General features: G+C 70.2%; 97 protein-coding genes, 1 tRNA gene and 1 riboswitch (1 of these 99 only partly in view). Of the genes, 41 read left to right on the top strand and 57 right to left on the bottom strand.

Annotated features, from left to right (window positions below):
* Position 1 precedes the first annotated feature (1 nt).
* The 6 genes from ACAV_RS03965 to ACAV_RS25225 all read left to right on the top strand — a co-directional run bounded on the left by ACAV_RS03965 (position 2) and on the right by ACAV_RS25225 (position 6,313).
* Positions 2-517 (top strand): sigma-70 family RNA polymerase sigma factor, encoded by a 516-nt coding sequence (locus tag ACAV_RS03965; RefSeq protein WP_013593286.1) that lies wholly within the window; start codon positions 2-4, stop codon positions 515-517.
* Positions 514-1,545, top strand: a complete 1,032-nt coding sequence (locus tag ACAV_RS03960; protein ID WP_041828560.1) for a FecR family protein — start codon at positions 514-516, stop codon at positions 1,543-1,545. Before ACAV_RS03965 ends, ACAV_RS03960 begins: the two co-directional genes overlap by 4 nt.
* Before the next feature lie 88 nt (positions 1,546-1,633).
* The gene (locus ACAV_RS03955) at positions 1,634-4,144 is read left to right on the top strand and encodes a TonB-dependent receptor (RefSeq protein ID WP_013593284.1); all 2,511 of its coding nucleotides are present in this window, start codon (positions 1,634-1,636) and stop codon (positions 4,142-4,144) included.
* The gene (locus ACAV_RS03950) at positions 4,144-4,443 is read left to right on the top strand and encodes a hypothetical protein (protein ID WP_013593283.1); all 300 of its coding nucleotides are present in this window, start codon (positions 4,144-4,146) and stop codon (positions 4,441-4,443) included. Before ACAV_RS03955 ends, ACAV_RS03950 begins: the two co-directional genes overlap by 1 nt.
* On the top strand, positions 4,440-5,981 hold the full coding sequence (locus ACAV_RS03945) for a PepSY-associated TM helix domain-containing protein (protein ID WP_013593282.1): 1,542 nt from the start codon (positions 4,440-4,442) through the stop codon (positions 5,979-5,981). Before ACAV_RS03950 ends, ACAV_RS03945 begins: the two co-directional genes overlap by 4 nt.
* Positions 5,939-6,313, top strand: a complete 375-nt coding sequence (locus ACAV_RS25225) for a DUF3325 family protein (RefSeq protein WP_081463105.1) — start codon at positions 5,939-5,941, stop codon at positions 6,311-6,313. Before ACAV_RS03945 ends, ACAV_RS25225 begins: the two co-directional genes overlap by 43 nt.
* On the opposite strand, the gene ACAV_RS03940 is transcribed toward ACAV_RS25225, so the two are convergent.
* On the bottom strand, positions 6,310-6,735 hold the full coding sequence (locus ACAV_RS03940) for a GNAT family N-acetyltransferase (RefSeq protein WP_013593281.1): 426 nt from the start codon (positions 6,733-6,735) through the stop codon (positions 6,310-6,312). The genes ACAV_RS25225 and ACAV_RS03940 overlap by 4 nt on opposite strands.
* A gap of 56 nt (positions 6,736-6,791) precedes the next feature.
* Positions 6,792-6,868, bottom strand: a tRNA-Met gene (locus ACAV_RS03935).
* A 117-nt stretch (positions 6,869-6,985) separates the two neighbouring features.
* On the opposite strand from ACAV_RS03935, the gene ACAV_RS03930 reads away from it, so the two are divergent.
* From ACAV_RS03930 to mdoH, 6 genes are all read left to right on the top strand, one after another.
* Complete coding sequence (locus ACAV_RS03930; RefSeq protein WP_081463104.1) at positions 6,986-7,441, top strand: hypothetical protein; 456 nt, start codon at positions 6,986-6,988, stop codon at positions 7,439-7,441.
* Positions 7,442-7,564: 123 nt separating this feature from the next.
* Positions 7,565-8,914 carry a tRNA (N6-isopentenyl adenosine(37)-C2)-methylthiotransferase MiaB gene (miaB, locus tag ACAV_RS03925; protein WP_013593279.1) on the top strand — a complete coding sequence of 450 codons (1,350 nt, stop codon included), beginning with the start codon at positions 7,565-7,567 and terminating at the stop codon, positions 8,912-8,914.
* A 13-nt stretch (positions 8,915-8,927) separates the two neighbouring features.
* On the top strand, positions 8,928-10,388 hold the full coding sequence (locus ACAV_RS03920) for a sensor histidine kinase (RefSeq protein WP_011794030.1): 1,461 nt from the start codon (positions 8,928-8,930) through the stop codon (positions 10,386-10,388).
* The gene (locus tag ACAV_RS03915; protein ID WP_013593278.1) at positions 10,378-11,145 is read left to right on the top strand and encodes a hypothetical protein; all 768 of its coding nucleotides are present in this window, start codon (positions 10,378-10,380) and stop codon (positions 11,143-11,145) included. The genes ACAV_RS03920 and ACAV_RS03915 overlap by 11 nt, the downstream gene beginning before the upstream one ends.
* A gap of 13 nt (positions 11,146-11,158) precedes the next feature.
* Positions 11,159-12,574: a sigma 54-interacting transcriptional regulator gene (locus ACAV_RS03910; RefSeq protein ID WP_013593277.1), complete on the top strand. Its 1,416-nt coding sequence runs from the start codon at positions 11,159-11,161 to the stop codon at positions 12,572-12,574.
* 292 nt (positions 12,575-12,866) lie between these two features.
* Positions 12,867-14,951, top strand: coding sequence for a glucans biosynthesis glucosyltransferase MdoH (mdoH, locus tag ACAV_RS03905; protein WP_013593276.1), 2,085 nt, complete (start codon positions 12,867-12,869; stop codon positions 14,949-14,951).
* Between the two features lie 145 nt (positions 14,952-15,096).
* On the opposite strand, the gene ffh is transcribed toward mdoH, so the two are convergent.
* A complete protein-coding gene (gene ffh / locus ACAV_RS03900) occupies positions 15,097-16,476 on the bottom strand; it encodes a signal recognition particle protein (protein WP_013593275.1) in 1,380 nt (459 codons plus the stop codon).
* A gap of 80 nt (positions 16,477-16,556) precedes the next feature.
* On the opposite strand from ffh, the gene ACAV_RS03895 reads away from it, so the two are divergent.
* From ACAV_RS03895 to ACAV_RS03860, 8 genes are all read left to right on the top strand, one after another.
* Entirely contained in the window at positions 16,557-17,354 is a 798-nt protein-coding gene (locus ACAV_RS03895; protein WP_013593274.1) for a cytochrome C assembly family protein, read from the top strand.
* On the top strand, positions 17,351-17,578 hold the full coding sequence (locus ACAV_RS03890; RefSeq protein WP_013593273.1) for a PP0621 family protein: 228 nt from the start codon (positions 17,351-17,353) through the stop codon (positions 17,576-17,578). Before ACAV_RS03895 ends, ACAV_RS03890 begins: the two co-directional genes overlap by 4 nt.
* Before the next feature lie 8 nt (positions 17,579-17,586).
* Positions 17,587-19,296: a sensor histidine kinase gene (locus ACAV_RS03885; protein ID WP_013593272.1), complete on the top strand. Its 1,710-nt coding sequence runs from the start codon at positions 17,587-17,589 to the stop codon at positions 19,294-19,296.
* Between the two features lie 20 nt (positions 19,297-19,316).
* Positions 19,317-20,798 carry a sigma-54-dependent transcriptional regulator gene (locus ACAV_RS03880; RefSeq protein ID WP_013593271.1) on the top strand — a complete coding sequence of 494 codons (1,482 nt, stop codon included), beginning with the start codon at positions 19,317-19,319 and terminating at the stop codon, positions 20,796-20,798.
* Positions 20,785-21,420 (top strand): 1,6-anhydro-N-acetylmuramyl-L-alanine amidase AmpD, encoded by a 636-nt coding sequence (gene ampD / locus ACAV_RS03875; RefSeq protein WP_013593270.1) that lies wholly within the window; start codon positions 20,785-20,787, stop codon positions 21,418-21,420. Before ACAV_RS03880 ends, ampD begins: the two co-directional genes overlap by 14 nt.
* 368 nt (positions 21,421-21,788) lie before the next feature.
* Positions 21,789-24,740 (top strand): ribonucleoside-diphosphate reductase subunit alpha, encoded by a 2,952-nt coding sequence (locus ACAV_RS03870; protein ID WP_013593269.1) that lies wholly within the window; start codon positions 21,789-21,791, stop codon positions 24,738-24,740.
* A gap of 138 nt (positions 24,741-24,878) precedes the next feature.
* Complete coding sequence (locus tag ACAV_RS03865) at positions 24,879-26,042, top strand: ribonucleotide-diphosphate reductase subunit beta (protein ID WP_013593268.1); 1,164 nt, start codon at positions 24,879-24,881, stop codon at positions 26,040-26,042.
* Between the two features lie 188 nt (positions 26,043-26,230).
* The gene (locus ACAV_RS03860; RefSeq protein ID WP_013593267.1) at positions 26,231-26,878 is read left to right on the top strand and encodes a hypothetical protein; all 648 of its coding nucleotides are present in this window, start codon (positions 26,231-26,233) and stop codon (positions 26,876-26,878) included.
* 82 nt (positions 26,879-26,960) lie between these two features.
* On the opposite strand, the gene ACAV_RS03855 is transcribed toward ACAV_RS03860, so the two are convergent.
* The 7 genes from ACAV_RS03855 to ACAV_RS03825 all read right to left on the bottom strand — a co-directional run bounded on the left by ACAV_RS03855 (position 26,961) and on the right by ACAV_RS03825 (position 33,778).
* Positions 26,961-27,857, bottom strand: a complete 897-nt coding sequence (locus ACAV_RS03855; protein ID WP_013593266.1) for a carbohydrate kinase family protein — start codon at positions 27,855-27,857, stop codon at positions 26,961-26,963.
* A 102-nt stretch (positions 27,858-27,959) separates the two neighbouring features.
* Positions 27,960-29,507, bottom strand: a complete 1,548-nt coding sequence (locus tag ACAV_RS03850) for a DUF3426 domain-containing protein (RefSeq protein ID WP_013593265.1) — start codon at positions 29,505-29,507, stop codon at positions 27,960-27,962.
* Between the two features lie 52 nt (positions 29,508-29,559).
* Complete coding sequence (gene prmA, locus ACAV_RS03845; protein ID WP_013593264.1) at positions 29,560-30,441, bottom strand: 50S ribosomal protein L11 methyltransferase; 882 nt, start codon at positions 30,439-30,441, stop codon at positions 29,560-29,562.
* An 87-nt stretch (positions 30,442-30,528) separates the two neighbouring features.
* The gene (gene accC / locus ACAV_RS03840; RefSeq protein ID WP_013593263.1) at positions 30,529-31,878 is read right to left on the bottom strand and encodes an acetyl-CoA carboxylase biotin carboxylase subunit; all 1,350 of its coding nucleotides are present in this window, start codon (positions 31,876-31,878) and stop codon (positions 30,529-30,531) included.
* Positions 31,879-32,029: 151 nt separating this feature from the next.
* Complete coding sequence (accB, locus tag ACAV_RS03835) at positions 32,030-32,485, bottom strand: acetyl-CoA carboxylase biotin carboxyl carrier protein (RefSeq protein WP_011794013.1); 456 nt, start codon at positions 32,483-32,485, stop codon at positions 32,030-32,032.
* A gap of 109 nt (positions 32,486-32,594) precedes the next feature.
* Positions 32,595-33,179 (bottom strand): TlpA family protein disulfide reductase, encoded by a 585-nt coding sequence (locus ACAV_RS03830; protein ID WP_013593261.1) that lies wholly within the window; start codon positions 33,177-33,179, stop codon positions 32,595-32,597.
* Positions 33,176-33,778 (bottom strand): hypothetical protein, encoded by a 603-nt coding sequence (locus tag ACAV_RS03825; protein WP_013593260.1) that lies wholly within the window; start codon positions 33,776-33,778, stop codon positions 33,176-33,178. The genes ACAV_RS03830 and ACAV_RS03825 overlap by 4 nt, the downstream gene beginning before the upstream one ends.
* 188 nt (positions 33,779-33,966) lie before the next feature.
* Between ACAV_RS03825 and mpl the strand changes: the two genes are divergently transcribed.
* Positions 33,967-35,388: a UDP-N-acetylmuramate:L-alanyl-gamma-D-glutamyl-meso-diaminopimelate ligase gene (mpl, locus tag ACAV_RS03820; protein ID WP_013593259.1), complete on the top strand. Its 1,422-nt coding sequence runs from the start codon at positions 33,967-33,969 to the stop codon at positions 35,386-35,388.
* Here mpl and ACAV_RS03815 read toward each other — a convergent pair.
* From ACAV_RS03815 to ACAV_RS03805, 3 genes are all read right to left on the bottom strand, one after another.
* Positions 35,382-35,690 (bottom strand): hypothetical protein, encoded by a 309-nt coding sequence (locus tag ACAV_RS03815; protein ID WP_013593258.1) that lies wholly within the window; start codon positions 35,688-35,690, stop codon positions 35,382-35,384. The two genes, mpl and ACAV_RS03815, sit on opposite strands and share 7 nt — an antisense overlap.
* A 121-nt stretch (positions 35,691-35,811) precedes the next feature.
* Positions 35,812-36,957: a 3-deoxy-7-phosphoheptulonate synthase gene (locus tag ACAV_RS03810; RefSeq protein WP_013593257.1), complete on the bottom strand. Its 1,146-nt coding sequence runs from the start codon at positions 36,955-36,957 to the stop codon at positions 35,812-35,814.
* Positions 36,958-37,232: 275 nt separating this feature from the next.
* A complete protein-coding gene (locus ACAV_RS03805) occupies positions 37,233-37,799 on the bottom strand; it encodes a hypothetical protein (RefSeq protein WP_013593256.1) in 567 nt (188 codons plus the stop codon).
* A 405-nt stretch (positions 37,800-38,204) separates the two neighbouring features.
* Between ACAV_RS03805 and ACAV_RS03800 the strand changes: the two genes are divergently transcribed.
* On the top strand, positions 38,205-39,212 hold the full coding sequence (locus ACAV_RS03800) for a hypothetical protein (protein ID WP_013593255.1): 1,008 nt from the start codon (positions 38,205-38,207) through the stop codon (positions 39,210-39,212).
* A 111-nt stretch (positions 39,213-39,323) separates the two neighbouring features.
* Here the strand turns inward: ACAV_RS03800 and tldD are convergent, their stop codons facing one another.
* A complete protein-coding gene (tldD, locus tag ACAV_RS03795) occupies positions 39,324-40,784 on the bottom strand; it encodes a metalloprotease TldD (protein ID WP_013593254.1) in 1,461 nt (486 codons plus the stop codon).
* A 174-nt stretch (positions 40,785-40,958) separates the two neighbouring features.
* On the opposite strand from tldD, the gene ACAV_RS03790 reads away from it, so the two are divergent.
* The gene (locus ACAV_RS03790; RefSeq protein ID WP_013593253.1) at positions 40,959-42,332 is read left to right on the top strand and encodes an amidase; all 1,374 of its coding nucleotides are present in this window, start codon (positions 40,959-40,961) and stop codon (positions 42,330-42,332) included.
* 19 nt (positions 42,333-42,351) lie between these two features.
* On the opposite strand, the gene rodA is transcribed toward ACAV_RS03790, so the two are convergent.
* Positions 42,352-43,512: a rod shape-determining protein RodA gene (gene rodA, locus ACAV_RS03785; RefSeq protein WP_013593252.1), complete on the bottom strand. Its 1,161-nt coding sequence runs from the start codon at positions 43,510-43,512 to the stop codon at positions 42,352-42,354.
* A gap of 117 nt (positions 43,513-43,629) precedes the next feature.
* On the opposite strand from rodA, the gene ACAV_RS03780 reads away from it, so the two are divergent.
* On the top strand, positions 43,630-44,226 hold the full coding sequence (locus ACAV_RS03780; protein WP_013593251.1) for a YqiA/YcfP family alpha/beta fold hydrolase: 597 nt from the start codon (positions 43,630-43,632) through the stop codon (positions 44,224-44,226).
* Positions 44,227-44,262: 36 nt separating this feature from the next.
* Here ACAV_RS03780 and ACAV_RS03775 read toward each other — a convergent pair whose 3' ends face one another.
* Positions 44,263-45,930, bottom strand: a complete 1,668-nt coding sequence (locus ACAV_RS03775) for a Wzy polymerase domain-containing protein (protein ID WP_013593250.1) — start codon at positions 45,928-45,930, stop codon at positions 44,263-44,265.
* A gap of 146 nt (positions 45,931-46,076) precedes the next feature.
* Here ACAV_RS03775 and ACAV_RS03770 point away from each other — a divergent pair, with 146 nt between their 5' ends.
* The 4 genes from ACAV_RS03770 to mtgA are packed head-to-tail and all read left to right on the top strand — an operon-like array spanning position 46,077 to position 50,687.
* Positions 46,077-48,158: a ribonuclease catalytic domain-containing protein gene (locus ACAV_RS03770; RefSeq protein ID WP_013593249.1), complete on the top strand. Its 2,082-nt coding sequence runs from the start codon at positions 46,077-46,079 to the stop codon at positions 48,156-48,158.
* Between the two features lie 41 nt (positions 48,159-48,199).
* Positions 48,200-49,060 carry a TonB family protein gene (locus tag ACAV_RS03765; protein WP_013593248.1) on the top strand — a complete coding sequence of 287 codons (861 nt, stop codon included), beginning with the start codon at positions 48,200-48,202 and terminating at the stop codon, positions 49,058-49,060.
* A 50-nt stretch (positions 49,061-49,110) separates the two neighbouring features.
* Positions 49,111-49,956, top strand: a complete 846-nt coding sequence (gene aroE / locus ACAV_RS03760; protein ID WP_013593247.1) for a shikimate dehydrogenase — start codon at positions 49,111-49,113, stop codon at positions 49,954-49,956.
* Positions 49,953-50,687, top strand: coding sequence for a monofunctional biosynthetic peptidoglycan transglycosylase (gene mtgA / locus ACAV_RS03755; protein ID WP_013593246.1), 735 nt, complete (start codon positions 49,953-49,955; stop codon positions 50,685-50,687). Before aroE ends, mtgA begins: the two co-directional genes overlap by 4 nt.
* A 9-nt stretch (positions 50,688-50,696) precedes the next feature.
* On the opposite strand, the gene ACAV_RS03750 is transcribed toward mtgA, so the two are convergent.
* The 4 genes from ACAV_RS03750 to ACAV_RS03735 form a co-directional block, all read right to left on the bottom strand.
* Positions 50,697-51,563 carry an IclR family transcriptional regulator domain-containing protein gene (locus ACAV_RS03750; RefSeq protein ID WP_013593245.1) on the bottom strand — a complete coding sequence of 289 codons (867 nt, stop codon included), beginning with the start codon at positions 51,561-51,563 and terminating at the stop codon, positions 50,697-50,699.
* 136 nt (positions 51,564-51,699) lie between these two features.
* Positions 51,700-52,509 (bottom strand): HpcH/HpaI aldolase family protein, encoded by an 810-nt coding sequence (locus ACAV_RS03745; protein ID WP_013593243.1) that lies wholly within the window; start codon positions 52,507-52,509, stop codon positions 51,700-51,702.
* Positions 52,506-52,883 (bottom strand): cupin domain-containing protein, encoded by a 378-nt coding sequence (locus tag ACAV_RS03740; RefSeq protein ID WP_013593242.1) that lies wholly within the window; start codon positions 52,881-52,883, stop codon positions 52,506-52,508. Before ACAV_RS03740 ends, ACAV_RS03745 begins: the two co-directional genes overlap by 4 nt.
* A complete protein-coding gene (locus tag ACAV_RS03735; RefSeq protein ID WP_013593241.1) occupies positions 52,880-53,890 on the bottom strand; it encodes a Bug family tripartite tricarboxylate transporter substrate binding protein in 1,011 nt (336 codons plus the stop codon). The genes ACAV_RS03740 and ACAV_RS03735 overlap by 4 nt, the downstream gene beginning before the upstream one ends.
* Positions 53,891-54,133: 243 nt before the next feature.
* On the opposite strand from ACAV_RS03735, the gene ACAV_RS03730 reads away from it, so the two are divergent.
* From ACAV_RS03730 to ruvC, 3 genes are read left to right on the top strand one after another with little or no spacing between them, the layout of a single operon-like run.
* Positions 54,134-55,021: a lysophospholipid acyltransferase family protein gene (locus tag ACAV_RS03730; RefSeq protein ID WP_041828557.1), complete on the top strand. Its 888-nt coding sequence runs from the start codon at positions 54,134-54,136 to the stop codon at positions 55,019-55,021.
* Between the two features lie 3 nt (positions 55,022-55,024).
* Entirely contained in the window at positions 55,025-56,029 is a 1,005-nt protein-coding gene (locus ACAV_RS03725; RefSeq protein ID WP_013593239.1) for a phosphatidate cytidylyltransferase, read from the top strand.
* Positions 56,030-56,040: 11 nt separating this feature from the next.
* On the top strand, positions 56,041-56,589 hold the full coding sequence (gene ruvC / locus ACAV_RS03720; protein WP_013593238.1) for a crossover junction endodeoxyribonuclease RuvC: 549 nt from the start codon (positions 56,041-56,043) through the stop codon (positions 56,587-56,589).
* Between the two features lie 10 nt (positions 56,590-56,599).
* Here the strand turns inward: ruvC and ACAV_RS03715 are convergent, their stop codons facing one another.
* Together ACAV_RS03715 and ACAV_RS03710 are read right to left on the bottom strand one after the other, a co-directional pair.
* Positions 56,600-57,106 (bottom strand): RcnB family protein, encoded by a 507-nt coding sequence (locus ACAV_RS03715; RefSeq protein WP_013593237.1) that lies wholly within the window; start codon positions 57,104-57,106, stop codon positions 56,600-56,602.
* Between the two features lie 94 nt (positions 57,107-57,200).
* The gene (locus tag ACAV_RS03710; protein WP_013593236.1) at positions 57,201-58,901 is read right to left on the bottom strand and encodes a methyl-accepting chemotaxis protein; all 1,701 of its coding nucleotides are present in this window, start codon (positions 58,899-58,901) and stop codon (positions 57,201-57,203) included.
* A 352-nt stretch (positions 58,902-59,253) separates the two neighbouring features.
* Between ACAV_RS03710 and ACAV_RS03705 the strand changes: the two genes are divergently transcribed.
* Entirely contained in the window at positions 59,254-60,849 is a 1,596-nt protein-coding gene (locus tag ACAV_RS03705; protein WP_157768824.1) for a methyl-accepting chemotaxis protein, read from the top strand.
* A gap of 29 nt (positions 60,850-60,878) precedes the next feature.
* Here ACAV_RS03705 and thiC read toward each other — a convergent pair whose 3' ends face one another.
* The 23 genes from thiC to ACAV_RS03595 form a co-directional block, all read right to left on the bottom strand.
* Entirely contained in the window at positions 60,879-62,720 is a 1,842-nt protein-coding gene (thiC, locus tag ACAV_RS03700; protein WP_013593234.1) for a phosphomethylpyrimidine synthase ThiC, read from the bottom strand.
* Between the two features lie 163 nt (positions 62,721-62,883).
* Positions 62,884-63,010: riboswitch (TPP riboswitch) on the bottom strand.
* Positions 63,011-63,066: 56 nt separating this feature from the next.
* Positions 63,067-63,243, bottom strand: a complete 177-nt coding sequence (locus tag ACAV_RS24890; RefSeq protein ID WP_013593233.1) for a hypothetical protein — start codon at positions 63,241-63,243, stop codon at positions 63,067-63,069.
* A gap of 12 nt (positions 63,244-63,255) precedes the next feature.
* A complete protein-coding gene (lpxC, locus tag ACAV_RS03695) occupies positions 63,256-64,179 on the bottom strand; it encodes a UDP-3-O-acyl-N-acetylglucosamine deacetylase (RefSeq protein ID WP_013593232.1) in 924 nt (307 codons plus the stop codon).
* 149 nt (positions 64,180-64,328) lie between these two features.
* Positions 64,329-65,561 (bottom strand): cell division protein FtsZ, encoded by a 1,233-nt coding sequence (ftsZ, locus tag ACAV_RS03690; RefSeq protein WP_013593231.1) that lies wholly within the window; start codon positions 65,559-65,561, stop codon positions 64,329-64,331.
* A gap of 191 nt (positions 65,562-65,752) precedes the next feature.
* Entirely contained in the window at positions 65,753-66,982 is a 1,230-nt protein-coding gene (ftsA, locus tag ACAV_RS03685; protein ID WP_011793983.1) for a cell division protein FtsA, read from the bottom strand.
* A gap of 23 nt (positions 66,983-67,005) precedes the next feature.
* On the bottom strand, positions 67,006-67,833 hold the full coding sequence (locus tag ACAV_RS03680; protein WP_013593230.1) for a cell division protein FtsQ/DivIB: 828 nt from the start codon (positions 67,831-67,833) through the stop codon (positions 67,006-67,008).
* Positions 67,830-68,837, bottom strand: a complete 1,008-nt coding sequence (locus ACAV_RS03675; RefSeq protein ID WP_013593229.1) for a D-alanine--D-alanine ligase — start codon at positions 68,835-68,837, stop codon at positions 67,830-67,832. Before ACAV_RS03675 ends, ACAV_RS03680 begins: the two co-directional genes overlap by 4 nt.
* Positions 68,834-70,261 carry a UDP-N-acetylmuramate--L-alanine ligase gene (gene murC, locus ACAV_RS03670; protein ID WP_013593228.1) on the bottom strand — a complete coding sequence of 476 codons (1,428 nt, stop codon included), beginning with the start codon at positions 70,259-70,261 and terminating at the stop codon, positions 68,834-68,836. Before murC ends, ACAV_RS03675 begins: the two co-directional genes overlap by 4 nt.
* Positions 70,258-71,328, bottom strand: a complete 1,071-nt coding sequence (murG, locus tag ACAV_RS03665; protein WP_013593227.1) for an undecaprenyldiphospho-muramoylpentapeptide beta-N-acetylglucosaminyltransferase — start codon at positions 71,326-71,328, stop codon at positions 70,258-70,260. Before murG ends, murC begins: the two co-directional genes overlap by 4 nt.
* 79 nt (positions 71,329-71,407) lie before the next feature.
* Positions 71,408-72,691 carry a putative lipid II flippase FtsW gene (ftsW, locus tag ACAV_RS03660; protein ID WP_013593226.1) on the bottom strand — a complete coding sequence of 428 codons (1,284 nt, stop codon included), beginning with the start codon at positions 72,689-72,691 and terminating at the stop codon, positions 71,408-71,410.
* Positions 72,688-74,706, bottom strand: a complete 2,019-nt coding sequence (gene murD, locus ACAV_RS03655) for a UDP-N-acetylmuramoyl-L-alanine--D-glutamate ligase (protein WP_013593225.1) — start codon at positions 74,704-74,706, stop codon at positions 72,688-72,690. The genes ftsW and murD overlap by 4 nt, the downstream gene beginning before the upstream one ends.
* The gene (mraY, locus tag ACAV_RS03650) at positions 74,703-75,881 is read right to left on the bottom strand and encodes a phospho-N-acetylmuramoyl-pentapeptide-transferase (RefSeq protein WP_013593224.1); all 1,179 of its coding nucleotides are present in this window, start codon (positions 75,879-75,881) and stop codon (positions 74,703-74,705) included. Before mraY ends, murD begins: the two co-directional genes overlap by 4 nt.
* Positions 75,872-77,383 (bottom strand): UDP-N-acetylmuramoyl-tripeptide--D-alanyl-D-alanine ligase, encoded by a 1,512-nt coding sequence (locus ACAV_RS03645; protein ID WP_013593223.1) that lies wholly within the window; start codon positions 77,381-77,383, stop codon positions 75,872-75,874. Before ACAV_RS03645 ends, mraY begins: the two co-directional genes overlap by 10 nt.
* The gene (locus ACAV_RS03640) at positions 77,380-78,939 is read right to left on the bottom strand and encodes a UDP-N-acetylmuramoyl-L-alanyl-D-glutamate--2,6-diaminopimelate ligase (protein WP_013593222.1); all 1,560 of its coding nucleotides are present in this window, start codon (positions 78,937-78,939) and stop codon (positions 77,380-77,382) included. The genes ACAV_RS03645 and ACAV_RS03640 overlap by 4 nt, the downstream gene beginning before the upstream one ends.
* Positions 78,936-80,681, bottom strand: a complete 1,746-nt coding sequence (locus tag ACAV_RS03635) for a peptidoglycan D,D-transpeptidase FtsI family protein (RefSeq protein WP_013593221.1) — start codon at positions 80,679-80,681, stop codon at positions 78,936-78,938. The genes ACAV_RS03640 and ACAV_RS03635 overlap by 4 nt, the downstream gene beginning before the upstream one ends.
* Positions 80,678-81,016, bottom strand: a complete 339-nt coding sequence (gene ftsL / locus ACAV_RS03630) for a cell division protein FtsL (RefSeq protein ID WP_013593220.1) — start codon at positions 81,014-81,016, stop codon at positions 80,678-80,680. The genes ACAV_RS03635 and ftsL overlap by 4 nt, the downstream gene beginning before the upstream one ends.
* Positions 81,013-81,948: a 16S rRNA (cytosine(1402)-N(4))-methyltransferase RsmH gene (rsmH, locus tag ACAV_RS03625; RefSeq protein WP_013593219.1), complete on the bottom strand. Its 936-nt coding sequence runs from the start codon at positions 81,946-81,948 to the stop codon at positions 81,013-81,015. Before rsmH ends, ftsL begins: the two co-directional genes overlap by 4 nt.
* A gap of 5 nt (positions 81,949-81,953) precedes the next feature.
* On the bottom strand, positions 81,954-82,382 hold the full coding sequence (mraZ, locus tag ACAV_RS03620) for a division/cell wall cluster transcriptional repressor MraZ (protein ID WP_013593218.1): 429 nt from the start codon (positions 82,380-82,382) through the stop codon (positions 81,954-81,956).
* 407 nt (positions 82,383-82,789) lie between these two features.
* On the bottom strand, positions 82,790-84,106 hold the full coding sequence (gene hslU, locus ACAV_RS03615) for an ATP-dependent protease ATPase subunit HslU (protein ID WP_013593217.1): 1,317 nt from the start codon (positions 84,104-84,106) through the stop codon (positions 82,790-82,792).
* A gap of 103 nt (positions 84,107-84,209) precedes the next feature.
* Complete coding sequence (hslV, locus tag ACAV_RS03610; protein ID WP_013593216.1) at positions 84,210-84,758, bottom strand: ATP-dependent protease subunit HslV; 549 nt, start codon at positions 84,756-84,758, stop codon at positions 84,210-84,212.
* Positions 84,759-84,837: 79 nt separating this feature from the next.
* The gene (locus ACAV_RS03605; RefSeq protein ID WP_013593215.1) at positions 84,838-86,640 is read right to left on the bottom strand and encodes a type IV pilus assembly protein FimV; all 1,803 of its coding nucleotides are present in this window, start codon (positions 86,638-86,640) and stop codon (positions 84,838-84,840) included.
* Positions 86,641-86,744: 104 nt separating this feature from the next.
* A complete protein-coding gene (dksA, locus tag ACAV_RS03600; protein ID WP_011793966.1) occupies positions 86,745-87,242 on the bottom strand; it encodes an RNA polymerase-binding protein DksA in 498 nt (165 codons plus the stop codon).
* A 309-nt stretch (positions 87,243-87,551) separates the two neighbouring features.
* A complete protein-coding gene (locus ACAV_RS03595; protein WP_013593214.1) occupies positions 87,552-88,631 on the bottom strand; it encodes a CobW family GTP-binding protein in 1,080 nt (359 codons plus the stop codon).
* A gap of 204 nt (positions 88,632-88,835) precedes the next feature.
* On the opposite strand from ACAV_RS03595, the gene ACAV_RS03590 reads away from it, so the two are divergent.
* Positions 88,836-90,227 (top strand): sensor domain-containing diguanylate cyclase, encoded by a 1,392-nt coding sequence (locus ACAV_RS03590; protein ID WP_013593213.1) that lies wholly within the window; start codon positions 88,836-88,838, stop codon positions 90,225-90,227.
* Here ACAV_RS03590 and ACAV_RS03585 read toward each other — a convergent pair.
* Both ACAV_RS03585 and ACAV_RS03580 read right to left on the bottom strand, forming a co-directional pair.
* Positions 90,193-91,380: a class I SAM-dependent rRNA methyltransferase gene (locus tag ACAV_RS03585; RefSeq protein ID WP_013593212.1), complete on the bottom strand. Its 1,188-nt coding sequence runs from the start codon at positions 91,378-91,380 to the stop codon at positions 90,193-90,195. The genes ACAV_RS03590 and ACAV_RS03585 overlap by 35 nt on opposite strands.
* 56 nt (positions 91,381-91,436) lie before the next feature.
* Positions 91,437-93,851 carry a hypothetical protein gene (locus ACAV_RS03580; protein WP_013593211.1) on the bottom strand — a complete coding sequence of 805 codons (2,415 nt, stop codon included), beginning with the start codon at positions 93,849-93,851 and terminating at the stop codon, positions 91,437-91,439.
* Between the two features lie 254 nt (positions 93,852-94,105).
* Between ACAV_RS03580 and ACAV_RS03575 the strand changes: the two genes are divergently transcribed.
* Positions 94,106-95,731, top strand: a complete 1,626-nt coding sequence (locus ACAV_RS03575; RefSeq protein WP_013593210.1) for a methyl-accepting chemotaxis protein — start codon at positions 94,106-94,108, stop codon at positions 95,729-95,731.
* A gap of 18 nt (positions 95,732-95,749) precedes the next feature.
* On the opposite strand, the gene ACAV_RS03570 is transcribed toward ACAV_RS03575, so the two are convergent.
* The 4 genes from ACAV_RS03570 to dapF all read right to left on the bottom strand — a co-directional run bounded on the left by ACAV_RS03570 (position 95,750) and on the right by dapF (position 99,758).
* Entirely contained in the window at positions 95,750-97,102 is a 1,353-nt protein-coding gene (locus ACAV_RS03570; protein ID WP_013593209.1) for a glycoside hydrolase family 10-like protein, read from the bottom strand.
* Positions 97,103-97,178: 76 nt separating this feature from the next.
* A complete protein-coding gene (locus ACAV_RS03565) occupies positions 97,179-98,159 on the bottom strand; it encodes a tyrosine recombinase XerC (protein WP_013593208.1) in 981 nt (326 codons plus the stop codon).
* A gap of 7 nt (positions 98,160-98,166) precedes the next feature.
* Positions 98,167-98,868, bottom strand: coding sequence for a DUF484 family protein (locus tag ACAV_RS03560; protein WP_013593207.1), 702 nt, complete (start codon positions 98,866-98,868; stop codon positions 98,167-98,169).
* Positions 98,865-99,758 carry a diaminopimelate epimerase gene (dapF, locus tag ACAV_RS03555; RefSeq protein WP_013593206.1) on the bottom strand — a complete coding sequence of 298 codons (894 nt, stop codon included), beginning with the start codon at positions 99,756-99,758 and terminating at the stop codon, positions 98,865-98,867. Before dapF ends, ACAV_RS03560 begins: the two co-directional genes overlap by 4 nt.
* 121 nt (positions 99,759-99,879) lie before the next feature.
* On the opposite strand from dapF, the gene ACAV_RS03550 reads away from it, so the two are divergent.
* On the top strand, positions 99,880-100,593 hold the full coding sequence (locus ACAV_RS03550; RefSeq protein ID WP_013593205.1) for a glutathione binding-like protein: 714 nt from the start codon (positions 99,880-99,882) through the stop codon (positions 100,591-100,593).
* A gap of 45 nt (positions 100,594-100,638) precedes the next feature.
* Here the strand turns inward: ACAV_RS03550 and ACAV_RS03545 are convergent, their stop codons facing one another.
* Genes ACAV_RS03545 through ACAV_RS03535 form a run of 3 tightly spaced genes read right to left on the bottom strand, consistent with a single transcriptional unit; the run spans position 100,639 to position 102,573 of the window.
* Complete coding sequence (locus ACAV_RS03545) at positions 100,639-101,280, bottom strand: DsbA family oxidoreductase (protein WP_013593204.1); 642 nt, start codon at positions 101,278-101,280, stop codon at positions 100,639-100,641.
* A 17-nt stretch (positions 101,281-101,297) separates the two neighbouring features.
* Positions 101,298-101,951 carry an NAD(P)-dependent oxidoreductase gene (locus ACAV_RS03540; RefSeq protein WP_013593203.1) on the bottom strand — a complete coding sequence of 218 codons (654 nt, stop codon included), beginning with the start codon at positions 101,949-101,951 and terminating at the stop codon, positions 101,298-101,300.
* A gap of 4 nt (positions 101,952-101,955) precedes the next feature.
* Positions 101,956-102,573 (bottom strand): FMN-dependent NADH-azoreductase, encoded by a 618-nt coding sequence (locus tag ACAV_RS03535; RefSeq protein WP_013593202.1) that lies wholly within the window; start codon positions 102,571-102,573, stop codon positions 101,956-101,958.
* A gap of 109 nt (positions 102,574-102,682) precedes the next feature.
* Between ACAV_RS03535 and ACAV_RS03530 the strand changes: the two genes are divergently transcribed.
* Complete coding sequence (locus ACAV_RS03530; RefSeq protein ID WP_013593201.1) at positions 102,683-103,117, top strand: winged helix-turn-helix transcriptional regulator; 435 nt, start codon at positions 102,683-102,685, stop codon at positions 103,115-103,117.
* 65 nt (positions 103,118-103,182) lie between these two features.
* Here the strand turns inward: ACAV_RS03530 and chrA are convergent, their stop codons facing one another.
* From chrA to ACAV_RS03515, 3 genes are all read right to left on the bottom strand, one after another.
* On the bottom strand, positions 103,183-104,532 hold the full coding sequence (gene chrA, locus ACAV_RS03525; protein WP_013593200.1) for a chromate efflux transporter: 1,350 nt from the start codon (positions 104,530-104,532) through the stop codon (positions 103,183-103,185).
* A gap of 12 nt (positions 104,533-104,544) precedes the next feature.
* The gene (locus ACAV_RS03520) at positions 104,545-105,567 is read right to left on the bottom strand and encodes a Bug family tripartite tricarboxylate transporter substrate binding protein (RefSeq protein ID WP_013593199.1); all 1,023 of its coding nucleotides are present in this window, start codon (positions 105,565-105,567) and stop codon (positions 104,545-104,547) included.
* 67 nt (positions 105,568-105,634) lie between these two features.
* Positions 105,635-106,174, bottom strand: coding sequence for a MarR family winged helix-turn-helix transcriptional regulator (locus tag ACAV_RS03515; protein ID WP_013593198.1), 540 nt, complete (start codon positions 106,172-106,174; stop codon positions 105,635-105,637).
* Between the two features lie 64 nt (positions 106,175-106,238).
* Between ACAV_RS03515 and ACAV_RS03510 the strand changes: the two genes are divergently transcribed.
* The 5 genes from ACAV_RS03510 to ACAV_RS03490 all read left to right on the top strand — a co-directional run.
* A complete protein-coding gene (locus ACAV_RS03510; RefSeq protein ID WP_013593197.1) occupies positions 106,239-107,546 on the top strand; it encodes a flavin-dependent oxidoreductase in 1,308 nt (435 codons plus the stop codon).
* Positions 107,547-107,625: 79 nt separating this feature from the next.
* Positions 107,626-109,296 (top strand): MBL fold metallo-hydrolase, encoded by a 1,671-nt coding sequence (locus tag ACAV_RS03505; RefSeq protein WP_013593196.1) that lies wholly within the window; start codon positions 107,626-107,628, stop codon positions 109,294-109,296.
* Complete coding sequence (locus ACAV_RS03500) at positions 109,289-110,092, top strand: rRNA pseudouridine synthase (protein WP_013593195.1); 804 nt, start codon at positions 109,289-109,291, stop codon at positions 110,090-110,092. Before ACAV_RS03505 ends, ACAV_RS03500 begins: the two co-directional genes overlap by 8 nt.
* 50 nt (positions 110,093-110,142) lie before the next feature.
* Positions 110,143-111,384 carry a YjgN family protein gene (locus ACAV_RS03495; RefSeq protein WP_013593194.1) on the top strand — a complete coding sequence of 414 codons (1,242 nt, stop codon included), beginning with the start codon at positions 110,143-110,145 and terminating at the stop codon, positions 111,382-111,384.
* A gap of 17 nt (positions 111,385-111,401) precedes the next feature.
* Positions 111,402-112,738: the 5' portion of a M48 family metallopeptidase gene (locus ACAV_RS03490; protein WP_013593193.1), read on the top strand. It continues 25 nt past the right edge of the window; only the first 1,337 of its 1,362 coding nucleotides appear in the window; the start codon lies at positions 111,402-111,404; its stop codon lies beyond the right edge, outside the window.

The following is a 112,738-nucleotide window of genomic DNA, read 5'->3' as shown; positions in this document are numbered from 1 at the left end:
TATGGCAGCCGTGGAAACGGCGCTGCAGCAGCATGTCAGTGCGCTGTATTGCGAACATCATGGATGGTTGCTGGCGTGGCTGCGCCGCAAGCTCGGTTGCGGACACCAGGCGGCCGATGTGGCCCATGACACGTTTCTGCGCATCCTGGGCACGCCCACGGTGCTGCCGACGCTGCGCGAGCCCCGCGCCTACCTGGTCACCACCGCCAGGCGCCTGCTGATCGACGAGGCGCGGCGCCGCGTGATCGAGCAGGCCTACCTGGACGCGCTGGCCGTGGTGGCTGGCACCGATGGCGGACCTTCGACCGAGCAGGTGGTGGAGACGATACAGGCGCTGGTGCGCATCGAGGCCGCGTTGCAGGACCTGTCGGCCAGGGCGCAGCAGGCTTTTCTGCTGCATTACCTGGAAGGGCTGCCGCATGCGGAGGTGGCGGCCGCGCTGGGCGTGTCCACCCGCATGGTGCAGAAGTACCTGGTCCAGGCGCTGGTGTGCTGCCACCAGGCAGTGGACGGGTGAGCACCTTGCCACACGAGATTGCCGCCATCACTGAACAGGCCGCCGAATGGATGGTGCGCCTGGGCAGCGACGACGCGGAAGAGCGCGCCCGGGCCCAGGCCGGCTTTGCGGCCTGGAAGGCGCAGGATCGCCGCCACGCGCAGGCGGCAGCGCGCATGGAAGCCTTCATCGACCAGATGCAGGCGGTACGCGGGCAGGCTCCCGGGGGCGGCCAGGCCGCGCACGCGGCGATGCTGGCGGCATCGCAACTGCGCCGCCGCCAGCGCGCCGCACGGTGGGGCAGTGCGCTGGCGCTGGCCGCGGTGCTGGCCCTGCCCGCGTGGTGGCTGCTGCGCGACCACCCCGCCAGCCCCTGGGCACAAGAACTGGCCGACCTGCGCAGCACCGAAGGACAGTGGCGCCACCAGGTGCTCGACGATGGCTCGCAACTCACGCTGAGCGGCGCGGGCGCGTTGCGCTGGCGCCTCGATGCGCAGCAGCGCGTGGTGGAACTGCTGCGCGGCAGCGTCCTGGTGCAGGTGGCGCACGACGCGTCGCGGCCCTTCTACGTGCAGACGCCGCTGGGCCGGGTGCGTGCGCTGGGCACCCGTTTCACCGTGACCTACGACGCGGCCGGCGTACGGGTGGAAATGCTCGAATCGCGCGTGGCGGTCCAGACGCCGCAACAGTGGCAGTCCGGCAGCCACGAGGCCGTGGAAGTCAGCGCGGGCCAGCGCGTGACCTTGGGCGATGCCGGCGTGGGCCGCGTCGAGCGGCTGGACCCGCAAGGCGTGGAGCAAGGCTGGCGCCGCCATCAACTGGTGGTGGATGACCGGCCGCTGTCCGAGGTACTGGACGAACTGGCCCGCCACCACACGGGCAGCCTGCACTTCGACCGGGCTGCACTGTCAACGGTGCGCATGACGGGCGTGCTGCCGCTCGATGACACTGGGCAGGCGTTGCAATTGCTGCAGCAGACCTTCCCGCAGTTGCGGGTACGGTCGCTCGCCTCGCGCTGGGTATGGGTGGGCCTGGCGGCGGCGTCCTGAGCAGCACATTTTTTTGCGTGAAGAGGTTCCGGTTTTGCGTTCTGGCCCGTCAAGGGCTGTGAACCCAATGAACAAAGGATCTCCCAACATGCGCGACTCAATGCGTTCCAGCCCGCGCGGCGGCCTCCCGCCCCTGGCACTGTCGCTGACCCTGGCCCTGGCGGCGCTGTCTCCTGCGGTCCACGCCCAGTCCGACGCCTCCGCCGTGGTTCAGTCTTATGACATCCCGCCCGGCGCGCTGGGCCCGGCGCTCAACCGCTTCGCGCAAGAGGCGGGCGTATCGCTGGCCGTGGATGCCAGCCGGGTGGCCGGAGCCACCACCGCCGGCCTGCAGGGCCGCTATGGCGTGGAAGAAGGCTTCGCGCAACTGCTCCAGGGCAGCGGTTACGCCATCCGGAAGGTCGGTGCCGGCTATGGGCTCGCGCCTGCACTGCCTGCCGCGGCGCCCGCGGCCGGTGGGCGGGACCGCACGGGCGCCCAGGCGGCCCCGGCGCAGACCGTGACCGCCGGCGCGGCCGCCCCTGCCAGTGCCGCGGCGGAGGCCGCCCCGGCAGTCCGCACGGCAGAGGGCCGCGACACGCTGGAAACGGTGACCGTGTCGGCCTCGCGTTCCAACATGGAGGCCGAGAAGGCGCCGCAGACGGTGCAGGTCATCACGCGCGCGCAGATCGAGCAGCAGCTGTCGCTGTCCACCAATTCGTCGGACGTGCTGAGCAACCTGATCCCGTCGTACACGCCCAGCCGCGGCAAGATGAACGGCAGCGGCGAGACGCTGCGGGGCCGCACGCCGCTGATCCTGGTGGACGGCGTGCCGCAGTCCAACCCCATCCGGCCCACCGGGCGCGAGGCGCACACCATCGACTTCGCCATGATCGACCGGGTGGAGGTGGTGCAGGGCGCCAACGCCATCAACGGCCTGGGCGCCACGGGCGGCACCATCAACCTCATCACCAAGCGCCCCGAGAACGGTGCGCTCAACCAGCACGTGGACATGCAGGCCACCATGCCCGCCGGGCACGGCGGCAGCGACAGCCTGTCCACCAAGATGGCCTACAGCGCCAATGGCCGGCAGGACAGGCTGGACTACCTGTTCTCCATCGCCGCCGAGGACCAGGGCCTGTGGCGCGACGCGCAGGGCCGCGGCATCGGCGCGGACAACACCCAGGGCGACCTGATGGATGCGCGCAGCTATGACGTGCTGGGCAAGCTGGGCTACTGGCTCGACGACGACCAGCGGCTGCAACTGTCGATCAACCGCTACCGCATCAAGTCGCAGGCCCACTACATCGGCGTGGCGGGCGACCGCACGCGCGGCATTCCCACCACCTCCATCGAAGGCACGCCAGCGGGTGCGCCGCCCTTCAACGAGGTCCAGACCTCGGCCATCACCTACAACCACTACAACCTGGCGGGCATGGAGCTGTCGGCCCTGGCGTTCAGCCAGGAGTTCGAGGCGCTGTTCGGCGGCGACCGCTCGGCCACCTTCCAGGACCCGCTGATCGCGCCGCGCGGCACGCTGGTGGACCAGTCCCGCGCCAAATCATCCAAGCTGGGCACCAAGGTCACGCTGACCAAGGCCGACCTTCTGGACAGCCGGCTCAAGCTCACCGGCGGCTTCGACACGCTGGTGGACAAGGGCAAGCAGGACCTGTTCGGTACCGGCCGTACCTACGTGCCCGAATCGGAATACCGCAACCTGTCGCTCTTCCTGCAGGGTGAGTACCGGCTGCTCGACCAGGTCACGCTGCACGGCGGCGTGCGCAGGGAATCCGCGGACCTGAAGATCGACAGCTACCGCACGCTGGCGGCCTACAACCGCGTGGCGGTGCAGGGCGGCACGCTCGACTTCGACGAGACGCTCTACAACGCCGGCATCGTCTTCGAGCCCGCCAAGGACTGGAACGTCTATGCCAGCTATTCCGAAGGCTTCGGCATGCCGGACGTGGGTCGCGTGCTGCGGTCCATCAACACGCCGGGCCAGAGCGTGGACGACATGAAGAGCCTGAGCCCCATCGTCACCCAGAGCGTCGAACTGGGCACGCGCGTGAAACGCGGTGCCTGGGACGCCGAGGCCAGCTGGTTCCGGTCGTCCTCCGACTACGGCACGCGGGTGCTGCGGGTGAACGAGGCCTTCATGCTCGCACGCGAGAAGAACCGCATCGACGGGCTGGAGGCCAGCCTGGGCTGGCAGGTCAACCGCGCCCACAAGGCCAGGCTGGCCTATTCGCGCACCAAGGGCCGCTACGACAGCAACGGCGATGGCCACCTGGACGCGCGGCTCGACGGCCTGAATATCGCGCCCGACCGGCTGGTGGCCAGCTGGACGGCGCAATGGAATGAACAGCTCTCGTCCTTCGTGCAGGTGCAGCGTGCCTTCAGCCGCACCTTCGACAACCCGGCCATGAATTTCAGCGGCTACACGCTGGTGGACGCCAGCGTGCAGTACCGGCTGCCCAAGGGCCGGCTGCGGCTGGCCGTGGCCAACCTGTTCAACCGCGACTACATCACCTACTACTCGCAAAGCGCGCTGGTGGAGCCGCTGCGTTACTTCGCGGGCCGCGGCCGCACGCTGACGCTGGGCTATTCGCTGGACTTCTGATGGCTTACAGCGCAGTGACGGTGGCATGCACCGCGGCACGTACAGTGGTGGCCGTGGCTGGCGGCTATGGCGTGGTGCATCTGGCGATCGTGGCCACCGCCAGCGCGCTGGCCCGCGGCGGGCTGGCGCCGTCCGATGCCGTCGTGGCGGCCGCCATGCTGGGTTTTCCGGCCTACCTGGGCGTGTTGCTCTGGGCGCTGGCATGCCCCCGGCTGCTGCGCCTGGCCGGCGTGCTGGGCCTGGCCGCCGCGGGCTGTGCCGCGGCGGGCTGGTGGCTGCAACCGGGCATGCCTGCATGAACGCGGCCCCGGCTACCACTGCCAGCTGGCGCAAGCGCATGGCCGGTGTGCACACCTGGTGCGGCATCGTGCTGGGAGTGTTGCTGCTGGTCGTCTTCTGGATGGGCACGCTCAGCGTGTTCGACCGGGAACTGGACCGCTGGATGATGCCCGCCACCCGGTTGCCGGCGCCGCACCGCCCGCCGCCGCTGGACGCGCTGCAGCCCGTCGTCCAGGCGCTGGTGCCGGCCGGCGCGCGCCAATGGCGCATCGACTGGGCCACGCCACGCACGCCCGTGCTGCGCCTGTCCTGGCAAGGCCCGGACGGCGTGCGTGGCCAGCGCTACCTGGATGCGGCCACGCTGGCCGTGCTGCCCGCACCGGAGACCTGGGGCGCCAGCGGCTTCATTTTCCCGTTCCACTATGGCCTGCATTGGGACTGGAAGGACCTGGGCAAGTGGCTGGTGGGCCTGGCCGGCATGGGCATGCTGGTGCTGCTCGTGGGAGGCGTGGTGATCCACCGCCGCCTGCTGGCGGACTTCTTCACCTTCCGGCCGCGCAGCCGGCTGCCTCGCAGCAGCCTGGACCTGCACAACGTCACGGGCGTGATGGGCCTGCCCTTCCATGTGGCGATCACGATGTCGGGGCTGGTGATCTTCTGGTCGCTGTACTTTCCGCAGGCGCACGTAGGCGTCTACGGCGACGGCCCCCAGGCCCGCGCCGCCTTGCAGGCCGACGGCTATGGCCGCTACCAGCGCCCGCGCGCAGGTCCGGCGACAGCCCCCATGGCATCGCTGGACGCCATGGCCGACGCGGCACGCCGCACCTGGGGCGCGGGAGCGGAGCCGTACTTCCTGCGCGTGTGGAACCCGGGCGACCGGCATGCCACGGTGGAGCTGCGCCGCTCCTATGCGCGCGAAGTATCGATGAACCTGGACCAGCTTTTCTTCGACGCCGCCACCGGCCGCCCCCTGCACCGCTTCGAGGCGGCGCCGGCCATGGGCGTGCAGCGCTTCATCTCGGGCCTGCATTTCATCCAGTTCGAGCATCCGCTGCTGCGCTGGCTGTACTTCGGATTGGGACTTTCGGGCTGCGTGCTCATCGCGAGCGGCCTGGTGCACTGGCTGGCAGCACGGCGCGCGCGCACGCCACCGGGCCTGCGCTGGCGCCTGGTCGAGTCGCTCTGCGTCGCCGGCACGACCGGCACCGTGGTGGCCACGCTGGCCTTCCTCGCTGCCAATCGCCTGCTCCCTGATGCAGCGCATGCCATGGGCTTGGCGCGTGCGGAACTGGAGGCCGCAACGTTCTACGGCACCTGGCTGGCCTGCCTGGCGCTTGCGCTGGTGCGTGGTCCCAAGGCCTGGCGCGATCAGGCCATGGCCATCTCCGGCCTCGCGTTGGTCTGCGTGGTGCTGAATGCGCTGACGACGGGCGCCTACGGCGCGTCGTGGTCGCGCACGCCGGCAGCGGTGGTCGGGGTGGACATCATGTTGCTGCTGCTGGCCACCGTGGCAGCATGGTCTGCGCAGCGCATGGCACGCGGAAGTGCCGCCGCATGAGCGGGGGCGCGCTGACAGCCTGCGCAGCGGCCTGCCTGGGCGCCGCATGGTGGCTGCTGTACCTGGCGACCCGGCGGGTGCAGGACACTTTGCCCACACCCATATCCAGCAGATCGGTTGCGGGCCTGCGAATCGTTTCGGCAGGACTGGGGGCGCTGGCATGGCTTGCGTGCGCCGCTGCCGACGGCATCGCCATGGGAACATTGCTCTGGGCCACTTTGTGGAGTTCCAGCGGCTTCGGCCTCATGGCCTTGCTGGTCTGGGCGCCTCGACGGATGGGGCGCCTGGCACTGGCAACCTTCGGCCATCTGCGTTGCCAGGGCTCTCCCTAGCGCCGGAGATGCAGCAGCGGATACGGACGGCCCTGCCCGTCCAGCGGCGAGCGGCCCACGACCTGAAAGCCCCGGCGCCGGTAGAAGTCCAGGGCCTGGGTGTTCTGCTCGTTCACGTCCACCTCCGGCGCGTCGGTGCGCTCCATCAGCGCGGAGCCGATCCCGGAGCCCCGCGCGGCCGGGGCGATGAACAGCATTTCGATCTTTCCGGCCGCCGTGCCGATGAACCCGGCAATCCCGCCATCGGCGCCGACCGCGACCTGCAGATCGACCGCCGGCAGATATTGCTCGCGCAGCACGGGGCGCAGCGCCTCGATCTCGGACACGGGCAGGAAATGGTGCGTGGCCCGGACGGAGGCTTCCCACACTTCGGCGATGGCATCGAAGTCGGAAACGGTGGCAGGCCGGATGGAGATCGTCATGCAGGGCTCCAGGAAAAAAGCCTTGCAGGCTTTGGACCTGCAAGGCTTTTTGTGTCTGGTGGCGCTTCACGGATTCGAACCGCGGACCTGTGGATTATGATTCCATCGCTCTAACCGACTGAGCTAAAGCGCCTGAGCCCTCAAGTATAGCGCTTTTTTCAGAGCGCACAACAACTTCCTGCAGCCGCGGGCCAGGCCGGCAGGCGTCTCCAGCAGGCCGGGCCGTAGAATTCCACGCTTCAGCCCCTGGATGAACACCATGACCCGCTGCAAGCCCCCCACGAACCGCATTCCCTTCCCCTCCATGCCCCGCGCGGCCGCCCTGCTCCTGGCCCTCGGCGCGGCCGCCCCGGTCTTCATGGCCTTTCCGGCCGCCGCGCAGCAGGTGCAGCCCGGCATGGGCGGCGTGCGCAACTTTCCCGAGGCCGCCCAGCGCGGCACCCTGGTGGTCCTCAGCACGGCCGAGGCCCAGCTCAATGGCAGCACCGTCCGCATGGCGCCCGGCCTGCGCATCTTCAGCCCGCAGAACACGCTGGTGATGGCCCACTCGGTGATCGGCCAGTCGTTCACCGTCAACTACACGATCGAGCCCGCCACCGGCCTGCTGCACACCGTGTGGATCCTCACCAAGGCGGAGGCCGCCGTGCCCCGCAAGGGCAGCGGCGGCGGCTCCTTCTTCGATTCGCTGTTCGGCTCCGGCAGCTGAACGCACTGGCCGCTCCGGCGGCCATCGCCGTTCCCACCCCCTCCCCATGTCCCGGCCGCTCCCGCGCGGCCCGGATCCGGCGCCCGCACGGCGCCGCCCCTCCCTTTTCCGGAATTTCCCGCCATGGCCAAAAAAGTCTTCGTCAAAACCTTCGGCTGCCAGATGAACGAGTACGACTCCGACAAGATGGTGGACGTGCTGCATGCCGCCCAGGGCTACGAGCCCACGCAGAACGCCGAAGAGGCCGACCTGATCCTGTTCAACACCTGCTCCGTGCGCGAGAAGGCGCAGGAAAAGGTCTTCAGCGACCTGGGCCGCTTCAAGCACCTGAAGGCGCGCGGCGTGAAGATCGGCGTGGGCGGCTGCGTGGCCAGCCAGGAGGGCGACGAGATCATCAAGCGCGCACCCTACGTCGATGTGGTCTTCGGCCCCCAGACCCTGCACCGCCTGCCCGAGCTGCTGGCGCAGCGCGAGGCCCTGGCCCGCCCGCAGGTGGACATCAGCTTTCCCGAGATCGAGAAGTTCGACCACCTGCCGCCCGCGCGCGTCGAGGGCGCGAGCGCCTTCGTCTCCATCATGGAAGGCTGCAGCAAGTACTGCAGCTACTGCGTGGTGCCCTACACCCGCGGGGAGGAAGTCAGCCGCCCGTTCGACGACGTGCTGGTGGAGGTCGCGGGCCTGGCCGACCAGGGCGTGAAGGAGGTCACCCTGCTCGGCCAGAACGTGAACGCCTACCTCGGCAAAATGGGCGGCACGGCCGAGGTGGCGGATTTCGCCCTGCTGCTGGAATACGTGGCCGACATCCCGGGCATCGAGCGCATCCGCTTCACCACCAGCCACCCCAACGAGTTCACGCCGCGCCTGATCGACGCCTACGCGCGCATCCCGAAGCTGGTCAGCCACCTGCACCTGCCCGTGCAGCACGGGTCGGACCGCATCCTGATGGCCATGAAGCGCGGCTACACGGCCATGGAATACAAGAGCACCATCCGCAAGCTGCGCGCCATCCGGCCCGACCTGGCCATGAGCAGCGATTTCATCGTGGGCTTCCCCGGCGAGACCGAGGACGACTTCGGCAAGATGATGAAGCTCATCGACGACATCCACTTCGACAACAGCTTCAGCTTCATCTTCAGCCCCCGCCCCGGCACGCCCGCCGCCAGCCTGCACGACGACACGCCGCACGAGGTCAAGCTGCGCCGCCTGCAGGAGCTGCAGGCCGTCATCAACGCCAACATCAAGTCGATCAGCGAAAGCCGCGTGGGCACCGTGCAGCGCATCCTGGTGGAAGGCGCGTCCAAACGCGACGGCAGCGAGCTCATGGGCCGCACCGAATGCAACCGCGTGGTCAACTTCGCGGGCCACCCGCGGCTCGTCGGGCAGATGGTCGATGTCACCATCACCGAAGCCAAGGCCTACACGCTGCGCGGCGAGGTGGTCACGGCGGACCACGGCGCGCTGGCCGCGCACTGAGGCAGAGGGCCGCATGGGCTTCGCCGCGCGCCTCTTCCGCCGCCAGCAGGGCGTCGCCGCCCTCGGGGGACTGTCGTTCCAGCAGATGCTGCTGCTGGCCTTCCTGCTCATCGCCGGGCTGCAGGGCGCCAGTTCGCTGCGCGCCATCTTCACGCTGGAGCAGCTCATGGTCCAGAGCCGCAACGGCGCGGCGGAGGCCATCCAGCTCAACGCCGCGGCCCAGAGCCTGAACGCCCGCGGCCAGACGCTGGAGCGCGCCGCCCGGCAATCGCTGGTGCTGGCCGACCGCTCGCTGCGCCGCCGCTTCGACGACATCTCGCGCGAGGCGCACGAGATCCTGCAGCGCCTGGAAACCAAGGGCCTGCCACCCGAACTCGCCGCGCAATGGCGCGCCCACCTCGCCCAGGTCACCGCGCTGCTGGACGGTCCTCCGGCCCTCTCGCTGGACAACGAGCGCGCCGTGGCCGGGCTCTTCCTGGAACTCGACGGCGTGAACGGTGCCATTGCCCAGTCCGTACAGGACATCAACACCCGCCGCAGCGCCGAACTGCAGGAAAAGATCGAAGCCAGCCGCCGCGAGGTGACCCACCAGGTGGTCGGGGTGATCGTACTGGCCCTCGTGCTTGCCCTGGCCCTGGGCATCTGGCTCGCCCGGCCATTCAAGCGCCTGGAGCACGCCATCCGCCTGCTGGGGGAGAACGAACTGGCCCAGTCCGTGGAGATCCCCGGTCCGGTGGACATCCGCCGCGTGGGCCAGCAGCTCGAATGGCTGCGCGTGCGGCTGCTGGAGCTGGACGCCGACAAGGCCCGGTTCCTGCGGCACATCTCCCACGAACTCAAGACCCCCCTGGCCTCCATGCGCGAGGGCGTCGCCCTGCTGCAGGACGGCGTGACCGGCGAACTGGGCGCGGGCCAGCGCGAGGTGGTGGACATCCTGCACCAGAATACCCTGGTGCTGCAGGGCGAGATCGAGGCCCTGCTGCGTTTCAACGCCGCGGCCTTCGAGGCCCGCCAGCTGCACCGCGCGCCCACCGACCTGCTGGCGCTGATCGAGGCCCAGGTCGAGACCCAGCGCCTGCAGTGGCAGGCCCGCAAGCTCGACGTGGTGGTCGAAGGAAGGCCCGTCACGCTGCCGGTGGACGCCGAGAAGATCGCCTCGGCCGTGGGCAACCTGCTCTCCAACGCGATCCGTTTCTCGCCCCAGGGTGGCAGGATTCTGATTCAACTCATACGTTTCGAAGACCGCATCCGCATCGATGTGACCGACGAAGGCCCCGGCGTGCATGAAAATGACCGTGCCCGCATCTTCGAGCCTTTCTACCGGGGGGTGCGGCAGCCGGAAGACGCCGCGCGCGGCACCGGCATCGGCCTGTCCATCGTCCAGGAGTACGTCGCCGCCCATGGCGGACGCGTGAGCCTCGTCGAAGCCGGCGAACGTACACCCTTCCGCATCGAACTGCCCCATGCCTCCTGATCATCCGCTGCCGCGCCATGGCGCACGCCCCCGCGCCGGTGCCGCGCGCCCCGCAGGGGCGCACCTGGCGCACCTGACGCATCTGGCAATAGCGACCGCATTGGCCCTGCTGGCCGGCTGCGCTGCCGCGCCCGAGCCCGCGCCGGCCGAACCGGTGCCGGCAGTCCCCGCTGCCGTGCCGGAACCCTCTCCCGCGCCCGCGGAGGAGCCGGACAAACCCGACGCGGACGCCGCAGGCATGCCGTCCGCGGAGGGCAGCGCCCCGGCAAATGCCGAGTCCGCCCGTCCACCCGCTTCGCTGCCGCGCCAGATGCTGCTGTACGCCGACCGCATCCGCAGCCTGCCGCCGCCCGAACTCATGGCCGAGATCGCCCGCCTGTCGGACGCCCAGGCCAATGCCGGCAGCCCCCCGGAAAAATCGTTCCAGCTGGCCCTGGTGCTGCTGCAGACGCGGCAGCCGGCCGACACCGCGCGCTCGCTGGGCCTGGTGCAGAAGCTGCTGTCCGACAACCGGCCGGCCGCAACATCGCTGCAGCCGCTGGCACGGCTGCTCGAGAACCGCCTGCTCCAGCAGCGCCGGCTGGAAGACCAGCTGGACCGCCAGTCGCAGCAGCTCAAGGACGGGCAGCGCCGCATCGACCAGCTGAACGAGCGCCTGGAGGCGATGCGCGCCATCGAGCGCAGCCTCAATGCCCGCCCGGGCGCCCCCGGCAACGGCCGGGCCGCGCACCCCGCACCGACCGAATCCCCCCGCTGAACCGGCCCCGAGCATGCCCGCCACGCCCCCGACGAAAACCTCCGCGCCCCGCCCACGCATCCTCGTGGTGGACGACGATGCCGACATGCTGCGGCTGCTGTCGCTGCGCCTGAACGCGGCCGGCTATGAAATCACGGCCGTACCGTCCGCCGAAGCCGCACTCGCCCAGCTGGAGACCAGCCGCCCGCAACTCGTGCTGAGCGACGTGCGCCTGCCCGGCCGCGACGGCCTGGCCCTGTTCGACGAGGTTCGCTCGCGCCACCCCTCGCTGCCCGTGATCCTGCTCACCGCGCACGGCACCATTCCCGATGCCGTGGAGGCCACGGCGCGCGGCGTGTTCACCTACCTCACCAAGCCCTACGACGCCAAGGACCTGCTCGACAAGATCGCGCAGGCCCTGGCGCTGAGCGCGCCCGCCACGCGGACGCCCCAGGCCGACAGCACCTGGCGCGCCGAGATCGTGAGCCGCTCCAACCGCATGGCCGACCTGCTGGCCGAGGCCCGCATGGTGGCCCAGTCGGACGCCAGCGTGCTGCTGCTGGGCGACAGCGGCACCGGCAAGGAACTGCTGGCGCGCGCCATCCACCGGGCCAGCCCCCGCGCGGCGCGGCCCTTCGTGGCCGTCAATTGCGGCGCCATCCCCGAGGCCCTGCTGGAGTCCGAGCTGTTCGGCCACATGAAGGGCGCCTTCACCGACGCGCACAGCAACCACAAGGGCCTGTTCCAGGCGGCCGACGGCGGCACGCTGCTGCTCGACGAAATCGGCGACATGCCGCCCGCGCTGCAGGTCAAGCTGCTGCGCGTGCTGCAGGAGCGCGCCGTGCGCCCCGTCGGCGCGAGCCAGGCCACGCCGGTGAACGTGCGCATCGTCTCCGCCACGCACCGCGACCTGGAGGCCGCCATGGCCACCGGCCAGTTCCGCGAAGACCTCTACTACCGCCTCAACGTGGTCACGCTGACGCTGCCCACCCTGGCCGACCGCCGCGAGGACATCCCGCTGCTGGCCAACCACTTCCTCGACCAGCTCGCGCGCAAGTACGACAAGCGCCTGTCGGGCTTTTCGCCGGAAGCGCTCAAGGCGCTCACGGCGGCGCCCTGGCCCGGCAACGTGCGGCAGCTCTACAACGTGGTGGAGCAGGCCTGCGCGCTCTCCACCACGCCCCTGGTGCCGCTGGGCCTCGTGCAGCGCGCGCTGCGCACGCCCACCGCGCAGGTGCTGAGCTTCACCGAGGCGCGCCAGCGCTTCGAGCGCGAATACCTGGTGGACCTGCTGAAGATGACCGATGGCAACGTCGCCGATGCCGCGCGGCTGGCGCAGCGCAACCGGACCGAGTTCTACCGCCTGCTGCAAAAGCACGCGCTGACGCCGGGCCAGTTCAAGAGCGACGGGGCTTCGCCAGACGATGTCGCCGAAGAGCGACAAGAATAAGTCATTGATTCAAAAGGAATTTTCCTTTTCACCGGTCTCGGTGGTCGCTGGTTTGCGACAAAAACCGGGGTTTCGGGGCCCTCCAGGCCCTCCGCACAACTACTTACATGGCTTCTCGCTCATAAGTCCTTGATGCAAAAGGATTTTTCCAGGCTGGCACAGGGTTTGCCCTATTGCTCGCATGCCACAGGCCTACTCCCCCTCCAGCGCTGCGCCGACACCGGCCGCAACGCGTTCGCGAGAGGGTTACGCACCTGTCTTCCTGGAACACCACAACCGAGTGAGCACAACCATGGAATCCCTATCCTCCCGACCGGCAGCCGCGCCCCGCAACACCGCGGGCACGCCCGCTCCCGCCGTGGTGGCGCGCCGTGGCGCACGCTACCCCCGACCGGTGGAATCGTCGCGCAGCACCCTGCGCGAAGACCGCCATCCCAATTCGCTCACCGCACCGCCCGTGCATCGCGGCTCCATGGCGCCTCTGCCCTGGCGCGGCTTCTGGAACAGCATCGGCACCGCCGTGCTGATGCGCCTCAATGGCCGCAAGGCCTCCCCCGCCACGGCACCCGCCGCGCCGCAGGAGCCCTGGGAGCGCGCCGCCCGCCAGCGCCGCAACATCTTCCTGCTGCTGGCCCTCGCCACCAGCGCCCTGGCCACGACGCTCTTCGCCGGCGTGCAGCCCAGCTATGACAGCGCCTGGCTCGAATACGGCCAGCTCGCCCTCTTCGCCCTGCTCTCCACCTGGGTGGTGACCGGCTTCCTCACGGCCATGATGGGCTTCTGGGTGATGCTGCGCGGCGACCGCCACGCCCTGTCGGCGAAAAGCGTCCGCAACGACGTATTGAGCCCCGACGCCCGCACCGCGATCATCATGCCGATCTGCAACGAGGACGTGGCCACGGTGTTCGCCGGCCTGCGCGCCACCTGCGAATCGGTGGCCGCCACGGGCCATGCGAAGACCTTCGACGTCTTCGTGCTCTCCGACAGCTACGACCCCGAAATCGCCGCCGCCGAGCGCGCCGCCTGGGAAGAACTGCGCGCCGTGCTGGCCGCCAACGCCAACCAGCCGCAGGTCGAGGTGTACTACCGCCTGCGCACCCGCCGCAGCCACCGCAAGGCCGGCAACGTGGCCGATTTCTGCCGCCGCTGGGGCAAGGACTACAAGTACATGGTGGTCCTCGACGCCGACAGCGTGATGAGCGGCGACTGCATCGTCTCCATGGCCAAGCTCATGGAAGCCCATCCGCGTGCCGGCATCATCCAGACCGCCACCCAGGCCATCGGCCACGTCACGCTGCACGCCCGTGCCCAGCAGTTCGCCTCGCGCGTCACCGGCCGGCTGTTCACGCTGGGCATGCAGTTCTGGCAGCTCGGCGAATCCCACTACTGGGGCCACAACGCCATCATCCGCGTGAAGCCTTTCATGGACCACTGCGCCCTGGCCCCCATCAAGGGCACGGGCGGCATGAGCGGCGGCATCATGAGCCACGACTTCGTCGAGGCCGCGCTGATGCGCCGTGCCGGCTACCACGTGTGGCTGGTGTCCGACCTGGTGGGCAGCTATGAACAGCAACCGCCGGACCTGCTGTCCGAACTGCAGCGCGACCGCCGCTGGTGCCAGGGCAACCTGCAGAACGCCCGCCTGATGGCCGAGCCCGGCATCCACCCCGTGCACCGCGCCATGTTCGTGACCGGCGCCATGGCCTATCTCTCGGCCCCCCTGTGGCTGGCCTTCATCACCTTCGGCACCGTGCTGTGGCTGTCCGGCGCCCGTCTGGTGGCCGACTGGAACGTGCTGCCCGGCGAATTGATGGCGCTGTGGGCGTGGACGCTGTGCATGCTGTTCCTGCCCCGCGTGCTGGGCGTGGCCGCCATCCTCATGAAGGGCGAGCAGAAGCAATACGGCGGCACGGCCAGCGTGTTCAAGAGCGCCGCCCTGGAAAGCGCCATGGCCATCCTGCAGGCGCCCATCCGCATGCTCGGCCACTCGCTGTTCGTGATCGTCGCCCTGACCGGCCTCAAGCTCGACTGGAAGTCGCCTCCCCGCGAAGCCAATGCCGTGCCCTGGAAGGACGCCCTGCGCCAGCTGGCCCCGATGAGCCTCGTGATCGCCCTGCTGGGCGTGGGCGTGGCGCTGATCGATCCCACCGCGCTCGTCTGGCTGATGCCCGTGGGCCTGCCGCTGGTGATGGCCATTCCCCTGGTCGTGCTGTCCAGCCAGATCGCCCTCGGTCGCACCCTGCGCGCCCAGCGCCTGCTGCTCATCCCCGAAGAGGCCTGGTCGCCGCCGGTGCTGCGCCGCGCCTGGATGCACGCCACCCAGCTGAAGAACGGCGGCCCGCTGCGCCAGCCCGCGCCGCTGCTCAAGGCGGCCTGAGGCACCGATTGCCCCTCGTGCGCGCACGGCGCGCACTTTCAAGCCGGCCCTCTGGGCCGGCTTTTTTCATGGGCGGGCGCCCGTGCGCGGCCCAGCAAAAAGCCCCGCGGTGGCGGGGCTTCGGCATGGAGCAGGCAAAAGAGGATCAGAACGGCAGCTTGGGCATGCCGCCTCCGCCGAAGCCCTTCATGCCGCCCATCTTCTTCATCATCTTCATGAGGCCGCCGCCCTTCATCTTCTTCATCATGCCCTGCATCTGGTCGAACTCGTTGAGCAGGCGGTTCACCTCCTGCACCTGAACGCCCGCGCCGGCCGCGATGCGCTTCTTGCGCGTGGCCTTGATGATCTCGGGCTTGCGGCGCTCCTGGGCGGTCATGCTCTGGATGATGCCTTCCTTGCGGCGGATGTCCTTCTCGGCCTTGTTCATGTCCACCTGGCCGGCCTTGGCCATCAGCTCCGAGGGCAGCTTGTCCATCAGGCTGGAGATGCCGCCCATCTGCTTCATCTGCTGCAACTGGCCGAGGAAGTCGTTCAGGTCGAAGCCGTCGCCGCTCTTCACCTTGGCGGCCAGCTTCTGCGCGGCCTCCAGGTCGACGCCCGCGCTCACCTGCTCCACCAGGGCCACGATATCGCCCATGCCCAGCACGCGGCCGGCATGGCGCTCGGCATCGAACACTTCCAGGCCGTCGATCTTCTCGGAGACGCCAGCGAACTTGATGGGCGCACCCGTCACCTGCCGCACCGACAGGGCCGCGCCGCCGCGGGAATCGCCGTCGAGCTTGGTCAGCACGATGCCGGTGAGCGGCAGCGCCTCCTTGAAGGCCTTGGCGGTGTTCACCGCATCCTGGCCCTGCATCGCATCGACCACGAACAGCGTCTCGACCGGGTTCAGGGCCGCGTGCAGTTCCTTGATCTCGTTCATGAGCGCCTCGTCGATCGCGAGGCGGCCGGCCGTATCGACCAGCAGCACGTCGAAATAGTGGCGGCGGGCGTGGTCGATCGCGGCGCGCGCGATGTCCAGGGGCTTCTGGTCGGGCGTGCTGGGGAACCATTCGGCACCCGCCTGCTTCGTCACCGTCTTGAGCTGCTCGATGGCCGCCGGGCGGTACACGTCGCCGGAGACGGTGAGCACCTTCTTCTTGCGCTTCTCGATCAGGTGCTTGGCGAGCTTGGCGGTGGTCGTCGTCTTGCCGGCGCCCTGCAGGCCCGCCATCAGGATCACGGCCGGGGGCTGGGCGGCGAGGTTGATGTCCGACACGCCCTCGCCCATGGTCGCGGCCAGCTCGCGGTTCACGATGGAGACCAGCGTCTGCCCCGGCTTGAGCGAGCCCAGCACTTCCTGGCCCAGGGCCTTTTCCTTCACGCGCGCGATGAAGTCGCGCACCACCGGCAGGGCCACGTCGGCCTCCAGCAGCGCCATGCGCACCTCGCGCAGCATGTCCTGCACGTTGGATTCGGTGATGCGGGCCTGGCCGCGCATCTCCTTGACGAGCCGGGAGAGTTTTTCGGTGAGGGCGGATGCCATGGGACGTATTCCGGTTGGGCGGGCCGGACGCTGCATCCGGGCCGGGCCGCCGGGGCAGCGGCGGGCTAAACTGTGGGCCCATGATTTTACCCAGCGTCTCCCCCGCCCACTGGCTGCTCTCCCTGGGCGCGGCGCTGGCCTACGCGGTACCGGCCATTGCGGCCGCCCGCATCGGCGCGGAACGCGGCCGCGCAGCGCTGTGGGTGGCCTGGGTGCTGCACGCCGCGGTGCTGGCCTGGAGCCTGCTGGGCGACACGCCCCGCTTCGGCTTCGCGCCCGCGCTCTCGATGACGGCCTGGCTCGTGCTCACCGTCTATGCGATCGAGCACCAGGTCTTCCCGCAGATGCGCACGCGCTGGATGCTCGCCGCCCTGGGCGCCGCGGCGGTGCTGCTGGCCCTGGTGTTCCCCGGGCAGCCGCTGCACGTCAACGCCTCGGCCTGGCTGCCGCTGCACCTCGCCCTGGGCATCGCCTCCTATGGCCTCTTCGCCGCGGCCGTCGTGCACGCCTGGCTCATGACCCGCGCCGAGCGGCGCATCCGCCAGGCGGCGGATCCGCGCAGCGGGGTACCCCTGCTCACCCTGGAGCGGCTCACCTTCCGCTTCGTCGTGGCCGGTTTCGTGCTGCTCACCGCCACGCTCGCGGCGGGCCTGCTGTTCGGCGAAACGCTCTACGGCCGCGCATGGAACTGGGACCACAAGGCCGTGTTCTCCGTGCTCTCGTGGCTCACCTTCGCCGTGCTGCTCATCGGGCGCTCCCGGTTCGGCTGGCGCGGCCGCATCGCGGTGCGCGTGCTCTATGCCGGGGCCGGCCTGCTGCTGCTGGCCTACGTGGGATCGCGCTTCGTGCTCGAAGTGGTGCTGGGGCGCTCGCTGTGAAATACCTCGTGCTGCTGCTCGTGCTGGCCGTCGCCTTCTGGCTGTGGCGCGGCGGCGCGCGGCGCGGCCAGGTGGCCGGCACCGAGGCCCGCGCCCGCCTGGCGAAGCCGCAGGACATGGTGCCCTGTGCCCACTGCGGCGTGCACGTGCCGACCTCGCAGGCGCTCGCGCACGGCGGGCACACCTATTGCGGCCCGGAGCACCAGCGCCTGGGCCCCCGCTAGGCCGCCGCGTGTCCCAGTGGTCCCACTCCACCCTGCAGGTGCCCGTGGCGGATCCGCCGTTCGCACGCCTGTGGACCAGCTTCCTCGCCGGCCGCGTGGTAGTGGCCGTGGCCCTGCTGCTGCTGCAGGCCCTGGGTTTCGCCTTCAACCAGGGCGCCGGCCCGGCCCTGACCGGGCTGTGCACGCTCTACCTGCTGGCGGCGGTGATGACGCTGGCCATCTCGGGCGAGAAGCCGCCCCCGCCGCAAGCCGGCATCCGCTGGCTGCCCACCATCGGGGTGGACCTGGCGCTGATCGCCAGCCTCCAGATGCTGCAGTCGGGCGCGATGAACTACACGCCCCTGTTCGGCCTGCCCATCCTGATGGCGGGCGTGCTGGGCACCCTCACCCTGGCCCTGGGCACGACCGCGGCCGCCACCCTGCTGCTGCTGGCCTGGACCTGGTGGCTGGGCGGCGCGGGCACGGCCGAATCGACGCAGCGCTACTTCCAGGCCGCGCTGACGGGCACCGGCTACTTCATCGTCGCGTACCTCGTCCACCAGCTGGCCACGCGCCTGCACCGCGAGCAGCAACTGGCGCTGGAAGGCCAGCTCGCCGCGAAGCTGCAGGAGCAGGTGAGCGCGCTCGTGATCGACCACCTCTCCGACGGCGTGATCGTGGTGGACGGCCGCGACACCGTCCGCCTCGCCAACCCGGCCGCGCTGCTGCTGCTCGGCGAATCGCCCCAGCCCGCCCCGCCGTTCCCGCTCACGAGCTCGCCGTCGTGGGCCCCCCTGCTCGACATGGCCCGGCAGACCTTCCGCCTGGCGCAGCCGCAGGGCGCCGACGTGGACATCCTGCAGCCGGGCCAGAGCCCGCTCGCGCTGCACGTGCGGACCTGGCTCACGGCCTCGCCCCTGATCGCGCTCGACACCGGGGGTGCGCAGATGTGCGTCATGTTCCTGCACGACCTGCGCGAGATGGAGGCGCGCCTGCGCACCGAGAAGCTGGCCGCCATGGGCCGCATGTCCGCCGCCGTGGCCCACGAGATCCGCAATCCCCTGGCCGCCATCGTGCAAGCCAACGCGCTGCTGGAAGAAGACCTGTCCGACCCGGCGCACCGGCGCCTCGCCCACATGGTGCAGCAGAACGCCGACCGGCTCGCCCGCATCGCGGAAGAGGTGCTGGACATCGCACGCGTGCAGCACCAGATCGACCATGCCCCCGCCGGCACGCTGCCGCTGGACGACTCGGTGGCCCAGGTCTGCCGGGACTGGCAGTCGCACCACCCGCACAGCCGCCGCGCCCAGCTGTCGCTGCATGCGGCGGGCATGCAGGTGGAATTCGATGCCGACCACCTGCGGCGCGTGCTGGTGAACCTGCTGGACAACGCCCTGCGCTACATGGGCGCCGAGCCGGACTCGCTGTGCATCTCCACCTATACCAATGCCGGAGGCCAGGCGCACCTGCAGGTCTGGAGCGATGGCGCGCCGCTGGACAAGACCGTGGAGCGCCACCTGTTCGAGCCGTTCTTCTCGTCCGAGAGCCGCTCCAGCGGCCTGGGCCTCTACATCTGCCGCGAACTCTGCCAGCGCCATGGCGCCTCCGTCGGCTACCAGCGGCTCACGCGGGTGCTGGAGCGCGGCGCCATCGGCGGCAACGCATTCACGGTGGCCTTCCGCCGCGCCGCCAGGCCGGGCGGGCCGTCGTCCACGCTGTTTGACACAATCGTCGTCTGACACTGCCTGCCCGCTCCGCCATGAACGCCCCCGCCGCCACCATCCTGGTCGTCGATGACGAGCCCGACCTGCGCACGCTCTACGAGCTCACGCTGCTGCGCGAGGGCTATCGCGTGGAAACGGCGGCGACCGTCGAGGAGGCGCGCCGGCAGCTCCAGACCCGGCGGTTCGACGCCGTCATCACCGACATGCGCCTGCCGGACGGCTTCGGCATGGAGCTGCTGCAGGAGATCCGCCAGCAGAAACGGCGCGAGCGCTGCGTCGTGATGACCGCCTACGGCTCTGCGGAGAACGCCGTCGAGGCGCTGCGCTCCGGTGCGTTCGACTACCTCACCAAGCCGGTGGACCTCAAGCAGTTCCGCTCCGTGGTCGCCTCGGCCGTGCAGGGCACGGGCGGCGTGCCGCCGCCCCGCTCCGCGCGGCCCGGCCCGCCGGGGGCCGCCAGCCTGTCCGGTCTCGATCCGCTCGTGGGCGACTCGGAGGCCATGCGCAACGTCAAGCAGCGCATCGCCAAGGTCGCGCGCAGCATGGCCCCGGTGCTGATCCGGGGCGAATCGGGTACCGGCAAGGAACTCGTCGCCCGCGCACTGCATGGCTGCAGCCAGCGCGCCGACGGCCCGCTGGTGGCCGTGAACTGCGGCGCCATCCCCGAGAACCTGCTGGAGGCGGAGTTCTTCGGCGCGCGCAAGGGCTCCTACACCGGCGCCAGCCAGGACCGGGACGGCTACTTCCAGGCCGCCCGCGGAGGCACGCTCTTCCTCGACGAGATCGGCGACCTGCCCCTGTCCATGCAGGCCAAGCTGCTGCGCGCCATCCAGGAGCGCAGCGTGCGCCCGCTGGGGTCCACCCAGGAAGACACCGTGGACGTGCGGATCGTCAGCGCCACCCATCGCGACCTCGCCGCCGACGTGCAGGCGGGGCGCTTCCGGCAGGACCTCTACTACCGCCTCAACGTGATCGAGGTCGTGATCCCGCCGCTGCGCGAGCGCCGCGAGGACCTTCCCGCCCTGTGCGCCGCGCTGCTCGACCGCATCGCCGCGGAGACCGGCCTGCCCGCGCCCCCGCTGACCGGCGAGGCCCTGGCGGACATCGCCCGGCACCCGCTCACCGGCAACGTACGCGAACTGGAAAACCTGCTGCACCGCGCCGTGGCGCTGAGCGACGGCGGCGAACTGCACATCGAATGCCCGGCGGATGCCGCTGCCGGCACGCCGCACGCGCCGCGGCACGCAGCCCCGGCGTCCGAGACTTCCGAAGCGCCTGCCGGCACCGCGGATCCGCTCCCCGCGGCCCACGTGCCGCTGCCCAGCGACCTGCAGGGCTGGCTCGACCAGCAGGAGCGCGAGATCCTGGTGCGCGCCCTGCGCGAGCACGGGTTCAATCGCACGGCCACCGCCGCGCGCCTGGGCATCAGCCTGCGGCAGATCCGCTACCGCATCGACCGCCTGGCCATCGCCACGCCGCAGGACGACGACGCGCCGGACGACCATGCAGCCTCCTGACCTGATGAACGATGCCCCGGGGCCCGGCAGCGGCCCGGGCGAGGCCGGCCCGCGCTGGAACGGCGGCTGGTACCTGCCCGCCACGGCCCTGCCCTCGCCGAACTTCGGGCCCCGCCCCGCCCGGGCCGCCATCGATCTCATCGTGGTGCATTCCATCAGCCTGCCCCCGGGCGAGTACGGCACCGGCGAAGTCCAGCGCCTCTTCACCAATGCGCTGGACTGGGATGCGCATCCCTACTACGCCGGCATCCGCGGCCTACAGGTATCGGCCCACTTCTTCATCGAGCGCAGCGGGCGGCTGTGGCAGTTCGTGGACTGCGGCGACCGCGCCTGGCATGCGGGCCCGTCCGCCTACCGGGGCCGGGACAACTGCAACGACGACTCGATCGGCATCGAACTGGAAGGCCTGGAAGGCGACACCTTCGAGCCCGCCCAGTACGAGGCGCTCGGCACGCTGTGCCGGGACATCGCGCAACGCTACCCCGTGGCCCACGTCGCGGGCCACGAGCACGTCGCGCCCGGACGCAAGCGGGACCCCGGGCCGGGGTTCGACTGGCACGAACTGCAGTCCCGGTTCGGCAACCCGCGCATCGCCTTCCCGCCGCAAGTCAAGCCCTTCTGACCGGCGAGCAAGGGTTTTCCCGAAGCGCTGGCGCGGACGAAGGCAAATCGCGACACTCGCTCCCCTTGCGCCCCACCAGCACTGGCGCCGGCCCGCACCGCGCTCCGGTCCCGCAACACGCGCCAGGCCTTGCGCCGCACGCCGGAACCACCATCCGGCGCGGCCTGCAGGACCGCCTCCCCACCCGCGTGCCAACGCATGGAAACATCGCGTGGCTACACGCATCGAATTTCAAGAGATACACTACATGTAGTGCCCAGGTAGTCATGTGACCACTACCTATAGCGTTTCGCATTACGCAATCAACTGGCGGTGTGCGCCTACACCACCGTCCTTTTTCTGCCACCCCATCCACCGAGGTTTCCTGTATGCAGCCTGCGCTGAGCCCTTCATCCGCCACGACCGCACCCGACCAGACGCCCACGGCGCAAGGCACCGAGCCCGCGGCCGGCGGCCACCCGCTCTCGCATTACCAGATCATCCGCCGCAACGGCGCGGTCGTGCCGTTCGAGCCGCAGAAGATCGCCGTGGCCATGATGAAGGCCTTCCTCGCGGTGCACGGCACCCAGGGCGCGGCCTCGGCCAGCGTGCGCGAGACGGTGGACACCCTGACCCAGTCCGTGGTGCGTGCGCTCATGCGCTCGCGTCCGGGCGGCGGCACGTTCCACATCGAGGACGTGCAGGACAACGTGGAGCTGAGCCTCATGCGCGGCGGCCACCATGAAGTCGCCCGCGCCTATGTGCTCTACCGCGAGCGCCGCACCCAGGAGCGCGCGCACCAGCAGCACGACCGCCAGCCCGTGCCCTCCACGCCGGTGCTGCACGTGATCGACAACGGCCAGCGCGTGCCGCTGGACGAAGCCCGCCTGCGCGGCCTGATCGACTCCGCCTGCGCCAACCTGGGCCAGGACGTGCACGCCGCGCCCATCGTGGCCGAGACGCTGCGCAACCTGTATGACGGCGTCCCGATGGACGAGGTGTACAAGGCCTCCATCCTGGCCGCGCGCACGCTGATCGAGAAGGACCCCGACTACACCTACGCCACCGCCCGCCTGCTGCTGCACACCATCGTGCGCGAGGTGCTGGGCCAGGACGTGGTGCCCGCCGACATGGGCCCGGCCTATGCCGCCTATTTCCCGCAGTTCATCCAGAAGGGCGTGGACAACGAACTGCTCGATCCCCGCCTGCTGCAGTACGACCTGGCCCGCCTGGGCGCCGCGCTCGATGCCGGCCGCGACCAGCAGTTCGACTACCTGGGCCTGCAGACCCTGTACGACCGCTACTTCCTGCACGTGCGCAAGACCCGCATCGAGCTGCCCCAGTGCTTCTTCATGCGCGTGGCCATGGGCCTGGCGCTGAACGAGCCCGACCGCGAGGCCCGTGCCATCGAGTTCTACGAAGTGCTGTCGTCGTTCGACTTCATGTCGAGCACGCCCACGCTCTTCAACAGCGGCACGCTGCGCTCGCAACTCTCGTCCTGCTACCTGACCACGGTGCCCGACGACCTCGACGGCATCTACGAATCCATCAAGGAAAACGCCCTGCTCTCCAAGTTCGCGGGCGGCCTGGGCAACGACTGGACCCGCGTGCGTGCGCTCGGCTCGCACATCAAGGGCACGAACGGCGAATCGCAGGGCGTGGTGCCGTTCCTCAAGGTGGTGAACGACACGGCCGTGGCCGTGAACCAGGGCGGCAAGCGCAAGGGCGCCGTCTGCACCTACCTGGAAACCTGGCACCTCGACATCGAGGAGTTCCTGGAGCTGCGCAAGAACACCGGCGACGACCGCCGCCGCACACACGACATGAACACGGCCAACTGGATCCCCGACCTGTTCATGCGCCGCGTGATGGAAAAGGGCACCTGGACGCTGTTCTCGCCCTCCTCCGTGCCGGACCTGCACGACCTGTTCGGCGCCGACTTCGAGAAGGCCTACGTCGCCTACGAAGAGAAGGCCGCGCGCGGCGAGATCAAGCCTTCGCGCACCCTGCAGGCCACCGACCTGTGGCGCAAGATCCTCACGATGCTGTTCGAGACCGGCCATCCCTGGATCACGTTCAAGGACGCCTGCAACGTGCGCTCGCCCCAGCAGCACGCCGGCGTGGTGCACTCGTCCAACCTCTGCACCGAGATCACGCTCAACACCAGCGACGCCGAAACTGCCGTGTGCAACCTCGGCTCGGTCAACCTCGTGCGCCACCTGAAGGACGGCCCGAACGGCAAGGAGCTCGACCACGCCAAGCTGCGCAAGACCATCTCCACGGCCATGCGCATGCTCGACAACGTGATCGACATCAACTACTACGCGGTCGAGAAGGCGCGCAACTCCAACATGCGCCACCGCCCCGTGGGCCTGGGCCTGATGGCCTTCCAGGACAGCCTGTACGAGCTGCGCATTCCCTACGCCTCGCAGGCCGCGGTGGAATTCGCCGACCGCTCGATGGAAGCGATCTGCTACTACGCCTACTGGGCCTCCACCGAGCTCGCGCAGGAGCGCGGCAAGTACTCCAGCTACCCCGGCTCGCTGTGGGACCGCGGCATCCTGCCGATCGACACGCTCGACCTGCTGGAGAAGGCCCGCGGCGGCTACGTGGAAGTGGACCGCGCCACCAGCCTCGACTGGGACGCGCTGCGCCAGAAGATCGCCCGCGACGGCATGCGCAACTCCAACTGCGTGGCCATCGCCCCCACGGCCACCATCTCCAACATCGTCGGCGTGGATGCGTCGATCGAGCCGTCCTTCGGCAACCTGTCGGTCAAGTCGAACCTGTCGGGCGAGTTCACCGTCATCAACGGCTACCTCGTGCGCGACCTGAAGCGCCTGGGCCTGTGGGACGACGTGATGGTCATGGACCTCAAGCACTTCAAGGGCTCGCTGCACCCGATCGACCGCGTGCCGCAGGACGTCAAGGCGCTGTATTCCACGGCCTTCGAAGTGGCGCCCACGTGGCTGGTGGAAGCCGCATCGCGCCGCCAGAAGTGGATCGACCAGGCGCAGAGCCTGAACATCTACATGGCCGGCGCCTCCGGCAAGAAGCTCGACGAGACCTACAAGCTCGCCTGGGTGCGCGGCCTCAAGACCACGTACTACCTGCGCACGCAGAGCGCGACGCACGTCGAGATGAGCACCGTGAACACGCGCCAGCTCAACGCCGTTTCGTCGGGCAGCGACGGCGCGATGCAGGCCGCCGGCAGCGGCACCGCACGCCCCGGCGCGCTCGATGCGGCCGCCGCCGCAGCGCAATCGCAGGCCGCCGCGCTGCCTGCGACCGACGTGAAGTTCTGCGCCATCGACGACCCCACTTGCGAAGCCTGCCAGTGATGTGAATGCGCTGCGAGGAAGGTCCCTGCGCGGGACCTTCCTCGCATGTGCTCTGAAGCAACAAAAACATCGCTGCGCCACGCTGCGGCGCTTTTATTTTTGCAGCGCTGCTTTCATAATCCGACCATTGGAAGACCTATGCTGAACTGGGACGAAGAAGTCAAGCCCTCATCGCAGAAACCTCTGGACGGCGGTCTGCAAGGCCACCGTCAGGACGTGCTGCCCTCCGCGTCCTTCCAGAGCCCCGTGGCGCAACCCGCTGCCACCTCCGCGCCGGCCCAGCACCGCCGCGTGAATGCCGCCGACAAGCGCATCATCAACGGCCAGACCGACGTCAACCAGCTCGTTCCCTTCAAGTACAAGTGGGCCTGGGAAAAGTACCTCGCCACCTGTGCCAACCACTGGATGCCGCAGGAGGTCAACATGACCCGCGACATCGCGCTGTGGAAGGACCCGAACGGCCTGACCGAGGACGAGCGCCGCATCGTCAAGCGCAACCTCGGCTTCTTCGTGACCGCCGATTCGCTGGCCGCCAACAACATCGTGCTGGGCACGTACCGCCACATCACCGCGCCCGAGTGCCGCCAGTTCCTGCTGCGCCAGGCCTTCGAGGAAGCGATCCACACGCACGCCTACCAGTACATCGTCGAGTCGCTCGGCCTCGACGAGAGCGAGATCTTCAACGCCTACAACGAGGTCGATTCGATCCGCAACAAGGACGAGTTCCTGATCCCCTTCATCGAGGCGATCATGGACCCCGACTTCAAGACCGGCACGCCCGAGACCGACCAGACCCTGCTGAAGTCGCTCATCGTGTTCGCCTGCCTGATGGAAGGCCTGTTCTTCTACGTCGGCTTCACGCAGATCCTCGCGCTGGGCCGCCAGAACAAGATGACCGGCGCCGCCGAGCAGTACCAGTACATCCTGCGCGACGAGTCGATGCACTGCAACTTCGGCATCGACCTGATCAACCAGCTCAAGCTCGAGAACCCGCACCTCTGGACCGCGGAGTTCAAGGAAGAGATCAAGGGCCTGTTCATGAAGGCCGTCGAGCTGGAGTACCAGTACGCGGAAGACACCATGCCCCGCGGCGTGCTGGGCATGAACGCCTCCATGTTCAAAGGCTACCTGCGCTACATCGCCAACCGGCGCGCCACGCAGATCGGCCTGGAGGCGCTCTTCCCCAACGAAGAGAATCCCTTCCCCTGGATGAGCGAGATGATCGACCTGAAGAAGGAACGCAACTTCTTCGAGACGCGCGTCATCGAGTACCAGTCCGGCGGCGCACTGTCCTGGGATTAGTCGATCCCGTCATTCCAGGCCATGTATTTTCATTCCACGCCCCGCACCGGCAGCCCGCAAGGGCCCTGCCGCGCGGGGCGTTCCCGCGTTCATGGCGGTGGGTGCCCGAGAGCCCCCATCGCCATGGATCGCTCCCTGTCCAATGCAGGCATGGAGCGCTCTTTGCAAATCGACCCAAGGAGAAAATGATGGCAACTGCGAAGAAGACGACCGCCGCCAAGAAGGCAGCACCCGCCGCGAAGAAAGCGGCTTCCACCAAGGCAGCGACGACCGTGAAGAAGGCCGCCGCCGCACCGGCATCGGCCAAGAAGGCCGCCGCCACGACGAAGAAGGCCGCTCCGGCGAAGAAGGCTGCAGCCCCCGCCAAGAAGGCAGCTGCACCGGCAAAGAAGGCCGCAGCTCCTGCCAAGAAGGCAGCTGCACCGGCAAAGAAGGCCGCAGCTCCTGCCAAGAAGGCAGCTGCACCGGCAAAGAAGGCCGCAGCCCCCGCCAAGAAGGCAGCTGCACCGGCAAAGAAGGCCGCAGCTCCTGCCAAGAAGGCAGCTGCACCGGCAAAGAAGGCCGCAGCCCCCGCCAAGAAGGCAGCTGCACCGGCGAAGAAGGCCGCAGCCCCCGCCAAGAAGGCAGCTGCACCGGCAAAGAAGGCCGCAGCCTCCACCAAGAAGGCAGCTGCACCGGCGAAGAAGGCCACCGGCACGACCAAGGCCGCTGCACCGAAGAAGGCTGCCCCGAAAAAGGCGGCCTCCAAGGCCTCTGCCCCTGCGCCTGCACCCGCAGCACAGACCACGCTGAACCCGCAGGCCGCATGGCCCTTCCCGACGGGCACCAAGCCCTGAGCGACGACAGCAGCCAGCCGCCCCGCCCGCGGGGCTGGTCCCACCCGGTGCATGCACCGGGTTTTTTTATGCCCGCCCGGCCTCAGGCCGGCACGAAATCGAGCTGGTAGTTCTGCGGGCCGCGCTGCGCGATCTTCAGCGCCCCCAGGCGGTTGCCCAGCGCCGCGCAGCGTGCGAGCGGCCAGCCCTGCTCCAGGCCGAAGAGCAACGCGCCACGCCATGCGTCGCCGCAGCCCGTGGGGTCCACCACGCTGGCCGGCTGCACGGGCGGCACGCGCGTGGCCACTCCGTCTTCCCAGACGTCGCAGCCGTCCGCGCCCAGGGTGACCACGAGGCCGCGCACCTTGCGCGAAATCTCCGCGAAGCTCCAGCCCGTGCGCTCGCACAGCATGCGGCCTTCGTAGTCGTTCACGGTCACCCAGCTCGCCTGGCCGATGAAGCGCGCAAGCTCCTCTCCGCCGAACATCGGCAGGCCCTGGCCCGGGTCGAACACGAACGGGATGCCCGCGGCCTCGAACTGCGCCGCATGTTCGATCATGGCATCGCGGCCGTCCGGGGCGATGATGCCCAGGCGCAGGTCGGGCTCGGCGGTGATGCGCGAGCGGTGCGCGAGCATCATCGCGCCCGGGTGGAAGGCCGTGATCTGGTTGTTGTCGCGGTCGGTCATGATGAGCGCCTGCGCGGTATAGGTCTCGTCCACCCGGCCTACATGGCGCGTATCGATGCCGAGGTCCTGCAGGCGCTGCAGGTAGTCGCCGCCGTCGCTGCCCAGCATCGCCATGGGCACGGGGCGGCCGCCCAGCAGCTGGAGGCTGTAGGCGATGTTGCCCGCGCAGCCGCCGAAATCCCGCCGCAGCGACGGCACGAGGAACGACACGTTGAGGATGTGCAACTGGTCCGGCAGGATCTGCTCGGCGAAGCGACCCTCGAAGGTCATGATGGTGTCAAAGGCCAGGGAACCGCAAATCAGGGCAGCCATGGAAATCCTGTCGATAGGGATGGAAGGTCAAGGAAACGGAAACGGAAACGCAAGGCAGCGCGAATACTGCGCAGCCATGCGGACGGACGCAGGGTGCAGTCCTCATGGGTAGAAGGCGAGCAGCCGGTAACCCGCCACGCGGGCGTTGCCGGCCGCGCCCACGTTCACCGGCCATGCGCCGCCCCACTCGCCGTGGGCGGGCAGTTCCGCGGGGGCCGAGAGATCCTGCGGCAGCAGCACGCGCCGCAGGACGGGCTGCTCCTGCGCGTCGGTGAGCGTCAGCTCCAGCGCAGGCATGGCCACGGGGAAATCCGCGCGGCTGCGGATGGTGAGCGCGAGCAGGAAACCGTCCCCGCGCGCCTTGTTGAAGGAGGAGCTGTCGATGACCACGTCGGCGATGCGCCGGGGCGGGGCGATGCGGCACTGCAGCGGAGCGCACAGCACCTGCAGCAGGGGGCGCAGCGCGGGATGCTGCGCAGCCAGCCGGTCCCGCTCCTGCAGGCCGACCTGCAGCAGCAGCATTCCCAGCAGCAGCACGCCGGCCAGTCCCAGCGCGATGCGCACGGCGGGCCTGCGCCACCACGCCCTGCGCCGCGCCGCACGCATGAAGCCCGGCTCGCCGGAGGCCTGCGCGCCCTCCTCGTCCGGATCGTCATCGTCGTCGCCTTCCGCGCCCCGGCCGGACGCCGGCGCACGCGCGGAGCGCCATACCGAGGGCGGGGACAGTGGCGCCACGGCCGGCATGGCGGGCTCGGGCAGCGGCATCGCCTGGGTGGCGATGTCCACCGGGTCGGTGTCCGTATCGATGCCCTCGTGCGCCAGCTCCCGGGCGACGGCCTGCTCCGCTGCATCGTCCAGCAGGGGTTCATCTTCGTCCTGTGCAACGGGGGCAGGCTCGGAGGCGGCCTCCATGCGCCCGGGCAGGGGCATGCCACCGTGCGGCGATAGCGAGTCTTGCGCGTCCGGCTCCTCATCGTCGGGCCATCCGGACTCGCGCAGCTCCGCGAAAGGCAGTTCGTAGCCGCCCGAGTCGGACTCCTGCGGCGCGGACGAGGCGCCCGAAAGATGGGTCGGGACGGCACCGGCAGGACCGGCTTTCCCGGCGGCCTCCTCGCCAGTGGCGCTCGGCGCGGAAGGTGCCGGCACCTGGGCAGGCACGGGATCCGGCCGCGGTGCTGCGGCAGGTGCGCGCACGCGCCATGCCATGGGCGACAGCGGCTCGAGGCTCCAGCCGGGATCCACGCCATGCGCCTCCGGAGAGGCGGTTCGTGCCGACAGGAAGGCCGGCACGGCGGCCGGCGCCGATCCGGGTACGGCATCCTGCCCCACAGGACGCGGGGCCGGGGCCTGCTGCACCTGGGCCACCGGGACGCTCGGGACGGCTGGGGCGGCCGGGCCGGACACCGGAGCGGCCACCGACACGGCGGGTGCGGCTGCGGCAGGCGCCGGAACAGGCACGGGCGCGCTCCCCGGCAACGCCATGGGCGGCAACAGCTCCGCAGGCCGCGCCGGTCCCGGCAGCAGATTCGCGGAGGCGTCGAACACCTCCTTGCACTGCCCGCACCGGACCCAGCCTTCGGAAATGCGCAACTGGTCCGCGACGACCTTGAAGGTCGTGCCACAGGCGGGGCAGCGGGTGATCTGGCTCATCGACTCGGAATTGTAGGGGGCGCCCTGCGCCGCCCTGCCGGGGGCCGTCGCCTCAGCGTGCGGCGGTCATCAGGATCCAGCCGTCCTCGGCATCGCTCACCTGCAGCGGGAGCCAGGGGGCATAGGCCTCGCGCAACTCCTCGGCCTGGCGCTCCAGGATGCCCGCGAGCACCAGGTGCCCTCCCGCATCGACATGGGCGCACAGCAGCGGCGCCAGCACCTTGAGCGGCGTCGCGAGGATGTTCGCCAGCACCGTGCCGTAGCGGCCCTGCGCGGCCTCGGGCAGGCCGGCCTTCAGGGCCACGCCGTTGGCTTCGGCATTGAGCCGCGTCGATTCCACGGCGGCAGGATCGATGTCCACGGCGTCGATGTCGGTGGCACCGAATTTGGCGGCCCCGATCGCGAGGATGCCCGAGCCGCAGCCGTAGTCCAGCACCCGGCCGAAGCCGCCGCCGTGCCGGGCGATCCAGCGCAGGCACATGCGCGTGGTCGGGTGCGTGCCGGTGCCGAAAGCGAGGCCCGGATCCAGCCGGATGTGGCGCGTCGCCTGCGCCGGCAGTTCGTGCCAGGTGGGCACGATCCAGAACTCGGGTGTGATCTCCACCGGCGCGAACTGCGACTGGGTCAGGCGAACCCAGTCCTGGTCGGGCACCTCAGCCAGGCCCAGGACGCGGCAGCCGTCGAAGAAGTCCTGCACCTCCAGCAGAGCGCGCGCCTCACCGGCCGCCTCCTGCGTGGGAAACAGCGCCACCACCCGGCTGCGCTGCCAGCCGTCGCGGGGCGGCGGCATCCCGGGCTCGCCGAAGAGCGCCTGCTCCGCCTCGGTCTGCGCATCGGCGTCCTCGACCGACACGCTCAGGGCATCCAGGGCTTCGAGGGCTTCGCCCACGGATTCGATCCGCCCCTCGGGGCACAACAGGCTCAGCTCAAACATGGATGTCAATCTCCTGCAGAAACGACAATGCTGGCCCCCGTTTCCGGGCGGCCAGCATGCCAGTGACCGGCGTCGGGCCGGTGCCGGTCAGCGCTTGTGCGCGCCCAGCCACTCTTCCAGGTAATGGATGTTCGTACCCCCGGCGACGAACTTGGCATCCACCATCAGCTCGCGGTGCAGCGGGATGTTGGTATGGATGCCTTCGATCACGGTCTCGGACAGGGCCGTGCGCATGCGGGCCAGGGCCTGCTCGCGCGTGTCGCCGTGCACGATGATCTTGCCGATCATGGAGTCGTAGTTGGGCGGCACGTAGTAGTTGGTGTAGGCGTGCGAATCCACGCGCACGCCCGGGCCGCCCGGCGCGTGCCACATGGTGATGCGGCCGGGCGACGGGGTGAACTTGTAGGCGTCCTCGGCGTTCACGCGGCATTCGATGGCGTGGCCGCGGATCTCGATCTGGCGCTGGGTGAAGGGCAGCTTCTCGCCCGCGGCGACCATGATCTGCGTCTTCACGATGTCCACGCCCGTGATCCACTCGGTCACCGGGTGCTCGACCTGCACGCGCGTGTTCATCTCGATGAAGTAGAACTCGCCGTTCTCATAGAGGAACTCGAACGTGCCCGCGCCGCGGTAGCCGATCTTCTTGCACGCGGCCACGCAGCGCTCGCCTATCTTCTCGATGAGCTTGCGCGGGATGCCGGGGGCCGGCGCTTCCTCGATCACCTTCTGGTGGCGGCGCTGCATGGAGCAGTCGCGCTCGCCCAGGTAGACCGCATTGCGGTGCTTGTCCGCCAGGATCTGGATCTCGATGTGGCGCGGGTTCTGGAGGAACTTCTCCATGTACACGGCCGGGTTGCCGAACGCGGCCTGCGCCTCGGCCTTGGTCATCTGCACCGCATTCACCAGGGCGGCCTCGGTGTGCACCACGCGCATGCCGCGCCCGCCGCCGCCGCCCGCCGCCTTGATGATGACGGGGTAGCCGACGGTGCGGGCAATGCGGCGGATCTGCACCGGATCGTCGGGCAGTTCGCCATCCGAGCCCGGCACGCAAGGCACGCCCGCGCGGATCATGGCCTGCTTGGCCGACACCTTGTCGCCCATCGTGCGGATGGACTCGGGCGTGGGACCGATGAACTGGAAGCCGCTCTTTTCCACGCGCTCGGCGAAGTCGGCGTTCTCGGACAGGAAGCCGTAGCCGGGGTGGATCGCCTCGGCGTCGGTCACCTCGGCGGCCGAGATGATCGCCGGCATGTTGAGATAGGACAGCGGCGAGGGTGCGGGGCCGATGCACACGGCCTCTTCGGCCAGCTTGACGTACTTGGCGTCGCGATCGGCCTCGGAATACACCATGACGGCCTTCACGCCCAGCTCATGGCAGGCGCGCTGGATGCGCAGGGCGATTTCGCCGCGATTGGCGACAAGGATCTTTTTGAACATAGGCTTTCTCGCGGCTCATCGCTGCACGCTGACGCGTGCCAGGGCGCTTTGCTGCGCCTTGCCTGCGGCAAGAACGCCGCGATTGGCGACAAGGATCTTTTTAAACATGAAATTCCTGGTTCGCTGCAGGTCTGCGGTGGCGCAGCGAGGCTTACTCGATGACGAACAGCGGCTGCCCGTACTCCACCGCCTGGCCGTTCTCGCCGAGAATGCGCGTGACCGTGCCGGACTTGTCGGCCTCGATCTCGTTGAGGATCTTCATCGCCTCGATGATGCAGATGGTGTCGCCTTCCTTGACCTGGCTGCCCACTTCGACGAATGCCTTGGCACCGGGGCTGGAAGCGCGGTAGAACGTGCCCACCATGGGCGACTTGACGATGTGGCCGGTGGGGGCGGACGGTGCCGGCAGTTCGGCGACGGGCGCCGGTGCGGCGGCGGCCGGAGCGGGCGCCGCAGGGGCCGGAGCCGGTGCCGCCACGAATTGCTGGACGACCGCGCCGCCGCTCTTGACGATGCGGACCTTGCCTTCCGCCTCGGTAATCTCGAGCTCCGAAACGTTCGACTCGGACACGAGGTCAATCAAGGTCTTGAGTTTTCGCAAATCCATGGGGACTCCAACGCCTAAAACGAAATAGGGCGCGAATTTACCCCAATTTGACCCTTTCGACCCCTATCCGAGCGCAAATTCCATCATCTACGAATGGGTTGCACTGAAATCAACCCAGCGCGGACCATTGGCGGAGGTCATCGGCCGTGATCTGGCCCATTTTACGGTGCATGATGGTGCCATCTGCGCCCAACAGGACGGTGAAGGGAAGCCCCCCTGCCAGGTTGCCGAGGCTGCGGCCCAGGTCCGTGCCCTGCAGCCCTGCCAGCCCGATGGGGAAGTCCACCGGTACGCGGGCCAGGAACTGCCGCACGGACGAGGGCTGGTCGATCGCGAGGCCCACCACCTGCCAGCCCCTGGCCTGCTGCGTGCGATAGAAGGTATTGAGCATGGGCAGCTCTTCCACGCAGGGCGGGCACCATGTCGCCCAGAAATTCACCAGCAGCGGCCGGCCGCGGAAGGCCTGCATGTCCAGCGCCGGGCTTCCGGGCTGGGGAGCATCGAAGCGCATGCCCCAGAGCGCGGCCTCGGCCCCCGAAACGGCGGCATGCGGCTGCAAGCGCCACCACGCCAGGCCCGCACCGCCCGCTGCGGCCACGGCTGCAGCAGCGGCATACAGGGCACGGCGCCGCGGCGGGCTCGCCGGGGCGGCGTCGGAGGCGGCGGCTGGGGTTGCCGGTGTGGAATCGGTCATTCGGGGGTGTCCTCGTTATCCAGCAGCCTGCGCACGGCCCGGGCGTCGCCCCGGGGCACGCGCCCGCGCGCATCGGGGCGCAGTGCGCCGCGCAGGTCGTCCAGATCATAGACAAGCAGGTGCACGCCGACGGTCTCGCCCAGGCCGGGGGCATGGCTGGAGAGGCTGAGCGCCTCCACCGACTCGCCGTGGAAGCCGGTGACCGTGCGGGGTTCGTAATCCACATGGTGGTCGATGAGCGCGATCTCGGCGGATTTGCAGTCGTCGCAGAAGAGCTGCAGGTAGATGTCCGAGAGCCGGGTGGCCGTGCCGTACCAGACAGCCCCGCCGAGGTGCGGGCGGAACTCCGCCATGCGCTCCATCCAGACCAGGGCCAGCTCGCGCAGCGCACGCAGCTCGGCAGGCTGGGTGTCGGCGCAGAAAAGGCCGATGTACTCGCGCACGGCGTTTTCCACCAGGTCGTTGTCGGGCAGCGCGGTGCGGGCGGGCAGGCCCAGCTGCCGGACGGCCCGGCGCTTGGCCGGGCCCCATTCGAGCCCCTCCTCGACGACGAAGCGGGCTGCGGCATTGGCGATCTCGGTGGCGAGGGCGTTGGACATGGCGGCGTCTCGGTCGGGAGGGAATACCCGCATTGTGGCCCGGTGGGGCGGCGACGGGGACCCAATGCGCCCGCCTGGCGCGGGGTCTTGCCGCGGAGCCCTCGCAGCGCCAGCCAGATGCTATCGAATACATAGCATCGATACCCCACCCGCCGGAGCGTGGGGACCGAACCTTAGAATCGGCGCCCATGCATATTCACATCCTGGGCATTTGCGGAACGTTCATGGGAGGCCTGGCCGCGCTGGCGCGGGAGGCGGGCCACAAGGTCACGGGCTGCGATGCCGGGGTGTATCCGCCGATGAGCGACCAGCTGCGCGCGCTGGGGATTGAGTTGATCGAAGGCTACGGCGCCGAACAGCTGGACCTGGCACCGGACATCTTCGTGGTGGGCAACGTGGTGAGCCGCGCGCGGCTTCCCGACGGCAGCCCGAAGTTCCCGCTGATGGAAGCCATCCTGGACGCGGGCGCCCCCTACACGAGCGGCCCGCAGTGGCTGGCCGAGCACGTGCTCCAGGGGCGCCACGTGCTCGCGGTGGCGGGCACGCACGGCAAGACCACGACCACGTCCATGCTCGCCTGGATCCTCGAGTGCGCGGGCCTGCAGCCCGGCTTCCTGGTGGGCGGCGTTCCGCTGGATTTCGGTGTCTCCGCCCGGCTGGGCGCGGCGCAGCGGCCGGTGGCGCAGGACGGCCCTGCCGGCGGCGCGCCGCTCTTCGTGATCGAGGCCGACGAATACGACACGGCCTTCTTCGACAAGCGCAGCAAGTTCGTCCACTACCGCCCTCGCACCGCGGTGCTGAACAACCTCGAGTTCGACCATGCGGACATCTTCGACGACCTGGCCGCGATCGAGCGGCAGTTCCACCACCTCGTGCGCACGGTGCCGCCTTCGGGCCGGGTGGTGTTCAACGGGCTGGAGGAAAGCCTGGCACGGGTGCTGCACCAGGGCTGCTGGAGCGGCGTGGCCAGCTTCGGCGCGGCGGTGAGCGATTTCACGGCGCGCGGCGAGCCGCAGGCGTTCGACGTGCTGCGCGGCGGCCATGCCGTCGGCCGCGTGGAGTGGGAGCTGAGCGGCGTGCACAACCAGCTCAACGCGCTGGCGGCCATCGCGGCCGCGGACCATGTGGGCGTGGCGCCCGCCGAGGCCGCGGCGGCGCTGGGACGGTTCCGCAACGTCAAGCGGCGCATGGAGTTGCGCGGCACGGCCGGCGGCGTCGCGGTATATGACGACTTCGCCCACCATCCCACCGCGCTGCGCACCACGCTGGACGGGCTGCGCCGCCGTGTCGGGCCGGACGCGCGCATCCTTGCGGCCTTCGAGCCGCGCAGCAACACGATGAAGCTCGGCACGATGAAATCGCAGCTGCCCTGGGCGCTGGAAGCCGCCGACCTCGCCTTCTGCCACACCGCGGGGCTGGACTGGGATGCCGCCGAGGCGCTCGCACCGCTGGGAAGCAGGGCCTGCACGGCGGGCGACATCGCCACGCTGGTGGAGCGGATCACCGCGGCGGCGCGGCCGGGCGACCATGTGGTGTGCATGAGCAACGGCAGCTTCGGCGGCATCCACGCCCGGCTGCTCGGCGCCCTGGCGGAGCGCGCCCCTCAGTAGCTGATCGCCATCGCCGGCAGGTCGACGCGCACCACCGGCCGGGCCAGCGCCGCGGACGCCGCCGCGGCGAACCGCCGGCCCCACTCCTGCGCCAGCAGGGCCGGGCCCGCGGCCTGGGCGACGACCAGCACCTTGTCGGCCGTCAGCACCTTGCCGCTGGCGCGCAGCGGCTCGCATTCCAGGCGGACGAATTCCTCGTCGAGCCAGCGGCGCGCGATCTCGTTGGCCATGGGCGCCTCGCCTTCGAGGTCGAAGCGGAATTCCTGGCCGGGCCCGAGGAGGACGGTGACTTCGCTGCGCATGGAAAAAAGCCTTTGTGCCGGTAAGGGGGATGCCGAAAAGCTTACACGGCGGCCTCCCCCGTCCGCAACCGCCGCGGCCTCCCGGTAAACCCGGGGGTCGTGCGGACCGGCCTGGCGCAGGTCAGGCCGCCAGGGCGACGGCGGCGCGGCGGGCCTTCACGGCGTCCGACAGCTCCTGCAGCGTGCCCAGGGAATCCTCCCATCCCAGGCAGGCATCGGTGATGCTCTTGCCGTACTCGAGCGCGCAGGCATCGTCCTTGCCCGGGGTGAACTTCTGGGCGCCGGCCACGAGGTGGCTCTCGACCATCACGCCGAAGATGCTGTGGGAACCCCCGGCGATCTGGCCGGCGATGTCGCGTGCCACGTCGCGCTGCCGCTCGTGCTGCTTGCTGCTGTTGGCATGGCTGCAGTCCACCATGAGGGTCGGCGGCAGCTTGGCGGCTTCCAGGTCCTTGCAGGCGGCGGCCACGCTGTCGGCGTCGTAGTTGGGGGTCTTGCCGCCGCGCAGGATGACGTGGCAGTCGCGGTTGCCCTGCGTGTTGACGATGGCGACCTGCCCGTTCTTGTGCACGGACAGAAAATGGTGGCCCCGGCTCGCGGACTGGATGGCGTCGGTGGCGATGCGGATGTTGCCGTCCGTGCCGTTCTTGAAGCCGATGGGCGCAGACAGGCCGGATGCCAGCTCGCGGTGCACCTGGCTCTCGGTGGTGCGCGCGCCGATCGCGCCCCAGCTGATGAGGTCGCCGATGTATTGCGGGGAGATCACGTCGAGGAATTCGCTGCCGGCCGGCACGCCCAGGCGGTTGATGTCGATGAGCAGCTGGCGAGCGATGCGCAGGCCCTCGTCGATGCGGTAGCTTTCGTCGAGGTAGGGGTCGTTGATGAGGCCCTTCCATCCCACCGTGGTGCGCGGCTTCTCGAAATAGACGCGCATCACGATCTCCAGCGTGTCGGCGTACTGGGCGCGCACGGACTGCAGGCGGCGCGCGTATTCCAGGGCGGCAGCGGGATCGTGGATGGAGCACGGGCCGATCACGACCAGCAGGCGGTCGTCGCGGCGGGCCATGATGTCCTGGATGCGGTGCCGCGTGCGGGAGATGAGGGTCTCGATCGCGGTGCCCCGGATGGGGAAGAAGCGGATCAGGTGTTCGGGAGGGGGCAGCACGGTGATGTCCTTGATACGTTCGTCGTCGGTTTCGCTGGTTTTCTCGACGTGGCGGTACCAGGCATCGCTGGAAGAGGGTGCGGATTGGACAGGGGCCGTCATGGCTGCTTCCTCGTGGGGTGGTTCGAAAAGTGGGACCGGAAAAACAAAAAACCGCCGGGCTTTTCAGCTTCGGCGGTCTTCAGGGGTAGGTGCTTTCAGGGGTGGCTGCGCGCTAACCTCTCATCCGCCAGGGACAGAGAACCAAAAGGACCAAAAGTAAAACGCGCTGCGAATCGGCATATCTGCCAATGTAGCACTCTTTTTCCCGGCGCGGCACGGCAGCGCGCCACGTTGCGCAACGGCGACACGCATTGGCGGCAGCCGCACGGCCCCGGTCAGCGCGCCGTGCCGCGCCGGCGGCCCAGCCAGGCCCCGAGGCGCGACCACCAGCCGTGGGCAGGCGGGGACATGGGGCTGCTGGCGAGAAGCTCCTGCATTTCGCTCGGGCCCACGCCGCCCTGCTGGTACAGGTCGATCGCGAGCACGGCCTCGCCCAGCGCCCTCCAGGCGTCCCCTTCGAACGCGTGGAAGCGCTGCGCCTCGTCGCGGCTGCGCCGCTGCAGGGCCTCCTGCCAGGCCGCCGTGGCCCGGATCAACTGGCGCAGCGCGCTTTCATAGGCCCCGAACTCGTACAGGGCATGCCATGCGGATCCCAGGCCCGAGAGGAACAGCTGGTGCGCGCGCGCCTCGTCCAGCAACTGGCCTGCGCACTCCAGCACGGCCTGCGGATCGACCTGCCGGGCACGGCGGATCTGCACGGCCGCCTCGACCCGTGACGAGAGCGCCGTCACGGCTTCCCGGAATTGCAGGGAGTCCTCGTCCGCCACGCTCTCGCGCAGCCAGCGGCTGATATCGCCGAAAGTCTGCAGGCTGCTGGACAGCGGGGCGGGATGCGTCGCCATACAGGACCAGGGCGCGATGCGTCAGCGTTGCGGGGCCAGGCCGGCAGCGGCCATGGCCGTGCGCGCGTCCCCGAATGCATGGGGACCAGGGATGTGCGACGGGCGCAGGTGGCGGAAGCCGTGGGGCATGGGCCCAATGTAGCAAGACTGCGGCGACAGGACATGCCGGAAAACGGAACGGCACCACGCCCTGCTGCCACGGGTAAGCGGAAAACAGCTCTTCCATACGGTGCCGTCCTACCGTTGCACGGTGTATCGGGAGACGCGAATGCTTACAGGCACTTCCTAAGCTCGACAGCATCCGGGCAGAAGCCGCGGATCACGGTGCGACACGGTGACAGCGTGGCCGCCGAGTCGCCATCACCACGGTGCCCGGCGCCGTGCATACCTACCTGAGGAGTTGCCATGTCCGTCCATACCACCGCCGTCATCCACGAGGAGCGCCTCGGGGTGCCCAACGTTTCCTGGGGCGCCGTCTTCGCCGGGCTCGTCCTGTCGCTGATCGTCTATCTCGTGCTTTCCGTGCTCGGCACGGCCATCGGCGCGTCGGCGATCGACCCCATGGGCGACCGCAATCCCTTCAGCGGCTTCGGCGTGGGCGCCGGGATCTGGGCCGGGGTGACGACGCTGCTGGCCATCGCCGTCGGCGGCTTCGTGGCGGGCTATTTCGCGCGCCGCTCGGGCGCCCTGCACGGCCTGCTGGCCTGGGGCATGACGATGCTGGTGACCGTGTACCTGGTCGTCAGCGCCACGGGCACGGCCCTCAACGCAGCGGGTGGTGCAGCGAAAACCGGACTGACCACGGTGGGTGCCGTGGCCGGTGCGGGGGTTTCCGCGGCGGCTCCGGCGCTGGGCAACGTGGTCCAGCGCCAGCTCGACCAGGCCGGCATCTCGCTGGATGCGAACAGCCTGCAGGCTGAACTCGAAAAGCTGCTGCGCCAGAGCGGCAAGCCGGAACTGCAGCCCGAAAACCTGAAGAACGAGGCCCAGGCCGCCGCCAGTCAGGCCCAGGCCAGTGCCAGCAGCGCGGCGCAGGCCCCGCAGACCGCCGACGTGGATGCGAAGAGCTGGCTGGCCAGCGTGATGCAGCGCGGCGAGCGGGTGCTGAACGCCGCCGACAAGGAAGCGCTGGTGAACATCATCGTGGCGCGCACGGGCAAGTCCCGCGCCGAGGCCGAGCAGATCGCCAGCAACTACGAGCAGACCTACAACCAGGCCCGCGCCAAGCTCGAGGAAGCCAAGCAGCAGGCCGAGCAAAAGGCCCGCGAGGCCGGCGCCGAAGCCGCGAAGAACGTGGCGCGCGGCTCCTGGGGCACCCTGGTGGTGCTGCTGATCGGCGCCCTGGTCGCCGCTGGCGCCGGGGTGCTGGGCTTCCGTCGCCAGCGCCCCGTGGGCGTGGTGGTCGCGGCCTGACGCGGTCCTGCGGGGCCGCCCCGCGGCGAAGAAAAAAGCCCGGCCGGTGACGCGTTCACCGCCGGGCTTTTCGCTGCCCACGCGCACTGCGCGCCGGGCGGCAACCTGCTCTCAGGCCGTTCCGCCGACGGTCAGCCCGTCGATGCGCAGCGTGGGCTGGCCCACACCCACGGGCACGCTCTGGCCTTCCTTGCCGCAGGTGCCGACACCGCTGTCGAGCGCCATGTCGTTGCCGATCATGCTCACGCGCTTGAGGGATTCCGGGCCGCTGCCGACGATGGTGGCGCCCTTGACGGGGTAGAGGATCTTGCCGTTTTCCACCCAGTAAGCCTCGCTGGCGGAGAACACGAACTTGCCGCTCGTGATGTCCACCTGGCCGCCGCCGAAGTTGGTGGCATAGAGGCCGCGCTGGATGCTGGCCACGATCTCGGCCGGGTCCTTGTCGCCGCCCAGCATGTAGGTGTTGGTCATGCGGGGCATGGGGATGTGGGCGTAGCTTTCGCGGCGGCCGTTGCCCGTGGGGGCCACGCCCATCAGGCGGGCATTGAGCGAATCCTGGATGTAACCCCGGAGGATGCCGTCCTCGATGAGCACGTTGCGCTGGCTGGCATGGCCTTCGTCGTCCACGTTGAGCGAACCGCGGCGGTCGGCGATGGTGCCGTCGTCCAGCACCGTGACGCCCTTGGCGGCCACGCGCTGGCCGATGCGCCCGCTGAAAGCGCTCGATCCCTTGCGGTTGAAGTCGCCCTCCAGGCCGTGGCCCACGGCCTCGTGCAGCAGGATGCCGGGCCAGCCGGGGCCGAGCACCACGGTCATCTCGCCGGCGGGCGCCGGGCGGGCCTCCAGGTTGACCAGGGCCGCGTTCACGGCCTCGTCCACGTAGCGGCCGATCTGCCCGTCGTCGAAGTAGGCCAGGCCGAAGCGGCCGCCGCCGCCGGCGGAGCCCATCTCGCGGCGGCCGCCCTGCTCGGCGATCACGGTCAGGGACAGGCGCACCAGGGGGCGCACGTCGGCCGCGAGCGTGCCGTCGGCACGCGCCACCAGCACCACGTCGTATTCGCTCGCCAGGCCGGCCATGACCTGCGCCACGCGCGGGTCCTTGGCGCGGGCGCGCTGCTCCACCTTTTCGAGCAGCGCCACCTTGGCCGTGCTGTCGAGCGTGGTGATCGGGTCGAGGTCGGGATAGAGGGAGCGGCTGGCCGCGACCTTGCGCGCGGCGACCTTCGCGCGGCCCTGCTGCGCCGCCGCGGCGATGGAGCGCACCGTGTGCGCCGCGTCGCGCAGCGAGGCCTCGGAGATGTCGTCCGAATAGGCGAACGCCGTCTTCTCGCCGCTCACGGCCCGCACGCCCACGCCCTGGTCGATGCTGAAAGAGCCGGTCTTGACGATGCCTTCTTCCAGGCTCCAGCCCTCGCTGCGGGTGTACTGGAAGTAGAGGTCGGCGTCGTCCACCCGGTGGGCCCGGATGTCCGACAGCGCGCGCGCCAGGTGGGTTTCGTCCAGCCCGAAGGGTTCCAGCAGCAGCTGGCGGGCGATGGACAGGCGTTCGATGGTCGGTTCGCGGGAGATCATGCGGGGATTCTAGAAGGGCCCGCCGCCGCCCGTCCGCGGCAGCGCCACACCCCGCATGCCGTCGTGGCCTCTCGGGACCTGTCCGGGGCCGGGGTGCAGCGCCGGCCTGCAAGAATGCACGGTCAGCCCTTTCCCTGCTTCAACCATCCGGCACAGCCCAGGAGACCGCCGCCCATGTCCGACCGCTCCACCCTTCCCACGATCCGCGAACTCGCCCGCTCCCTGGCCGAGGGCGCCACGACGAGCGAGGCCCTGGTGGAGGCGGCACTGGAGCGCATCGCGGCGCACCGTGCCGGCGGAGGTGCCGCCTATGTCGGCGAAGTGGATGCGCTGGCCGCGCGGCTGGCGGCCCGGGCGAGCGACCTGGCCCGTGCCGCGGGCCACGTGCCCTCCCCGCTCGCCGGGCTGCCGGTATCGGTCAAGGACCTGTTCGACGTGCGGGGTCAGGTGACGCGCGCCGGCTCCGCCGTGCTGGCGGATACCGGGCCTGCCGCGCACGACGCGGTCGCCGTGGCCCGGTTGCGCGCCGCGGGGGCCGTCCTGCTGGGCCGCACCAACATGAGCGAGTTCGCCTTTTCCGGCCTGGGCCTCAATCCCCACCACGGCACGCCGGCGAACCCGCGGGATGCCGGCCGCGTCACCGGCGGATCGAGCTCCGGCGCGGCGGCCACGGTGGCACTGGACCTGGCCGCCGCGGCGCTGGGCACGGACACGGGCGGATCCATCCGCATTCCGTCGGCGTTCTGCGGGCTCACGGGCTTCAAGCCGACGGCGCGGCGGGTGCCGCTCGCGGGCGCATACCCGCTCTCGCGCAGCCTCGACTCCATCGGCCCGCTGGCGCGCAGCGTGGATTGCTGCGCGATCCTGGACGCGGTGCTGTCGGGCGAGGGAAGCGACGCCGACCCTGCCGGTGCCCGGCCCCTGGCCGGGATGCGGCTGGGGGTGGTGCAGGATTTGGTCATGGACGGCCTGGAGCCCGAGGTGGCCGCCGCGTTCGAGAGCGCGCTGCGCCGGCTTTCCGCGGCGGGGGCACGCATCGAACGGGTGGCCTTCCCGGAGCTGCACGCGCTGCCGCGCATCAACGCGGCGGGCGGGCTGATCGCGGCGGAGGCCTGGCAGGTGCACCGCGCACGCCTCGTGGACGCCTCTACGGCGGCCCGCTACGACCCGCGCGTGGCGCAGCGGACCCGGCGGGGGGAGTCCATACTGGCCGCGGATTACATCGATGTGCAGGATGCCCGCGCCCGGCTGCAGGCCGCCGCTCAGGAGCGCCTGGGCCACCTGGACGCCTGGCTGATGCCCACGGTGGCGGTGCGCGCGCCGCTGCGCGGACCGCTGGAACAGGACGACGCCCGGTTCTTCGCCACCAACGCCCTGGTGCTGCGCAACACGTCGGTGATCAATTTCCTGGACGGATGCGCGCTGTCGCTGCCCTGCGAGGCCCCGGGCGAACTGCCGGTGGGGCTGTCGGTGTCGGGGCTGCACGGCGCGGATGCCCGCATCCTGCAGGTGGGCCGCGCCGTGGAAGCCTGCCTGCGCGCGGCCTGAGAGCCGCGGGCCGCCAGCCTCAGGCCGGGGCCAGCGGCTGCCGCTGCGCGCGGGCGATGGACATCAGCACGCCCAGCGCCAGCCCCAGCGTGACCATGGCCGTGCCGCCGTAGCTCACGAAGGGCAGCGGCACGCCCACCACGGGCAGGATGCCGCTCACCATGCCCATGTTCACGAAGGCATAGGTGAAGAAGATCATCGACACGGCGCCGGCCATCAGCCGCGAGAAGAGCGTGGTCGCGCCCAGGGCGATGGCCAGCCCGCGCCAGACGAGCAGCAGCATGCAGAAGATCAGGAACAGGTTGCCCACCAGGCCGAACTCCTCGGAATAGGCCGCGAAGATGAAGTCGGTGGTGCGCTCGGGGATGAATTCCAGGTGGGTCTGCGTGCCGGCCATGAAGCCCTTGCCCCAGACACCGCCCGAGCCGATGGCGATCATGCCCTGGATGATGTGGAAGCCCTTGCCCAGCGGATCGCGCGTGGGATCGAGCAGCGTGCAGATGCGCTGCTGCTGGTAGTCGTGCAGCACCGGCCAGCGCATGCCGTCCGCGCACAACTGCGGCTCGAACCACACGATGAGGGCGATGCCGATGCCGCCGAGGATCACCGGGGGCAGCACCAGCTTCCAGGGCAGTCCCGCGAAGAAGATGACCGACAGCCCGGCCGCCAGCACCAGCAGCGAGGTGCCCAGGTCGGGCTGCTTCATGATGAGGCCCACGGGCACGGCGAGCAGCACGCCGGCCACCGCGAAATCCAGCGGACGCAGTTGTCCCTCGCGCTTCTGGAACCACCAGGCCAGCATGAGCGGCATGGCGATCTTGAGGATCTCGCTCGGCTGGATCACGATGCCCACGTTGATCCAGCGCTGGGCTCCCTTCTTGATGATGCCGAACATCGCCACCGCCACCAGCAGGGCGACGCCCGCCGCGTAGAGCGGCACCGCCAGGGCCATGAGGCGCTGCGGGGGGATCTGCGCGACGGCGAAGAGGATGCCCGCCGCCAGGACCATGTTGCGGCCGTGGTCGTAGAAGCGGGTGCCGTGGTCGTAGCCCGAGGAATACATGGCCACCAGCCCGATCGACGACAGCAGCAGCAGCACCGCGATGAGCGGCCAGTCGAAGCCCCGGAACAGGGGCAGGATGCGCTGCGGCAGGGAAGGCTTGTCGAAAACGGCGGACATGGGGCGCCATTATCGGCGGCCGCCCCGCGGGAGCCGGCCGGCGGCACAATGCCCGGTACGCCCCGGGGCCCTCCCGCCCCCACCGACCGCTCCGCGCACTTTCCCATCCGACGTCCCATGCCGCACGCCACCACCCACCTGCTCTACCTGCACGGTTTCCGTTCGTCCCCCCGCTCGGCCAAGGCGCAGCAGATGGCGCAATGGATGGCGGCACACCGGCCGGACGCGCACTTCTGGTGCCCGCAGTTGCCCCCGTCGCCCCGGGAGGCGATGGCGCTGGTCGCACAGGGCATCGCGGACTGGCCCGCGCAGCGCATGGCCGTGGTGGGCTCCTCGCTGGGCGGGTTCTACGCGAGCTGGGTGGCCCAGCAGAAACCGGGCTGCACGAGCGTGGTGCTGAACCCGGCGGTGGACCCGGCCCGGGACCTGGAGCGCTACATCGGCGAGCAGACGGCGTGGCACGACCCCGCGGAGCACTTCTATTTCCGCCCGGAATACATCGCCGAACTCCGGGCGCTGGACGTGCGGGGCCTTCCCCCGGCCGGCCGGAAGCTGGCCATCATCGCCAAGGGCGACGAGCTGCTGGACTGGCGTGAAATGGCGGCCCGCCATGCCGGCGCGCAGGTGCGGCTGCTCGAAGGGGGCGACCACGCGCTGAGCACGTTCCCGGACCACCTCGGCGAAGTGGTGGCGTTCTGCGGCCTGGTGGAATAGTCCACCCGCCGGGCCAACTGCATCCGCCGTCCGGGATCAGCGCAGGGGACGGCTCGGCCGCGGCCCGAGAAGGCCCGGCCGCGGTCCGGAAGGGCTCGTCGCCGGCTGAACGGCAGCAGCCGGCGCCGGCCGCTTGGCCAGCCAGCTGGCATATTCCTGCGGATACACATCGCGGTAGCGCCGCGTATGGAAGTCGGCCTCGCCGTCCAGGCCGAGCCGTGTGGCGCTGTCGATGAGCGCCTCGATGACGCGGGGCTCGGGCGAGTAATGCAGCAACCGGCTGGCGAGGGCGTGCACGCGTGCCGCGTTGTGCCGCGTGGGCTGCAGGGTGGTGAGCACGGCGAAATCCAGGGTGTCGCGGAAGAAGACGGTGGAGTCGGCGACGCGCCGCGCGGTGTCGTCCCGGAAGGCGGGATCGCGCTGGTCCACGGCCAGGTAGAGCTGCGAGACGCGGTGGTAGTCGCGCACCAGCAGCGCGATGCCGGCCAGCCAGAGGCCCGCCGCCAGCCCGGCGGCGCACAACAGCGGGACGCGCAGGGCCGCGCGCGCCGGCATCCGCCAGCAGCGGGGCCACAGCAGCGCGAGCGCGCAGACGGTCACCAGCTGGAACGGCCCGTACCAGAGCGGAAATTCCAGCAGGCTGTGCACGCCGACGATGGCCAGCAGCCCCCAGGCGAGCTGCCGGGCCGGGTCGGTTTCCCGCCAGGGCCGCGCGCGCCACACGAGCCAGAGCGCCAGGCCGCAGGCGGCCAGGGCGAACGGCAGGCCCAGCTCCACGGCCAGGTGCAGCGGCAGGTCGTGGGCGTTGTCCACCAGCAGGCAGAAGCGCTTGCCGGGGTACTGGGTGATGTAGTGGGCGTAGGAGAGTTCTCCCCATCCCCAGCCCGTCCAGGGCCGCTGGGCGATCAGGTGCAGCACGTTCGACCAGAGCACGCGGCGGTTGTCGCAGGCATGCTCGGGCGCCGACAGGCGTGCGAACAGGCCGTCCATGGCGAAGCCTGTCCAGCGCTCCAGCAGGATGGGCAGCAGCCCGGAGAACAGGGCATAGAGCGCGATGCCCGCCATGCCGAGGGCCAGGGCCGGTGCGCCCAGGGAGCGGCGCCAGAGCAGCAGCAGGACCAGCATGCAGCCCCATTCCAGTGCCCCGGTGCGCGATGCCGTGGCCGCCGCGCCGGCCGCGAGCAGCGCGAGCGCCCAGAAGGCGAGCAGTGCCAGCGCCACGGAGGCGGGCCGCAGGCGCCGGGCCTCGCCACCCTGCGGTGCCTGGTGGGTGCGCGCCACCCACCAGGCGAGCGCCCAGGCGCCCATGCACAGCAGCGTGGCCTGCTGGTTGCGCTGGCGCAGGTTGCCCATGGCGACACCGTGCGTGGAAGGATAGATCCAGGGCGCCCAGCCGGGATCGCCCCAGAAGAACTGGGCCAGGCCGATGGCGGCACCCAGCAGGCCGGCAAGCAGCATGCCGGCCGCCACCGTCCGGGCCGCCCCCTGGCGCAGGGCGTCGCCCGCTGCGCCGGCCGGCTGGCGCGACCAGGCGGCGACCAGGGCGGCCGCCACCGTGAAGGCGCACAGTCCGGAAACGGCCAGGGGCCAGAAGTTGGACAGCGGCGGGGTCGTGTGCCCGTACAGGAAGGGCAGCGCGATGGCCACGGCGGCGCTGCAGGCGAGCAGGGGCGAAAGCCAGGGGGATTGCGCGGGCGCGGTCATCGGATGGGAGGGACGCGGAAGCGGGCGGGGTCGGTCGCGAAAAAGGGAGCGCGCGGCAGGCGCTGGCGAGCGCCAGATCATAGGGCGCCCGGCGGCTCCTGCCGCGCCGGGCCGGCCGGGTGCGCGGCCCATGGGACAATCCCGCCATGCACGCACTGTTTGAAGAAGCCGGCAAGTTCCTGGCCGGCCGCATCCTGTCCGAAGCGGAAAGCTCGGCCCAGATCGAGCTCGAATCGGGCAAGCGGGTGAAGGTGAAGGCCGCCCACATCCTGCTGAAATTCGAGAAGCCGGCCCCGGCCGACCTGCTGCGCGAGGGCCAGGCCCTGGCCGCAACCATCGAGCTGCCCCTGGCCTGGGAATTCGCGCCGGAAGAGGAATTCGGTTTCGCCGACCTCGCCCGCGACTATTTCTCCGACAACGCCACGCTGGCCCAGCAGGCGGGCGCGCTGTTCGCGCTCTACGAGGCGCCGCACTACTTCCGCCGCGCCGGCAAGGGCCGCTTCAAGAAGGCACCGGCCGAGATCCTGCAGCAGGCGCTGGCCGGCATCGAGAAAAAGCGCCTGATCCAGGAGCAGATCGCCGCCTGGGCGGAGCAGCTGGGCCGCGGCGAATGCCCGCAGCCGATCCGCGAGCAGCTCTACAGGATCCTGTTCCGGCCCGACAAGAACGCGCCCGAATACAAGGCGGTGGTGGAAGCCAGCCGCGCCACGCACAAGGCGCCGCTCGATCTGCTGCAGCAGGCCGGCGCCATCGATTCGCCCTACCAGTTCCACTGGAAGCGCTTCCTGTTCGACAACTTCCCCAAGGGCACGGGCTTTCCGTCGCTCACGGCGCCCCAGCCGCCGGCCGACCTGCCGCTGGCGCCGGTGCAGGCCTATTCGATCGACGACTCGCAGACCACCGAGATCGACGACGCGCTTTCGGTGCAGGGCCTGGGCACCGGCACGGTGGTGCTGGGCATCCACATCGCCGCGCCCGGGCTGGCGATCGTGCCGGGCTCCCCGCTCGACCAGCTCGGCCGGCAGCGGCTGTCCACCGTCTACATGCCGGGCTACAAGATCACCATGCTGCCGGACGAGGTGGTGCAGATCTACACGCTGGACGAAGGCCGCGCGAACCCCGCCGTCTCGCTCTACGTGTCCATCGACGAGGCCACGCTGGAGATCACGGGCACGGAGACGAAGCTCGAACGCGTGCCCGTCGCCGTGAACCTGCGCCACGACCGGCTGGACCACATCGTCACCGAGGAGTGGCTGCAGGACCCGTCCGTGGAGGTGGAGGGCACGCCCGCCGCGCTGCTGGAGCGCCGGGCCGAGCTGTCGTTCCTGCACCGACTGGCGCGCAAGCTCAAGGCGCAGCGCGAGGTGGTGCGTGGCAAGCCGGAGACTTTCAACCGGCCCGATTACAACTTCCGCCTTGCGGGCGTGCCCGAGGGCGGCGAGCCGACCGGCGCCGAGACCGTCTCGATCACCACGCGCCGCCGCGGCGCGCCGCTGGACCTGATCGTGGCCGAGGCCGCCATCGTGGCCAACAGCACCTGGGGCGGCCTGCTGGCCGACCACGGCGTGCCCGGCATCTACCGCAGCCAGGCGAGCCTCGCGCCCGGCATGAAGGTGCGCATGGGCACCAAGGCCCTGCCCCATGCGGGCATCGGCGTGAAGAGCTATGCGTGGGCGACCTCGCCGCTGCGCCGCTACGTCGATCTGGTGAACCAGTGGCAGATCATCGCCTGCGTGCGCCACGGCAGGACGGCCGCGCTGGCCGCACCGTTCAAGCCCAAGGACGCGGACCTGTTCTCCATCATCAGCAGCTTCGACGCGGCCTACAGTGCCTACAACGGCTACCAGGCCGGCATGGAGCGCTTCTGGACGCTGCAGCACCTTCGCCAGAACAACATCGCCGAAATCGATGCCAGCGTGATCAAGGACGGCGGCGGCGGCAGCTACCTGGTGCGCGCGGACGAACTGCCGCTGGTGCTGCCCGTGCTGGGCGCCCAGGCGCTGCCCCGCGGGGCGCGCGTGCGCGTGAAGCTGGGCGAGATCGACGACATCACCCTGGACGTGAACGGCACGGTGGTCGAGCGCCTGGACGATCCGGCCGACCCGACGGACGACGCCCTCGCCAGCGAGCCCGAGGGCGACGACGAGGAGGCCGTGGCCGGCCCGATCGCCATCGCGGTGGACGTCAACGAGGCCGAGGGAACGAACGCAGCGCCCGCAGCGTCCTGAACGCTGCCGGCCACGCCGCTCCACCCGCATAATCGGCCGCCGTGAGACTCCCCGCCCTCCTCCAACGCTTCAGCACGCTGCAGATCGCGCTCGCCTTCTCGGTGGCCGTGCACGCCGTGCTGCTGTCGGCGCGCTTCATCGACCCGGAAGGCTTCAACCGCGTCTTCCAGGACACGCCGCTGGAAGTGATCCTGGTGAACGCCAAGTCCAACGAGCGCCCCGAGAAGGCCCAGGCCATCGCGCAATCCTCGCTCGCGGGCGGCGGCGACGCGGACAAGGGCCGCGCGACCAGCCCCCTGCCCTACTCCGCCATCACCCAGGTGGGCGAGGACTTCGAGGAGGCGCAGCGCAAGCTCGATGCCATGCAGGAGCAGCAGGCCCAGATGCTGGCGCAGTTGCGCAAGCAGCTGGCGACCATGCCCCCGCCCGACCCGCGCGACCAGAGCCCGAACACCGACCGCGTGCAGCAGGAAGAGCGGCGCCGCCAGCTGCTGAAGCTGCTCGCAGAGATCGAAAAGCGCATCAACGAGGAGAACTCCCGCCCGAAGAAGCGCTACATCAGCCCGGCCACGCGCGAGGAGGTCTATGCGGTCTATTACGACGGGCTGCGCCGCAAGATCGAGGACAAGGGCACGGAAAGCTTCCCCGAGCAGGCCGGCCGGAAGCTCTACGGCGAACTGACCATGATCGTGACCGTGAACCACGACGGCCAGGTGCTCGACACCGAGATCGTCCAGGGTTCGGGCAACCGCCTGCTGGACCAGCGCGCACAGGCCATCGTGCGCGCATCCGGTCCCTTCGGCACCTTCAGCCCCGCGATGCGCGCCAAGGCCGACCAGATCGCCGTGGTGTCGCGCTTCAAGTTCACGCGCGAGCAGACGCTGGAGACCAGCGTGCGCTGACGCACCCCGGACCTCCCACCTTCCCGACGACTTTCCCTCCCTCTGCCGCCATGACGACGACATCCGCCCCGGACGTGTACTGCGTGATGGGCCATCCCGTGGAACACAGCCGCTCGCCGTGGATCCATGCGCGCTTCGCCGAACTCACCGGCCAGCGGATCGACTACACGCGGCGGCTGGTGCCGCTCGACGGCTTCGCCCAGGCGCTCGCCGATTTCTCGGCGGCCGGCGGGGCGGGCTGCAACGTGACGGTGCCGTTCAAGCACGACGCGGCCCGGCTCGCGACCCACGCCAGCGACCGCGTGCGGCGCGCGGGAGCGGCCAACACCCTGAGTTTCCGCGCCGACGGCACGGTGCATGCCGAGAACACGGATGGCCTGGGCCTGGTGGCCGACATCGTGGGCAATGCGGGCGTGGCGCTCGCGGGCCGCGACGTGCTGCTCGTGGGTGCCGGTGGCGCGGCCGCGGGCGTGCTCGCCCCGCTGCTGGAGCAGGCCCCCCGGCGGATCACCGTGGTGAACCGCACCGAAGCGCGCGCACAGGCCCTGGTGCAGGCGCATGCGGACCTTGCGGCCAGCCGGCAGGTGGTGCTCGAGGCGCTGCCGATCGGCCAGCCCGGCGCCGGCTTCGACGTGGTCATCAACGCGACGGCCAGCAGCCTGGCCGGTGGCGAGGTGCCCGTGCCGGCCACGGTGCTGCGCGAGGGCACGCTGGCCTACGACATGATGTACGGCCCCGCAGCGAAGGGTTTCATGGACTGGGCGCGCGCCCATGGCGCGGTGCCGCGCGACGGGCTGGGCATGCTGGTGGAGCAGGCCGCCGAGGCGTTCGCCGTCTGGCGCGGCGTGCGTCCCCCGGCCGCGCAGGTGCTGCAGGAACTGCGCGCGCAGCTATGAAGGGCCTGCTGCGCTGGATCGGCTGCGTGCTGCTGGCCGGCGTGGCCCTGCAGTTGTTCTTCGTGCTGCGCATCGCCGCGATGGCGGCCATCGATCCGCAGTCCACCAGCTTCCAGCGCTCCGAGGCCTGGGCCCAGGTGGCCGGCGGCAACGGACTGCACTGGCGCCAGGAGTGGGTGCCCTATGGCCGCATCGCGGACACGCTCAAGCGCGCGGTGATCGCCTCGGAGGACGACGGCTTCGTCAGCCACGACGGGGTGGACTGGAACGCGATCGAGAAAGCCTGGGAGCGCAATGCCCGCGCCGAGGCCCAGGCCGCCCGGCTCCAGGATGCCCAGCCCGGGCGTGCGGTGCGCCCGGCGCGCATCCGGGGCGGCTCCACCATCACGCAGCAACTCGCCAAGAACCTGCTGCTCTCCGGCGAGCGCAACCTGCTGCGCAAGGGCCAGGAGTTCGTGCTGACGCTGGCGCTGGAGCAACTGCTCTCCAAGCAGCGCATCCTGGAGATCTACCTCAACAGCGTGGAATGGGGCGAAGGCGTGTTCGGCGCCGAGGCGGCGGCGCAGCGCTACTTCCGCAAGAGCGCGTCGCAGTTGAGCGCCGCGGAGGCCGCGCGCCTCGCCGTCATGCTGCCCGCGCCCAGGCGCTTCGAGAAGAACCCGGGCTCGGCGTACCTGTCGGGCCGCACGCGCGTGATCCTGGGACGGATGGCCAGCGCGGAACTGCCGTAGATCGCGCCTTCAGGCCGCCACGGGGTGCGCGTTCGACACGGAGCCGGCGTACGCCACCGGTTGCGGAGAGGCCAGGATGCCGGCCGTCTGCGGCGGCATCGGCATGCCGGAGGGCTGCGACGATTGCGCAGCTTCCTCGCCGATGCGCGATGCAGTGGACTGCACGAGCGAGAGGAAACGCTTGAGCATGCGGTCGTCCATCTGGCTCGCGAAGGTGGAATACACCAGCGCGCCGCGCAGCACGCCGCCACCGAACACCGGCACCGCGAACGCCGTGCTCTCGGAGTTGTTGCGCGCGTAGCGGATGGCGTAGCCCTGGCGGCGCGTTTCCCGCACGATCCGGCGCAGCGCCCACATGTCGGTGATCTTCTGGTGCGGCTCGCCATGGGTGTTGGCGGCCTCCACGAGGATGCGGCGCTCGGCCCGGGTGCAGTAGGCGAGGTAGGCACGGCCCAGCGCCGAGGGGATCAGGTCGTAGCGCCGGCCCAGGCTGGAGGGGCGGATCGCATAGGGGCTGTAGGGCATGGTGCAGAACACCACGCGCATCTGGTGCCCGTCGATCACGGCGAGCGACAGCGGCCACTTGATCTGCCGCGTGGCGGTGATCATCAGCGGCGCTGCCAGTTCGGCCAGGCGCAGCTTCTCGTTCACGCCGCTGCTGAGGTTGCTCACGGCCAGCGTCAGCTGGTATTGCCCGTAGGCATGGGGATCGCTGCGCACGTATTTCTCGTGCTCCAGCGTGCCCAGCAGGCGGTGCAGCGTGGACTTGGCGAGGCCCGTGCGCTGATGCAGTTCCTGCAGGCTCCAGGTGGAGCGCTCGTTCATGACGCGCAGGATCAGCAGCGCACGTTGCACGGAGCGGACTTCGGTACTCATGGGTTGTTCTCTCTGTGGAAATGGAAGGCCAGCGAATGCGGGGGGCATTCGGGGAACGCGATTGCGCGCGGGCCCCCGGTCACGCGCGCTGGAGAAACGGAAATCAGGTGGTTCATGGGCAGGTGTCCCGATGCCTTCAGGCCGTCTCGGCCTCGGTCGCCTCGGCCAGCACCTGCCGCGCCGCCCGGCACAGCAGGGCCTGGTCGGAGCCCACCACGAAAAACGACATGCCCTGCGCAGCCAGCGGAGGGATGGCGTGCACATCGGGCACGAAGCAGCCCACCGCGCGCCCCTGGGACAGCCCGGCGGCGCTCACGGCCGCGACCGCATCGGCCACCCGCGGGTCGTCCAGCCCCTGCGCCCCGAGGGACACGGCCAGGTCGGCCGGGCCGACGAACAGGCAATCCACGCCCGGCACGGCGGCGATGGCGGCCGCCTCGGCCACGGCACGGGCGCTTTCGATCTGCACGATGACCGAGGTGTGCGCATCGCTGGCACGCAGGTGCTCGGCCATGCCGCGGGTGCCGTAGCCCCCGGCGCGCGAGGACGTGCTGAACCCCCTGGCGCCGCCCTGGCCGTAACGAGAGGCGCGCACCACCTCTTCGGCAATGCGGGCATCGTCCACGTGCGGCACCATCACCCCGCCAGCGCCGAGGTCCAGCGCCTGCTGGATCGCCGAGGCGCGCGGATACGGCACGCGCACCAGCACCGGCAGCGCGCAGGCATGGGCGGCGAGCAGGCTGCGGTCCAGGCTTTCCGGGCCGAACGGCGCATGCTCGGCATCGAGCACGAGCGTGTCGAGTCCGGTGGCGGCGAGCACCTCCACCGTCTGGTGCGAGGTCGTCTTGACGAAGGTCGCCATCAGGCGGTCGCGCGCCAGGATGCGGCTGCGCAGCCGTGCCGCGGGAGACGGCCCGGAAGGCAGCGAGGGGGCGATGCCGGTCATGCGAGGTATTCCGGCCGCGCGGGCGTGAAGACATCCAGGTTGAGCACGGGCTCGTCGCCCACCACCACTCCGTAGTGCAGCGCATGGGGCGGGATGAGCAGCAACCCGCCGGGCCCCAGCCGGACCACCTGCCCGTCCACATGCACGTCCAGCTGCCCCGCCAGGATGTACATCACCTGTTCGTTCGGGTGTGCATGCGGCCGGGGCTCGTGCCCCGGCATCAGGCGGTGCAGCGCCAGGGTCACGTTGCCGCTGCCGAACGCCTTGCGTTCGATGCCGCGGCGCACGGGCACCCATTCCAGCGCGCTCCAGTCGACGCTGTGCAGGACGGCAGCCGCTTCGGGCGGCAGGGGGGCGGGGGCGGAGGGGGTCATTCGGGTGCGATGCGAAGGGATTGGATGGTGCGGGACCACAGGTCGTGGTCCGCCTGCAGCACGGCGCGCAGCTGCAGCGGCGACAGCGGGGAGCGCACCATGCCCAGGCCCCGGAATCGCTCGGCGATCTCGGGCAGCGCGGTGACGCGGTTGATCTCTTCGTTGAGCTGCGCCCGGCGCGCGGGCTCGAGGCCGCGCGGCGCGAACACGCCATACCAGTTGGTCACCTCGAAGCCCTTGAGCGTCTCGGACACGCTCGGCACGCCGGGCAGCAGGTCGGTGCGGTTCTTCTCGGTCACCGCGATGAGACGGATCTTCCCGGCCTGCGCATGGGGCAGCAGCAGCGAGGCGCCACCCGCGAACATCTGGCACTCTCCCTGCACCAGGGCCGCCACGGCGGGGCCGCCCCCTTTGTAGGGCACGTGCACGATGTCCAGGCCCGCGGTCTTGGCCAGCAGGGCCAGGGTGAGGTGGTTGTGCGTGCCGATGCCCCCGGAGGCGTAGTTGATCTTGCCGGGGTTGGCGCGGATGTAGGCGAGCAGTTCGGGGAAGGTGTGCACCGGCATGCTGGCGGACACCGCGATCACGTTGATCGCGTAGGCCAGCATGGCGACGGTGTCGAAATCGTTCATGGGATCGAACGGCAGCTGCCGGTAGAGGCTGCCGTTCATTGCATGGGTGGACATCGCGCCGATCTCGAGGGTATAGCCGTCGGCCGGTGCGCGCGCCACCACGGCGGCCCCCAGGTTGCCGCCCGCGCCGGCGACGTTCTCCACCACGATGGGCTGGCCGCTGTGGGGGAAGAGCTGCTTCGAGAGAAGCCGTGCGAGGATGTCCGTCGAGCCCGCCGGCGCGAAGGGCACCACCAGCCGGATCGGCCGGGAAGGAAAGTCGCCGCCGCTGCCCGCTCCCTGCGGCCCCTGCGCATGGGCGAGCCAGGGCAGGGCCGCGCTCCCCAGGCCCAGGGCGAGAGCGTGGCGGCGTGACAGCAGGAGGTTGGACGGCATGTTCAGGGTTCCCTCTTTGGTAAATTTGATCAATACGATACCAAAATCATTTTTTGGTTCGCATGATCAGAGTCTAGAAGCCATATTCGCCGAATAGGAGGCGAACTTTCCGGATTCCGAAGAGTGGAACGATTTACCCCCATTCCGCAATTCATGGCCCTTCCCGGCCTGCGGGATTGGCAGGATGGGGCTCGCAGCGCTGTGACGGGCTCGAAGGGAAAGCGCCCCCGTATGATCCGGGCCATGCTGTCCAAGTTGATGAGCCTTTTCCTGCTCGGGCTGGTACGCCTGCTGACCGGCTCGCAGGCCCGGTGGTATGGCTGCCCGCCCAAGGCCGAGCAGCGCATCTATTTCGCCAACCACCAGAGCCATGCCGACCTGGTGATGATCTGGGCCGCCCTGCCCCAGGAGTTGCGCAGCATCACCCGGCCCATCGCGGCGAAGGACTACTGGACCAAGAGCCCTTTCCGGCAATGGCTGACCACGGCCGTCTTCAACGCGGTGTACGTGGACCGGGTTTCGGGCACGCCCGGCCAGCGACCTGCGCCGCAAGCGCCACCCCAGCCCCACATGCAGGCGGCAGCCGGAGCGCCCCTGCCGGCCTCCGTGGAACCTGCATCGCCCACGGCCCCGACACTGCCCGCCCAGCCGGAGCCCTCCGTGCCCGGCCCGCTACCCGCCCAGGGCACGCTCGAGGGCTTCCTGGCGCAGTCCACGCCCGCGCCGGCCGAACCGGTTGCACCGGCCGCCGATCCGGTGCCGCCCGTGCCGCCGGACCCCGAGGCCCTGCGCGCCGCGCTGCCCGCGGACGATCCGCTCGCGCCGCTGGTGCAGGCCCTGGAGAGCGGGGATTCCATCGTGATCTTCCCCGAGGGCACGCGCGGCCACGGGGACGAGCCCCAGCCCTTCAAGTCCGGGCTCTACCGGCTCGCGCAGATGTTCCCGCAGGTGGTGCTCGTGCCAGCCTGGATCCATAACGTCCAGCGGGTGATGCCCAAGGGCGAGGTGGTGCCCGTGCCCATCCTGTGCTCCGTGACCTTCGGCGCGCCCATCGAACTGGGCGTGGGCGAAGAGCGGCGCGCCTTCCTCGACCGCGCCCGGCGCGCGGTGATCGCACTGCGGGAGGTGTGAGCCATGATGGACTTCCTGCGCCACCTCACTACCACGCAGCAGATCGGCGCGCTGTTCGTGGCCATGTTCGGGCTGCTGTCGCTGGTGACGCTCTACGCGTTCTTCCAGACCCTGCGCGAGGCGCGCGGGCCCGGCCCCGAAGACCAGGCCGCGCACGAGGTGCACCAGCAGGAGTGGCGCCGCTTCTGGAGCCTGCTGAAGACGTCGTGGATCATGGCGACGGTGTTCTGGGTGGGCTGGGCCCTGGGCGATACCGTTGCCACGGTGCTCTTCGCCATCGTCGCCTTCCTGGCGCTGCGCGAGTTCATCACGCTCTCGCCCACGCGGCGGGGCGACCACCGCAGCCTCGCGCTGGCGTTCTTCATCGTGCTGCCGCTGCAGTTCGCCATCGTGGGAATGCGCAAGTTCGACCTGCTGACGGTGTTCATTCCGGTCTATGTCTTCCTCGCGCTGCCGGTGGCGAGCGCGCTGGCCAACGACCCGGAACGCTTCCTGGAGCGCAACGCCAAGCTGCAGTGGGGCATCATGGTCTGCGTGTACGGCATGAGCCACGTGCCCGCGCTGCTGCTGCTCGATTTCCCGAACTACGAGGGGCGCGGCGCCTTCCTGGTCTTCTTCCTCGTGGCCGTGGTGCAGACCAGCGTCATCGCGCAGCACCTGCTGGGCCGGCGCTTCCCGCACCGCCCCGTCGCCCCGCTGGTGAGCCAGAGCTTCCAGTGGCTGAGCTGGACCGTCGGCGTCGCGGTGGGTGGCCTGGCGGGCGTGGCGCTGTCGTTCATCACCCCCTTCAAGGCGGGGCAGGCGCTGGGCATGGCGCTGCTGGCCTGCCTGGCCGGCACGCTCGGCCACCTCGTGATGAAGGCGCTCAAGCGCGACCGCGGCGTGACGAGCTGGGGCCTGCAGGGCCAGTCCACCACCGGGGCCGGCGGCCTGCTGGACCGCGTGGACGCGCTGTGCTTCGCGGGCCCCGTGTTCTTCCATTCGGCCCGCTGGTACTTCGGCCTCTGAACGGCATCCCCATGAGAATCCTGGGCATCGACCCCGGCCTGCAGACCACCGGCTTCGGCGTGGTGGACGTGGACGGCCACCACCTGAGCTACGTGGCCAGCGGCACGATCCGCACCACGGGTGCCGCCCTGGGCGACCTGCCGGGCCGCCTGAAGATCCTGTTCGACGGCATCACCGAAGTGGCCGCCCGCTACCAGCCCGACGCGGCCACGGTCGAGATCGTCTTCGTGAACGTGAACCCCCAGTCCACCCTGCTGCTCGGCCAGGCGCGGGGCGCCTGCGTGACTGCCCTGGTGGCCAGCCAGCTGCCCGTGGCTGAGTACACCGCGCTGCAGATGAAGAAGGCCGTCGTGGGCCACGGCCGCGCGGCCAAATCCCAGGTGCAGGAAATGGTGCGCCGGCTGCTGCAGCTGCCCGGCCTGCCGGGCAGCGATGCCGCCGACGCGCTCGGCCTGGCCATTACCCACGCCCATGCCGGGGCGGCGATGGGCCGGCTGGCGGAAGCCACGACGCTCAACCGCCGCCAGCACGCGATGTACCGGAGCGGACGGACGCTCTGATGCCCTCCGGCTACCGGAAGACGATCTGCGCGACGACGCCGGAGCCGACCGAGATCAGCAGGTAGTCGGGGCCGTTCTGCACCCAGTGGTAGCCGCGCGGCGGGGGCGCCAGGTGGTGCATGCGCCAGTCCTGCACCACGTAGTGGTGCGAACGGTACATCGGCGGCACGCGGCTGCCGCGGTACCAGTCGTGGTGCGGGCCTGCACCACGGCGGCCATGGGCACGGGCATGCGGCGGAGGGCCGGGATGGTGGCGCGGAGGACCGGCATGGTGCCATTGCGGCGGGGGTGGCGGTGCATGGCGCGGGCCGGCATGGTGACCGTGGGGGCCGTGGCCCGGGCCGCCCCGGCGGTGTCCGGGACCGTGCTCGTATTCGCGGCCCGGGATGCCGTCGTAGGGCTGCGCCTGCGCGCCCAGGGAGGACAGGCCGAGGAACAGGGCCAGGCCGGCGGAGCGGAAGTGGTTCAGCGCGCCGGAGCCGGGTGCATCGGCGCAAGAGGAGTCTGTACGGATCATGGCTCGTTGCTGCGGGGCAAAAGCCGCAGCCTACCACCATGCCCGGCCTGCCCCGGCCGGGGAAAACTGCAACCCCGGTCCGGTCGGGCCGCGGTCAGGCGGCGGGCTCGTGGCGCACGAAGCCGGCCACCGGTCCGCGCACGGGTTCGGGCAGGGCGGCGGCCTGGGGCCGGGGCACCAGGGGGGCGCTGCCGGGCGGCAGAGGTGCCTGCAGGGCGGGTTCCACCACCGTGCCGTCGTCGTCGAGGCGGAAGCGGCGCACGGCACCCATCAGCTGTACGGCCTGATCGCGCAGCGACTCCGATGCGGCCGTGGACTGTTCGACCAGCGCGGCGTTCTGCTGGGTCATCTGGTCGAGCTGGCTCACGGACTGGCTGATCTGGCCGATGTTGTCGCTCTGCTCGGCCGACGAGGCGGTGATCTCGGAGATCATTTCGGAGACGCGGCGCACGCTGTCCACGATCTCGGTCATGGTCGCCCCGGCCTGGCCCACGAGCCGCGAGCCGCTCTCCACGCGCTCCACCGAGGAGCCGATGAGCTCCTTGATCTCCTTGGCCGCCGAGGCGGAGCGCTGGGCCAGCGTGCGCACCTCGGCCGCGACCACCGCGAAGCCGCGACCCTGTTCGCCCGCGCGGGCCGCCTCGACGGCGGCGTTCAGCGCCAGGATGTTGGTCTGGAAGGCGATGGAATCGATCACGCCGGTGATGTCGGCGATCCTGCGCGAGCTGTCGGTGATCTGGCCCATGGTGTCCACGACCTGCGAGACCACGCTGCCGCCCCTGGCCGCCACCTGGGCCGCGGTGGACGCGAAGTCGCTGGCCTGGCGTGCGGACTGGGTGCTCTGCTGCACCGTGCCGGCGAGCATTTCCATGGACGAGGCCGTTTCCTCCAGGTTGGCGGCGGTCTGCTCGGTGCGCTGGCTCAGGTCGTGGTTGCCCGAGGCGATCTCCGTGCTGGCCGTCGAGATGTTGCCCGACGCCTCCTGCACCTGCCGCACCAGGCCGCGCAATGCCTCCTGCATGCGGCCCATGGCCACGACGAGCTGGCCGACCTCGTCCATCTGGGCGGGCCGGACTTCATGCGACAGGTCCCCGCCGGCAATGCGCTCGGCCAGGAGCCGGGCCTGCGCCAGGGAACTGGTGATGGAGCGCACGCTGAAGAAGGTGAGCGGGATCAGCACCGCCAGCGCCAGCACCAGCCCGCCGCCGATCACCGCGGACATGGTGGCGGTGCGCGCGTCCACGCCCTGCCGCGCTTCTTCCATGTTCTCGCGTGCGCTCTGCGCGAGGCTCGCGAGGATCTGGTCGGTGGCCTCCATGTGGCTCTTCAGGCGGTCGGCATAGGCGGCACCGCCGGCCCCGTCGAGCTGGGCCCGCTCGATCTGCTCGAAGATCGGGGAGATGCCGGCCTCGTACTGCTGGATCTCGGCCAGTGCCTTGTCGATGGAGCCGACGAAGGCCGCATCGCCTGCCTGCACCTGGCGCACGGCCGAGAGGCTCTTGCGCAGCGCGGCCAGGGTCTTGCTCCAGGCCTCCCTCTGCGAAGCCACTTCGACCGAGTTGTTGAAATTGAGGATGATGTCCTTCTCGGTCCGGCGCAGCGTGCCCAGCGTCGTGCGCAGGTCGGCCATGTCGGTCAGGGTCTGCACCCGCTGGGAAAAAAGCACCTGCAGCGTGTCGCGCGTGCGGTCGAGGGCGAGGTATCCCAGCCCTCCGATCACGACAAGCAGCACCAGGGAAAAGATCGTGCCGAAGTAAAGGCGCGTGCGGATCGACAGGCGTCCCAGAGTATTCATGACATCCTCTACAAAACGTTACAAAGGGCACATGCAATAACTGCGCCCACCCGCATTGCCGCCTCGTGGGCAGCCGGGGCGCCCACTATAGGGCGGCACGACAATGGCTCCGGCAGGGTAAGCACGACTGGCGCGGTCACACGCCATGTGACCCGCACGCAACCAGCATAAACAAATTGTCACAAGCTTGGTGCAGAGTATCCGGATCCGGGCATGGCCCGTCTTCTTTCCCCTGCGCTGCCAGGTCTCCTGCGTGACTCTTCCATCCCACACTCCCCACCACGCCCGGTCTTCCCTCGCGCCCCACGTGCTGGCGGACCGGCCTGCCCGCCGCGGCGCGCTCGGGCGGCGGCTGCTGGGCGCTTTTCTTGCCGTGCTGGCGCTCAACGGCATCGGTTCGGCCATCGGCGTTGTCTCCCTGCAACGCATCGGCGCCTCCGCGAGCGCCATGGTGGACCGCCGGGTCGCCACCGAACGGCTGGTGGCCGACGCGCACCGGCTGCAGGCCATCAATGCGGAGCGCTACAAGGCCGTGGCCCTCAGCTCCGAGCCCGAGGTGGGCGACATCCTGGGGGCCGATATCGCGCGCACCCAGCAGCAGTACGACAGCCTCCTGGCACAGCTCGCGGAGCGCCTGCAGGGCACCGAGGACGCGGAGCGGATCGTGGCCCTGCGCTCGGCGGGCAAGGATTTCAGCCAGGCCTGCGCCGAACTGGTCGCAGCCCGGGATTCCGGCCTCACGGAGCGCATCCGCAAGGTCTACGGCGACCGCTTCGTGCCCGCGGCCACGCGCCTGCTCGCCTCGCTGGACGGCCTGTCGCAATCGCAGCGCCAGGCCATCGACGCCGGCGCGGCCGAGGTGTCCGGGCTGGGCGCCGCGGGCCGCTGGGCGCTGCTGGCGTTCGGCGTGCTGTCGCTGGCGGCCGGCACGCTGCTGGCGCTGTGGCTGGTGCGCAGCATCACCCGGCCGATCGCCCAGGCCGGCGCCACGGCGGACCGGGTGGCGGGGCTGGACCTGCGCCAGGAGATCCGGGGCCACGGGCGGGACGAGGCCGGCCACATGCTCGAATCGCTGGCCGTGATGCAGGCGGCGCTGCGCGGGCTCGTGCGCAGGATGCAGTCCCTCGGGCAGGCGATCCACTCGGCCTCGTCGGAGATCGCCGGCGGCAATGCCGAGCTGTCCAGCCGAACGGAGGAAACCGCCGCGCGGCTGCAGGAGACCGCAGCGGCGCTGGAGCACATCACCCTCCGGGTGGCCGGCGCCGCCGATTCGGCGCAACGCACCGAATCCCTGGCGACCGGGGCGGCCCAGGTGGCGCGCGAAGGCAGCGGCGTGGTGGGCCAGGTGGAGCAGACCATGGAACAGATCGCAGCCAGTTCGCGCCGCATCGCGGACATCACCGGCGTGATCGACTCCATCGCCTTCCAGACCAATATCCTGGCGCTGAACGCGGCGGTGGAATCGGCGCGGGCCGGCGAGCAGGGCCGCGGCTTCGCGGTGGTGGCGGCCGAGGTGCGCAGCCTGGCCAACCGCTCGGCCGAAGCCGCGCGCGAAATCAAGGGCCTCATCCAGGCCTCGGTGCAGCAGGTGCAGGACGGCGCCGGGCTGGCCCGGCAGGCCGGCCAGACCATGCGCCGCGTGGTCTCGACCGTGGAGGACACGGCCCGCACGATGGGCGAGATCCGCAGCCATGCACAGTCGCAGAACGAGGACATCGCCGCCATCCACGCGGCCATGGCACGGCTCGACGAGATGACACAGCAGAACGCCGCGCTGGTGGAGGAATCGGCCGCCGCCACCGAAAGCCTGCGCCTGCAGACCCACGACCTGGCCCAGCTCGTGGGCCAGTTCGTGCTGCCTGCGCAGGAGCCGGCCCTGGCCGCAGCGCCGGCACGCAGCGCGCTGCCGCCTGCGCGCCCGCAGCGCCTGCTCGCCACGGCGGGCTGAGCCGTCCCGCCCGGCCCGGGCGGGCGGCGTCACACCGGCTGGATCGGCACGTACAGCTCCCCGCCCGTGCCGCGGAACTCCTGGGCCTTTTCCTGCATGCCCCGGGCCGCGAATTCGCGCACTTCCTGCGTGATCTTCATCGAGCAGAACTTCGGGCCGCACATCGAGCAGAAGTGCGCCACCTTGGCCGAGTCCTTCGGCAGGGTCTCGTCGTGGTATTGCTGCGCGGTTTCCGGATCCAGGCCCAGGTTGAACTGGTCCTGCCAGCGGAAGTCGAATCGCGCCTGGCTGAGCGCATCGTCGCGCGCGCGGGCGCCCGGATGGCCTTTGGCCACGTCGGCCGCATGGGCCGCGATCTTGTACGCGATGATCCCCTGCTTCACATCGTCGCGGTCGGGCAGGCCCAGATGCTCCTTGGGCGTCACGTAGCACAGCATGGCCGTGCCCATCCAGCCGATCATGGCCGCGCCGATGGCGCTGGCGATGTGGTCGTAGCCGGGGGCGATGTCGATGGTCAGCGGCCCGAGCGTGTAGAACGGCGCCTCGTGGCAGGTCTTGAGCTGCTCGGTCATGTTGGCCTGGATCATGTGCATGGGCACGTGGCCGGGGCCTTCGATCATGGTCTGCACGTCGTGCTTCCATGCGATCTGCGTCAGCTCGCCCAGCGTGCGCAGCTCGGCGAACTGCGCCTCGTCGTTGGCGTCGGACGCGCAGCCGGGCCGCAGGCCGTCGCCAAGGCTGAAGGACACATCGTACTGCTTCATGATGTCGCAGATGTCCTCGAAGTGCTCGTAGAGGAAGCTCTCGCGGTGGTGCGCCATGCACCACTTGGCCATGATGGATCCGCCGCGCGAGACGATGCCGGTGCGCCGCTGGGCCGTGAGGTGGATGAAGGCCAGGCGCACGCCCGCATGGATGGTGAAGTAGTCCACGCCCTGCTCCGCCTGCTCGATCAGCGTGTCGCGGAAGATCTCCCAGGTCAGGTCCTCGGCGATGCCGCCCACCTTCTCCAGCGCCTGGTAGATGGGCACGGTGCCGATGGGCACAGGGCTGTTGCGCACGATCCAGTCGCGCGTGGTGTGGATGTTCTTGCCCGTGGAGAGGTCCATCACGTTGTCCGCGCCCCAGCGGATCGCCCAGACCAGTTTTTCGACCTCTTCCTCGATGCTGGAGGTGACGGCCGAGTTGCCGATGTTGGCGTTGATCTTGACCTTGAAGTTGCGCCCGATGGCCATGGGCTCGACCTCGGGGTGGTTGATGTTGGCCGGGATGATGGCCCGGCCGCGCGCCACCTCGTCGCGCACGAACTCCGGCGTGATGATCTTCGGGATGCTCGCGCCCATCGCGTTGCCGGCCAGGCGCTGCTCGCGAGCCGCGTCCTGCTGGTAGAGCGCCATCCATTCGCGGCGGCCGTTCTCGCGCAGGGCCACGTACTCCATCTCGGGCGTGACGATGCCCTTCCTGGCGTAGTGCATCTGCGTCACGTTGGCGCCGCTTCTGGCGCGCAGGGGCGTGCGCTGCAGAGCGGCAGACTCGGCGCGCAGGGCCGCGAGGCGGACGGCGTCGTCGGACTTGCTGCCGTCATCCAGCGCCTGCGGCTTGCGGCCTTCGTAGCGCTCGGTGTCGCCGCGGCCCTCGATCCAGGCGCCGCGCACGCTGGCGAGGCCCCGCCGCACATCGATGTCCGCCGTGGGGTCGGTGTAGGGGCCGGACGTGTCATAGACGCTGACCTGCTCGCCGTTGGTGAGCGCGATGTCGCGCACGGGCACGCGCAGGTCGGGGCGGCTGCCGGTCAGATAGTTCTTGGTGGAGGCGGGAAAGGGTTCACGGGTCAGCGAGAGCAGCTGGGCGAACTTGTCGGGGGCGTTCATGCGGGCAATCTCCTCGGGTAGGTGGAAATGTGCTCCGCATGGGGCCAGGTGCACCGTACCGGCCTCCTTGCGGAGGCGCCGCTGCGCGGACCTTCCCCATGGAAAGGGGACGGCGCGTGGCGGCCAGGCGGATGCCCGGAAGGCTTCCGCCTGCAGGTGCGGGAATCCCGGCTGCAGCTCTTCTTACGCTGGTACTAACCAGATCAAGTTCGCGGTTCCGGCGGTCAGGTCCGCCGTCTCAGCACGCCCAGAAACCCTTCGAGTCTCTACGTGCACCCCGGAGCAGGCGCGAGTATAGGAGCGATGCCCGGCCGTGTCATCCCGCGGCGGGGTGCGCCAGCGGACATCAGAGGAATCGCTCGAGCGCCAGCACCGCGAAGAAGGCGAAGGCCGAGAGCACCGTCCACTTGACGATGACGATGCCGAAGCGCTTGTAGCGCGGCTGCCCGGTGGCCACGTAGAACACGAACGACACCACCGCCAGCAGCAGCAGGAAGAAGAAGAGACCGCGGAACAGCAGCATGGCGGCGCGGGCTCACCAGGCCTGCACGGGCGCGGCGAACCCGGTGGGCGCCTGCCGTTCGCTCTCGAACGTGGCGATCTCCCAGGCGTCCTCGTGGGCCAGCAGTTCGCGCAGCAGCCGGTTGTTCATCGCGTGGCCCGAGCGGAACGCGCTGTAGGCCGCCAGCAGCGGCCGGCCGACGATGTAGAGGTCGCCGATGGCGTCGAGGATCTTGTGCTTCACGAACTCGTCGTCATAGCGCAGGCCGTCGGCATTGAGCACCTTGTAGTCGTCCATGACGATGGCGTTGTCGAGCCCGCCGCCCAGGGCCAGGCCGCTCGCGCGCATCATCTCCACGTCCTTCGTGAAGCCGAAGGTGCGCGCACGCGCGATGTCGCGCGTGTAGTTGCCCGCGCCGAGGTCGAACTCCACGCTCTGGCCGGTGGAATCCACGGCCGGGTGGGCGAAGTCGATCTCGAAGCGCAGCTTGTAGCCGTGGTAGGGCTCGAGCCGCGCCCACTTGAGCTGCTGGCCCTCGCCCTCGCGCACCTCGACGGGGCGCGTGACGCGGATGAATTTCTTGGGCGCGTTCTGCAGCACCACGCCGGCGCTCTGCAGCAGGAACACGAAGGAGGCCGACGAGCCGTCGAGGATGGGCACTTCCTCGGCCGTGATGTCGATATAGAGATTGTCCAGCCCCAGGCCTGCGCAGGCCGACATGAGGTGCTCGACCGTGTGCACCTTGGCGCCGCCCACGCCGATGGTGGACGCCATGCGCGTATCCACGACGGATTCGGCCCGGATCGGGATGTCCACGGGTTCGGGCAGGTCGATGCGGCGGAACACGATGCCCGTGTCCGGCGCGGCGGGACGCAACGTGAGCTCGACCCGCTGGCCACTGTGCAGGCCCACGCCGACGGCGCGGGTGAGGGTCTTGATCGTGCGTTGCTGGAGCATCCCGCAATTTTAGGTGGCGGCACCCGTCCCTGCCCGCACAGATGGCTATGCCATTCATAGCCCACACGTCACAACGGAAACAAAAAGCCGCCCTGCCTCCTTGCGGAAGCGGGGCGGCCAGAGCCTCCGGACGAAGGCGACCCTGGGGGTCAGTCTGCCTGCTTGCGCAGGAAGGCCGGGATCTCCAGGTCGTCCATGCCGCCCGAGGACAGTGCATCGACGCGGGCCGCGGCCTGCGTGCGGTTGGTGCGCCAGACGCTGGGCACCGACATGTTGCCGTAGTCGGCCTGCGATGCCGAACCACCCACCAGGCCACCGGCCGAACCCACGGCAGCGCCCGCGATGGGCATCTGGTAGGCGATGTTGTCGGTGCCGGTGCGCAGGCCGCCCTGCACCACGGAGATCGGCTGGCGGCGCGCGTTGGCGCGCGACAGGCCCGTCGCCACCACGGTGACGCGGATGTCGTCGCCCAGGCTGTCGTCGTAGGCCGCGCCGTAGATGACGTGGGCATCGGGCGAGGCGTAGGCGTTGATCGTGCTCATCGCCAGGCGCGACTCGGACAGCTTGAGGCTGCCCTTGGCGGCCGTGACCAGCACCAGCACGCCCTTGGCGCCGGAGAGGTCGATGCCTTCCAGCAGCGGGCAGGCCACGGCCTGCTCGGCGGCGATGCGCGCGCGGTCGGGGCCGCTGGCGGTGGCCGTGCCCATCATGGCCTTGCCGGGCTCGCCCATCACGGTGCGCACGTCCTCGAAGTCCACGTTGACGTGGCCATACTCGTTGATGATCTCGGCGATGCCGCCCACGGCGTTCTTCAGCACGTCGTTGGCGTGCGCGAAGGCTTCGTCCTGGGTGATGTCGTCGCCCAGCACTTCCAGCAGCTTCTCGTTGAGCACGACGATCAGCGAATCGACGTTGGCTTCGAGTTCGGCCAGGCCGTTGTCGGCGTTCTGCATGCGGCGGCCGCCTTCCCAGTCGAAGGGCTTGGTGACCACGCCCACGGTGAGGATGCCCATCTCCTTGGCCACGCGCGCGATCACGGGTGCGGCGCCGGTGCCGGTGCCGCCGCCCATGCCGGCGGTGATGAAGAGCATGTGCGCGCCCTGGATGGCCTGGCGGATGTCCTCCTGCGCGGCCTCGGCGGCCTCGCGGGCCTTCTCGGGCTTGCTGCCGGCGCCCAGGCCGCTGTGGCCGAGCTGGATGACGCGGTGCGCGCTGCTGCGGGTGAGCGCCTGCGCATCGGTATTGGCGCACACGAACTCCACGCCCTGCACCTGGCGCGAGATCATGTGCTCGACGGCATTGCCGCCGCCGCCGCCGACACCGATCACCTTGATCTGCGTGCCCTGGTTGAATTCTTCGGCTTCGATCATTTCGATGGTCATGCTGGTGCTCCTAGTCCTGGTCTTTCACGAGAGATTTGCGGTTGGCCGTTGCGGCCGGTAGGTCATACGAATGGGAAAACGGTGCGGCGGGGGTGCCGGTGCACGCCGTGGGAGGACCCGTGCCCCGCCATCGGAGGCGGCCACGGGCCGGGGAACTTCCGCGGACAAGCCGTTGCAGAGGGGTACGCATGTCAGAAGTTCCCGATGATGAAGTCCTTGAACCGTCCGAAGGCCGTTTTCACCGAGCCGCTCTTCTGGGCCACCTTGAAGCCGCGCAGGCGAGCCTGCCTCGCCTCTTCGAGCAAACCCATGACGGTAGCAGCACGGGGCTGGGCCACCATGTCGGACAACGCGCTGGAATACTTCGGAATGCCGCGGCGCACGGGCTTGAGGAAGATGTCCTCGCCCAGTTCCACCATGCCCGGCATGATGGCGCTGCCGCCCGTGAGCACGATGCCCGAGGAGAGCACCTCCTCGTAGCCCGACTCGCGGATCACCTGCTGCACGAGCGAGAAGATCTCCTCCACGCGCGGCTCGATCACGCCGGCGAGCGCCTGCTTGGACAGCATGCGCGGGCTGCGGTCGCCCAGGCCCGGCACTTCCACCTGCGCCTCGGGGTCGGCCAGCAGCTGCTTGGCGTAGCCGCTCTCGACCTTGATGTCCTCGGCATCCTTGGTGGGTGTGCGCAGCGCCATGGCGATGTCGCTGGTGATCAGGTCGCCGGCGATCGGGATCACGGCGGTGTGGCGGATGGCCCCGCCCGTGAAGATGGCCACGTCGGTCGTACCGGCGCCCACGTCCACCACGGCCACACCGAGCTCGCGCTCGTCGTCGGTCAGCACGGCCTGGCTGGAGGCGAGCGGGTTCAGCATGAGCTGCTCCACCTCCAGGCCGCAGCGGCGCACGCACTTGATGATGTTCTCGGCCGCGCTCTGGGCGCCGGTCACGATGTGGATCTTGGCCTCCAGGCGGATGCCGCTCATGCCGATGGGCTCGCGCACGTCCTGCCCGTCGATCACGAACTCCTGCGGCTCCACCAGCAGCAGGCGCTGGTCGCTGGAGATATTGATGGCCTTGGCGGTCTCGACCACGCGCGCCACGTCGGCAGGGGTGACTTCCTTGTCCTTGACGGCCACCATGCCGCTGGAGTTGAGGCCCCGGATGTGGCTGCCGGTGATGCCCGTATAGACGCGCTGGATCTTGCAGTCGGCCATCAGCTCGGCCTCCTTCAGCGCCTGCTGGATGCTCTGCACCGTGGCATCGATGTTGACGACCACGCCGCGCTTGAGCCCGTTGCTCGGGGCCACGCCCAGGCCGGCCAGCTTCAGGTCGCCGCCCGGGAGCACCTCGGCCACGACGGCCATCACCTTGGCCGTCCCGATGTCCAGCCCCACCACCACGTCTTTGTATTCTCGTGCCATATCTTTTGTGTCCTGACTAAGGGTCAGCGATTCCTTGGAGGTGTACGGCGCACGGCCGCCCGCACGGCGCGCGGTGCGTCGCCCTCGACGGTGGTCACGCCGCGCAGCCGCAGGGCGTAGCCGTCGGGATGGCGCAGGTCGGCGGATTCCAGCGCGTCGGGCCGGCGCCCGTACTGCGCCGCCACGCGCGCCACGGTGCGCACGAAGCGCCTCGTGCGTGCCTCGACGTCTTCCGGCGTGCCGCCGCCCAGCTCCAGCGCCGCACCGCCCGACAGCGATGCCCGCCAGCTGCCGCGCGTGGAGAGCTCGAGCGACGCGAGGTGCGCGCCCAGGGGTTCCACCACCGGGGCGAGCCGCTGGTACATGCGCATCACCGCTTCCGACTGGCCCTGCGGGCCCTGCAGGCGGGGCAGGTCATCGTCTTCCAGGTCGTCGGCGCTGGCCTCGAAGACCTCGCCGCGGGTGCTGAGCAGGGTCGAGCCCTCTTCCGGCCCCCAGTAGGCGAAGGCGTCGTGTTCCTGCAGCTCCACGCGCAGGCCGTTGGGAAACTCGCGCCGCACCAGCGCGCGGCGTACCCAAGGCACCTGCTCGAAGGCTTCGCGCACGGCGGCCAGGTCCATGGTGAAGAAGTTGCCCACCAGGTGCGGGCCGACGTTGGCGCGCAGCGTCACCGCGTTGTTGTGGACCAGCTCGCCCTGCACCACGATGCGCCCGATCGCGAACATCGGGTGGTGGCGCGCCCATGACCCGGCCGCCACCAGCACGGCCGCGGCGCAGCCCACGAACAGGACCGTCGCGGTCCAGTTCATGAGCTTCACGTCCAGCGGTGCGGGCAGCGTGTTCGTGGTCATGCGGCTCCCGGATGTCCTGCGGCGCCCGCCTGGCCCTGCCGCGCATCGAGCGACGCCCCCGCCAGGATGCGCAGGCACAGCTCCTCGTAGCTCACGCCCATGGCGCGCGCCGACATGGGCACCAGCGAATGGCCGGTCATGCCGGGAGAGGTGTTGATCTCCAGCAGGAAGGGCTTGCGGTCGCTCGCGCGGATCATGATGTCGGCACGGGCCCAGCCGCGGCACTGCAGCGTGCGGAACGCTTCCACCACCAGGCGCCGGATCTCGCGCTCCTCCTGCTCGGGCAGGCCGCTGGGGCAGTGGTACTGCGTGACGTCGGTGAAGTACTTGTTCTGGTAGTCGTAGTTGCCCTCGGGCGCCACGATGCGGATCACGGGCAGCGCATGCGCGCCCGCGCCCTGCCCCAGCACGGGACAGGTGGTTTCCTCGCCGTCGATGAACTGCTCGCACAGCACCTCGGGGTCGTAGCGCGAGGCCAGGCGGTAGGCCTGCTCGCACTGGCCGGGCGAGGTGACCTTGGTCAGCCCGATGGTCGAGCCCTCGCGCGAGGGCTTGACGATCATGGGCGAACCCAGGTCCTTGAGCGCCTGCGCGGTCTCGGCGGCGCTCGATACCAGCCGCCAGTCCGGCGTGGGCAGGCCCTCGAAGCGCCAGATGCGCTTGGTCATGATCTTGTCCATGGCGATGGACGACGCCATCACGCCCGGGCCGGTATAGGGAATGCCCAGCAGTTCCAGCGCGCCCTGCACGGTGCCGTCCTCGCCATGCCGGCCATGCAGCGCGATGAAGCAGCGTGCATAGCCATGGCTCTTGAGCTCCGACAGGTCGGACTGCGACGGATCGAAGGCATGCGCATCCACGCCACGCGCGCGCAGCGCCTGCAGCACGCCGCCGCCGGACATGAGCGAGACCTCCCGCTCGGCGGAGTCGCCACCCATCAGGACCGCGACCTTGCCCAGGGCGCGCACGTCGATTTCGGAATCTTTCAGGTCCACCGCCGTCACCGTCCTTCCTGCACCGCCGGCGCCTCGGCCCGCAGCATCTCCACCACCTTCGCGGGCACGGCGCCGATCGAGCCGGCGCCCATGCACAGCACCACGTCGCCGCTGCGTGCGTTGTCCGCGATGCGCCGCGGCAGCTCGCCGATGTCGTCCACGAAGACGGGCTCCACCTGCCCCGCCACGCGCACCGCACGGGCGAGCGAACGGCCGTCGGCCGCCACGATGGGCGCCTCGCCGGCCGCATAGACCTCGGTGAGCAGCACGGCGTCGGCGCTGCCCATCACCTTCACGAAATCCTCGAAGCAGTCGCGCGTGCGGCTGTAGCGGTGCGGCTGGAAGGCCAGCACGAGGCGGCGGCCCGGGAACGCGCCGCGCGCCGCGGCCAGCGTGGCCGTCATTTCCACGGGATGGTGACCGTAATCCTCGATCAGGGTGAAGGTGCCGCCGCCCTGCGCGGGCAGTTCGCCGTAGCGCTGGAAGCGCCGGCCCACGCCCTTGAACTGCGCGAGCGCGCGCAGCAGCGCCTCGTCGGGAATGTTCAGCTCGACGGCCACGGCGATCGCCGACAGTGCGTTGAGCACGTTGTGCTCGCCCGCGAGGTTCAGCACCACGTCGAGGTCGGGCAGCGTGACGCCGTTGCGGCGCTGCACGCGGAAGCGCATGCGGCCTGCGTCGGCCCGCACGTCCACGGCACGCACCTGCGCATCCTCGGAAAAGCCGTAGCTCGTGACCGGGCAGGTGACATCGGGCAGGATCTCGCGGATCGCCGGGTTGTCGGTGCACAGGATGGCCGTGCCGTAGAACGGCATGCGGTGCAGGAAATCCACGAAGGCCGACTTCAGGCGGCCGAAGTCGTGGCCGTAGGTCTCCATGTGGTCGGCGTCGATGTTCGTCACCACGGCCATCACGGGCAGCAGATTGAGGAAGGACGCGTCAGATTCGTCGGCCTCCACCACGATGTATTCGCCCTGACCCAGCTTGGCGTTGGCGCCCGCGCTGTTGAGGCGTCCGCCGATCACGAAGGTGGGATCCAGCCCGGCTTCCGCAAGCACGCTGGTCACGAGGCTGGTGGTGGTGGTCTTGCCGTGCGTGCCGGCGATCGCGATGCCGCGCTTGAGGCGCATCAGCTCGGCGAGCATCAGGGCACGCGGCACCACCGGGATCTTGCGCTCGCGCGCGGCGAGCACTTCGGGGTTGTCGGCCTGCACGGCGGTCGAGGTGACCACGGCATCAGCGCCTTCGATGTGCGCGGCCGCATGGCCCACGTGGGTGGCGATGCCCAGCGCCGCCAGCCGGCGCAGCGTGGCGCTGTCGGCGAGGTCGGAACCCGAGATCTCGTAGCCCAGGTTGAACAGCACTTCGGCGATGCCGCACATGCCGGCGCCCCCGAGTCCCACGAAATGGATGTGGCGGATGGCGTGCTTCATGCGGTCAATTCCTCGCACGCGTTCGCCACCTCGCGGGTGGCGTGGATCTTCTGCATCGTCTTGGCTTTCAGCGCGCGCTCCAACAGCGCTTCGCGCTCCGTATTTTGTAGCAATTGCGCCAGCGCTTCGGCGGACAGGTCGCGCTGCTGCACGAGCCATCCACCGCCGGCGTCGGCGAGGAAGCGGGCGTTGGCCGTCTGGTGGTCGTCCACCGCGTGCGGGAAAGGCACGAAGACGGCCGCCGCGCCCACGGCGGCGATTTCGGTCACCGTGCTCGCGCCCGCGCGGCAGACGATGAGGTCGGCCTCGGCGAACGCGGTGGCGGTGTCGTCGATGAAGGGGGTGAGCGAGGCCTCGACGCCCGCGGCGGCGTAGTTCGCACGCAGCGCATCGATCTGGGCCGTTCCGCTCTGGTGGGTGACCACCGGGCGCCGTTCTGCGGGAATGAGGGCCAGCGCCTGCGGCACGATGTCGTTGAGCGCCTTGGCGCCCAGGCTGCCGCCGACCACCAGCAGGCGCAGCGGACCGCTGCGGCCCGCGAAGCGCGCCTGCGGATCGGCCTGGCGCGTGAAGGCGGTGCGCAGCGGGTTGCCGACCCAGGCGCCCTTGCGCAGCGCACCGGGAAAGGCGGTGAAGACCCGGTCGGCCACGCCGGCCAGCACCTTGTTCACCAGGCCGGCCACCGAATTCTGTTCGTGCACCACGAGCGGCTTGCCGCAGAGCACGGCCATCATCCCGCCCGGGAAGGTGACGTAGCCACCCAGCCCCACGACCACGTCGGGCTGCACGCGCCGCACCACCGCGAGCGCCTGCCAGAACGCGCGCAGCAGCCGCAGCGGCAGCAGCGCCAGCGTGGCCAGTCCCTTGCCGCGCACGCCCGAGAAATCGATCGGCTCGAAGGCGAAACCCTGCGGCGGCACGATGCGGGACTCCATGCTGCCGGGCGTGCCCAGCCAGTGCACGTTCCAGCCGCGTGCGCGCAGCTCTTCGGCCACGGCCAGGCCGGGGAAGATGTGGCCGCCGGTGCCGCCGGCCATCACGAGGGCGGTCCTGGGGGTGGTCGTCATACGCGGCCTCCGCGCATGGCGCTGCGCGCCTCACCACGCTGGCGCGTGGCGAGTGCATTGTTTTGGCGAAACAAGCACCTCATACGCGGCCTCCGCGCATGAGGTGCTTGTTTTCATAGTCCACCCGCAGCACCACCGCGATCGCCACGAGGTTCATGAGGATGGCCGACCCGCCGAAGCTCATGAGCGGCAGGGTCAGGCCCTTGGTGGGCAGGGCGCCGAGGTTCACGCCCATGTTGATGAAGGCCTGGAAGCCCATCCAGATCGCCACGCCCTGCGCGACGAGGCCCGCGAAGACGCGGTCCAGGGCGATGGCCTGGCGGCCGATGTGCATGATGCGGCGCGTCATCCAGAAGAACAGCGCGATCACCACCAGCACGCCGACGAGGCCGAATTCCTCGCCGATCACGGCGAGCAGGAAGTCGGTGTGGGCTTCGGGCAGCCAGTGCAGCTTTTCCACGCTGCCGCCCAGACCGACGCCGAAGATCTCGCCACGGCCGATGGCGATGAGCGAGTGCGACAGCTGGTAGCCCTTGCCGAGCGCATGCGCCTCGCTGAACGGGTCGAGGTAGGCGAAGATCCGCTCCCGGCGCCATGGACTGCCCATCACCATGACGGCGAAGGCGAACACCAGCACGGCGGCAATCAGGAAGAACATGCGGGCGTTGACGCCGCCCAGGAACAGGATGCCCATGGCGATGATGGCGATCACCATGAAGGCGCCCATGTCGGGCTCGGCCAGCAGCAGCACGCCCACGACCGCCACCGCCACGCCCATGGGCAGCACGGCGCGGAAGAAGCGCTCCTTCACCTCCATCTTGCGCACCATGTAGTCGGCCGCATAGATCAGCACCGCGAACTTCGCGAGCTCCGAGGGCTGGAAGTTCATGATGCCCAGGGACAGCCAGCGCCGCGCGCCGTTGACCACCGTGCCCACGTGCGGCACCAGCACCGCCATCAGCAGGACGATGGAGAGCACGAACAGCCAGGGCGCGACGCGCTCCCACACGGACATGGGCACCTGGAAGGCGAGCAGCGCGGCCACGAAACCCATCCCCAGCGCGAAGATGTGGCGCATGAGGAAATGGGTGGGTGCGATCTTGCCGAAGCGCGGGTTGTCCGGCATGGCGATGGATGCCGAATAGACCATGACCAGCCCCCAGGCCAGCAGCGCCACCACCACCCAGAGCAGGGCCTGGTCGAAACCGAGCACGCGCGCCGGAGTGGTCGTGGTCTGGCGGTATTCCGTGCCACCCACGCGCACGGGCAGCACGTCGGCCGCGGGCGCGGCGCCGCGCCCGAACCAGCCGGCCATCCGCTGGCGCAGGCCCTGTGGAGACGACGCAGCAGCGCCCGCGGTCATGCCAGCCCCCCTTCCAGTGCCTGTCCGGCCTCGTCCGCGAGCGCCTGGACGGCCTCGCGGAACACCTCGGCGCGGTGTTCGTAGTTGCGGAACATGTCGAAGCTCGCGCAGGCGGGCGACATCAGCACCGCATCGCCCGCATGGGCCCGCTGCGCGGCCAGGCGCACGGCCTCCGGCAGCGTGGGCGCGTCGACCAGCGGCACGCCCGCATCCCGCAGGGCGGCACGGATCTGCGGCGCGTCGCGGCCGATGAGCACGGCGGCGCGCACGTAGCGCGACACCGGCATGGCCAGCGGCGAGAAGTCCTGGCCCTTGCCGTCGCCGCCCAGGATCACCACGACGCGGCGGTCGGCACCCAGGCCGCCCAGCGCGGCCACCGTGGCGCCCACGTTGGTGCCCTTGCTGTCGTCGAAATACTCCACCTCGTTCACGCGGCCCAGGGGCTCCACGCGGTGCGGCTCGCCGCGGTACTCGCGCAGGGCGTAGAGCATGGGGGCGAACGGGCAGCCGGCCGCATGCGCGAGCGCCAGCGCGGCCAGCGCGTTCACGGCGTTGTGGCGGCCGCGGATGCGCAGTGCGTCGGCCGGCATCAGGCGCTGGATGTGCAAGTCTTCCTCGGCATGGCTGCGCGTGCGCTTCGCCGTCTCGTCGGATTCCTGCGCGCGCACCAGCCAGGCCATGCCGTTGACGGTCTCGATGCCGAAATCCCCCGGCCGCTGGGGCATGTCGGCACCGAAGGTCACATGGGCGCGCAGCTGCGGCTTCTGCAGCTTCACGCGCACGGGTGGCGGCAGCATGTCCATCACGGCGGCGTCCTCGCGGTTGAGCACCATGAGGCCGGACTGGCCGAAGATCCGGGCCTTGGCGCGTGCATAGGCCTGCATGTCGCCGTGCCAGTCGAGGTGGTCCTGGGTGATGTTGAGCACGGTCGCCGCGGTGGGCTCGAAGCCGGTCGCGCCGTCGAGCTGGAAGCTGGAGAGTTCCAGCACCCAGGCTTGCGGCAGGGTGTCGGCATCGAGGTGGCGGCCCAGGGTGTCGAGCAGGGTCGGGCCGATGTTGCCGGCCACGGCCACCGAGCGTCCCGCGCATTCGACGAGCAGGCCGGTGAGCGAGGTTACCGTGGTCTTGCCGTTGGTGCCGGTGATGGCCAGCACAGCGGGCGCGTAGCCGTGGGATTCCCTGAGCGCAGCCAGCGCCATGGAGAAAAGGCTGAGCTCGCCCCCGGTGGCGATGCCTTCCTCGGCGGCGGCCGCGGTGAACACCGGAGCCACCGTATCGGGCGCGAGGCCCGGTGAACGGTAGATGGCATGCAGCCCGCGGCCCTGCACCAGCGACGCGTCGAACGCGCCCGCGACGAAGCGCACACCGGGCAGTTCGGATTGCAGCACGGCCAGCCGCGGCGGTGCCTCGCGGGTATCGGCCACGGTCACGTCCTCGGCGCCGCAGCGCACGCACCAGCGCGCCATCGCCAGGCCCGATGCGCCCAGCCCCAGGATGAGGATGCGACGGCCCGCCAGCGGGCGCAGCGTGTCGGCGGGACGGCCGAGGGGTTCCGCGGGCTCGCCGCCATCCGCCGGAGACTCCGCGCCGGCAGCATCGCCCACGGGTGCCTCGCCCGCATCTGCGGCATCGGTGGCCGGGGAGGCCTCGGCCTGGACATCCGCGAAGATGCGGGCCACGAACTCCGCGGCCGCCTGCGCCGCGGAAACGCGCGGCGCGGTCATGTCGAATCCGTCTGCCAGCGCCACCGGCTTCTCACCGGTCTCTGCCACCGGCTCCGGGCTGCTTCCCGCTTCCGCGGCAACCAGAGCGTCGTTGTCGGCGGCGATGGCTTCGGTGGCGAGCGTTGGCGCGCTTTCCCCGGCCGGGCTTTCGGCTGCCGCGCCCGCTGCCGCAGGAATGTCGGCAGGCGCAGGCGCTTCCTCCGCCACGGCAGCAGGACGGGGCCATGGCGCGGCTTCGGCGCCCAGGGGGGCGCCGGTGGCGGGATGGAGGTCGCGATCGGTCGGGTTCATCGCAGCTTGAGCGTGGTGAGGCCGATCAGGCACAGCAGCATGGTGATGATCCAGAAGCGCACGACGACCTGCGTCTCCTTCCAGCCGCTCTTCTCGAAGTGGTGGTGCAGCGGCGCCATCTTGAGCAGGCGCCGGCCCTCGCCGTAGCGGCGCTTGGTGTACTTGAACCAGGTGACCTGCAGCATCACCGAGAGGGCCTCGACCACGAAGATGCCGCCCATGATGGCCAGCACGATTTCCTGGCGCACGATCACGGCGATGGTGCCCAGGGCGCCGCCCAGCGCGAGTGCGCCCACGTCGCCCATGAAGACCTGCGCCGGATGGGTGTTGAACCACAGGAAGGCCAGCCCCGCGCCGGCCATGGCCGAGCAGAAGATCAGCAGTTCGCCGGCACCGGCGATGTTCGGAAAGAGCAGGTACTTGGAATACACCGAACTGCCCGTGACATAGGCGAACACCCCCAGGGAGGCGCCCACCATGACCACCGGCATGATGGCCAGGCCGTCCAGGCCGTCGGTCAGGTTGACCGCGTTGCTGGAGCCCACGATGACGAGGTAGGTCAGGATCACGAAGCCCAGCACGCCCAGCGGATAGCTCACTTCCTTGAAGAACGGCACGAGCAGGCCCGCCTGGGGCGGCAGGTCCATAGAGAAGCCCGACTGGATCCAGGTGATGAAGAGTTCGAACACGCGCGCGTTCGAGTTCTCGGAAATGCAGAACACCAGGTAGAGCGCAGCCACGATGCCGATGACGGACTGCCAGAAGTACTTCTCGCGCGAGCGCATGCCTTCCGGGTCCTTGCGCACGACCTTGCGCCAGTCGTCCACCCAGCCGATGGCGCCGAAGCCCAGGGTGACGGCCAGCACCACCCAGACGAAGCGGTTGGACAGGTCGAACCACAGCAGCGTGGAGATGGCGATCGCGCCCAGGATGAGCACGCCGCCCATGGTGGGCGTGCCGCTCTTGGACAGGTGCGACTCCATCGCGTAGCCGCGGATCGGCTGGCCGATCTTGAGCGCGGTGAGCATGCGGATCACCTTCGGGCCCGCCAGGAGCCCGATGAGCAGCGCCGTCATGGCCGCCATCACCGCACGGAAGGTGAGGTACTGGAAGACGCGGAAGAAGCCGAATTCGGGCGACAGGCCCTGCAGCCACTGGGACAGCATCAGGAGCATGCGGCCCCCCCTTGCGCGGCGGCGCGTGCACCTGCTGCAGCGCCATGGCCGCTGCCCCCGGGGTGGATCTGCGACTCCGCATCCGGCGCCTCCAGCGCCTGCACCACCTGTTCCATCTTCATGAACCGCGATCCCTTCACCAGCACGCTGCCCGCCGAGGGCGCGGCTTCCCGCACCGCCGCGAGCAGCGATGCCATGTCGTCGAAATGCCGTGCCTGCGGCCCGAAGGCCTGCACGGCGTGAATGCCGAGCGCTCCCAGCGCGAACAGCCGCTCGATGCCGCGGTCGCGCGCATGCGATCCCGCTTCCGCGTGGAACTGCGGGCCCTGGTCGCCCACCTCACCCATGTCGCCCATCACCAGCAGCCGCGGGCCGGGCAGTTCGCCCAGCACGTCGATGGCCGCGTGCATGGAGTCGGGGTTGGCGTTGTAGGTGTCGTCCACGGCCGTGATCCGGCGGGAGCCGCCGCCCGGCTGCGGCACCGCGGCCGTGAAGGCGCGCGAGCGGCCCTTCACCGGCTCGAAGGCCGCGAGGCCGCGCGCGATGGCATCGAGCGGAGCCCCGGCGGCCAGCGCGCAGGCCGTGGCGGCCAGTGCGTTGGCCACGTTGTGGCGCCCTGCGATGCGCACGGTGCCATCGAATCCGCCCAGGGGCGTGTCGATGTGTACGTTCCAGGCGCCGGCTTCCCAGTGCGCCCGGGTGCAGCGTACGCCCGCGGCGGAGCCGGGCTCCATGCCGAACGCGAGGCAGCGGCGCGCGCCGGCCAGGCCGCGCCAGAGCGGTGCATAGGCATCGTCCGCCGGAAACACCGCCACGCCGCCGGCTGGCAGCGCGGAGATCACCGAGCCGTTCTCCTCTGCCACCGCCCGCACCGTGTGCATGAATTCGAGGTGCTCGCGCTGGGCGTTGTTGACCAGTGCGACCGTAGGCTGCGCGATGCCGGCCAGCACCGCGATCTCGCCCGGGTGGTTCATGCCGAGCTCGATCACCGCGGCCTCGTGCGCGGCGCGCAGGCGCAGCAGCATCAGCGGCACGCCGATGTCGTTGTTGAAGTTGCCTTGCGTTGCAAATGCAGCGTCGCCCTTCCAGGCGCGCAGCACCGCCGCGGTCATCTGCGTGACGGTGGTCTTGCCGTTGCTGCCCGTGACGCCGATCAGGGGCAGGTCGAGGCGCGCGCGCCAGCCCGCCGCCAGCGCGCCCAGGGCAGCCAGGGTGTCGGGCACCTCGATGCCGGGCAGGCCCGCGGCCTCCAGCCGGCCCGGGTGGGCCAGGGCCGCTGCCGCACCGCCCGCACGCGCCTGCGCGAGGAATTCATTGGCGTCGAAACGCTCGCCCCGCAGCGCCACGAACAGGTCGCCCGCCTGCAGCGTGCGCGTGTCGGTGTGCACGCGGCCCAGCGGCAGCTGCAGCGCATCCGGCCCGCCCACGAGGCGCGCCTGCGGAATGCGGGCCTGCACGAGCGCGTGCGCCTGCTGCAGCGTGAGCATCGGAGTGCCGCTCATGCCGCGCCCCCCGCATCCGCGCCGGCCGCAGACCCGCGCTGCGCCAGCGCGGCTCGCGCATGGGCGGCATCCGAGAAGGGCCGGCGCACGCCCGCGGACTCCTGGTAGTCCTCGTGGCCCTTGCCGGCGATGAGCACCACGTCGCGCCCATCGGCTTCGGCGATGGCGCGCGCGATGGCGGCATCGCGCTCGGGCTCGGCCTGCACCGTGGTGCCGGCGACCGTGCCCAGCAGGATCTCGTGCAGGATGGCGCCCGGCGCCTCGTTGCGCGGGTTGTCGCTGGTCACGATCACCGCGTCGGCGCGCTGCTGCGCGATGCGGCCCATGAGCGGCCGCTTGGCGCGGTCGCGGTTGCCGCCGCAGCCGAACACGCACCACAGGCGCCCGCCGCGCTGCTCCGCCACGGGGCGCAGCGCCTGCAGGGCCTGCTCGAGCGCATCGGGCGTGTGGGCGTAGTCCACGGCCACCAGGGGCTGGTCCGGCTCGTGGATGAGTTCCATGCGGCCCGGCACGGGCGCGAGCTGCGCGCAGGCCCAGAGGGCGTGCTCCAGCGGGATACCCAGCGCGCGCAGGCTGGCGACCACGGCGAGCAGGTTGTGGATGTTGTAGTGGCCGATCACGCGCGTCTGCAGCACGTGGGCCTGCACCCCTTCGGCCACTGTGAAGCGCAGGCCGCCCTCGCCCCACGTGATATCGCGGGCCTGCAGCCGGGCCGGGCCGGTGATCGAGGTGGTCCAGAGGTCGATGGGGCGCTGTGCGAGCGTGTCCGCCAGTTCTCCGCCGCGCGGATCGTCGATGTTCACGACCGCCGCCTGAAGTCCGGGCCAGTCGAAGAGCGCGCTCTTGGCCTGCCAGTAGGCCGCCATGCCCGCGTGGTAGTCCAGGTGGTCCTGCGTGAAATTGGTGAAGACGGCCACGCGCAGGCGCATGCCAGCGAGGCGATGCTCCGCGAGCCCGATGGACGAGGCCTCGATGGCGCAGGCGCCCAGCCCGTTGGCCACGAAGCCGGCAAAGGCCTGCTGCAGCCGCACGGGATCGGGCGTGGTCAGGCCCGTGCATTCCAGTTCAGGCGGCACGCCCACGCCCAGGGTGCCGATCAGGCCGCAGCCGCCGTGGGCGGCCAGCCCGCTGCCTGCCAGCTGGTTCAGCGCATCGGCGAGCCACCAGGTGGTGCTGGTCTTGCCATTGGTGCCGGTCACCGCCACCACGTCCAGGCGCTGCGTGGGCATGCCGAACCAGTCGGCGGCCAGCAGGCCCGTGGCGGCCTTGAGGTCGCGCAGTGCCGCCACGCCTTCGGCGCCGAAGCGGAAGGCCTCCACGCCTTCGCGCTCCACCAGGCAGGCGGCCGCGCCGCGCGCGAGCGCCTCGCCCACGTGCATGCGGCCGTCGGTGGCGGCGCCAGGCCAGGCGATGAAGATGTCGCCGGGTTCGACCTGGCGGCTGTCCGTGCGCAGCGCGCCGTGCGGGGCATGGGCGCGCAGCCATTCGAGCGCCTCCGGCACGGAGCCGAGCAATGGGGGAGTGGGGTGCCCGGATGGGGTCTGGGGCTCGGTCATAGCGACTCCTCCACGCCGTTGGAGACGATCCGGGGCTTGACGGCCATGTCCGGCGCCACGCCCATCATGCGCAGCGTCTGCTGCACGACTTCGCTGAACACCGGCGCAGCCACGGCGCCGCCGTAGAACGAGCCGGCACTGGGCTCGTCGATCATCACGGCGACGATGATGCGCGGCTTGTCGATGGGGGCCATGCCGGTGAACCAGGCCCGGTACTTGCCCGAGGCATAGCTCTTGCCGACCTGCTTGCGCGCCGTGCCCGACTTGCCACCGACGGAGTAACCCACGGTCTGCGCCTGCTGGCCCGTGCCTCCGGGACCGGCGGCCATCTGCAGCATCTTGCGGATCTGGGAGGCAGTACGCTCGGAGAACACCGGCACGCCCACGGCGGGCTCGCTCGTCTTGAGCATGGTGGCGGGAATGATCTTGCCGCCGTTGGCGAACACCGTATAGGAACGTGCCATCTGCAGCAGGCTGGCCGAGAGGCCGTAGCCGTACGCCATGGTGGCCTGCTCCACCGGGCGCCAGGTCTTGTAGGGGCGCAGCCGGCCGCTCACCACGCCGGGGAAATGGATCTGCGGCTTCTGGCCGAATCCCGCGGCGGAGAAGGTTTCCCACATCTCCTTGGCCGGCATCTGCATGGCGATCTTGGTCGTGCCCACGTTGCTGGACTTCTGGATCACGCCTTCCACCGTGAGCACCCCGTAGTTGTGGGTGTCGGAGATGGTGGAGCCCGTGATCGTGACGCGCCCGGGATTGGTGTCGATGATGGTGTCGGGCCGCACGCGGCCGGTCTCGAGCGCCAGGCCGATGGTGAACGGCTTCATGGTCGAGCCGGGTTCGAACACGTCGGTGATGGCGCGGTTGCGCAACTGCTCGCCGGTCAGGTTCTGCCGCTTGTCGGGCACGTAGCTCGGGTAGTTGGCCAGCGCCAGCAGCTCGCCGGTGTGCGCATCGATCACGACCACGCTGCCCGCCTTGGCCTTGTGCAGCGCCACCTGGTCGCGCAGCTTCTGGTAGGCGAAGAACTGCACCTTGCTGTCGATCGACAGCTGCATGTCCTTGCCATCCACGGGGGGCACCTCGGCCCCCACGCCCTCCACGACGCGGCCCAGGCGGTCCTTGATGACGCGCCGCGAGCCGGGCTTGCCGGCCAGTTCCTTGTCGAACGCCAGTTCCATGCCCTCCTGGCCATGGTCTTCCACGTTGGTGAAGCCGACCACGTGCGCGGCCGACTCGCCCTCGGGGTACTGGCGCTTGTATTCCTTGCGCTGGTAGATGCCCTTGATGTCCAGGGCGGCGATCTGCTGGCCCACCTCCCAGTCGAGCTGCCGCTTGATCCAGACGAAGGTCTTGTCCTCGTCGGCCAGCTTCGCCTGCAGGGCGGACAGCGGCATCTCCAGCAGCCTGGCCAGCTGCCGCAGCTTGGCCTGCACCTCGGGCTTGTCCTGTTCCACGTCTTCCGGAATGGCCCAGATGCTGGCGGCGGGCACGCTGGAGGCGAGGATGAGCCCGTTGCGGTCCAGGATGCGGCCGCGGTTGGCGGGCAGCTCCAGCGTGCGCGCGAAGCGCACTTCGCCCTGGCGCTGGAAGAAGTCGTTGCCGAACACCTGCACGTATGCCGCGCGCCCGGCCAGCCCCAGGAAGCCCAGCGCCACCATGGCGACGATGAATTTGCTGCGCCAGACGGGCGTCTTGCTCGCGAGCAGCGGGCTGGAGGTGTAGAGGACGCTGCGGCTCATCGGCGTACTCCCGCAGGTGCCGTGGCAACGGAGGCACCCGCTGCCGGCGCGGTGGGGGTCGGCACGGGCGTGCCGTCGTCCGTCACGTACTGGGTGATGGCAGGCGTGGCGGTGCGCATCTGCAGGCGGTCGCGCGCGAGCTTCTCCACCCGTAGCGGGGTGGCCTGGGCGCGCTTTTCGACCTGCAGCCGCTGGTGCTCCGTCTCCAGGCGGCGGGATTCGCCGATGGCGCGGTCCAGTTCGGTGAACAGCAGGCGCGACTCGTACTGCGTGCGCACGAGGTAGAGCGCGCTGGCCAGCACGCCCAGCAGCAGCACGAGGCTCAGGCGCGTCATGCCGGCAACTCCGTGCGCTCGGCCACGCGCATCACGGCGCTGCGCGCACGCGGGTTGGCCTCCACCTCGGAGGCGCCCGGCTTGATGCGGTCCAGCGCCTTCAGCCGCATCGGCTGCGGGGCGGCGAACGGCGCGCGGCGGTCGTACACCTCCTTGGAGTGCTGCGCGATGAACTGCTTGACGATGCGGTCCTCGAGCGAGTGGAAGCTGATGACCGCGAGCCGGCCGCCCGGCGCGAGCACGCGCAGGCTGGCCTCTAGCGCGGCCTGCAGCTCCTCAAGTTCTGCGTTGATGAAAATCCGAAGAGCCTGAAAGGTCCGGGTCGCGGGGTTCTGGCCGGCTTCGCGGGTCTTGACCGCGCCAGCCACGAGTTGGGCCAGCTCGGAAGTGGTGCGCAGCGGGCCGCGCTCCGCGCGCCGAGCAGCAATCGCCTTTGCAATGGGGCCAGCAAACCGTTCTTCACCGTATTCACGAATCACCTCCGCAATCTGCCCCACGTCGGCCGTCGCCAGCCAGTCGGCCACGCTCTCGCCGCGCGTGGTGTCCATGCGCATGTCCAGGGGGCCGTCGAACCGGAAACTGAAGCCGCGCCCAGGGCTGTCGATCTGCGGCGAACTCACGCCGAGATCCATGAGGATGCCGGCCGCGCTGCGCTCGGGCAGCTCGGCCAGGTGGCGGAAACCCTCGTGCCGAATGGAAAAGCGCGCATCGGTGATGCGCGCTGCTTCCTGGATCGCCTCGGGGTCTTTGTCGAAAGCCACGAGGCGGCCCTGCGGCCCCAGCCTCTCCAATATCCTGCGCGAGTGCCCTCCCCGGCCGAAGGTCGCGTCGATCCAGACGCCGGCGGGCGAGGGGCCGGCGCCCCCCAGCAGGGCATCGACCGCCTCGTCCAGCAGGACAGTGGTGTGCAGCAGTGTCGTGGTGTCCGCCATGGCCTTCAGAAAGAAAAGTCCTTGAAGGCCTCGGGCATCTCGCCCTGCATGGCCTGGGCTTCCTGGGCCTCGTAGGTGGCCTTGTCCCAGAGCTCGAAGTGGTGGCCCATGCCCAGCAGCATGGTGTCCTTGGTGATGCCCGCGGCCTGCCGCAGTTCGGGCGCCACGAGCACGCGGCCCGTACCGTCCATTTCCACGTCCTGGGCATTGCCCAGGAAGATGCGCTTCCACCACTGGGCGGACATCGGCAGCTCGGCGATGCGCTCGCGGAATTTTTCCCATTCGGGACGGGGGAAGACCATGAGGCAGCCGTGCGGGTGCTTGGTGATGGTGAGCTGCCCGCCGGCCGTCGCGCTCAGGACGTCACGATGCCGGGTGGGCACGGAAAGCCTACCCTTCGCATCCAGACTCAGCGATGACGCCCCTTGAAACACCGTTAGACCCCGACAGGTTGTCGCCGCCACTTCCCGCGGAGACCGGGGTTGGAGGGCACTTTTCACCACTTAATTGCACTTTTTTGCACTGTAGCAGGAAAAGGCCCGGTCGCACGATCGGGTGCAACAAAGTTTTGCAATGAAATCAACGACTTAGCGCTGATTGCAAACATATATGGCGGGTGAATTTCCTTCCCGGATAAGCACTTAGGAAATGCTGTGGAAGTGATACCTTAGGGTCTGGCGCCAACCTGGAATGCGCACAGGCATCCGGCGGCCCATCCGGCCGTCCTCCACGGGCTGGCGCCCAAGCGAAACCGCCGCCCGGCGACTGGCGTCCGGGCGGCGGTGCAATTCCACAAAAGACCTGTAGAAAAATCCACAAGTCTGTAGGAAAAGATCGCTTCTTACAGGATGTAGCGCGAAAGATCCTCGTTCTGGCTCAGGCTCGCAAGGCGCCCGTCCACGTACGCGGCATCGATGCGCACGGTCTGGCCGGAGAGCTTCGCGGCGTCGAAGCTCACCTCGTCCAGCAGCCGCTCCATCACCGTGGAGAGGCGGCGCGCGCCGATGTTCTCGGTGCGCTCGTTCACCTCGAAGGCGATATGGGCCAGCCGCGTGATGCCCTCCGGAACGAATTCCAGCGTGACCCCTTCGGTAGCCAGCAGCGCCTGGTATTGCTTCACCAGGGAGGCATGGGTCTGGGTGAGGATGGCCTCGAAATCGCCCACGGAGAGCGACTCCAGCTCGACGCGGATGGGAAAGCGCCCCTGCAGCTCGGGGATCAGGTCGCTCGGCTTGGCCAGGTGGAAGGCACCGGAGGCGATGAAGAGGATGTGGTCGGTCTTCACCATGCCGTACTTGGTGCTCACCGTCGTGCCTTCCACCAGCGGCAGCAGGTCGCGCTGCACGCCCTGGCGGGAGACGTCGGAACCGCCGGCCTCCTGGCGCGTGGCCACCTTGTCGATCTCGTCGATGAACACGATGCCGTTCTGCTCGGCGTTCTGCAGGGCGCGCGTCTTGACCTCCTCTTCATTGACCAGCTTGCCCGCCTCCTCGTCGGTCAGCAGCTTCAGCGCCTCGGCGATCCGCAGCTTGCGCGTCTTGCGGCGCTCCTGGCCCATCTGGCTGAACATGCCGCGCAGCTGCTCGGCCATCTCCTCCATGCCCTGGGGGCCCATGATCTCGAGCTGGGGCCGGGCATCGGCCAGGTCGATCTCGATCTCCTTGTCGTCCAGCTGGCCCTCGCGCAGCTTCTTGCGGAACACCTGGCGGGCGGTGCTGTCCGCGGGCTGCTCCCCGGTGCGCGCCGTGGGGATGAGCGCGTCGAGGATGCGGTCCTCGGCGGCGTCCTCGGCCCGGGCACGCACCTTCTTCACGTCGGCCTCGCGGGTCTGCTTGACGGCCACCTCGACGAGGTCGCGCACGATGGAGTCCACGTCCTTGCCGACGTAGCCCACCTCGGTGAACTTGGTGGCCTCCACCTTGATGAACGGGGCATCCGCCAGCCGGGCGAGGCGGCGGGCGATTTCCGTCTTGCCCACGCCGGTGGGGCCGATCATGAGGATGTTCTTGGGGGTGATCTCCTGGCGCAGTCCGGGATCGACCTGCTGGCGGCGCCAGCGGTTGCGCAGCGCGATGGCGACGGCGCGCTTGGCGCCCGACTGGCCCACGATGTGGCGGTCGAGCTCGGAGACGATTTCCTGGGGGGTCATGGAAGACATGGTGTTCACTCGCGACGGAACGGGCCGGGAACCGGCAGGGAGGGGACACGGCGGGCGGCCCGCGGGCAGGCCCGCCGCGCGCGGCGGAAGGACGACGCGGGCGTCAGAGCGTCTCGACGGTGTGGTGCATGTTCGTGTAGATGCACAGCTCGCCCGCGATGGCGAGCGACTTGCGCACGATATCCTCGGCGGACAGCTCGGTGTGGTTCAGCAGCGCCTTGGCGGCCGAATGCGCATAGGCACCGCCCGAGCCGATGGCCACGATGCCCTGCTCCGGCTCCAGCACGTCGCCGTTGCCGGTGATGATGAGCGAGGCGCTGGCATCCGCCACGGCCAGCATGGCCTCCAGGCGGCGCAGCACGCGGTCGGTGCGCCAGTCCTTGGTGAGTTCGATGGCGGCGCGCGTCAGGTGGCCCTGGTGCTTGTCCAGCTTGGCTTCGAAGCGCTCGAAGAGGGTGAAGGCGTCGGCCGTGGCGCCCGCGAAGCCCGCGAGCACCTTGCCATGGTGCAGCTTGCGCACCTTGCGCGCCGAGCCCTTCACGACGATGTTGCCGAGCGTGACCTGCCCGTCGCCGCCGATGGCGACCTGGATGGTGCCGTCCGCGGCCTGGCGGCGGACGCTGAGGATGGTGGTGCCGTGAAACTGTTCCATAGCGTCCGGAATTGGGGACGGACGCCCGGATTGCAACAGCACCCGGCCGGGGCCGCGTGCCACACCGCCCGGGACGGGCTCAGTTCTGCCGCGGAACGATGCGCGCGTGCTCGTGGATGCCGATGACGTTGAAGAACACCGCCACCAGCCGCGGGACCTGCGTGAAGTGCACCACGTTGCCCAGGGCCTGCTGGGCGGCCGTCCAGTTCAGCACGGAGCCGGCGGCGGCGAAATCCACGCGCGCCAGCCGGTCGCAGCCGATGGCGAACGGCACGCCGGCATGCAGGTGCGCCTCCATGGGCTCGAGGATGGCTGTCGCGTCGCCCTCGATGTGACCGGACAGCACGGCGGCCGGAACGGAGGGCTCCAGCCCCCCCGGCTGGGAGGCCGGCTCGCCGAAGCCCGAGGAGAAGGCATCCGCGTCGAAAGGCACCGCGGCCGCTGCGGGATGGGCTCCGTCGCCGCCCCCGTCATCGGAATAGCTGCAGCTCGGGGGCTGCCAGGACGGCGGGGACACCTCGTAGGTGACGCAGTAGTCCAGCGCGACCAGTTCGAACTCGTCGGGCCGGCCCATCAGCCGCAGTGCCGCCATGCGCAGGCGCCACCAGTCCGGCGGAACGCTCCGGTCGCCGGACGGCGTGCGGGCCTCCAGCAGGCTCGCCAGGGCGTCCACGCCCTTGAAGACGATGGCCTCGGTGCGGTCCGCCCACTGCCCGAACTGCTGCGCCAGGCCCGGGACGGCCCCTTCCTCGATGGTCATCAGGCGCGACCAGGAGAAAGTCCAGGGCGGAGCGGACGCCCGCGCCACGGAAGCCTGCAGGGCGGCCACCGACTGGGCCGTGAGCACCGAAGGTGCGTTCCAGAGGAATTCGCGCTGGGCCCCGACGGCGGGTTCGGCCGGTGCGGAAGGAGGCTGCATCCCCAGGAGTTCGGGCATGGAGAACCACAGCGGCGCGGAGCGGCCGAACCGTGCAGCGAAATCGATGGCCAGCGACTCGAAGCGGGCGTGATCGCCCGTGGCGCGGTAGAAATCGAAGAGCGCCATCCAGAACTCGGCCTGCCGCGCCATGTCCTCGTCGCCCTCGTGCTGCGCGAGCGCTTCCAGCAGGCCCGCTTCCGCGCCGGCGTAGTCGCCGTTCGCGAAACGGATCGCGGCCTCCTCCAGGTCGGGTTCGTGCACGTAGGGCGGCGGCTCGGGCGCCATGTAGGCAGGCACGGGACGCGACGGCGGATCGGCCCGCTCGGTGAGCATGGGGGGCGCCAGCGGTCGCGAGCCTTCGACGGAGCGCGCACCGGGATACGCCTGGGGCACCGTGGGGGCCATGAGGTCCGTGGCGGGCGGCAGGCTTTCGCCGGAGAACAGCGGCTGCACGCCGGGCTCCGACAGCCCCGCCGGCAGGCTGGCCGGGGCGGTGGGAGCGAACGCGCGGGCGTGCGCCGCGTCGGCGGAATCGGAGGCGCCGAAAGGCGCCGGTTCGGTGGGCGCCATGCCGCCCGGCGAGCCGGCGGCCGCAGGCTGCTTGCTCTTCCACCACTGCTGGGACATCTGCGCCTCGATCTCGTCGATCTTCTTGAGCGTGACGGCCCGGTCGTCCGGCGAAGTCATGCTGGTATGGAAGAACGAGGGCCGGGCGGTCTGGTCGTCCGACCGCTGGCCGTGGAGGGCCTCGCGCTGGCGCAGCTTGCGCAGCTGGTCGAACTCGCGGCGCCGCACGAAATCGTTGCGGCGCTTGCGCTCGATCATTTCCTTGAGCATCTGCTTGCTGTACTGGCTTTCGCGCTCCTCGTCGATGGAGTCGAGCTCATTCCAGTTGACGGTGGGATTGCGCACGAAGCGCACCACCTTGGACAGCAGGCCGCGGGAGGAATCTTCCTTGCTCATGGATCGTCGTGGCTGGAGGGCACGCGCCTCGGCACGGGGGTCGGGCGGACTGGTGCGGAAAACGGCGGGACGGGCCGGTCGCGGGTGTGGCGGGCGCCGTGCCGTCAGTCCCCGAACATCTTCTGCTTGAGCTCCCGGCGCTGCTGCGCCTCCAGGGACAGGGTGGCGGTGGGACGCGCCAGGAGGCGGCCGACGCCGATGGGCTCGCCGGTCTCGTCGCAGTACCCGTAGTCGCCTGCGTCGATGCGCGCGATGGACTGCTCGATCTTCTTGAGCAGCTTGCGCTCGCGGTCGCGGGTGCGCAGTTCCAGGGCGTGCTCTTCCTCGATGGTGGCGCGGTCGGCCGGATCGGGCACCACCACGGTATCCTCGCGCAGGTGCTCGGTGGTCTCGCCCGCGTTGTTGTGCATGTCCTGCTTGAGCTGCACGAGCTTGTGCCGGAAGAACGCCAGCTGCTTCTCGTTCATGTATTCGCTGTCGGGCATGGAAAGCACCTCGGCGTCGGAGAGCTCCTCGGCCGGCTTGGTCTTCCAGTTGTTGGCCAGCTTCGGGTCTTTCTTGGCGGCCGCGACGGGCGATTGCGCTTGCAGGGTCGTAGGCATGATGTGTATTAGGCTGGCTGCGCCGGCGGGGTGGCCGGCGACGGTGCCGTGGATGGTACGGTCAATTGCTCCAAACGGGAAGGAGGCCGCCTCCTACGTACGGCGGTTTCCACCGGAATGGGACGGCGGCGCGGCAAACCCGGTCCCGCCCATGCCGCCCGCCCTCCCGAAAGCGGTCGATGCGGCGGCGGTGTCCTGCCGTTTTTGCCGGGGCGCGATTGTATCGGCCGATTTCGCGCATGCGCGGCCGCCCCCCGCGAAGTAGTGGTTATCCTACAAACCGGCCGCGGCATCCGGTCCGGGGCCGGTTCACGCCAGGCACTGCTCCAGGCCCTGCCGGAAGATGTCCTGGGGCAGGTCGATGCCGATGAACACCATCTTGCTCTGGCGCTGCTCGCCCTCGGCCCACTGCGGGCCCAGGTCGCTGCCCATGAGCTGGTGCACGCCCTGGAAGATGACCTTGCGCTCGGTGCCCTTCATGTGCAGCACGCCCTTGTAGCGCAGCATGCGGGGGCCGTAGATGTTGACGATGGCACCCAGGAAGTCTTCCAGTTTGGCCGGGTCGAAGGGACGGTCGGCGCGGTAGACGAAGCTCTTCACGTCGTCGTCATGGTGATGGTGGTGGCCATGGCCTGCGTGCTGGTGCGAGGGATGGCTGCAGTGCTCGCCGTGCTCGTGGTCATGGCCGTGGTGGTCGTGCCCGTGCCCATGCGCATGGCCGTGGTCGTCCTCTTCCTTCAGGAAGTCGGGGTCGATGTCGAGCTTGGCGTTCAGGTTGAAGCCGCGCAGGTCCAGCACCTCGGAGACCGGCACTTCGCCGAAATGCACCGCCTTGATCGGGGCGCGCGGGTTCATGTGCTTGAGGCGGTGGATCAGCGCGTCGGTCTCTTCGCTGGAAACGAGGTCGGTCTTGGACAGGAAGATCTGGTCCGCGAAGCCCACCTGGCGGCGTGCCTCCTGGCGGTCGTTCAGTTGCTGGGCGGCATGCTTGGCGTCCACCAGCGTGATGATGGAGTCGATGAGGTAGGTCTCGGCGATCTCCTCGTCCATGAAGAAGGTCTGGGCCACCGGGCCGGGATCGGCCAGGCCGGTGGTCTCGATCACGATGCGGTCGAACTCCAGGAGCCCCTTGCGGCGCTTGGCGGCCAGCAGCTGGAGCGTCTCGCGCAGGTCCTCGCGGATCGTGCAGCAGATGCAGCCGTTGCTCATCTGCACGATCTGTTCCTTGGAATCCGTCACCAGGATGTCGTTGTCGATGTTCTCCTCGCCGAATTCGTTCTCGATGACGGCGATCTTCTGGCCGTGCGACTCGGTCAGCACGCGCTTGAGGAGGGTGGTCTTGCCCGAGCCCAGGAAGCCCGTGAGGATGGTGGTGGGAATGAGGGACATGGTCGGCAAACGCTTTCGGAAGGTGGAGGGTGCCGGCGCGGCACGCCTTCCCAAAAGTTTAGCGAGGCTGTCAACACCCCCGGATTTCGGGCGCCAAAGCAGGCCTTTTCCCGGCTTGGCGGGTCGGGGAATACGCTACATTGATTTCCAGATTCCGCCCCCGACAGCCCTTCTACGAGCCGTTTCCCGCCCTTTTTCCAGGCCATGGATTTCGACCTGACCGCCACGCTCCTGGATTCGCTGGGCATCGCCATGTGCGTGTTCGATGCAGAGGAACGTACCGTCCTGTGGAATGCCTCGTTTCTCCGCTTCTTCCCGGAGCACGAAGGCCGCGTCCATGCCGGCGAGCCCTATGCCGACAACCTGCGGCGCTTCTACCAGGGGCGCCTGCCGCCCGAAGACCTCCCCCACATCGACCGCTTCATCGCCGACGGCCTGATGCGCAACCGCCTGCAGACGCGGCCCTATGTCTTCCAGCACCTCGGGCGCTGGCTGCGCGTGGCCGCGGTGCCGGTGCAGGGAGGGCACCGCATCCGCGTCTGGCAGCACGTGGCGCATGTGGACGACGCTTCGGAAACCCCGGCCCCGGAGTGCCAGGCGGCGCTTCCGGCGTCCGGCACCCGGCAGATGCTGGAGGACCTGGGCGAGGCCGCTGCCGTGCTGGACGACGAAGGCCGCATCCTGTATGCCAACGACCTGTTCGTGATGATGCACGGGCTGCCCTCCAGGGAGGCGCTGGCGCAGCGTACCTACGTGCAGATCGTCAGGCAGCTCTGGGAGGCATCGCCCGACGCCCAGGAGCGGCTGCATCGCGCCCAGGACGTGGCCGCGGCCCTGCACGATGCCGCCTTCTTCGCGGGCGCGCCGTTCGAAGTTCCGCTGCCGGGCGGCCGCTGGATGCGCGTGACCATGAACCGCAGCGCCGGCGGACAGAGCTACGCCCTGCATACGGACATCTCCGAAGTGAAGCGCAACGAAAGCGAGCTGCGCGCGGCCGAACTGCGTGCGCGCGAGAGCGAGGAACAATTGCGCGTGCTGGCCGAGCAGTTGCGCATGGAAACGCGCCACGACGTGCTGACCGGTCTGCCGAACCGCCGCAGCCTGGGCGCGCAGGTCCAGGAACTCTCGGCGCAGCCCGGCTCGCATGCGTTGCTGTTCATCGACCTGGACGGTTTCAAGGCCGTGAACGACGAAGCCGGCCATGCGGCCGGCGACCACGTGCTCTGCCAGGTGGCGGGCCGGCTGCGCCGCTGCGTGCGCGGGGACGACGTGCTCGTGCGCCTGGGCGGCGACGAGTTCGTGGTCCTGCTGCGGCACTGCAGCCGGCATGGTGCCCGGAGCATCGGCCTGCAGATCGTGGAGGCACTGCGCAGCGAGCCTTTCCATGCGGCGCAGCACGTGTTTCGGATCGGCGCGAGCATCGGCGTGCGTCTGTTCGGGAACACGCCCGAGTCCCTGGAAAACCTCATGGCCGACGCGGACGCTGCCTGTTACGCCGCCAAGCGCGGTGGCCGCGGACGCGTCGAGATGGCCGGTGCCGACAGCGAGCCGCAGGCGCCCGTCACGCTCCCTTGCGCATCACCGCCAGCCCCTTGAGGTATTCCCCCTCGGGGAATTCCAGGGTCATGGGGTGGTCGGGCGCGCCGCCGAGGCGCTCCAGGATGTAGCCGTCCACCCCCGCGTCGGCGCCGGCCGAGGCCACGATCTTGTGGAACAGGTCGGCGCTGATCCCGCCGGAGCAGGAGAAGGTGTAGAGCAGCCCCCCAGGGGCCAGCAGTTGCAGGCCCAGGCGGTTGATGTCCTTGTAGGCCCGTGCGGCGCGCTCGGCATGCGCGGCCGTGGGAGCGAACTTCGGCGGATCGAGCACGATGGCGTCGAAGCGGCGGCCCTCCTGCAGGAAGCGCCGCAGGGAGGCGTTCACGTCGGCATCGAGGAATTCCGTGCGGGCGGCCTCGAAGCCGTTGAGGGCCGCGTGCGAGCGCGCGCGCTCCAGCGCCGGTCCCGACGAATCGATGGAGGTCACCTGCGAGGCTCCGCCCGCGAGCGCCGCGACGGTGAAACCACCGGTGTAGCAATAGCAGTTGAGCACCTGGCGGGCGCCGAGCCGGCGCACGGCCTCGGAGAAGCGGTGGCGGCTGTCGCGCTGGTCGAGGTAGAAGCCGGTCTTGTGGCCTTCGGCGATGTCCAGGGTGAGGCGCCAGCCGTGTTCGCGAATGGACAGCTCCGTGGGGCCGTCGCCGCGCAGCCACCCCGTGGCGGGCTCCAGTCCCTCCAGCTGCCGCACGCTGGCATCGGAGCGTTCGTAGAGCCTGGCGAGGCCCGTGGACTTCAGCAGGGCATCGGCGATCACGGTTTTCCAGCGCTCGGTGCCGGCGCTGGTGAACTGCGCCACCAGGGTGTCGCCGTAGCGGTCCACGATCAGGCCGGGCAGGCCGTCGGATTCCCCATGCACCAGGCGCACGCCGTCGCTCTCGATGGCGAAGCGCTCCCGCGCCCTGACCGCGCGGTCCACGGCCGCGGCGAAGAATGCGGGGTCGATGCGCTGCGCCTCGTCGAAACTCCAGGCGCGGGCGCGGATGCGCGATGCGGGGCTGAAGGCGGCCCAGGCCAGGAAGCGGCCGTCCGCCGACTCCACCCGCACGGTCTCCCCGCTGTCGCCGCCGCCCTTGGCGATGGCCGATTCGAAGATCCAGGGATGGCGGCGCAGGAGGGAACGCTCCTTGCCAGGGCGCAGGCGGATGGTTTTCATGGACCGTATTGTCCGTCCGCCAGCCGCAAGGGCGCCCGGACCGGCGCAGCGGCGGCTCAGCGGGCGGCGGGTTCCACGGCGGCCGGGCGCGGCGCCGGGTAGAGCGCCACGAGGCCGATATCCACGGCGGCGCCGGGACGGCCACGCCAGACCAGCCGCAGCCGGTCGAAAGCCACCGCATCCGGAGCGGCAGCCGCCGGCAGCGGAATGCGGAATCCCGCGCTGCGCCGCTCCCGCTGCCGCAGGGGGGCTTCGGCCACCAGCGGCTGCCAGGCGCCGCCTGCGGCCTGCACGTCCACCGCCAGCCTCAGGTCTTCGCCGCCGCCTTCGGCCTGCACGACCAGTGCATCGAACGCGCCGGGGCGCATGGCCAGTTCGGCGGGCGATACGGCGCTGGCACGGCCTTCGCCGTCCAGGACCAGGTGCAGTCCGTCCGGGGTGGCGGCCACCGTCGCTCCTGCACCGGCCTGCCACCCATCCGTGTCGTGGTGCCTTCCCGATCCGAAGGTCCAGAGGCGCGCGCCGCGGGGCAGGTCATACCGCGACACCATGAAATGCTGGATGGCATCTTCGAGCGGCGTACGGCGCAGCGACGTGTAGCTGACATAGCCTGTCGTATTCGCCGCTTCGCCCGGGCTGCCGTTCCAGGCCATGGGAGAGACGAGGCGCGCCCCATAGTTGGCAATCTCCCTCAGCGAGCGATAGGCACGGTCGTAGCTTGCCATGCGCCGGGGCGCGGTCAGGTCGGCCGTGTTGTATTCCACCACGGCCCATTCCGGGCTGTAGTGGCGGAATTCGCCGAACAGCGACAACTTGCCTTCCATGGGGATCGAATTGGTGGCGCTGTCGCCATAGATGATCGCGCCCAGGCGCCCCTGCACCGGCGCCGAGCCCTCGATCGAAACGCCTCCGGAATCGTAGCTTTTGGCGGGGCTGTCGAGGCGCACGGCAAAGGGCTCCATCAAGCCCGGGGGCATGAAGCCTTGCGCGGAATAGATGCGGCTGGCGGGAACGCCGGTCTGCGCCACCCACTGCGACAGCTCGTCGTAATGCAGCTTCACGAGATGGCGGCGGAACTGCTCCCACGCCTGGGTCCAGGGCTCCTGCCAGAACGGATGCGGTGCCTTGGGAAATTTCCGCGGAGGATCGACCTCGTCCCAGCTGGCGTGGTGCCGGCCCCTCATCCTGTCGATATCCGCCAGGGTCAGCGGCTGCGGCCGCCGGTAGGCCCGCAGGTCCGGCACGCCGGGGCCGCCTTCGTTCGCGTAGGGCCCGCTGCCGCGCAGCCAGTCGCGGAACTGGCGCAGCGTCTGCGGGTTGTAGTCGTACCACTGCCGCCCCTCGAAGAAGGGGTTGATGTACACGTCCGGGTCCAGGCTGATGCCGATGAACAGGTCAGGGTGCTCGATGGCGAAGCGCTGGATCAGGGCAGCGGCCTGCTGCAGGTTGCGCTTCTTGTAGAAGCGGACGCGCTCGGCGAACACGTTCAGGCTCAGGGCACGCCCCAGTTCCGGCGACTCGAACGATCCGGCCTGCCCCTCGATCGCCGAGTCGGGCATCACCCCGTTCCTGTCGTTCCATTGGCAGAGCGTCTCGTCCTGCTCCAGCACATCGTTGATGTCCCACTGGGGTGCGTCGCAGGGCGCGTCGGCCCAGATCCCTCCGTTGAGCGTGAACAGCACGGGCATTTTCTTCTCGATGGCGTATCGCATCACGCCGTGCAGGCTGTCTTCCGCGATGAGGCGCCGGCCGCACTTCTTGTCCGGGACGAAATCCGGATCGAACGCGTAGTCTCCCCGGGCGCCGGTGGTGGTGCGCATGTAGAGGATCTGGACACGGATCCCGGCCTTGACGGTGCGGCTCTCGTAGGGACCGTAGGTTTCCCGGATGCCGTCGGCGCCCCCTGCTTCCACATGGCTCGTGGCCATGGGGAAAAAGAACACATCATCCGGATCCACGCTCCGCCCGGGCCGGAAATCCCCCCAGCGGGTCTTGTAGGCCTGCGGGAAGAACGGCTGGCTGAGCAACGTCGTCTTCCCGCCCTTCTGATCGACGACCACGACTTCCAGGTCAGTCTGGCGCGCGATGTCGCCGATGGGCAGCTTGCCGTCGAAACCGGCTGCCAGGGCGCCGCGCTTCCCGGGATGGGCCCGGAAGACATCCCGGCGGATCAGGCCGTAGGGAATGTCCACCGGCCGCCCGTTCACATGGGCCTCCAGTTTCCGGATGCCGTCCGGACTGATCGCCCACCCCTGGATGCGCAGCGATCCGTCAGAAGCGCGCTGCAGCGAATCCACATGGCCGAAGGCGCGCCCCGGCCCGGCCTCCTTGGACGGCAAGGCCTTCAGCCTCGCCGCGGTCCATTGGCCGCCCGCTACGGTAAAACCGCACAGCAGCACCAGGGCCAAGCCCACGCTCAGCCACGCGTGCAAGCCCGAAGGGGGCAGCCCTGCCTTCCTGGATTCAGTCATGCAACCTGCGCATCGAGGCGCTTCCCGTGGGTTTTCTTGAGATGCGCATTCTCCATGGACCCGGGCCCCAGGCCGCCCCTCCCTACACGGAAAGCTCCCAAAACGTGGCTTTCATGCGCAGGAAATTCTGTGGGAAAGAAGATTTGAGGATTGTTGAGAAAGCCGGATCCGGGCTTTCCTAGGATCCGGGCCTGCAGCTGCCCCGTGCGGCCCGCGCAAGAGCAGATCCACCATCCACTACAGAGGGAACTTCCATGCACTACCTACACCGGCTCAAGGTCTCGACGCGTCTCGGCTGGCTCCTGGCCGCCCTTTGCCTGCTGGCTGCCGGTGCCGGCGCCACCGGGTTGCTGGGCATGGCCCGCTCCAATGCCGGCCTGGTTTCCGTCTACCACGACCGGGTGGTGCCGCTGCAGCAGATCAAGCGGGTGGCCGACGCCTACGCGGTGAACATCGTGGACACCGCCCACAAGGTGCGAGACGGCGCGCTGACGCCGCAGCAGGGCCTGGAGTCGATCGATGCGGCGCGCAAGGAGGTGCGGGAGCAGTGGGCCGCTTACCTGGCGACCGGCCTGCATGCCGAGGAGCACCGGTTGCTCGAGGAGTTCGGGCCGCTGCAGGCGCGTGCCGATGCCGCCGTGCAGGCCCTGGAAGGATTGCTGCGCGCCCGGGACATCCCCGGCCTGACGGCCTTCGCCGCCCGCGAGATGTATCCGGCCCTCGATCCGCTGCAGGCCGTGCTCGCGGCCCTCACGCAGGTGCAGCTGGACACCGCGCGCAGCACCTACGAGGCGGCCGAGACCCGTTACGGCGACACCCGGGCGGGCGTCATCGCGGCGGTGCTGGCGGGCATGGTGTTCGCCATCGGCTTCGGCGCCCTGGTGGTGCGCGGCATCCTGCGGGAGCTCGGCGCGGAACCCGGCGCGGCCGCGGCCGTGGCCCGCAGCGTGGCGCAGGGCGACCTCACCATCGAGATTCCCGCGCGCCAGGGCGACACGGCGAGCCTGATGGCCCAGTTGCGGAGCATGCGCGACCAGCTCGCCGCCATGGTGGCGGCCATCCACGAGAGCGCCGAGAGCGTGTCTTCTGCCGCGCTGCAGATCGCCCAGGGCAACAGCGATCTCTCGGCGCGCACCGAAGGCCAGGCGGGTGCGCTGCAGCAGACGGCGGCCTCCATGGAGCAGTTGAACGGCACCGTGCGGCAGAACGCGGGCAATGCGCTGGAGGCAGACCGCGTGGCGCAGGCCGCATCGCGCGTGGCCGCCCAGGGCGGCGCGGTGGTGACCGAGGTGGTGGACACCATGCAGCAGATCCAGGACAGCAGCCGGCGCATCGCGGACATCACCGGCATCATCGACAGCATCGCCTTCCAGACCAACCTGCTCGCGCTCAACGCCGCGGTGGAAGCCGCCCGCGCGGGCGAACAGGGCCGGGGTTTCGCAGTGGTCGCCGGAGAGGTGCGCCGCCTCGCCCAGCGCGCGGGCCAGGCGGCCGGCGAGATCAAGGGCCTGGTCGGTGCCAGCATGGACCGCGTGGCCGCGGGCACCGCGCTGGTGGGCCGCGCCGGCCAGACCATGGCGAGCGTGGTGCAGTCGATCCAGGGGCTGTCGCAACTGGTGGGGGAAATCACCGCCGCCAGCCAGGAGCAGAGCCAGGGCGTGGACCAGATCAACGACGCGGTGAACGACATGGACCGCTCCACCCAGCACAACGCGGCGCTGGTCGAGGAGATGGCCGCCGCCGCCGCGGCCCTGAGCCAGCGCGCGCGGGAACTGGTCGGCACCGTGGCCAGCTTCCGGCTGCCGGTCGAAAGGCTCGCCCTCGCCGGCGCGGCGCTGCCGCCGGCCTCCGCCCCCCGGGCGCTGCTGCAGCACGGGTGAGCCAGCGGGGAGCCTGCCTCAGGGCGCGGGCGCCCACCGCTGCCGCAGCCAGGCCGTGACGGCGGCTGCCGCAGGGTCCCGCAAGAAGGCGTGGCGGAACAGCACGCTACCGTGGATGCCGGGCGTGGATTCGTTGAGGTCGATCTGGCGGCGGAATTCCGGTACGCCCCCCTCCACGCCCCAGTCGGGCTCCTGGGCCGTGGGCCGGCCCGCCTTGTAGAGCGCCATGCCGATGTGGACCTGCACGCCGGGCGAGGCCAGCGCCACGTCCGCCCACCAGCGCGCGATGGTGCCGTAGCCCACCGCCTGCCGCGCGAAGGGCCAGTACACCTGGGGCACGATGTCGTCCACCAGGCCATCGAGCACCCACTGGCGCGTATCGGCGAAGGCCGCGTCGTAGCTGGGCGCGCCGGCCTGCGTGTCCGAGCCGCGCGGATCATCGGCCCGGTTGCGCCAGACACCTGCGGGGCTGACCGCGAAGCGCACCCCGGGGCTGATGGCGCGCAACTGCTCCGACAGCCCCTGCACCAGCAGCCGGGTACTGTGGCGGCGCCAGTCGCCCTTGTCCGCGAATCCCTGGCCGTAGGTGGCGAAGGTCCGTGCGTCGTCCAGGCGCGAATCGGCGGTCTCGTAATAGAAGTAGTCGTCGAAGTGGATGGCATCGACGGCATAGCGCGACGTGATCTCGGCCACCACGCTGCCCAGCCAAGCCCGCACCTCGGGCAGCCCCGGGTCCAGCACGAAGCGCCGGGCGGCCGTGCGGATCCAGTCGGGCCGGGTGCGGTAGATGCTGGGCGGGCCGCCGGCGGGCGCGGTGCCCAGCATGCGCACGGTGTCCGCGCCTACGTCCATCGACACGCGGTACGGATTGAGCCAGGCGTGCAGTTCCAGCCCCCTCGCATGCGCCTGCTCCACGGCGAAGGCCAGGGGGTCGAATCCGGGATGCCGGCCCAGCGTGCCGGTCAGGTAGGGCGACCAGGGCAGGAGGTCGGAGGCGTAGAGCGCATCCGCGCACGGCTTGGCCTGGAAGATCACCGCGTTGAGGCCGGTGGCCACCGCCTCGTCCAGAATGCGCAGCAGTTCCGCCTGCTGCACGGCGACGCGCTGCGCATCGTCGGCGATCCGGGCAGACTCCGCGGAGGGCCAGTCCAGGTTCAGGACCGTGGAGATCCAGCTGGCCCGCAGGGGCCGGGCCCGCGTGAAGGACGGCTCCGGGCCGGCCGCGCCCGCGCCCGCGCTGGCCCCTCCGCCACAGCCTTCCAGCAGGAGCGGCGCCGCCAGCAGGGACGACAGCCCGGCCGCCTGGGCGAACAGGCGCCGGCGGCGTGGATCGGTGGGGGAGGACAACAACGTGGCGACGAGAGAGGGCATGGGCCGGATTCTGCAGCACGGAAAATCCCTGCCGCCATGGAGGGACTGGCCGCCGCAGGTTGCCAGCGACCGGCCGTCAGCCGCCGGGCTTGCGGCGCGCCCGCGGATGGGAGGCGTCGTACACCTTGGCGAGGTGCTGGAAATCCAGGCGCGTATAGACCTGCGTGGTGGTGATGTTGGCGTGGCCCAGCAGCTCCTGCACCGCCCGCAGGTCGCCGCTGGACTGCAGCAGGTGGCTGGCGAAGGAGTGCCGCAGCATGTGCGGATGCACGGGCGTGGACAGCCCGGCGAGCTGGCTGCGCTGCCGCAGGCGCGACCAGATGGACTGCCCCGTGAGCCGCGCGCCGCGCCGGCCCAGGAAGAGCGCGGCATCCGCCCGGCCGGACGCCGCGCCGAAGGGCTGCAGCCGCACCTCCAGCCAGGCGCGCAAGGCCGCCAGCGCGGCCGATCCGACCGGCACGCTGCGCCGTTTCGAGCCTTTGCCGAAGACATGCGCCTCGGCCGCCTGCAGATCGATCCAGCCCCGGCCCTGGCGCTGCGTGTCCGGCCCCGGCACGGCGTCCAGGCCGGCCAGTTCCCCCACGCGCAGGCCGCAGCCGTAGAGCAGTTCGACCATCGCCGCATCGCGGGCCTCCAGCCACGGGTCGCTGCCCGACGAGCCCTCGAACTCCGCCAGCCGCACCGCGTCGTCCACGCCCAGCGCCTTGGGCAGCGGCTTTGGCGCGCGCGGGGCGCGCACACCCTGCACGGGGTTGTGGGGCACGAGGCCCTGCCGCGCCGCCCAGGTGAAAAAGCCGCGCCAGCCCGACAGGATCAGCGCGATGCCCCGCCCGCCGCGCCCGCCCGCATGCATCTGCGCGACGAAACGGCGGATGTGCGCGGTCTGCAGTTGCAGCAGCGGCACGCCCGCATCGCGCGCGCTGGCGGCCAGCTTGGCCAGGTCGAGCGTGTAGAGCGTGACGGTGCGCTGCGCCAGGCGCTTTTCCACGCGCACGTGCTCCAGGTAGCGCAGCACGTCCGGATCGGTGGGCGCGACCGGCTGCACGGCGTCCGCCATGGCCGGATCAGCGCAGGCGCGAGAGCGCCGAGCTGGCCAGTTCGGCCATGCGCACGAGGAAGTCGGTGCCCATGTCGGCGCCGAAGCGCTGCGGATCGGGCGAGCCCAGCACCAGCAGGCCGAAAGCCGGCGCGTCGCCATCGAGCGCCCCCTGGCGCAGCGGCAACAGGGCGATCGACTGCACCGAGGCCGGCTCGGGCAGCCAGCCCGCGGGCTCGAAGCCGAGGTTGGGGCCGCAGAACGGCTGCGTGAGCGAGGTGGCGAACGAGCGCGCATCGGCGCTCGCGCCCTGCGCGAAGGCGGCCCCCGCGTACGGGCCGGCCACGTCCCAGAGGCGCAGCGCCGCCTGCGGCACGTCGAACAGCCGGCGGATGCCCTGCTCCACCAGGCCCGGCAGCAGCGCCGGGTCTCCGGCCTGCGCCAGTTCACGCGTCCACTGGTGGATCTTCTGCGCGATGGCGGTGTTCTCGTGGCTGTGGCGCACCATTTCCATGATGCGCTGCTCCAGGCCCTTGATCTTCTCGCGCAGCATCTCGGCCTGGCGCTCCTGCAGGCTGACCGCGCGCTGCCCGTGGGGGCTGGTGAGGACCACGCCGGTCAGCAGCTCGGCGTGGCGCTCGAAGAAGCCCGGGGTGTTGGCGAGGAATTCGGCGATGTCTTCTTCCGTGATGGGAGGCACGGCCTGGGCGGGGGAATGCGGATGGGTCATGGTGCGTCGGGAATGTCGATCTGGCCTTCGAAGACGGTGGTCGCCGGGCCGGTCATGAAGACGGACTCGGACGGGTCGCCGCTCCAGGCGATGGTGAGCAGGCCGCCGCGCGTGCGCACATCGACGCGCGTGTCCAGCAGGCCCAGGCGGATGCCCGCAGCCACGGCGGCGCAGGCGCCCGTGCCGCAGGCCAGGGTTTCGCCGGCGCCGCGTTCATACACGCGCAGGCGCACGCGGGACCGGTCCTCGATCTGCAGGTAGCCCGCGTTCACGCGCTGCGGAAAGCGCACGTGGCGCTCGATGAGCGGACCGGTGCGCGCCACCGGCGCCGTGTCCACGTCCTCGACCAGTTGCACGGCATGCGGGTTGCCCATGGAGACCACCGCCACGTCGACCACATCGCCCTCCTGCGCACCGGCGCCAGCGCCAGCGCCGAGGTCCAGGGGCCATGTCTGCCCCGCTCCGCGGACTGTGGACTCAAGGCCGGAGGCATCGAAAGGCACCTCGGCGGGGTCGAAACGCGGGCGGCCCATGTCCACGGTGACGCGGCCGTCCTCGGTGAGGCGTGGCGCGATCACGCCGGCCAGGGTCTGCACGCGGATGGTGTCCCGGTCGGTGAGGCCCTTGTCGCGCACGTAGCGGGCGAAGCAGCGCGCGCCGTTGCCGCACTGCTCGACCTCGCCGCCGTCGGCGTTGTGGATGACGTATTCGAAGTCGATGCCGTCGGCCGGCGAAGGACGCACGGTGAGGATCTGGTCGGCGCCGACCCCGAAGTGGCGGTCGGCGAGGTAGCGGTACTGCGCGGGCGTGAGGCCCAGGCGCCCCTGCGTTTCGTCGAGCACGACGAAATCGTTGCCGGCACCCTGCATTTTGGTGAAGCGGATCTGCATCCGCAGGATTATCGTTGCCCGGCGGGCATGGTATGGCCCCTCGCCGGCAGGGGCCGGCCGGGCGCGCGATGATGGCGGCATCCATCCATTGCAGCCATCCCCTGGCCCCCGAGGAGTTCCGATGACCGACGACGTGCTCGCCGCCTTCCCCATCACCCGCAAATGGCCCGCCCGCCACCCCGACCGCCTGCAGCTGTATTCGCTGCCCACGCCCAACGGCGTGAAGGCTTCGATCATGCTGGAGGAAACCGGCCTGCCCTACGAGCCGCACCTCGTGCGCTTCGACCAGGACGACCAGACCTCACCCGAATTCCTCTCGCTCAATCCCAACAACAAGATCCCGGCCATCCTGGACCCGAACGGCCCGGGCGGCCAGCCGCTGGCGCTGTTCGAGTCCGGCGCGATCCTGGTCTATCTGGCGGACAAGACGGGCCGCTTCCTGGCCCCGGCGGGGGCGCAGCGCTATGCCGCGCTGCAGTGGCTGATGTGGCAGATGGGCGGCGTCGGCCCCATGTTCGGCCAGCTCGGCTTCTTCCACAAGTTCGCCGGCAAGGACTACGAGGACAAGCGCCCGCGCGACCGCTACGTGGCCGAAAGCAAACGCCTGCTGGGTGTGCTCGACCGGCAGCTGGCGGACGGCCGCGCCTGGCTGGTGGGCGACGACTACACCATCGCCGACATCGCGGTGTTCCCGTGGGTGCGCAACCTCGTGGGCTTCTACGAGGCCGGCGAATTGGTGGAGTTCGATCGGTTCACGCACGTGCGCCGCGTGCTGGACACCTTCGTGGCCCGGCCTGCCGTGGCGCGCGGGCTGGAGATTCCCGCGCGGGCCTGAGCACGCGCGCTCCGGGCGCACGGCCGGCGGTGGAAGCCCTGCAGATCAGGTGGAGCCCTCCTGCAGCGCAGCCGCTCGTATGGCCGACGCGATCTCGTCTTCGCTGCGCCCCCCGTTGATGGCGATGCTTCCGCCGAAGCCGAAGTGGGGAACCGAACGGACACCGGCCTGCGCCGCCCTGGCCGCTTCCGCCTCGACGCGGCGGTGCTGCGCAGGATCGAGTGCGATGGCACGGGCCTGGTCGCGGTCGAAACCGTGGTCGGCTGCGATGTCGGCCAGCACATCCGCGTCGGCGATGTTCCTCGCTGCGATGAAGTAGGCATCGGTGATGGCGACGGCGAGCCGGTGCTGGGTGGCGCGCCCGGCGGCCGCCAGGATCACGGCATGCGCCGCCTGGGTCGGATACGTCCGGAGCTGGCGACCGAGATCCAGGTCGAAGCCCGAAGCGCGCGCTTCCGCCTCGGGGCGGGCAAAGGCGGCCTTCGGATCGGTGATGCCGTAGCGTGAGCGCAGCAGGTCGGGAATGTAGAGACCGCTCGCCGGCGCATCCGGCAGCAGCAGGACCGGATGCTGCCGGATGTCCACGGCCAGGTCGGGGAAACGCTCCGCCAGCACCTTGTCGAGACGGTGGTGTCCGACGAAGCACCAAGGGCAACTGATCTCGGTATGGAGGTCGATTTTCAACATGCTGGATACCCCCTTCTTCAACCATTGGCGATGCCAGGCGCGGCCCGCACGAACTTCTTGTCAGCGATCTGCCCCACCAGGAAATCCGCCAGATTTCCCCGGGAAAGTTTCGAACCGAGCCTGGTTTTTCCATACCAACCCACATCGATCTTTCCGTTCGCAGGGCCATCCTTGAGGAATGGAATCCGCACCAGTGTCCAGTCCAGATCCGAGTTGGCGATCAGTTCGCCCGTGGCTTTGATGTCGTCGTAAGCCTTGCGGGCAATCAGCTTGAACATCAGCGCGTTCGCGCGCGAACCAAGGTCAAAACCATCCTTGGGATCGCGGTAGGCAGCGGTGGAGATCTGGACAAGGCGGCGCACGCCGGCCTGCTGCATCGCGGCGATGATGTGGGACAGGCCGTGCATGACCGGCCTGTCGCCTTGCGTCTTGAGACCGTTGGGGCCGAGGGCGCTGATGACCGCGTCCGCCCCCTGGACGCACTTCGCGATGGCGTTGCGGTCCTGCAGGTCGCCGACCACGATATCGACCTTTTCCGCGAACGACGCGAGCTTCGCGGCGTCGCGCGTATAGACCGACAGGCGATAGCCACGTTTCAAGGCTTCCTCGATGAGGTGCCGCCCGGTCGGCCCGGTCGCACCGAACAAGGCGACGGTCTTGTTCCCGGTCATGCGCTCACCCCGCCTTCGCCAGCAAGGCGTCGATGGCCGTTGCGGCCTTGCCGATGGCGGCGTTCACCGCATCGGGGCCGAGCACCGTGCCTTCGACGCGCAGCACTTCGACATCGGTCAGGCCGATGAAGCCGAGCAGGTGCAGCAGGTAGCTGGTCTGGAAGTCGAACGGTGCCCAGGCACCGTGCGAGAACACGCCGCCGGCAGCGGTCACGAGATAGACCTTCTTGCCGGCCAGCAGTCCTTTCGGTCCGGCATCGCCATAGCTGAAGGTGACGCCTGGCCAGGTGACGTGATCGAACCACGCCTTGAGCTGCGAGGGCGGCCCGAAATTCATCATGCTCGAGCCGACCACGATCACGTCGGCGCTGGTCAGTTCGTCGACGAGCGCCTGGGCGATATTCACCGCCTCGACCTGTTCCGGTGTGCGCTGTTCCGCCGGCGTGATCCGGCCCTGGATGTAGGCCGGGGTGATGTGTGGCGGCGGATCCGCGGCGAGGTCGCGCACGGTCAGCGGGCCGCCAGAGCGGGCCTGGATGCCTTCGGCGATTTCGGTGGCGAAGCGGGTGGAAAGACTGTCAGCCCCGCGCGGACTGGAGGTGACAAGGAGAGTGCGGCCCATGGGGGATCCTAGGTATAAAATGAGAACCAGGTAATCAATCGATATTGAATTACCAATCCATACAAAGGATGGTATGGTCCCTGCCACGCCCCCACAAGAAGGCACACGCATGTCACCTGGTCACATCGCGCCACCTGCAGAACGCCCTGCGCCTGATGCTGGCGGCTGCCTGGCCACCCGCCAGATCCTGGATCGCATCGGCGACAAGTGGAGCCTCTACATCGTCGCCATGCTGGCGGACGGCCCGCAGCGCTTCAACGCATTGAAGCGCGGCATCGACGGTATTTCCCAGCGCATGCTGACGCTGACCTTGCGCGGACTGGAACGCGACGGGCTGGTCACGCGTACGCTCTATCCGACGATCCCGCCGCGCGTCGATTACGAACTGACCGACATGGGAAGAACGCTGCTGAAGCCCGTCATGGCGCTGGTCCACTGGGCGAACGAGAACCAGGCCGCCATCGCCGAGGCACACCAGCGTTTTGACGAGGCGCCGGAGCCGGATCAGGTCCTGGTCCAGGGGGTGATGTACCAGCGCCGATGAGCACGGCCCAGGCCGGTGGTCGTCCCGGCCGCGGAAGTCCTTGCCGGGTTACCGCCCGGCCTGCGTCACAGGCTCCCGACGAAGCCGATGCCCCCCGCGGCGAGGATGACCGGCACCACGCCCACCCGCCAGCGCATCAGCGCCACCGCCGCCGCCAGCCCGATGAGCAGCGCGCGCATGTCGGGGCCCGCGTGCAGTCCCTGCGGCCAGAACACGTGCAGGGCGAAGAACACCGCCAGGTTCGCGATCACCCCGACCACGGCCGCCGCGATGCCCGCCAGCGGCGCCGCGAGCCGGAGGTTGCCGCGCGTGGACTCGATGAACGGGCCGCCCAGCAGGATGAAGACGAAGGACGGCAGGAAGGTGAAGAACGTCACCACGGCCGCCGCCGCCGCTCCGGCCAGCGGCAGCGCCTCCGGCCCGAAGAGCGCCCGCGCCCAGCCTCCCACGAAAGCGACGAACGACACCACCATGATGAGCGGCCCGGGCGTGGTTTCGCCGAGGGCCAGGCCGTCCATCATCTGCGCCGGGGTGATCCACTGGAAGTGCTCGACCGCGCCCTGGTACACATAGGGCAGCACCGCGTACGCGCCCCCGAAGGTCATCAGCGCCGCCTTGGTGAAGAACCAGGCCATGTGCACCAGGACCGCATCACGGCCGAATGCGGCCCACAGTCCGCCCATGGCCAGCAGCCAGAGGGCGATGCCGGCCAGCAGCACGGCGCACGCACGCCGCCAGGAAAAGCGCGCATGGGCGGGCACCGGCGTGTCGTCGTCGATGAGCGCGCGGCCCTGTGCCCGGGACATTTCCGCTGGAGGCGCGGTGGCCGCCGCGGCACCGAACGCCGCCGGGCGCAGCCTGCCGCCGACATGCCCCGCCACCGCTGCAGCCGCCACGATGGCGGGGAACGGCGCGTCGAAGGCGAAGAGCGCGACGAACGCCGCGATGGCGATGCACCACAGCCAGCCGCTGCGCAGCGACCGCCCCCCGATCCGCAGGGCGGCCTGCGCCACGATGGCCGTCACGGCCGGCTGGATGCCGTGGAAGACGCCCGCCACCGCAGGCGTATCGCCGTGCGCCATGTACAGCCAGGCCAGGGCCACCAGGATGAACAGCGACGGCAGCACGAAAAGCACGCCCGCCAGGATGCCGCCCCACGTGCGGTGCAGCAGCCAGCCGAGGTAGGTGGCGAGCTGCTGCGCCTCGGGCCCGGGCAGCAGCATGCAGTAGTTCAGCGCATGCAAAAAGCGCCTTTCGGAGATCCAGCGGCGCCGGTCCACCAGTTCGTCGTGCATGAGCGCGATCTGCCCGGCCGGCCCGCCGAAACCGATGAAGCCGAGCTTCAGCCAGAAGCGCAGGGCCTGCGCGAGGGACACGGTGGACGGGCGAACGCCCTCGGCGGCGGGAGTTGGCATGGGGCCCTTCCGCTACTCCTCCGACGAGAAACCCGAGGCGGCGACCACGGGCGCCCAGCGATCGCGCTCCTGGGCGAGCTGGCGGGCATATTCCTCGGGCGTTCCCGACGCAGGCTCGAAGCCGAGCTTGGCCAGCGCCTCCACGACCGCCGGCTCGCCCACGGCCGCACGGGCCGCTTCGGCCCAGCGCTCGGCCACTGCCGCCGGCGCGCGGGCGGGCAGGTAGAGCCCGTAGCTCTCCACGCCCTGGATGCCCGCGAAGCCCTGCTCGGCGAAGGTGGGCACGTCGGGCAGGAAGCGTGACCGCTGTTTGTCGCTCACCGCGAGCACGCGCACGCGGCCCGTGGGCACGTGCGGCAGGCAGTCGCCCACGCTGAAGCAGCCCGAGGCCACCTGTCCGCCCATGAGGTCCTGCAGGCCGGGCGCCGCGCCGCGGTAGGGCACGTGCGTGAGCGCGATGCCCGCGGCGCGCGCGAACTGGTTGCCGAGGAAATGCGGCATGGCGCCCGCGGCGGGAGAGGCATAGCCCTCGGGCTCGGGCCGGCCCTTGGCCCACTCCGCGAACTGCTTGAGCGTTTTCACCGAATCGGGCACCTTGGGCCCCACCATGAAGCCGCAGGTGGACAGCGCCACCGGTGCCACGGCGATGAAATCCGTGGCGGGCCTGTACTGCAGCCGCTTGTACACGTGGGGATAGATCGTGAGCATGGACGAGGGACTGAGCACCATGGTGAGCCCGTCGGGCGGCGCGTCCTTCAGCGCCGTGAGCGCGATGCGCCCGCCTGCGCCGGAGCGGGACTCGACCACCACGGTCGTGCCGCTGCGCGCGCGCCAGCTCTCGGCCAGGCGCCGTGCCACCACATCCACCGAGCCTCCCGCGGGAAAGCCCACCAGGATGCGCTGCACGCTTTGCTGCGCCGCCGCGGGCCCGGCGCCGCCGAAGCACAGCGCGGCCAGCGCCAGGCCGGCATCGCGCCGGCGGATGCCCTGCGGCGCAAGAGCGCGGGGAACGCCCCGCGGGATGGAATGGGTCATGGTGCTTGTCTCCTGAAGTGTTCGAATCATGCCGGACTGCGTCGCCCGTACCGGCGGGGGCGTATCTTCACTCGAGGCCGGGCACCGCGCGGGCCAGGCGCTCCAGCAGCGGATGCAGGGTTTCGCCGCCAGGCCCCAGGGAGGCGACCAGCGCGGCATCGTGCGCGCGCACGCGGGCCGACAGCGTCTCCAGCGCGGCGCGGCCCTGCGGGGTGGGATGGAGCAGCCAGGAACGCCGGTCCTGCGGATCGGCCTCGCGCAGCACCCAGCCCTGGGCGTGCAGCCAGTCCACCAGGCGCATGCCGCCGCTGCGGTGCAGACCCATCGCCTCGGCCAGCAGGCCCTGGCGCAGGCCCGGATTGCCCACCACCAGCACCAGGGCGGCGAAGCGCTGCGGGCTCACGTCATCGCCCACGGCGCGCTGGAAATCGAGGTAGAGCGCGTTCTGCGCCCGGCGCAGCGCATAGCCCATGAGCTGGTCGAGCACGCCGTAGCGCAGTCCGGGCAGCGGCCGCAGGGAGCCCTCGGGCGCATCGGACGCCCGGGCGGCCGCAGGGGTGCGTGCGCCGGGACTGCGGGTTTCTGCGGAGCGCTCTTTTTGTTGCATGGCGCAACAATAGTGGGGCACATTGATCCGCGTCAAGCGGCATTAACCCGGAGAACGCACCGCCATGACTTCGCCCTCCCCCGCCCCCTCCCAGGCCACGCCGCGACCGCTGGACATCGTGATCGCCGGCGGCGGCATCGGCGGCCTCGCCGCCGCGCTCGCCCTCTGCGCGCAGGGGCACCGCGTCACCGTCTGCGAGGCCGCGGCGCGGCCCCAGCCGCTGGGCGTGGGCATCAACCTGCTGCCGCACGCCGTGGAGGTGCTGGACAGCCTGGGCCTGCTGCCGGCACTCGACACCACTGCCGTGCGCACGCGCGCCCTGGTGTTCGCCAACCGGCACGGCCAGCCGATCTACGAAGACCTGCGCGGCACCGAGGCGGGCTACAGCCATCCGCAATACAGCGTGCACCGCGGCGAGCTGCAGATGCTGCTGTGGAACACCTGCCTGCAGCGCCTGGGCGCAGACCGGGTGCGCGCCGGCACCCGCATCACCGGCTGCACCGAGGAAGCCGATGGCCGGGTGCTGGCGCAGGCCGAGCTCGCGGACGGGGGCGCCACCACGCTGCGCTGCGATTTGCTGGTCGGGGCGGACGGCATCCATTCGGCGCTGCGGCGCCAGTTCCACCCCCATGAAGGCGCGCCGCGCTGGAACGGCATGATGATGTGGCGCGGCACCACCTGGGCGAAGCCCTTCATGGACGGCCGCACCATGGTGCAGGCCGGCCACCGCCGCGCGAAATTCGTCGTCTACCCCATCGCCCCGCCGCGCGAGGACGGCCTGCAATTGATCAACTGGGTGGCCGACCGCCGGCTGCGCGAGGATGGCTTCGGCGGCGGCCTCGTGGCCCCGGGCCGCGAGGACTGGAGCCGCCCCGGCTCGGTGGACGACCTGCTGCCCACCTTCGGCACCTGGCGCTTCGGCTTCGTGGACGTGCCGGGCCTGATCGCGCAGGCCACGCAGATCCTCGAATGGCCCATGGTGGACCGCGACCCGCTGCCGCGCTGGCGCCAGGGCCGCGGCGTGACGCTGCTGGGCGACGCGGCCCACCCCATGTACCCCATCGGTTCCAACGGCGCCACCCAGGCGCTGCTGGACGCGCGCGCCATCGCCGACGCGCTGGCCGCCCACCCGCACGACCTGCCCGCCGCGCTCGATGCCTACGAGGACGGGCGCCGGCCCATGACCGCGCGCATCGTGGAGCTCAACCGCGCTGAAGGCCTGGACGCCATCCTCGACATGGTGGAGGAGCGCGCGCCCGATGGTTTCGAGCGCATCGGCGACGTGCTCGACCCGTCGATGCTGGCCGACTGGGTGCGCAGCTACAAGGCCGCCGCGGGCCACCGGCAGACGGCACCGCAGCCGGCGGCCTGAAAGCGGCCGTGCCCTTGCGGCGCGGGGGCTTGCTGGCGGCCCTCTCGCGCGGCCGGCGGCCGCTGCCGATAATCCCCCGATGCCCCGCCCCTCCCAACAACTCCATCCCCACCGCGAGCCCGCCGCCACGCGCGCGGCAGCCACCGTGCTGCTGCTGCGCGACGCGCCCGGCGGCGGACTCGAAGTGCTCATGACGCGGCGCTCGCCCCAGGCCAGCTTCGCGCCGGGGGCCTACGTGTTTCCCGGCGGCGCCATCGACGCGCAGGACGCCGAGGCCGCCACGCATGCCCAGGTCGACCACCGCCCCGCGCAGGCGGGCGAGCGCGTCACCCAGGCCGTCGCGGCCATCCGCGAGAGCTTCGAGGAACTGGGCGTGCTGCTCGCGCGGCATGCGGACGGCCGCTTCGCCGACGCCCGGGACATCGCCGCGCTCGACCGTGCCGCGCCCTTCGTCCCGCAATGCGCCGCGCGCGGCCTCCGGCTGGCCGCCGACGCGGTCTTCCTGCTCGCGCACTGGACGGCCGACCGCGACCTGCCCAGGCGCTTCGACGTGCCCTTCCTGGTCGCGCGCATGCCGCAGGGCCAGGAGCCCGTGGCCGACGAGACCGAGCAGTTCGAGCCCGTCTGGGTGCGTCCGCGGGACGCGCTGGACCGGCATGCGGCCGGCCGGTTCTTCATGATCTTCCCGACCATCCGCACGCTGGAGCGCCTGGCGGAATTCGCCAGCGCCGACGCGGTGCTCGCCGCCGTGGCCCACGAGCAGCCGCTGTGGACCAGCTGCCCGCGCGCCGGCCTGCTCGCGGGCCGCGAGGCGCGCTACATGGAGCACGAGGCGCCCTACGGCGAGCTGGCCCTGGTCTGCCCCGACGGGCAGATCGTGCACCCGCTCGACTGGCAGCCCGAGCGGCCCGTGCCGCTGCTGCGCAACCTGCAGCGGCTCACCGCGGCCAACCCCGGCGCCATGACCGGCCCGGGCACCAACAGCTACCTGGTGGGCGATCCGTCCACCGGCTACATCGCCATCGATCCCGGCCCGGCCGACGAGGCGCATCTCGAGCGCCTCTGGCATGCGGCGGGCGGCGACATCCGCGCCATCGTGTGCACGCACTCCCATGCCGACCACGCGCCGGGCGCCGCGCCGCTGGCCGCACGCGTGGCCGCGGCCGGCCGCCCGCGCCCGCCCTTGCTGGGCCTGCCCTCCGCCCCCACGGCGCGCGCGGCCAGCCGGTTCACGCCCGACCGGGCCCTGGCCGATGGCGAGCGGATCACCTTGAGCGGCCGGCAGCTGGAAGGCGACGTCACCCACACGCTCGAAGTGATCCACACCCCGGGCCATGCCGCGAACCACCTGTGCCTGCTGCTGCGCGAGGACGGCCTGCTGTTCAGCGGCGACCACATCCTCAACGGCAGCACCACCGTGATCGATCCGCCGGACGGCAACATGGACGACTACCTCGCGTCGCTCGACCGTCTGGACGCGCTGTGCGAACGCCATGGCGTGGAATTCATCCTGCCGGCCCACGGCCATGCGATCGCCGGTGCGCGCGGGGCCATCGCCCGGCTGAAGGCGCACCGGCTCGCACGCGAGGCCAAAGTGCTCGCGGCCATGCAGGCCCTGCCGGAAGGCAGCATGGACGACTGGGTGCGCCACGCCTATGCCGACGTGCCCGAGCGGCTGTGGCCCGTGGCGCAGCGCTCCCTGCTCGCCCATGTGGAGCGCCTGCGCGCGCTGGAGGCCGGCCATGCATGATCTCCCCCCCAACGACAACAGTGCCGGAGAAGCCGGCCACATCCGCCTGTCCAAGCGCGTCGCCGGGATGCGCGGCTGCTCCCGCCGCGAGGCGGAGTGGCTCATCGAAGGCGGCTGGGTGCAGGTGGACGGCCGGATGACCGAAGCGCCGGGCGCCCGTGTCCGCCCCGACCAGGACGTCGTGGTCGCGCAGAACGCGAAGGCCGAGGAGGCACCGCCCGTCACCCTCCTGCTGCACAAGCCCGCCGGCTGGGAGGCCGGCATCGGCCACGGCCCCGCGGGCGATCCACGCCAGGCACGCAGCGGCGGGGCACCCGACGCCGGCACGCTGCTGGAGCCCGGCAACCGGTACGTGGGCGACAGCCCGCCCGTGCGGGTGCTGCAGCGGCATTTCCGGCAGCAGGAGTGCTTCACGCCGCTGGCCGACGCCGCCAGCGGGCTCGTGGTCTATACGCAGGACCGCCGCATGGCGCGCCGCCTGGCAGAAGACATCGAGCTGCTCGAGCAGGAATGCATCGCCACCGTGGAGGGCCGCATCGCCGAGGGCGGCCTCGAGCGCCTCTGCCGGGGCCTGGAGTTCAACGGCCGCCCCCTGCCGCCCGCCAGGGTGAGCTGGCAGAGCGAGACGCGGCTGCGCTTCGCGCTCAAGGGCATCCGCCCGGGGCAGATCCCCGCGATGTGCGAGGCCGTGGGCCTGCAGGTGACGGCGCTCAAGCGGCTGCGCATCGGGCGCGTCTCGCTCGCCAAAGTCCCCGAAGGCCAGTGGCGCTACCTGCTGCCGTGGGAGCGCTTCTGATCCTCGCGCCGCCGCGATAAACTGCCGGGCTCTTCGAGGGAGGCATATCCATGGATCAGCGCGTCGAGCCCCACGTGGCACGCATGGCGTCATCGTTCACGTCGCACGGCATCGAGCCGCACCCGCTGGAGTTCACCGGCAGCGGCGGCGAGTACTTCCGCGTCTGGATCGTCAACGTGCTGCTGGGCATCCTGACGCTGGGCCTCTACACCCCCTGGGCGCGCCGCCGCACCGTGCAGTACTTCTACGGCCACACGCTCGTGGCCGGCAGCCCGCTCGAATTCACCGCGCAGCAGCGCCGCATGGTCTTCGGCTTCGTCGTGCTGCTGGTGCTCACCGCCGCCTACCAGATCGCCGTGCGCACCGGGCAGGACACCGCGGTGGGCCTCTTCATCCTCGCGGGCGCAGCGCTCGCCCCGCTCATCTGGGGCAGCGCCATGCGCTTCCGCCTCGGCAACACGCGCTGGCGCGGATTGCGCCTGCAGTTCACCGCCGGCTGGCGGCAGGTCTATGCGGCGAGCTGGCCCATCTTCGCCATCGCTGCCCTGTGGCTGGCCGCGTTCTACGGACTGCACGCGCTGGCACCGGAGCCCGTGGCCGGCGCCTCCGGCCGCCGGATCCCCCAGGTCACGGGCGCGATGTGGGGGCTGCTCGCCCTGACGCTCATGCTCACCGTGCTGTGCGCCATCCGGCTCGAATACAACTACCGCAGCATGCTGGTGCTCCATTCGCGCCTGGGCACCGAGCCCGGCCGCTGGAAGCCGGTGTACATGGATTTCGTGAAGGTGTGGCTGGCCACCGTGGGCGTGTTCCTGCTCACCGTGGCGGGGATGAGCGCCATCGTGGGAGCCGCCTTCGGCGGGTCGCTGGCGCTGCTGTCCGGCAAGATGCAGCACATGGGGATCTGGCTGGCCCTGCTGTTCATCGTGGGCTTCGTCTTCTTCGGCTTCATGGCGCTGCTGGTCTCGGCGCCGGCGCGCGCCTACCGCGAGGCACGCCTGTTCCAGATCACCTGGAACCAGATCGGCGTGAGCCACGTGGCCCGCTTCAAATGCCACCTGCGCGCGCGCCGCTTCGTCGGCCTGCGCATCAGGAACCTGCTGCTCACCCTGCTCACGCTGGGCTTCTACCGCCCGTTCGCCCGCGTGAACGAGTACCGCATGAAGCTCGAATCCGTGACGCTGCACGTCAAGGGCGGCGTGGACCAGCTGGCGGGGCAGCTCCAGCGGCAGCAGCAGAACGGCGTGGGCGACGCCCTGGCCGACGCCGCAGGGCTCGACCTGATCGGCTGAACGGCGCCCGCCCTGCCATGGCCTCCACCGCGCCGCCGCCCCCGCCACCGCGGGCAGATTCCGGGCACGCCGCCACGGGGGCCGGAACGCCCTCCAGCACGGCCCCGCAGCCCGTGCCCGCGCGCTGGTTCGACGGGCGCAGCAGCCAGGGCCGCGCCGTGCTCGCGGCCATCGCCCCCGGCCTGCGCGGGCCCGAACTCACGCTGCACCCCGTGGGTGCCGAGTGTGGGGTCCCGGAGCACTTCGCGCACGATGCGGTGGACTGGCCCGAGGCCTGGAACCCGCGCCGCCCTCCCCCGCGGCTGGCGGTGGACCTGGGCGAGCGCGGCAGCCTGGAAATCGCGGGCGATGGCATCGCACGCTGGCACGCGGCGCTGCAGGCGGCCGGCCACCGCGCCGGCATCGCCCAGCGCATGCAGACCCGCTGGGGCGTGCTGGCGGCCGTGCTGCTCGCCTCCGTGCTGGTGCTGGCGCTCTTCTACCGCTACGGCACGCCCTGGCTGGCCACCCAGCTGACCCGGGCCGTGCCCCTGGGGTGGGAGACCTCCCTCGCCCGGGAAACGCTGGAGCGCATGGACGGCGACCTGCTGCGCCCCTCGCGCCTCGCGCCCGAGCGCCAGCAGCAGCTGCGCGCCCGCTTCGACACGCTCGTGCAGGGCATGCCGGCGGCGCCACAGCGCTATGCGGGCTACGCGCCCACGCTGCGCCTGGAGTTCCGGCGCGGCATGGGCGCCAACGCCTTCGCCCTGCCGGGCGGCACCGTGGTCATCACCGACGGCCTCGCGGAAACCGCGTCCCGCCGGGGCCTGGGCGACGATGCCCTGGCCGGCGTGCTCGCGCACGAGATCGGCCACGTCGTGTACCGCCACACCACGCGCACCGTGGTCGAACAAGGCGTGCTCAACATCGGCCTGGGCCTGGCGCTGGGCGACGTCTCCAGCCTGCTGTCCACCGGAGGCGCCCTCGTCACCGGCCTGGCCTACAGCCGCGCGCACGAGCGCGAGGCCGACTGCTACGCCCTCGCGCTCATGGGCCACGCACACCTGCCCACCGCGCCCATGGCCGACCTGCTGCTGGCCATCGCGCAGGAGCAGCGGGAGGCGCCGCACCGCGGCAAGGCGCCCGCAGGCGACCGCACGAAGGATGGCCGCGAGGAAAAAGACGATGCGGATGGAGCCGCGAACCAGGGCGGCGAAGGCAGCACGGCCGCGAAGCCTTCAGCGGCCCCGGGCAGCGCCCCGGCTGCGCGCGAGACGCCCGAGGCGCGCAAGGGCAGCGGCGACAGCGTGTGGATGGGCCTGCTCGCCACCCACCCCGGCACGGAACAGCGCGCCGCGCAACTGCGCGCCGGCCA

The sequence above is a fragment of the Paracidovorax avenae ATCC 19860 genome, assembly GCF_000176855.2.
GTDB classification, from domain to species: Bacteria; Pseudomonadota; Gammaproteobacteria; order Burkholderiales; family Burkholderiaceae_C; genus Paracidovorax; species Paracidovorax avenae.
This window is presented reverse-complemented; position numbering and strand designations above follow the sequence as displayed.

What these genes read in the sequence shown, in the direction of transcription:
- hslU (WP_013593217.1), bottom strand. Translation starts at nt 84,106, where the DNA reads ATGTCTTCCATGACCCCCCAGGAAATCGTCTCCGAGCTCGACCGCCAC.
- ruvC (WP_013593238.1), top strand. Translation starts at nt 56,041, where the DNA reads ATGAGAATCCTGGGCATCGACCCCGGCCTGCAGACCACCGGCTTCGGC.
- ACAV_RS03790 (WP_013593253.1), top strand. Translation starts at nt 40,959, where the DNA reads ATGTCCGACCGCTCCACCCTTCCCACGATCCGCGAACTCGCCCGCTCC.
- accB (WP_011794013.1), bottom strand. Translation starts at nt 32,485, where the DNA reads ATGGATTTGCGAAAACTCAAGACCTTGATTGACCTCGTGTCCGAGTCG.
- ACAV_RS03740 (WP_013593242.1), bottom strand. Translation starts at nt 52,883, where the DNA reads ATGACCCCCTCCGCCCCCGCCCCCCTGCCGCCCGAAGCGGCTGCCGTC.
- ACAV_RS03510 (WP_013593197.1), top strand. Translation starts at nt 106,239, where the DNA reads ATGACTTCGCCCTCCCCCGCCCCCTCCCAGGCCACGCCGCGACCGCTG.
- ACAV_RS03575 (WP_013593210.1), top strand. Translation starts at nt 94,106, where the DNA reads ATGCACTACCTACACCGGCTCAAGGTCTCGACGCGTCTCGGCTGGCTC.
- ACAV_RS03910 (WP_013593277.1), top strand. Translation starts at nt 11,159, where the DNA reads ATGCCCGCCACGCCCCCGACGAAAACCTCCGCGCCCCGCCCACGCATC.
- ACAV_RS03565 (WP_013593208.1), bottom strand. Translation starts at nt 98,159, where the DNA reads ATGGCGGACGCCGTGCAGCCGGTCGCGCCCACCGATCCGGACGTGCTG.
- ACAV_RS03830 (WP_013593261.1), bottom strand. Translation starts at nt 33,179, where the DNA reads ATGACCGATTCCACACCGGCAACCCCAGCCGCCGCCTCCGACGCCGCC.
- ACAV_RS03775 (WP_013593250.1), bottom strand. Translation starts at nt 45,930, where the DNA reads ATGACCGCGCCCGCGCAATCCCCCTGGCTTTCGCCCCTGCTCGCCTGC.
- ACAV_RS03930 (WP_081463104.1), top strand. Translation starts at nt 6,986, where the DNA reads ATGAACACCATGACCCGCTGCAAGCCCCCCACGAACCGCATTCCCTTC.
- ACAV_RS25225 (WP_081463105.1), top strand. Translation starts at nt 5,939, where the DNA reads ATGGTCTGCGCAGCGCATGGCACGCGGAAGTGCCGCCGCATGAGCGGG.
- mraY (WP_013593224.1), bottom strand. Translation starts at nt 75,881, where the DNA reads ATGCTCCTGATGCTGTCCCAGTGGCTGCAGGGCCTGTCGCCCGAATTC.
- ACAV_RS03590 (WP_013593213.1), top strand. Translation starts at nt 88,836, where the DNA reads ATGGATTTCGACCTGACCGCCACGCTCCTGGATTCGCTGGGCATCGCC.
- ACAV_RS03535 (WP_013593202.1), bottom strand. Translation starts at nt 102,573, where the DNA reads ATGGGCCGCACTCTCCTTGTCACCTCCAGTCCGCGCGGGGCTGACAGT.
- murD (WP_013593225.1), bottom strand. Translation starts at nt 74,706, where the DNA reads ATGAACCCGACCGATCGCGACCTCCATCCCGCCACCGGCGCCCCCCTG.
- ACAV_RS03515 (WP_013593198.1), bottom strand. Translation starts at nt 106,174, where the DNA reads ATGCAACAAAAAGAGCGCTCCGCAGAAACCCGCAGTCCCGGCGCACGC.
- ACAV_RS03895 (WP_013593274.1), top strand. Translation starts at nt 16,557, where the DNA reads ATGATTTTACCCAGCGTCTCCCCCGCCCACTGGCTGCTCTCCCTGGGC.
- ACAV_RS03500 (WP_013593195.1), top strand. Translation starts at nt 109,289, where the DNA reads ATGCATGATCTCCCCCCCAACGACAACAGTGCCGGAGAAGCCGGCCAC.
- ACAV_RS03865 (WP_013593268.1), top strand. Translation starts at nt 24,879, where the DNA reads ATGCTGAACTGGGACGAAGAAGTCAAGCCCTCATCGCAGAAACCTCTG.
- ACAV_RS03640 (WP_013593222.1), bottom strand. Translation starts at nt 78,939, where the DNA reads ATGACCGAGCCCCAGACCCCATCCGGGCACCCCACTCCCCCATTGCTC.
- accC (WP_013593263.1), bottom strand. Translation starts at nt 31,878, where the DNA reads ATGTTCAAAAAGATCCTTGTCGCCAATCGCGGCGAAATCGCCCTGCGC.
- ACAV_RS03800 (WP_013593255.1), top strand. Translation starts at nt 38,205, where the DNA reads ATGTCCGTCCATACCACCGCCGTCATCCACGAGGAGCGCCTCGGGGTG.
- ACAV_RS03585 (WP_013593212.1), bottom strand. Translation starts at nt 91,380, where the DNA reads ATGAAAACCATCCGCCTGCGCCCTGGCAAGGAGCGTTCCCTCCTGCGC.
- mpl (WP_013593259.1), top strand. Translation starts at nt 33,967, where the DNA reads ATGCATATTCACATCCTGGGCATTTGCGGAACGTTCATGGGAGGCCTG.
- ACAV_RS03950 (WP_013593283.1), top strand. Translation starts at nt 4,144, where the DNA reads ATGGCTTACAGCGCAGTGACGGTGGCATGCACCGCGGCACGTACAGTG.
- ACAV_RS03520 (WP_013593199.1), bottom strand. Translation starts at nt 105,567, where the DNA reads ATGACCCATTCCATCCCGCGGGGCGTTCCCCGCGCTCTTGCGCCGCAG.
- ACAV_RS03580 (WP_013593211.1), bottom strand. Translation starts at nt 93,851, where the DNA reads ATGACTGAATCCAGGAAGGCAGGGCTGCCCCCTTCGGGCTTGCACGCG.
- ACAV_RS03940 (WP_013593281.1), bottom strand. Translation starts at nt 6,735, where the DNA reads ATGACGATCTCCATCCGGCCTGCCACCGTTTCCGACTTCGATGCCATC.
- ampD (WP_013593270.1), top strand. Translation starts at nt 20,785, where the DNA reads ATGCAGCCTCCTGACCTGATGAACGATGCCCCGGGGCCCGGCAGCGGC.
- ACAV_RS03810 (WP_013593257.1), bottom strand. Translation starts at nt 36,957, where the DNA reads ATGACGGCCCCTGTCCAATCCGCACCCTCTTCCAGCGATGCCTGGTAC.
- murG (WP_013593227.1), bottom strand. Translation starts at nt 71,328, where the DNA reads ATGACGACCACCCCCAGGACCGCCCTCGTGATGGCCGGCGGCACCGGC.
- ACAV_RS03850 (WP_013593265.1), bottom strand. Translation starts at nt 29,507, where the DNA reads ATGAGCCAGATCACCCGCTGCCCCGCCTGTGGCACGACCTTCAAGGTC.
- ACAV_RS03540 (WP_013593203.1), bottom strand. Translation starts at nt 101,951, where the DNA reads ATGACCGGGAACAAGACCGTCGCCTTGTTCGGTGCGACCGGGCCGACC.
- ACAV_RS03560 (WP_013593207.1), bottom strand. Translation starts at nt 98,868, where the DNA reads ATGACCCATCCGCATTCCCCCGCCCAGGCCGTGCCTCCCATCACGGAA.
- rsmH (WP_013593219.1), bottom strand. Translation starts at nt 81,948, where the DNA reads ATGGCGGACACCACGACACTGCTGCACACCACTGTCCTGCTGGACGAG.
- ACAV_RS03825 (WP_013593260.1), bottom strand. Translation starts at nt 33,778, where the DNA reads ATGTCCAACGCCCTCGCCACCGAGATCGCCAATGCCGCAGCCCGCTTC.
- ACAV_RS03645 (WP_013593223.1), bottom strand. Translation starts at nt 77,383, where the DNA reads ATGAGCGGCACTCCGATGCTCACGCTGCAGCAGGCGCACGCGCTCGTG.
- ftsZ (WP_013593231.1), bottom strand. Translation starts at nt 65,561, where the DNA reads ATGACCATCGAAATGATCGAAGCCGAAGAATTCAACCAGGGCACGCAG.
- prmA (WP_013593264.1), bottom strand. Translation starts at nt 30,441, where the DNA reads ATGTTTGAGCTGAGCCTGTTGTGCCCCGAGGGGCGGATCGAATCCGTG.
- thiC (WP_013593234.1), bottom strand. Translation starts at nt 62,720, where the DNA reads ATGAACGCCCCCGACAAGTTCGCCCAGCTGCTCTCGCTGACCCGTGAA.
- ACAV_RS03550 (WP_013593205.1), top strand. Translation starts at nt 99,880, where the DNA reads ATGACCGACGACGTGCTCGCCGCCTTCCCCATCACCCGCAAATGGCCC.
- ACAV_RS03605 (WP_013593215.1), bottom strand. Translation starts at nt 86,640, where the DNA reads ATGAGCAAGGAAGATTCCTCCCGCGGCCTGCTGTCCAAGGTGGTGCGC.
- rodA (WP_013593252.1), bottom strand. Translation starts at nt 43,512, where the DNA reads ATGTCCGCCGTTTTCGACAAGCCTTCCCTGCCGCAGCGCATCCTGCCC.
- ftsA (WP_011793983.1), bottom strand. Translation starts at nt 66,982, where the DNA reads ATGGCACGAGAATACAAAGACGTGGTGGTGGGGCTGGACATCGGGACG.
- ACAV_RS03730 (WP_041828557.1), top strand. Translation starts at nt 54,134, where the DNA reads ATGCTGTCCAAGTTGATGAGCCTTTTCCTGCTCGGGCTGGTACGCCTG.
- ACAV_RS03855 (WP_013593266.1), bottom strand. Translation starts at nt 27,857, where the DNA reads ATGGCTGCCCTGATTTGCGGTTCCCTGGCCTTTGACACCATCATGACC.
- murC (WP_013593228.1), bottom strand. Translation starts at nt 70,261, where the DNA reads ATGAAGCACGCCATCCGCCACATCCATTTCGTGGGACTCGGGGGCGCC.
- ACAV_RS03750 (WP_013593245.1), bottom strand. Translation starts at nt 51,563, where the DNA reads ATGAGTACCGAAGTCCGCTCCGTGCAACGTGCGCTGCTGATCCTGCGC.
- ffh (WP_013593275.1), bottom strand. Translation starts at nt 16,476, where the DNA reads ATGGCATCCGCCCTCACCGAAAAACTCTCCCGGCTCGTCAAGGAGATG.
- ACAV_RS03735 (WP_013593241.1), bottom strand. Translation starts at nt 53,890, where the DNA reads ATGCCGTCCAACCTCCTGCTGTCACGCCGCCACGCTCTCGCCCTGGGC.
- ACAV_RS03880 (WP_013593271.1), top strand. Translation starts at nt 19,317, where the DNA reads ATGAACGCCCCCGCCGCCACCATCCTGGTCGTCGATGACGAGCCCGAC.
- ACAV_RS03545 (WP_013593204.1), bottom strand. Translation starts at nt 101,280, where the DNA reads ATGTTGAAAATCGACCTCCATACCGAGATCAGTTGCCCTTGGTGCTTC.
- aroE (WP_013593247.1), top strand. Translation starts at nt 49,111, where the DNA reads ATGACGACGACATCCGCCCCGGACGTGTACTGCGTGATGGGCCATCCC.
- ACAV_RS03955 (WP_013593284.1), top strand. Translation starts at nt 1,634, where the DNA reads ATGCGCGACTCAATGCGTTCCAGCCCGCGCGGCGGCCTCCCGCCCCTG.
- ACAV_RS03715 (WP_013593237.1), bottom strand. Translation starts at nt 57,106, where the DNA reads ATGATCCGTACAGACTCCTCTTGCGCCGATGCACCCGGCTCCGGCGCG.
- ACAV_RS03570 (WP_013593209.1), bottom strand. Translation starts at nt 97,102, where the DNA reads ATGCCCTCTCTCGTCGCCACGTTGTTGTCCTCCCCCACCGATCCACGC.
- ACAV_RS03530 (WP_013593201.1), top strand. Translation starts at nt 102,683, where the DNA reads ATGTCACCTGGTCACATCGCGCCACCTGCAGAACGCCCTGCGCCTGAT.
- ACAV_RS03805 (WP_013593256.1), bottom strand. Translation starts at nt 37,799, where the DNA reads ATGGCGACGCATCCCGCCCCGCTGTCCAGCAGCCTGCAGACTTTCGGC.
- miaB (WP_013593279.1), top strand. Translation starts at nt 7,565, where the DNA reads ATGGCCAAAAAAGTCTTCGTCAAAACCTTCGGCTGCCAGATGAACGAG.
- tldD (WP_013593254.1), bottom strand. Translation starts at nt 40,784, where the DNA reads ATGATCTCCCGCGAACCGACCATCGAACGCCTGTCCATCGCCCGCCAG.
- ftsW (WP_013593226.1), bottom strand. Translation starts at nt 72,691, where the DNA reads ATGACCGCGGGCGCTGCTGCGTCGTCTCCACAGGGCCTGCGCCAGCGG.
- dksA (WP_011793966.1), bottom strand. Translation starts at nt 87,242, where the DNA reads ATGCCTACGACCCTGCAAGCGCAATCGCCCGTCGCGGCCGCCAAGAAA.
- ACAV_RS03815 (WP_013593258.1), bottom strand. Translation starts at nt 35,690, where the DNA reads ATGCGCAGCGAAGTCACCGTCCTCCTCGGGCCCGGCCAGGAATTCCGC.
- ACAV_RS03920 (WP_011794030.1), top strand. Translation starts at nt 8,928, where the DNA reads ATGGGCTTCGCCGCGCGCCTCTTCCGCCGCCAGCAGGGCGTCGCCGCC.
- ACAV_RS03945 (WP_013593282.1), top strand. Translation starts at nt 4,440, where the DNA reads ATGAACGCGGCCCCGGCTACCACTGCCAGCTGGCGCAAGCGCATGGCC.
- ACAV_RS03915 (WP_013593278.1), top strand. Translation starts at nt 10,378, where the DNA reads ATGCCTCCTGATCATCCGCTGCCGCGCCATGGCGCACGCCCCCGCGCC.
- ACAV_RS03680 (WP_013593230.1), bottom strand. Translation starts at nt 67,833, where the DNA reads ATGACCACGAACACGCTGCCCGCACCGCTGGACGTGAAGCTCATGAAC.
- chrA (WP_013593200.1), bottom strand. Translation starts at nt 104,532, where the DNA reads ATGCCAACTCCCGCCGCCGAGGGCGTTCGCCCGTCCACCGTGTCCCTC.
- ACAV_RS03770 (WP_013593249.1), top strand. Translation starts at nt 46,077, where the DNA reads ATGCACGCACTGTTTGAAGAAGCCGGCAAGTTCCTGGCCGGCCGCATC.
- mdoH (WP_013593276.1), top strand. Translation starts at nt 12,867, where the DNA reads ATGGAATCCCTATCCTCCCGACCGGCAGCCGCGCCCCGCAACACCGCG.
- ACAV_RS03635 (WP_013593221.1), bottom strand. Translation starts at nt 80,681, where the DNA reads ATGAGCCGCAGCGTCCTCTACACCTCCAGCCCGCTGCTCGCGAGCAAG.
- ACAV_RS03710 (WP_013593236.1), bottom strand. Translation starts at nt 58,901, where the DNA reads ATGAATACTCTGGGACGCCTGTCGATCCGCACGCGCCTTTACTTCGGC.
- ACAV_RS03505 (WP_013593196.1), top strand. Translation starts at nt 107,626, where the DNA reads ATGCCCCGCCCCTCCCAACAACTCCATCCCCACCGCGAGCCCGCCGCC.
- ACAV_RS03745 (WP_013593243.1), bottom strand. Translation starts at nt 52,509, where the DNA reads ATGACCGGCATCGCCCCCTCGCTGCCTTCCGGGCCGTCTCCCGCGGCA.
- ACAV_RS03595 (WP_013593214.1), bottom strand. Translation starts at nt 88,631, where the DNA reads ATGTCCCTCATTCCCACCACCATCCTCACGGGCTTCCTGGGCTCGGGC.
- ACAV_RS03870 (WP_013593269.1), top strand. Translation starts at nt 21,789, where the DNA reads ATGCAGCCTGCGCTGAGCCCTTCATCCGCCACGACCGCACCCGACCAG.
- ACAV_RS03780 (WP_013593251.1), top strand. Translation starts at nt 43,630, where the DNA reads ATGCCGCACGCCACCACCCACCTGCTCTACCTGCACGGTTTCCGTTCG.
- ACAV_RS24890 (WP_013593233.1), bottom strand. Translation starts at nt 63,243, where the DNA reads ATGCTGCTGTTCCGCGGTCTCTTCTTCTTCCTGCTGCTGCTGGCGGTG.
- dapF (WP_013593206.1), bottom strand. Translation starts at nt 99,758, where the DNA reads ATGCAGATCCGCTTCACCAAAATGCAGGGTGCCGGCAACGATTTCGTC.
- mtgA (WP_013593246.1), top strand. Translation starts at nt 49,953, where the DNA reads ATGAAGGGCCTGCTGCGCTGGATCGGCTGCGTGCTGCTGGCCGGCGTG.
- lpxC (WP_013593232.1), bottom strand. Translation starts at nt 64,179, where the DNA reads ATGCTCCAGCAACGCACGATCAAGACCCTCACCCGCGCCGTCGGCGTG.
- ftsL (WP_013593220.1), bottom strand. Translation starts at nt 81,016, where the DNA reads ATGACGCGCCTGAGCCTCGTGCTGCTGCTGGGCGTGCTGGCCAGCGCG.
- ACAV_RS03495 (WP_013593194.1), top strand. Translation starts at nt 110,143, where the DNA reads ATGGATCAGCGCGTCGAGCCCCACGTGGCACGCATGGCGTCATCGTTC.
- ACAV_RS03860 (WP_013593267.1), top strand. Translation starts at nt 26,231, where the DNA reads ATGGCAACTGCGAAGAAGACGACCGCCGCCAAGAAGGCAGCACCCGCC.
- hslV (WP_013593216.1), bottom strand. Translation starts at nt 84,758, where the DNA reads ATGGAACAGTTTCACGGCACCACCATCCTCAGCGTCCGCCGCCAGGCC.
- ACAV_RS03965 (WP_013593286.1), top strand. Translation starts at nt 2, where the DNA reads ATGGCAGCCGTGGAAACGGCGCTGCAGCAGCATGTCAGTGCGCTGTAT.
- ACAV_RS03725 (WP_013593239.1), top strand. Translation starts at nt 55,025, where the DNA reads ATGATGGACTTCCTGCGCCACCTCACTACCACGCAGCAGATCGGCGCG.